103 protein-coding genes, 1 pseudogene and 1 riboswitch (2 of these 105 cut by a window edge) are annotated in these 115,343 nt (G+C 58.8%); of the genes and pseudogenes, 72 read left to right on the plus strand and 32 right to left on the minus strand.

Annotated elements, in window-relative coordinates:
* On the plus strand, nt 1-291 hold the 3' portion of the coding sequence (locus tag ACE10X_RS08945) for an MFS transporter (RefSeq protein WP_028343461.1). The gene continues 849 nt to the left of window position 1, outside the view; 291 of the gene's 1,140 nt are visible here — the last part of the coding sequence; the start codon falls outside the window, past its left edge; it ends in the stop codon at nt 289-291.
* 250 nt (nt 292-541) lie between these two features.
* Here ACE10X_RS08945 and ACE10X_RS08950 read toward each other — a convergent pair whose 3' ends face one another.
* Both ACE10X_RS08950 and gmd read right to left on the minus strand, forming a co-directional pair.
* Nucleotides 542-1,585, minus strand: a complete 1,044-nt coding sequence (locus ACE10X_RS08950) for a GDP-L-fucose synthase (protein WP_129964833.1) — start codon at nt 1,583-1,585, stop codon at nt 542-544.
* Nucleotides 1,566-2,651, minus strand: a complete 1,086-nt coding sequence (gene gmd / locus ACE10X_RS08955; RefSeq protein WP_038380137.1) for a GDP-mannose 4,6-dehydratase — start codon at nt 2,649-2,651, stop codon at nt 1,566-1,568. The genes ACE10X_RS08950 and gmd overlap by 20 nt, the downstream gene beginning before the upstream one ends.
* 1,424 nt (nt 2,652-4,075) lie before the next feature.
* Here gmd and glmS point away from each other — a divergent pair.
* The gene (glmS, locus tag ACE10X_RS08960; RefSeq protein ID WP_028344267.1) at nt 4,076-5,902 is read left to right on the plus strand and encodes a glutamine--fructose-6-phosphate transaminase (isomerizing); all 1,827 of its coding nucleotides are present in this window, start codon (nt 4,076-4,078) and stop codon (nt 5,900-5,902) included.
* A gap of 150 nt (nt 5,903-6,052) precedes the next feature.
* Here the strand turns inward: glmS and ACE10X_RS08965 are convergent, their stop codons facing one another.
* The 3 genes from ACE10X_RS08965 to ACE10X_RS08975 are packed head-to-tail and all read right to left on the minus strand — an operon-like array spanning nt 6,053 to nt 9,880.
* Nucleotides 6,053-6,487 carry a response regulator transcription factor gene (locus tag ACE10X_RS08965; RefSeq protein ID WP_050999497.1) on the minus strand — a complete coding sequence of 145 codons (435 nt, stop codon included), beginning with the start codon at nt 6,485-6,487 and terminating at the stop codon, nt 6,053-6,055.
* Nucleotides 6,488-6,533: 46 nt separating this feature from the next.
* On the minus strand, nt 6,534-7,211 hold the full coding sequence (locus ACE10X_RS08970) for a response regulator transcription factor (protein WP_018269894.1): 678 nt from the start codon (nt 7,209-7,211) through the stop codon (nt 6,534-6,536).
* On the minus strand, nt 7,208-9,880 hold the full coding sequence (locus ACE10X_RS08975; protein ID WP_016839799.1) for a PAS domain S-box protein: 2,673 nt from the start codon (nt 9,878-9,880) through the stop codon (nt 7,208-7,210). Before ACE10X_RS08975 ends, ACE10X_RS08970 begins: the two co-directional genes overlap by 4 nt.
* A 346-nt stretch (nt 9,881-10,226) precedes the next feature.
* Here ACE10X_RS08975 and ACE10X_RS08980 point away from each other — a divergent pair, with 346 nt between their 5' ends.
* Complete coding sequence (locus ACE10X_RS08980; protein ID WP_125459344.1) at nt 10,227-10,472, plus strand: hypothetical protein; 246 nt, start codon at nt 10,227-10,229, stop codon at nt 10,470-10,472.
* A 195-nt stretch (nt 10,473-10,667) separates the two neighbouring features.
* Here ACE10X_RS08980 and ACE10X_RS08985 read toward each other — a convergent pair whose 3' ends face one another.
* The gene (locus ACE10X_RS08985) at nt 10,668-11,984 is read right to left on the minus strand and encodes a dicarboxylate/amino acid:cation symporter (protein WP_016839801.1); all 1,317 of its coding nucleotides are present in this window, start codon (nt 11,982-11,984) and stop codon (nt 10,668-10,670) included.
* 955 nt (nt 11,985-12,939) lie between these two features.
* Between ACE10X_RS08985 and ACE10X_RS08990 the strand changes: the two are divergent.
* From ACE10X_RS08990 to ACE10X_RS09015, 6 genes and pseudogenes are all read left to right on the plus strand, one after another.
* A pseudogene (locus tag ACE10X_RS08990) lies at nt 12,940-13,211 on the plus strand (helix-turn-helix transcriptional regulator).
* A 238-nt stretch (nt 13,212-13,449) separates the two neighbouring features.
* The gene (locus tag ACE10X_RS08995) at nt 13,450-14,499 is read left to right on the plus strand and encodes an aromatic ring-hydroxylating dioxygenase subunit alpha (RefSeq protein WP_016839802.1); all 1,050 of its coding nucleotides are present in this window, start codon (nt 13,450-13,452) and stop codon (nt 14,497-14,499) included.
* A gap of 3 nt (nt 14,500-14,502) precedes the next feature.
* Complete coding sequence (locus ACE10X_RS09000) at nt 14,503-15,255, plus strand: GntR family transcriptional regulator (protein WP_253592557.1); 753 nt, start codon at nt 14,503-14,505, stop codon at nt 15,253-15,255.
* An 11-nt stretch (nt 15,256-15,266) separates the two neighbouring features.
* A complete protein-coding gene (locus tag ACE10X_RS09005) occupies nt 15,267-16,247 on the plus strand; it encodes a PDR/VanB family oxidoreductase (protein WP_028344265.1) in 981 nt (326 codons plus the stop codon).
* A gap of 646 nt (nt 16,248-16,893) precedes the next feature.
* A complete protein-coding gene (locus ACE10X_RS09010; RefSeq protein ID WP_016846835.1) occupies nt 16,894-17,580 on the plus strand; it encodes a molybdenum ABC transporter permease in 687 nt (228 codons plus the stop codon).
* A gap of 114 nt (nt 17,581-17,694) precedes the next feature.
* A complete protein-coding gene (locus ACE10X_RS09015) occupies nt 17,695-18,957 on the plus strand; it encodes a serine hydrolase (RefSeq protein WP_016846836.1) in 1,263 nt (420 codons plus the stop codon).
* 387 nt (nt 18,958-19,344) lie between these two features.
* Here the strand turns inward: ACE10X_RS09015 and istB are convergent, their stop codons facing one another.
* Together istB and istA are read right to left on the minus strand one after the other, a co-directional pair.
* Nucleotides 19,345-20,154 carry an IS21-like element ISBj11 family helper ATPase IstB gene (gene istB / locus ACE10X_RS09020; protein WP_016842034.1) on the minus strand — a complete coding sequence of 270 codons (810 nt, stop codon included), beginning with the start codon at nt 20,152-20,154 and terminating at the stop codon, nt 19,345-19,347.
* Nucleotides 20,151-21,701, minus strand: coding sequence for an IS21-like element ISBj11 family transposase (gene istA, locus ACE10X_RS09025; protein WP_080586188.1), 1,551 nt, complete (start codon nt 21,699-21,701; stop codon nt 20,151-20,153). The genes istB and istA overlap by 4 nt, the downstream gene beginning before the upstream one ends.
* A 757-nt stretch (nt 21,702-22,458) precedes the next feature.
* Here istA and ACE10X_RS09030 point away from each other — a divergent pair.
* The 31 genes from ACE10X_RS09030 (at nt 22,459) to ACE10X_RS09180 (ending at nt 54,096) form a co-directional block, all read left to right on the plus strand.
* Nucleotides 22,459-23,559, plus strand: a complete 1,101-nt coding sequence (locus ACE10X_RS09030; protein ID WP_028344289.1) for a hydrogenase small subunit — start codon at nt 22,459-22,461, stop codon at nt 23,557-23,559.
* An 11-nt stretch (nt 23,560-23,570) separates the two neighbouring features.
* Nucleotides 23,571-25,361 carry a nickel-dependent hydrogenase large subunit gene (locus tag ACE10X_RS09035; protein WP_028344288.1) on the plus strand — a complete coding sequence of 597 codons (1,791 nt, stop codon included), beginning with the start codon at nt 23,571-23,573 and terminating at the stop codon, nt 25,359-25,361.
* Nucleotides 25,362-25,365: 4 nt separating this feature from the next.
* Nucleotides 25,366-26,085 carry a Ni/Fe-hydrogenase, b-type cytochrome subunit gene (gene cybH / locus ACE10X_RS09040; protein WP_016846839.1) on the plus strand — a complete coding sequence of 240 codons (720 nt, stop codon included), beginning with the start codon at nt 25,366-25,368 and terminating at the stop codon, nt 26,083-26,085.
* Nucleotides 26,086-26,096: 11 nt separating this feature from the next.
* Nucleotides 26,097-26,678 carry a HyaD/HybD family hydrogenase maturation endopeptidase gene (locus ACE10X_RS09045; RefSeq protein WP_375764168.1) on the plus strand — a complete coding sequence of 194 codons (582 nt, stop codon included), beginning with the start codon at nt 26,097-26,099 and terminating at the stop codon, nt 26,676-26,678.
* Between the two features lie 16 nt (nt 26,679-26,694).
* Nucleotides 26,695-26,985: a HypC/HybG/HupF family hydrogenase formation chaperone gene (locus tag ACE10X_RS09050; protein ID WP_026192295.1), complete on the plus strand. Its 291-nt coding sequence runs from the start codon at nt 26,695-26,697 to the stop codon at nt 26,983-26,985.
* A 199-nt stretch (nt 26,986-27,184) separates the two neighbouring features.
* A complete protein-coding gene (locus ACE10X_RS09055; RefSeq protein WP_016846842.1) occupies nt 27,185-27,631 on the plus strand; it encodes a hypothetical protein in 447 nt (148 codons plus the stop codon).
* Complete coding sequence (locus ACE10X_RS09060) at nt 27,628-28,491, plus strand: hydrogenase expression/formation protein (RefSeq protein ID WP_016846843.1); 864 nt, start codon at nt 27,628-27,630, stop codon at nt 28,489-28,491. The genes ACE10X_RS09055 and ACE10X_RS09060 overlap by 4 nt, the downstream gene beginning before the upstream one ends.
* 385 nt (nt 28,492-28,876) lie before the next feature.
* Nucleotides 28,877-29,215 carry a [NiFe]-hydrogenase assembly chaperone HybE gene (hybE, locus tag ACE10X_RS09065; RefSeq protein ID WP_016846844.1) on the plus strand — a complete coding sequence of 113 codons (339 nt, stop codon included), beginning with the start codon at nt 28,877-28,879 and terminating at the stop codon, nt 29,213-29,215.
* Nucleotides 29,212-30,303, plus strand: coding sequence for a nickel-dependent hydrogenase large subunit (locus ACE10X_RS09070; RefSeq protein ID WP_016846845.1), 1,092 nt, complete (start codon nt 29,212-29,214; stop codon nt 30,301-30,303). The genes hybE and ACE10X_RS09070 overlap by 4 nt, the downstream gene beginning before the upstream one ends.
* Entirely contained in the window at nt 30,296-30,637 is a 342-nt protein-coding gene (gene hypA, locus ACE10X_RS09075; protein WP_016846846.1) for a hydrogenase maturation nickel metallochaperone HypA, read from the plus strand. Before ACE10X_RS09070 ends, hypA begins: the two co-directional genes overlap by 8 nt.
* Nucleotides 30,637-31,596 carry a hydrogenase nickel incorporation protein HypB gene (gene hypB / locus ACE10X_RS09080; protein ID WP_038376412.1) on the plus strand — a complete coding sequence of 320 codons (960 nt, stop codon included), beginning with the start codon at nt 30,637-30,639 and terminating at the stop codon, nt 31,594-31,596. The genes hypA and hypB overlap by 1 nt, the downstream gene beginning before the upstream one ends.
* On the plus strand, nt 31,593-33,851 hold the full coding sequence (gene hypF / locus ACE10X_RS09085; protein ID WP_253592556.1) for a carbamoyltransferase HypF: 2,259 nt from the start codon (nt 31,593-31,595) through the stop codon (nt 33,849-33,851). The genes hypB and hypF overlap by 4 nt, the downstream gene beginning before the upstream one ends.
* Nucleotide 33,852: 1 nt before the next feature.
* Nucleotides 33,853-34,089, plus strand: a complete 237-nt coding sequence (locus tag ACE10X_RS09090) for a HypC/HybG/HupF family hydrogenase formation chaperone (RefSeq protein WP_075968855.1) — start codon at nt 33,853-33,855, stop codon at nt 34,087-34,089.
* Nucleotides 34,086-35,228: a hydrogenase formation protein HypD gene (gene hypD, locus ACE10X_RS09095; protein ID WP_016846852.1), complete on the plus strand. Its 1,143-nt coding sequence runs from the start codon at nt 34,086-34,088 to the stop codon at nt 35,226-35,228. The genes ACE10X_RS09090 and hypD overlap by 4 nt, the downstream gene beginning before the upstream one ends.
* Nucleotides 35,225-36,271, plus strand: a complete 1,047-nt coding sequence (gene hypE, locus ACE10X_RS09100) for a hydrogenase expression/formation protein HypE (protein WP_016846853.1) — start codon at nt 35,225-35,227, stop codon at nt 36,269-36,271. The genes hypD and hypE overlap by 4 nt, the downstream gene beginning before the upstream one ends.
* 205 nt (nt 36,272-36,476) lie before the next feature.
* Nucleotides 36,477-37,589, plus strand: a complete 1,113-nt coding sequence (gene ald / locus ACE10X_RS09105; RefSeq protein ID WP_028344285.1) for an alanine dehydrogenase — start codon at nt 36,477-36,479, stop codon at nt 37,587-37,589.
* A 558-nt stretch (nt 37,590-38,147) separates the two neighbouring features.
* On the plus strand, nt 38,148-38,342 hold the full coding sequence (locus ACE10X_RS09110) for a 4Fe-4S binding protein (protein ID WP_075968854.1): 195 nt from the start codon (nt 38,148-38,150) through the stop codon (nt 38,340-38,342).
* Between the two features lie 187 nt (nt 38,343-38,529).
* On the plus strand, nt 38,530-40,026 hold the full coding sequence (gene sufB / locus ACE10X_RS09115; protein WP_194483392.1) for a Fe-S cluster assembly protein SufB: 1,497 nt from the start codon (nt 38,530-38,532) through the stop codon (nt 40,024-40,026).
* Between the two features lie 69 nt (nt 40,027-40,095).
* Nucleotides 40,096-40,848, plus strand: coding sequence for a Fe-S cluster assembly ATPase SufC (gene sufC, locus ACE10X_RS09120; protein ID WP_028343124.1), 753 nt, complete (start codon nt 40,096-40,098; stop codon nt 40,846-40,848).
* A gap of 19 nt (nt 40,849-40,867) precedes the next feature.
* A complete protein-coding gene (gene sufD, locus ACE10X_RS09125; protein ID WP_016848149.1) occupies nt 40,868-42,187 on the plus strand; it encodes a Fe-S cluster assembly protein SufD in 1,320 nt (439 codons plus the stop codon).
* A complete protein-coding gene (locus ACE10X_RS09130) occupies nt 42,184-43,431 on the plus strand; it encodes a cysteine desulfurase (protein ID WP_016848150.1) in 1,248 nt (415 codons plus the stop codon). Before sufD ends, ACE10X_RS09130 begins: the two co-directional genes overlap by 4 nt.
* Before the next feature lie 476 nt (nt 43,432-43,907).
* Complete coding sequence (nifD, locus tag ACE10X_RS09135; protein WP_026192298.1) at nt 43,908-45,410, plus strand: nitrogenase molybdenum-iron protein alpha chain; 1,503 nt, start codon at nt 43,908-43,910, stop codon at nt 45,408-45,410.
* A gap of 87 nt (nt 45,411-45,497) precedes the next feature.
* The gene (nifK, locus tag ACE10X_RS09140; protein ID WP_253592555.1) at nt 45,498-47,054 is read left to right on the plus strand and encodes a nitrogenase molybdenum-iron protein subunit beta; all 1,557 of its coding nucleotides are present in this window, start codon (nt 45,498-45,500) and stop codon (nt 47,052-47,054) included.
* A gap of 96 nt (nt 47,055-47,150) precedes the next feature.
* Nucleotides 47,151-48,797 carry a nitrogenase iron-molybdenum cofactor biosynthesis protein NifE gene (gene nifE, locus ACE10X_RS09145; RefSeq protein ID WP_028343125.1) on the plus strand — a complete coding sequence of 549 codons (1,647 nt, stop codon included), beginning with the start codon at nt 47,151-47,153 and terminating at the stop codon, nt 48,795-48,797.
* A gap of 9 nt (nt 48,798-48,806) precedes the next feature.
* Nucleotides 48,807-50,207, plus strand: a complete 1,401-nt coding sequence (nifN, locus tag ACE10X_RS09150; RefSeq protein ID WP_026192299.1) for a nitrogenase iron-molybdenum cofactor biosynthesis protein NifN — start codon at nt 48,807-48,809, stop codon at nt 50,205-50,207.
* Nucleotides 50,204-50,599, plus strand: a complete 396-nt coding sequence (gene nifX / locus ACE10X_RS09155) for a nitrogen fixation protein NifX (RefSeq protein WP_016848157.1) — start codon at nt 50,204-50,206, stop codon at nt 50,597-50,599. Before nifN ends, nifX begins: the two co-directional genes overlap by 4 nt.
* 6 nt (nt 50,600-50,605) lie before the next feature.
* Nucleotides 50,606-51,076, plus strand: coding sequence for a NifX-associated nitrogen fixation protein (locus ACE10X_RS09160; protein ID WP_016848158.1), 471 nt, complete (start codon nt 50,606-50,608; stop codon nt 51,074-51,076).
* A gap of 8 nt (nt 51,077-51,084) precedes the next feature.
* Nucleotides 51,085-51,285: a CCE_0567 family metalloprotein gene (locus ACE10X_RS09165; protein ID WP_016848159.1), complete on the plus strand. Its 201-nt coding sequence runs from the start codon at nt 51,085-51,087 to the stop codon at nt 51,283-51,285.
* A 13-nt stretch (nt 51,286-51,298) separates the two neighbouring features.
* Nucleotides 51,299-51,604, plus strand: coding sequence for a ferredoxin III, nif-specific (gene fdxB / locus ACE10X_RS09170; protein ID WP_016848160.1), 306 nt, complete (start codon nt 51,299-51,301; stop codon nt 51,602-51,604).
* Nucleotides 51,605-52,199: 595 nt separating this feature from the next.
* Nucleotides 52,200-53,051: a hypothetical protein gene (locus tag ACE10X_RS09175; protein ID WP_016848161.1), complete on the plus strand. Its 852-nt coding sequence runs from the start codon at nt 52,200-52,202 to the stop codon at nt 53,049-53,051.
* A 709-nt stretch (nt 53,052-53,760) separates the two neighbouring features.
* Nucleotides 53,761-54,096 carry a Rieske 2Fe-2S domain-containing protein gene (locus ACE10X_RS09180; protein ID WP_018269915.1) on the plus strand — a complete coding sequence of 112 codons (336 nt, stop codon included), beginning with the start codon at nt 53,761-53,763 and terminating at the stop codon, nt 54,094-54,096.
* Between the two features lie 9 nt (nt 54,097-54,105).
* Here the strand turns inward: ACE10X_RS09180 and ACE10X_RS09185 are convergent, their stop codons facing one another.
* Entirely contained in the window at nt 54,106-54,696 is a 591-nt protein-coding gene (locus tag ACE10X_RS09185; RefSeq protein WP_016848163.1) for a hypothetical protein, read from the minus strand.
* A 276-nt stretch (nt 54,697-54,972) separates the two neighbouring features.
* Here ACE10X_RS09185 and ACE10X_RS09190 point away from each other — a divergent pair, with 276 nt between their 5' ends.
* The 15 genes from ACE10X_RS09190 (at nt 54,973) to ACE10X_RS09260 (ending at nt 65,209) form a co-directional block, all read left to right on the plus strand.
* Complete coding sequence (locus ACE10X_RS09190) at nt 54,973-55,293, plus strand: iron-sulfur cluster assembly accessory protein (RefSeq protein WP_028343127.1); 321 nt, start codon at nt 54,973-54,975, stop codon at nt 55,291-55,293.
* Nucleotides 55,294-55,312: 19 nt separating this feature from the next.
* The gene (locus ACE10X_RS09195; protein ID WP_016848165.1) at nt 55,313-55,591 is read left to right on the plus strand and encodes a hypothetical protein; all 279 of its coding nucleotides are present in this window, start codon (nt 55,313-55,315) and stop codon (nt 55,589-55,591) included.
* A 78-nt stretch (nt 55,592-55,669) separates the two neighbouring features.
* Nucleotides 55,670-56,803 carry an aminotransferase class V-fold PLP-dependent enzyme gene (locus ACE10X_RS09200; protein WP_244435926.1) on the plus strand — a complete coding sequence of 378 codons (1,134 nt, stop codon included), beginning with the start codon at nt 55,670-55,672 and terminating at the stop codon, nt 56,801-56,803.
* A complete protein-coding gene (gene nifT / locus ACE10X_RS09205) occupies nt 56,800-57,024 on the plus strand; it encodes a putative nitrogen fixation protein NifT (protein WP_016848167.1) in 225 nt (74 codons plus the stop codon). Before ACE10X_RS09200 ends, nifT begins: the two co-directional genes overlap by 4 nt.
* The gene (locus ACE10X_RS09210) at nt 57,021-57,884 is read left to right on the plus strand and encodes an SIR2 family protein (RefSeq protein WP_038386972.1); all 864 of its coding nucleotides are present in this window, start codon (nt 57,021-57,023) and stop codon (nt 57,882-57,884) included. Before nifT ends, ACE10X_RS09210 begins: the two co-directional genes overlap by 4 nt.
* Nucleotides 57,885-58,224: 340 nt before the next feature.
* The gene (nifB, locus tag ACE10X_RS09215) at nt 58,225-59,781 is read left to right on the plus strand and encodes a nitrogenase cofactor biosynthesis protein NifB (RefSeq protein ID WP_016848169.1); all 1,557 of its coding nucleotides are present in this window, start codon (nt 58,225-58,227) and stop codon (nt 59,779-59,781) included.
* An 8-nt stretch (nt 59,782-59,789) separates the two neighbouring features.
* Complete coding sequence (locus tag ACE10X_RS09220) at nt 59,790-60,014, plus strand: 4Fe-4S binding protein (protein WP_075968411.1); 225 nt, start codon at nt 59,790-59,792, stop codon at nt 60,012-60,014.
* A 166-nt stretch (nt 60,015-60,180) separates the two neighbouring features.
* Nucleotides 60,181-60,534, plus strand: coding sequence for a hypothetical protein (locus tag ACE10X_RS09225; RefSeq protein ID WP_028343130.1), 354 nt, complete (start codon nt 60,181-60,183; stop codon nt 60,532-60,534).
* Nucleotides 60,531-60,851, plus strand: a complete 321-nt coding sequence (locus ACE10X_RS09230; RefSeq protein WP_016848171.1) for a nitrogen fixation protein NifZ — start codon at nt 60,531-60,533, stop codon at nt 60,849-60,851. Before ACE10X_RS09225 ends, ACE10X_RS09230 begins: the two co-directional genes overlap by 4 nt.
* On the plus strand, nt 60,848-61,087 hold the full coding sequence (locus tag ACE10X_RS09235; protein ID WP_016848172.1) for a nitrogen fixation protein NifZ: 240 nt from the start codon (nt 60,848-60,850) through the stop codon (nt 61,085-61,087). Before ACE10X_RS09230 ends, ACE10X_RS09235 begins: the two co-directional genes overlap by 4 nt.
* 15 nt (nt 61,088-61,102) lie before the next feature.
* Nucleotides 61,103-61,462 (plus strand): DUF3024 domain-containing protein, encoded by a 360-nt coding sequence (locus tag ACE10X_RS09240; protein ID WP_016848173.1) that lies wholly within the window; start codon nt 61,103-61,105, stop codon nt 61,460-61,462.
* Nucleotides 61,463-61,497: 35 nt separating this feature from the next.
* Nucleotides 61,498-61,767, plus strand: coding sequence for a hypothetical protein (locus tag ACE10X_RS09245; protein ID WP_016848174.1), 270 nt, complete (start codon nt 61,498-61,500; stop codon nt 61,765-61,767).
* A 44-nt stretch (nt 61,768-61,811) separates the two neighbouring features.
* On the plus strand, nt 61,812-62,966 hold the full coding sequence (locus tag ACE10X_RS09250; protein WP_016848175.1) for a DegT/DnrJ/EryC1/StrS aminotransferase family protein: 1,155 nt from the start codon (nt 61,812-61,814) through the stop codon (nt 62,964-62,966).
* 475 nt (nt 62,967-63,441) lie between these two features.
* Complete coding sequence (locus ACE10X_RS09255) at nt 63,442-63,900, plus strand: Rieske 2Fe-2S domain-containing protein (protein ID WP_016848177.1); 459 nt, start codon at nt 63,442-63,444, stop codon at nt 63,898-63,900.
* Nucleotides 63,901-64,861: 961 nt separating this feature from the next.
* Nucleotides 64,862-65,209, plus strand: a complete 348-nt coding sequence (locus ACE10X_RS09260) for a ferredoxin (protein WP_035632565.1) — start codon at nt 64,862-64,864, stop codon at nt 65,207-65,209.
* A 549-nt stretch (nt 65,210-65,758) separates the two neighbouring features.
* On the opposite strand, the gene ACE10X_RS09265 is transcribed toward ACE10X_RS09260, so the two are convergent.
* Nucleotides 65,759-66,502, minus strand: coding sequence for an OmpW family protein (locus ACE10X_RS09265; protein WP_016848180.1), 744 nt, complete (start codon nt 66,500-66,502; stop codon nt 65,759-65,761).
* Nucleotides 66,503-66,955: 453 nt separating this feature from the next.
* Complete coding sequence (locus ACE10X_RS09270) at nt 66,956-67,369, minus strand: ArsC/Spx/MgsR family protein (RefSeq protein ID WP_016848181.1); 414 nt, start codon at nt 67,367-67,369, stop codon at nt 66,956-66,958.
* A gap of 788 nt (nt 67,370-68,157) precedes the next feature.
* Between ACE10X_RS09270 and nifH the strand changes: the two genes are divergently transcribed.
* The 7 genes from nifH (at nt 68,158) to ACE10X_RS09305 (ending at nt 75,740) form a co-directional block, all read left to right on the plus strand.
* Nucleotides 68,158-69,042 (plus strand): nitrogenase iron protein, encoded by an 885-nt coding sequence (gene nifH / locus ACE10X_RS09275; RefSeq protein ID WP_026192307.1) that lies wholly within the window; start codon nt 68,158-68,160, stop codon nt 69,040-69,042.
* Between the two features lie 136 nt (nt 69,043-69,178).
* Nucleotides 69,179-69,892: a nitrogen fixation protein NifQ gene (locus tag ACE10X_RS09280; protein WP_244435925.1), complete on the plus strand. Its 714-nt coding sequence runs from the start codon at nt 69,179-69,181 to the stop codon at nt 69,890-69,892.
* Nucleotides 69,893-70,269: 377 nt separating this feature from the next.
* Nucleotides 70,270-71,457, plus strand: a complete 1,188-nt coding sequence (gene nifV / locus ACE10X_RS09285; RefSeq protein WP_016848184.1) for a homocitrate synthase — start codon at nt 70,270-70,272, stop codon at nt 71,455-71,457.
* A 191-nt stretch (nt 71,458-71,648) separates the two neighbouring features.
* Nucleotides 71,649-71,990: a nitrogenase stabilizing/protective protein NifW gene (nifW, locus tag ACE10X_RS09290; protein WP_016848185.1), complete on the plus strand. Its 342-nt coding sequence runs from the start codon at nt 71,649-71,651 to the stop codon at nt 71,988-71,990.
* A 986-nt stretch (nt 71,991-72,976) separates the two neighbouring features.
* Nucleotides 72,977-74,083, plus strand: a complete 1,107-nt coding sequence (locus tag ACE10X_RS09295) for an electron transfer flavoprotein subunit alpha/FixB family protein (RefSeq protein WP_016848186.1) — start codon at nt 72,977-72,979, stop codon at nt 74,081-74,083.
* Between the two features lie 13 nt (nt 74,084-74,096).
* Nucleotides 74,097-75,404: an FAD-dependent oxidoreductase gene (locus ACE10X_RS09300; protein WP_028343133.1), complete on the plus strand. Its 1,308-nt coding sequence runs from the start codon at nt 74,097-74,099 to the stop codon at nt 75,402-75,404.
* 39 nt (nt 75,405-75,443) lie between these two features.
* On the plus strand, nt 75,444-75,740 hold the full coding sequence (locus tag ACE10X_RS09305; RefSeq protein WP_016848188.1) for a ferredoxin family protein: 297 nt from the start codon (nt 75,444-75,446) through the stop codon (nt 75,738-75,740).
* A 233-nt stretch (nt 75,741-75,973) separates the two neighbouring features.
* Here the strand turns inward: ACE10X_RS09305 and ACE10X_RS09310 are convergent, their stop codons facing one another.
* From ACE10X_RS09310 to ACE10X_RS09330, 5 genes are all read right to left on the minus strand, one after another.
* Nucleotides 75,974-76,522: a carboxymuconolactone decarboxylase family protein gene (locus tag ACE10X_RS09310; RefSeq protein WP_016848189.1), complete on the minus strand. Its 549-nt coding sequence runs from the start codon at nt 76,520-76,522 to the stop codon at nt 75,974-75,976.
* 6 nt (nt 76,523-76,528) lie between these two features.
* Complete coding sequence (locus ACE10X_RS09315) at nt 76,529-77,083, minus strand: peroxiredoxin (RefSeq protein ID WP_026192308.1); 555 nt, start codon at nt 77,081-77,083, stop codon at nt 76,529-76,531.
* Between the two features lie 370 nt (nt 77,084-77,453).
* A complete protein-coding gene (locus ACE10X_RS09320) occupies nt 77,454-78,131 on the minus strand; it encodes a DUF2478 domain-containing protein (protein ID WP_063607112.1) in 678 nt (225 codons plus the stop codon).
* Nucleotides 78,115-79,311 (minus strand): molybdenum ABC transporter ATP-binding protein, encoded by a 1,197-nt coding sequence (gene modC, locus ACE10X_RS09325; protein WP_080583487.1) that lies wholly within the window; start codon nt 79,309-79,311, stop codon nt 78,115-78,117. Before modC ends, ACE10X_RS09320 begins: the two co-directional genes overlap by 17 nt.
* 28 nt (nt 79,312-79,339) lie before the next feature.
* Complete coding sequence (locus ACE10X_RS09330) at nt 79,340-79,822, minus strand: hypothetical protein (protein WP_244435924.1); 483 nt, start codon at nt 79,820-79,822, stop codon at nt 79,340-79,342.
* Nucleotides 79,823-81,643: 1,821 nt separating this feature from the next.
* Here ACE10X_RS09330 and ACE10X_RS09335 point away from each other — a divergent pair.
* Nucleotides 81,644-83,980 carry a S9 family peptidase gene (locus tag ACE10X_RS09335; RefSeq protein WP_038386971.1) on the plus strand — a complete coding sequence of 779 codons (2,337 nt, stop codon included), beginning with the start codon at nt 81,644-81,646 and terminating at the stop codon, nt 83,978-83,980.
* Nucleotides 83,981-84,412: 432 nt separating this feature from the next.
* Here the strand turns inward: ACE10X_RS09335 and ACE10X_RS09340 are convergent, their stop codons facing one another.
* The 3 genes from ACE10X_RS09340 to ACE10X_RS09350 all read right to left on the minus strand — a co-directional run bounded on the left by ACE10X_RS09340 (nt 84,413) and on the right by ACE10X_RS09350 (nt 87,302).
* On the minus strand, nt 84,413-85,555 hold the full coding sequence (locus tag ACE10X_RS09340) for a cytochrome-c peroxidase (RefSeq protein ID WP_016848196.1): 1,143 nt from the start codon (nt 85,553-85,555) through the stop codon (nt 84,413-84,415).
* A 314-nt stretch (nt 85,556-85,869) separates the two neighbouring features.
* Complete coding sequence (locus ACE10X_RS09345) at nt 85,870-86,214, minus strand: hypothetical protein (protein WP_016848197.1); 345 nt, start codon at nt 86,212-86,214, stop codon at nt 85,870-85,872.
* Nucleotides 86,214-87,302 (minus strand): IS5 family transposase, encoded by a 1,089-nt coding sequence (locus ACE10X_RS09350; RefSeq protein WP_026192311.1) that lies wholly within the window; start codon nt 87,300-87,302, stop codon nt 86,214-86,216. The genes ACE10X_RS09345 and ACE10X_RS09350 overlap by 1 nt, the downstream gene beginning before the upstream one ends.
* A gap of 1,101 nt (nt 87,303-88,403) precedes the next feature.
* Here ACE10X_RS09350 and ACE10X_RS09355 point away from each other — a divergent pair.
* The 4 genes from ACE10X_RS09355 (at nt 88,404) to ACE10X_RS09370 (ending at nt 94,388) form a co-directional block, all read left to right on the plus strand.
* Nucleotides 88,404-88,826 carry a hypothetical protein gene (locus ACE10X_RS09355; RefSeq protein WP_155258682.1) on the plus strand — a complete coding sequence of 141 codons (423 nt, stop codon included), beginning with the start codon at nt 88,404-88,406 and terminating at the stop codon, nt 88,824-88,826.
* A gap of 867 nt (nt 88,827-89,693) precedes the next feature.
* Nucleotides 89,694-91,355, plus strand: coding sequence for a hypothetical protein (locus ACE10X_RS09360; RefSeq protein ID WP_018269934.1), 1,662 nt, complete (start codon nt 89,694-89,696; stop codon nt 91,353-91,355).
* A gap of 124 nt (nt 91,356-91,479) precedes the next feature.
* Nucleotides 91,480-91,725 (plus strand): hypothetical protein, encoded by a 246-nt coding sequence (locus ACE10X_RS09365; protein WP_225161260.1) that lies wholly within the window; start codon nt 91,480-91,482, stop codon nt 91,723-91,725.
* A gap of 830 nt (nt 91,726-92,555) precedes the next feature.
* Complete coding sequence (locus ACE10X_RS09370; protein WP_016848203.1) at nt 92,556-94,388, plus strand: NEL-type E3 ubiquitin ligase domain-containing protein; 1,833 nt, start codon at nt 92,556-92,558, stop codon at nt 94,386-94,388.
* Between the two features lie 203 nt (nt 94,389-94,591).
* On the opposite strand, the gene ACE10X_RS09375 is transcribed toward ACE10X_RS09370, so the two are convergent.
* From ACE10X_RS09375 to ACE10X_RS09390, 4 genes are all read right to left on the minus strand, one after another.
* On the minus strand, nt 94,592-95,347 hold the full coding sequence (locus ACE10X_RS09375) for a hypothetical protein (RefSeq protein ID WP_018269935.1): 756 nt from the start codon (nt 95,345-95,347) through the stop codon (nt 94,592-94,594).
* Between the two features lie 60 nt (nt 95,348-95,407).
* On the minus strand, nt 95,408-96,157 hold the full coding sequence (locus ACE10X_RS09380; RefSeq protein WP_018269936.1) for a hypothetical protein: 750 nt from the start codon (nt 96,155-96,157) through the stop codon (nt 95,408-95,410).
* A gap of 1,358 nt (nt 96,158-97,515) precedes the next feature.
* Entirely contained in the window at nt 97,516-98,961 is a 1,446-nt protein-coding gene (locus ACE10X_RS09385) for a pitrilysin family protein (RefSeq protein WP_050994307.1), read from the minus strand.
* Nucleotides 98,958-100,226, minus strand: a complete 1,269-nt coding sequence (locus tag ACE10X_RS09390; protein ID WP_018269939.1) for a pitrilysin family protein — start codon at nt 100,224-100,226, stop codon at nt 98,958-98,960. Before ACE10X_RS09390 ends, ACE10X_RS09385 begins: the two co-directional genes overlap by 4 nt.
* Nucleotides 100,227-100,514: 288 nt before the next feature.
* Here ACE10X_RS09390 and ACE10X_RS09395 point away from each other — a divergent pair, with 288 nt between their 5' ends.
* On the plus strand, nt 100,515-100,679 hold the full coding sequence (locus tag ACE10X_RS09395) for a hypothetical protein (RefSeq protein ID WP_016847912.1): 165 nt from the start codon (nt 100,515-100,517) through the stop codon (nt 100,677-100,679).
* A 59-nt stretch (nt 100,680-100,738) separates the two neighbouring features.
* Here the strand turns inward: ACE10X_RS09395 and ACE10X_RS09400 are convergent, their stop codons facing one another.
* Nucleotides 100,739-101,449 (minus strand): hypothetical protein, encoded by a 711-nt coding sequence (locus tag ACE10X_RS09400; RefSeq protein ID WP_240537185.1) that lies wholly within the window; start codon nt 101,447-101,449, stop codon nt 100,739-100,741.
* 746 nt (nt 101,450-102,195) lie between these two features.
* Here ACE10X_RS09400 and ACE10X_RS09405 point away from each other — a divergent pair.
* The gene (locus ACE10X_RS09405) at nt 102,196-102,516 is read left to right on the plus strand and encodes a hypothetical protein (RefSeq protein ID WP_018269940.1); all 321 of its coding nucleotides are present in this window, start codon (nt 102,196-102,198) and stop codon (nt 102,514-102,516) included.
* A 200-nt stretch (nt 102,517-102,716) separates the two neighbouring features.
* On the opposite strand, the gene ACE10X_RS09410 is transcribed toward ACE10X_RS09405, so the two are convergent.
* The 6 genes from ACE10X_RS09410 to ACE10X_RS09435 all read right to left on the minus strand — a co-directional run bounded on the left by ACE10X_RS09410 (nt 102,717) and on the right by ACE10X_RS09435 (nt 107,697).
* On the minus strand, nt 102,717-103,118 hold the full coding sequence (locus ACE10X_RS09410; protein WP_225161263.1) for a tetratricopeptide repeat protein: 402 nt from the start codon (nt 103,116-103,118) through the stop codon (nt 102,717-102,719).
* A gap of 208 nt (nt 103,119-103,326) precedes the next feature.
* On the minus strand, nt 103,327-105,450 hold the full coding sequence (gene sctV / locus ACE10X_RS09415; protein WP_028343136.1) for a type III secretion system export apparatus subunit SctV: 2,124 nt from the start codon (nt 105,448-105,450) through the stop codon (nt 103,327-103,329).
* A gap of 8 nt (nt 105,451-105,458) precedes the next feature.
* Nucleotides 105,459-105,884 carry a hypothetical protein gene (locus tag ACE10X_RS09420; RefSeq protein ID WP_050994308.1) on the minus strand — a complete coding sequence of 142 codons (426 nt, stop codon included), beginning with the start codon at nt 105,882-105,884 and terminating at the stop codon, nt 105,459-105,461.
* Nucleotides 105,885-105,886: 2 nt separating this feature from the next.
* Nucleotides 105,887-106,423 (minus strand): hypothetical protein, encoded by a 537-nt coding sequence (locus tag ACE10X_RS09425; RefSeq protein WP_016847917.1) that lies wholly within the window; start codon nt 106,421-106,423, stop codon nt 105,887-105,889.
* Nucleotides 106,424-106,456: 33 nt separating this feature from the next.
* Complete coding sequence (locus ACE10X_RS09430) at nt 106,457-107,347, minus strand: hypothetical protein (protein WP_026192316.1); 891 nt, start codon at nt 107,345-107,347, stop codon at nt 106,457-106,459.
* A gap of 116 nt (nt 107,348-107,463) precedes the next feature.
* Complete coding sequence (locus ACE10X_RS09435) at nt 107,464-107,697, minus strand: hypothetical protein (RefSeq protein WP_075968406.1); 234 nt, start codon at nt 107,695-107,697, stop codon at nt 107,464-107,466.
* Between the two features lie 862 nt (nt 107,698-108,559).
* Here ACE10X_RS09435 and ACE10X_RS09440 point away from each other — a divergent pair.
* Complete coding sequence (locus tag ACE10X_RS09440) at nt 108,560-108,760, plus strand: hypothetical protein (protein WP_155258683.1); 201 nt, start codon at nt 108,560-108,562, stop codon at nt 108,758-108,760.
* A 164-nt stretch (nt 108,761-108,924) separates the two neighbouring features.
* On the opposite strand, the gene ACE10X_RS09445 is transcribed toward ACE10X_RS09440, so the two are convergent.
* Entirely contained in the window at nt 108,925-110,613 is a 1,689-nt protein-coding gene (locus ACE10X_RS09445; protein ID WP_304500227.1) for an HrpF/NolX family T3SS translocon protein, read from the minus strand.
* A gap of 1,268 nt (nt 110,614-111,881) precedes the next feature.
* On the minus strand, nt 111,882-112,130 hold the full coding sequence (locus ACE10X_RS09450; RefSeq protein ID WP_016847924.1) for a hypothetical protein: 249 nt from the start codon (nt 112,128-112,130) through the stop codon (nt 111,882-111,884).
* Nucleotides 112,131-112,831: 701 nt separating this feature from the next.
* On the opposite strand from ACE10X_RS09450, the gene ACE10X_RS09455 reads away from it, so the two are divergent.
* The gene (locus ACE10X_RS09455; protein ID WP_026192318.1) at nt 112,832-113,764 is read left to right on the plus strand and encodes a hypothetical protein; all 933 of its coding nucleotides are present in this window, start codon (nt 112,832-112,834) and stop codon (nt 113,762-113,764) included.
* Between the two features lie 401 nt (nt 113,765-114,165).
* A riboswitch (cobalamin riboswitch) is annotated at nt 114,166-114,382 on the plus strand.
* A 210-nt stretch (nt 114,383-114,592) separates the two neighbouring features.
* A protein-coding gene (locus ACE10X_RS09460; protein ID WP_225161267.1) for a ribonucleoside-diphosphate reductase subunit alpha crosses the window boundary here: on the plus strand, nt 114,593-115,343 show its 5' end (the start). 1,079 nt of this gene lie beyond the right edge of the window; 751 of the gene's 1,830 nt are visible here — the first part of the coding sequence; its start codon is at nt 114,593-114,595; its stop codon lies off the right edge, out of view.

Genomic DNA, 115,343 nt, shown 5'->3' on the forward strand with positions numbered 1-115,343 from the left:
GTCGCCGCGCCGGTTGCGGTGATTGCCATGGCGGGGTTCCTGCTTATTGGATTGGGTATTTCAAATGTTGTACCTGTGCTGTGTCGCCGCGCCGGCAAACAGAAGGTGATGCCGGTGGGCGTTGCAATCGCGGTCATCACGACAGCTGGCTACGCCGGTATACTGATGGGTCCCGCCAGCATCGGGCTCGTCGCACACATGACCGGCTTGCCTTTTGCGTTCGGCATGTTAGGCGCGCTCATGTGCATCGTCACGCTGTCGGCGCGGATGGTTATGGCCGAACCTCGCTAGGCCGCCGATCGAGAGGAAAAGGACACCGGCACGTTTCGAGCCAATGATCGGCTGCGGCGCCGGCGTTCAAGGCTGAGAGTCGATCAGATCTCAACCTGATAGCAGTAAAACGGCACTCTCGATCACAACCATTCCTCTGTTCCTGCGAGTTGGCTCGCTGAACCGTAGCTGGGATGTGCGTGTCACTTGGATGAATCGAACGTCCAACCGAGCGCTGCTGACGAAGAGCGTTGGGCAACGCGCGGCAAAGTTAATCGTTACGCGAGCGACGGGGCCAGCTAGGTGATACCCGTGTACGGATCCTCGGATGGGCCTGCTTACGCCACTTGTCGGGGACAAGCAGTGCCGTCCATTTGCTGTCGGCGAGATATGCCCGATACGCTAGCTGAATGCCATCTTCCAGCGCGGTCTGGGCATGCCAGCCGAGCCTGGCCAGACGACTGATGTCGAGCAGCTTGCGCGGCGTGCCGTCCGGGCGCGACGTGTCGAAGCTGATCTCACCGCGAAAACCGACGGCGGCCGCGACCATGAGTGCGAACTCGGCGATGGTGATGTCCTCGCCGGTGCCGATATTGACCAGTTCGGGCGATGAATAGGTCTTCATCAGATGGATGCAGGCGTCGGCGAGATCGTCGACATAGAGGAATTCGCGGCGCGGCGTGCCGGTGCCCCACACCGCGACGTTGCCGGCGCCCGAAACCTTGGCCTCGTGGAAGCGGCGGATCAGCGCGGCGACGACGTGGCTGTATTCGGGGTGATAATTGTCGCCGGGGCCGTAGAGATTGGTCGGCATCACGCTGATGAAATCGGCGCCGTACTGGCTGCGATAGGCCTCGGCCATCTTGATGCCGGCGATCTTGGCGATGGCATAGGGCTCGTTGGTCGGCTCCAGCGGGCCGGTCAGCATCGAATCCTCGCGCAGCGGCTGCGGCGCCAGGCGCGGATAGATGCAGGACGAGCCGAAGAACATCAGCTTCTCGCAGCCATTGGCGTGCGCCGCCTGGATCACGTTGCTCGAGATCGCCAGATTGTCGTAGAGAAATTCAGCCCGCAGCGTGTTGTTGGCGACGATGCCGCCGACCTTGGCGGCAGCGAGGAACACGGCCTGCGGCCGCTTGGCGGCAAACCAGGCGTTGACCGCGGCTTGGTCGCGCAAATCGACCTCGCTGCGCGACACCGTCAGGAGATCGGCCTCCTCGCGCGCCAGCCGGCGCATCAGCGCCGAGCCGACCATGCCGCGATGGCCGGCAACGAAGACCGTCTTGCCCTTCAGCTCAAACGCCGTGCTTGCCATTGGCCGCGTCCTGCCTGGCCTCGACGAGATCGCTGGCGACCATTTCCTTCACCAGCTGCGCGAACGGCGTCTTCGGCGTCCAGCCGAGCTTGGCGCGCGCCTTGCTGGCGTCGCCGATCAGAAGATCGACCTCGGTCGGGCGGAAATAGGTCGGATCGATCTGCACCAGGGTGTTGCCGGACGCCTTGTCGACACCGACCTCCTCGACGCCCTTGCCGCGCCATTCGATGCTGCGGCCGACCTCGGCAAACGCCAGCTCGACGAACTCGCGGACCGACCGCGTCTCGCCGGTCGCGAGCACGAAGTCGCCGGGCTCGTCGACTTGCAGGATCCTGTGCATGCCCTCGACATAGTCGCGGGCGTGGCCCCAGTCGCGCTTGGCGTCGAGATTGCCGAGATAGAGCTTGTTCTCGAGGCCGACCTCGATTCGGGCAACGGCGCGGGTGATCTTGCGCGTCACGAAGGTCTCGCCGCGGATCGGGCTCTCATGGTTGAACAGGATGCCGTTGCTGGCGAACATGCCATAGGCCTCACGGTAGTTCACCGTGATCCAGTAGCCGTAGAGCTTGGCGACGCCATAGGGCGAGCGCGGATAGAACGGCGTGGTCTCCTTTTGCGGCACCTCCTGCACGAGCCCGTAAAGCTCCGAGGTCGAAGCCTGGTAGAACCGCGTTTCCTTTTCCATGCCGAGGATGCGAATCGCCTCCAAGAGCCGCAGCACGCCGATCGCGTCGGCGTTGGCGGTGTATTCCGGGCTCTCGAAACTGACCTGGACGTGGCTCTGGGCGGCGAGGTTGTAGATCTCGGTCGGCCGGATCTGCTGCACCAGGCGGATCAGATTGGTCGAATCCGTCATGTCGCCATAGTGCATCAGGAACGGCACGTTGCCGGCATGCGGATCCTGGTAGAGATGGTCGACGCGCGCGGTGTTGAACGAGGACGACCGCCGCTTGATCCCGTGCACGGTGTAGCCGAGACCGAGCAGATATTCGGCGAGATACGCGCCGTCCTGCCCGGTCACGCCGGTGATCAGCGCAACGCGCCGCTTTGAGTCCTGAGCCGCCATTGTTTCTCTTAGTTCCGCCGGAACGAGGGCGCCCTTTCGAAACGCGATTTGCGGGGCCCTTTCACGATCTAGATGCGCAAGCGCGCACCACCCGCAATAAAAGGAAAGCGATCGTTACTCTAGTCATACACCTCACATAGAAATGCGCACTATATACATTGATTTATTCTCGACCGTACCATTCAGAGTCAAAAAGGAACGTCAGCTAACACGCGCGACCCACTTGACACCCGCGCAAACGAGCTGGACGAAACGCCGTACACGCAGACCCAGCTAGACGCGCTGATCCAGCGATGTTTCCTATGAGATGGATGCCGACGGTCTGTGTTCCTTATCCGTCTCCAGGTACATGCTGTATCCATTTGCGTGGGTCGGCCACGGCCGAATAGAGCGATGTGCTGAGGTGCGGTTGTCGACGCATTTATGGGGAATGACGGCGTGCAAGCCGGCACACAGTGAAGCTGCACACCAATATCGTATTCTACAAAGCGGCCCCACCTCCGAATAGAGCACGCGATCTGGGCGCTAGGGGCATCTACCTCTGCGCTTCTGCCAATAGTGCAGCTCGCGTAGGAAGTGGACGGTAGACGCAAGACAAAATGAGGAAGAGTAGCAAACGTCGGTATAGTTCTTCGAACGTTTCGATATCGAAAGCTTACGTCCGTACAATAGAGTGTTCGATGCCAATCGTATAGCTTACATCCGAGTATGATGAGCGTCTTAAGCCGTCCTAGAGCGGCTGCGTAAACACGCCGACACCCGGCCATGTGGAGAGTGCCGTGAGGCTGCATCCTTCTGTCCAATGGAGCGCGGCCGGTGCAAGCCTCTCGTGGATACCCTCGGTGAGGTGCGGGGACTCAGTGCCCCCACACCAGCTGCTAACCGGATCGGCCGCGTCGCCGCGCGTTCATCGGGAGTTTGAGCTGAAGAGCCGTGAATGGCTCATTAGCGACGATGAGCCAAATAAGACATGACGTTTTACTGTGAGACAACGGGTCTGTCGATCTGGTTCAAATGTCCTCAATCTATGAAGCCTGACGCCCTGCGCGATATATCCTCGCATTGGGGTTGTTGCGACGCCGGTTGTTATCGTCGCCATCGAGCAACGGATCTGTTTGTGCCGGGGTTAGATGCCGCACCAAGCCGCGCAAGCGCGCCTGCATATAGAGCCCACCTCGAAGCAGTCACGCCATTCGCGGCCGCATCGCAGTTTGTACTTGATAGCGGACAACCAGAGGCGGAGCGTGGCTGGGCGAGGCGATGATGGTTGAAAGACATAGAACTCACGCCTGTGAATGCGACGGTGACAGGCAACTGCATCAAATTCAGAACTTGATACCCATTCCCAACCGGGCGCGCGAAATTCGTGAAAATGCTCCTTTAGGGGACATTTGGCTTCTTGAACGTGGGCTGCATTGATCGATATGTGTGGAATAGTCGGCATCTTGGGACGTGGTCCGGTCGCTGGGCAATTGGTCGCTTCGCTCAGACGATTGGAATATCGTGGCTATGACTCCGCGGGCGTCGCGACGCTCGAAGGTCTCCGTATCGAGCGCCGGCGCGCTGAAGGTAAGCTGAGAAACCTTGAGGAGCGGCTGCGCGATTATCCGCCGTCGGGTCATAGCGGTATTGGTCACACTCGCTGGGCGACGCATGGAAAACCGACCGAGAGCAATGCTCACCCGCACGCAACGGAAAATGTCGCGGTCGTTCATAACGGGATCATTGAGAATTTCCGCGAACTGCGGGCCGAACTGGAGCGGAATGGAGCTCATTTCAGCTCAGAGACCGACACCGAGGTGGTGGCGCATCTCGTCGAATCGTATCTCAAGAATGGTTACTCGCCGCGGGATGCGGTACAAGCCTCGCTGCCACGACTGCGCGGAGCTTTCGCTCTGGCATTCCTGTTCAAAGGCCATGAGGATCTTTTGATCGGGGCGCGCAAGGGGTCGCCCCTTGCGATCGGACATGGTACCGGCGAAGTTTATCTGGGATCGGACGCGATCGCACTCGCGCCCTTGACTGATGCCATCACCTATCTTGAAGACGGCGACTGGGCCGTGCTTACCCGTACGATCTGCATGATCTATGGCGAAGACGGGGCTGTCGTGCATCGGGAAACATCAAAGTCTGGCGTGTCGTCACTCCTGGTGGACAAGGCGAACTATCGCCACTTCATGGCCAAGGAAATCCACGAGCAGCCGACAGCAGTCGGGCAGACATTGGCGCATTATCTCGATATGGCAGCCGAGCGCATAGCCCTGCCGCTCACACTACCGTTCGACTTTAATTTCATTCAGCGCATCTCAATTACGGCGTGCGGCACGGCAAGTTATGCCGGTTATATCGCCAAATACTGGTTCGAGCGGCTGGCGCGCCTGCCTGTCGAAATCGATGTTGCGTCCGAGTTCCGCTACAGGGAGGCGCCTCTGCGCCACGGTGATCTCGCGATCGTTATCTCGCAGTCGGGGGAAACCGCCGACACGCTGGCTGCGTTGCGCTATGCCAAGAGCCAGGGCCTGCACACGATATCCGTGGTCAACGTCCCGACGTCAACGATCGCACGCGAGAGCGAATCCGTGCTGCCGACACTGGCTGGTCCAGAAATCGGCGTCGCCTCCACCAAGGCATTCGTCTGCCAGCTGGCGGTGATGGCGGCGCTTGCCGTCGCAGCAGGCAAGGAGCGCGGCATGCTGTCCGAGATCGATGAATCGAAGCTCGTACGCGAGCTTATCGAAGTGCCGCGGCTGATTGCTGCGGCGCTGTTGGTCGAACCACAGATCGAGAAGCTCGCGCGTGATATCGCAAAGTCGAGCGACGTGCTCTATCTCGGCCGAGGCACATCGGCGCCCCTGGCGTTAGAAGGCGCGCTCAAGTTGAAGGAAATCTCCTATATCCACTCGGAAGGTTATGCCGCCGGCGAGCTCAAGCACGGACCAATCGCATTAATCGATGAGACTATGCCCGTGGTGGTGATCGCGCCTTACGACGACGTCTTCGAGAAAACGGTCTCGAACATGCAAGAAGTCGCCGCTCGAGGCGGCAACATTATTTTGATCACCGATGCGAAGGGCGCTTCGGACGCGACGGTGGATACGCTCATGACCATTGTGTTGCCAAACATGGCTGTAAGCTTTACGCCCATGGTTTATGCCATCGCGGTGCAACTGCTAGCCTATCATACGGCCGTGGTTATGGGGACGGACGTGGATCAGCCGCGTAATCTTGCAAAATCGGTCACTGTCGAATAGACGTCGCAGCAACGTCGACGTGCTCTCCCGCGGAAGTTCTGCGGATACAAGAACATGACAGATAATAGTCTGGCTCGCCGCCGCGTTCTGCCGGAGATTATGGAGACTGCGATCTGGGTATGGCTCCGGTCCGGCGCCAGGCTGATCGCGTCATGTGTCTCCGCCGCCGCCGTTCTCCTCCAGTGCGGCATCGAGATACTCGATCAGCGTATGTCCGGCGAAGGGCTTGGCCAAAAAGCCAGCCGCTCCTGCGCTCAGGGCTGAGGCGCGCACGCGGTCGTTGGGGAAGGCAGTAATGAAAATGAATGGCACACCGTAGCCACGGGTCCGCATTTCCGCGAGCAAGTCCAAGCCGCTCATAACCGGCATCTGCACATCCGTGATTACACAAGAGGTTTCGTTCAACCGCGGCGACCTCAAGAACTCCTCGGCGGACACAAACGTTTGAACGACGTAGCCACGCGATTTCAAAAGGTTCTCTGTCGCCGCACGGACCGATGCGTCGTCATCAACGACAGAAATCAAAGGCGTGGACAAGACAGGCCCTCCTGGCGCGGGACTAGCGACTGCCGAGGCATTAGCCATCCCTGGGCGAAAAGTGGGCTTGCGCGGTTAAATTGTAAAATCATACTTAGGTTTGTTCGGGACGGTTAGCACGGAGTCCCAGCGTCTCAGTCATCCTGATCAAATCCGCCAGCGACCGGGCCCGCATCTTTTTCATCACGTGTCCCCGATAGATCTTGACCGTAATCTCGGCGAGCCCCAGCTCGGCAGCTATCTGCTTGTTCATCAAGCCGGTAGCGACTAGTTTCATAACCGCCTGCTCGCGCGGGCTGAGGGTCTCAAATAGGGACTTGAGATTCACGACGGTCTGCTCGGCTGCCCGTCTTTTGCGATCGCGTTCGGTCGCCGCGATCACAGCGTCCAGTAGTTCCTGATCGCGAAACGGTTTTGTGAGAAAATCGACCGCTCCACCCTTCATGGCCCTGACGCTCATGGGAATGTCGCCATGGCCTGTAATGAAGATGATGGGAATATGAATGTTCGACTTGGCTAGCTCAGTCTGGAACTCAAGGCCGCTCAAGCCGGGCAGCCGGACATCAAGAACCAGGCAGCTAACGACGTCCGGAAGTTTGCTCTGCAGCATTTCTCGGGCCGATCCGAATGCAACGACGTCCAGGCCGACGGATTGAAAAAGGTTTGTAAGCGACCGACGCATCGAGACATCATCTTCGACAATGAAGACAATCGCATTTGCCGATGCCTCGGCTCTGCTGCCTTCGCGCTGGGAGTTTGAGCGTTCGTTCACGACACCACCTCCTTGTGCAACGGCAGGTCAAACCGAAAGCTCGCTCCGGGTCCCTGCCTGTGGACGATTGAAAGACGCCCTCCGTGAGCTTCCACAATCGAGCGGCAGATCGAAAGGCCCATGCCAAGGCCGCTCGATTTTGTCGTGAAGAAGGGGTCTAACACCCGATCGGCGTCATTCTCCGAGATGCCGACGCCATTATCAGTCACCGCAAGCCGCACGTGTTCCATATCGTCCCTAGATGACTGGATCACCAGTTCGCGCGTCCTGTCCGTAACTGCGTCCATAGCTTCGATCCCGTTCATCACCAGATTGATCATCACCTGCTGCAGCTGAATCCGGTCGCCCAGAACCGCCGGCAGCGCTGCCGTCAGCTCGGTTTTCAGTGTCACTTGGTGGCTAACCAGCTCACGATTCACCAGCGCAATGACATCCTTAACGACGTCATTGATGTCGAGCGGAAGCATTTCGATCTCGCCCTTCTTCGCAAGCGCGCGAACGCGACGGATCACCTCGCTTGCCCGGATTGCGTCTTCGATTATCCATTCAACGGATGAGCGCGCAGCGGAAAGATCAGGAGTTTTGCGGCCCATCCAACCTAGGCACGCGTCGGCGTTGCTGATAATCGCGGCGAGTGGCTGGTTGATTTCGTGGGCGATGGAGGTGGTCAGCTCTCCTAACGTCGTCACGCGCGTCACATGCGCGAGCTCCGCCTGTGCCTTCCGCAGCTCTTGTTCAGCCTGGTCTGCGCGGATAATAGCGGTGATGTCGGTGCTGACGCCACGGTAGCCAAGAAAATTGCCGCTTACGTCAAAAAATGGCTTACCGCTCGTCCGGACGTAGATCGGACATCCCATCCGGTTGACAGTGCGATAGACCAAATCACGAAATGGCAGATGTGCCTCTAGCCTTGCACGATGTTGCCGCCATTTCTCAGGTTCGTCTTCCAAGTCGCAAGCAATGTCCCAACGCGGCAGACCCAGGAGGCCTGTGGCAAGGATTCCCGCAGCGCTGGTATGTTCCGATAAGTGAGTGACTTTATGGTCTGGCCCGGTCTCCCAGAGCCAGTCGGAAGCTGTTTCAGCGTAGTCGCGAAAGCGCTGCTCGCTTTCGCGCAGCGCAGCAAGTGTGCTTTCCAGGCGTTCTCTGGCCGCGTATTGCTCAGTGACATCCATATGTGTCCCAATGAGCTCGCCGATATTGCCGTCGCTGCCAACCACGACATGGGCCACAGAATGTATGTGCCTCATCGAGCCATCCGGGAGCAAAATTCGAAAATCATATTCGAAGCGGTTTTGCTTGCCGTCTCTCGCAAGTCGCTGCACGTCCTGAAGCCGCGGCAGGTCGTCCGGATGTATCCGCGAACGAATAGTCTCTATGGACACGGTCTCTTGCGGGTCGAAGCCGAAGAGACGATTCACTTCGGCGGAGCGATACACAAAATCGACTCCGTGGACGTCCCATGACCAACTGCCAGTATGACTGAGATGCTGGGCTTCGGCCAGATAGGCCTCGCTGCGGCGTAGCTGCTGCTCTACTTGCTTTGTAACTGTGATATCCGTCGCTGCCCCGACAAACTCGATTTCGCCAGAGGCGGTTGTCGTCGCTCGCGCCCGCGCGCGGATGTGCTTCACCGAGCCGTCCGGTAGCAGCAATCGGTATTCATGCTCGAACTCCTGCGGGTCTTGCATCGCTCGATCGATCGTCTGTTGGACGGAAGCTCGATCTTCCGGGTGCGTGCGCTCGACGACGAGTTGCGGGCTCGGTATCGTCTTCGGATCCAACTGGAAAATTCGAAAAAGCTCTTTTGACCAAAAAACCTCGCCAGTGGCGAAGTTCCAGCCGAAGCTGCCTGTGTGGCTCAACTCCTGCGCTTGAGCCAAATGGGCTTCGCTGCGCTGTAGGGCAAGCTCCGTCTGCCGTTTTTCGGTGATATCTTCGCAGGATATCAGGACAACCGGCTTGTCATCGGCCCAAAGCATGGCTTTGGCATTTTCTCGCACCCACAGGACCACGCCGTCTTTTCTGACTTTTTGGGCGTCCCAGGTTTGCGATTGACCGATATCTTCAAGGCATCTGCGAATGCATGTGCGTGCGAACTCGCGATCCTCCTCCAGAAAGAGCCTCAGAACGGATTGACCGATGAGTTCGGAGCGCGCATAGCCGAGGTGTGTCGCGCCGAACGTATTGACGTTGAGGATGGTACCGGCTTCGTCGACCATGACGTACATGGCCGGATTGTGCTCAAAGATTGCGCGCCACCGCTTTTCACGGTCCTTCAAATCGGCCGTGCTGCGCCGGAGTTCGGCCGCAGTCTCATGCGCAGCCTCTCTTTCCTGGCGGATTTTTCCAATCAGGTGTGTTCCGACAATCGAGACGGTAAAGAATGCGACAACCACCAGAAGAACTTGAGGGTCATCGATCCGCAGACTAAACGCCGGCGGTGCAAAGTAATACGCCAAAGCAGCGATAGCTAAGACCGAAAGCGCGGATGAGGCGATAAAGCTGCCGATCAATGAAAACAGCAATATAACCAGCAAATAGCCGAACGCCGTCGCAGCGAAATGTGTTTGAAGGTACAAGGAAGCTAGCGTCACCACCGCCAGCGTTATGCTGCCGAAAGTAAACTGCGTGGCAGAACGTTTGAAGTTATTGATCTGGTTATACATTCTTGGACCGTCCGGCCTTTCTCCGGCGGGAGAGTTATAACATTTTAGGCAAAAATGGGGCAATTCTTTCCGCTCCACGCTCAAGAGCGGTTCCGGGTAAATTGCTTACAGCTGAACTCAGCACGTGCCGAAGAAACGCGCATTACAAACGTAGGTATAGTTGTTCTAAACCTTTCCAAATGGCGCGCCGACGTGCGTACAATCGAGGCTCAGATGTCTGTTTTCTTTCACTGCGATAGCCCTTTGGCAGGCGCGCGCGGCTGTGGAGGCCGCGGCCGAGCACAACTGTATGCGGCCAAGGCACGTCCAGCGGCGGGGTAGCTGCGAGCCGCGGGTCTGCCAGGACGTGACGCTGAACAATGAGACGCCCGTCGTTGAATATCTAAAGAGCGCCGACAAGCAGTGGAGCACCGTGAGTTTGCTCAATGCGATCCATCTCGACCTGGTGAAGGTGCCGATCTGGTTCACGAGTCATCACTGCCGCAGCATCGGTGGACGAGGCCAGTTCGCTGGCCACGCGCCAAGCCGTTTCATGGATAGATCCAGTAACTTTGCCCGTCAGGCCCGGCCAGGTTCGGTCGGAATCGTATAGTCTGTCCCGGCCGACCTTACGCCGTCATCTGGATCGCTTTGGGGCACGACACCGAGTCGTGGTACGACCCGCAGATTCCGCGAGAAGAACTCCGGCTCGCAGTTCATTCGGCTGTGCCGATTTGAACTGCGAAAAATTCGGAGTTGGCTACGCTCAGTTCGAGCGTGCCTTGAAATCACGGACAGGACCTGGAGCCTATATCCTTGAGCTTCGTGTATCGGCACCGGCGGTGGGCTGCTCGAGCCGGGCATGTAGGGTCGCGTCGTCGAGCTCGCCTTCCCACCAGGACACGAACACAGCGGCGATGCCATTGCCAGTGATGTTGGTAAGGGCTCGCACCTCGCTCATGAACTTGTCGATCGAAAATACGATCGCCATGCCCGGCACCAATGCCGGGTTGACCACCGACAATGTCGCGGCGAGTGTAATGAAGCCTGCGCCGGTGACGCCGCTTGCTCCCTTCGAGGTCAGCATTGCCACGAGCAAGATCGTGAGCTGCTGGCCAAAGGTCAGATCGACCCCGAGTGCCTGGGCAATGAACAATGTCGCAAGCGTCATATAAATGTTGGTGCCGTCGAGGTTGAAGGAGTAGCCGGTTGGCACCACGAGGCCGACCACGGGCTTTGAGCAGCCCAGCCGCTCGAGCTTCTCCATCAATTGCGGCAGCGCGCTTTCCGAGGACGAGGTGCCAAGCACGATCAGAAGCTCGTCCTTAATATAGATAATGAACTTGAAGATCGAAAAGCCGACGATCCGCGCGATCAGGCCGAGCACGACGACCACAAATATCGCGGCCGTCGCATAGAACAGTACGATCAGTCCGATCAGATTACCGAGCGCCGCCGGCCCGAACTTGCCGATTGTGAAGGCCATCGCGCCGAACGCGCCGATCGGGGCGGCTTTCATGATGATGGCAATCACGCCGAACACTGCGTGCGCGACGTCGTCAATCATGCCGCGCAGTCGTTCTCCACGCTCGCCCAGCGCCATCAGCGAAAAGCCAAACAGAATCGCGAACAGGAGCACTTGCAGAACATCGCCGCGGGCGAGGGCGCCGACCACCGTATCGGGAATGATATTGAGAAAAAAATCGACGGTCTTCGAGGCTTCCGCCTGCTTGACATAGTTGGCGACCGCCGCAGCGTCCGGTTTGACCGCAAGACCATGGCCGATTTGGACCAGATTGCCCATGACAAGGCCCAACACCAAGGCAAAGCTCGATACGATCTCGAAATAGACCAGCGCTTTAACGCCGACGCGCCCGACTTTCTTTGCATCCTGGATATGTGCGATCCCGGATGCGACGGTGCAGAAGATGATCGGTGCGATCACCATCTTGATCAGCTTGATGAAGCCATCACCAAGCGCCTTGACCCAGTCGTTGGTCGCGACCGACGGCCATAGCCAGCCGACGATGGCGCCAATCACGATCGCGATCAACACCTGAACGTAGAGAATTTTATACCAAGTCTGCGACGCGCGCGCGGGCGCCGCAGTTGCCATGGTGGTCATGACGCTTCCTTCCCGAATACACTCGAATGCGAGCCGCTGCGTCGTTCAGAGGCGACGGCATCATTCGAGGCTGTCATTTTAGCCGTGTCCGATTGAAGACGATTCCGGGAGCCGGCGCGTCATTCCAAAGGCAGGCGTTCAGTTACGTTATCGTTTTTCGTCAAGCAAGATCCGCACCAGAGCCAACCTGCAGTCGATCGAGTCGCCATCGGATAAGCACCTGTCTTCTGACGGGTCTTTGAATCTTCGAACGGCATTTGTGAGGTCGATCGAGAAGGCGTTGCTCAGCGTCATGCCGCCTTTTGCTGGCAAGTGTCCCGAGGCACCTCTTGGCATAGAAATCCTAGAGTGATCAGTACCCTTCAAGTGCGCGACTTGATGCAACAGTACGTTACATTGGTAAAATTGATTGTTTGGATCGTAGGCATCCAGGCGATGGAAGCGTGCGACATCTAGAGGGCCGGTCGATGTGAGGTCGTATCGGCATCGGCGCTCGCCGAGCCGATAGCGTTACGATGGGGTTCTCGACTCGATCATTCTGCTCTGAACTCTTTGCCAGGCAGCACGAGACCAACTTATTCTTGCTGCAGATATACGGGCGAGCTCGAATCGAGTTACGACAATCGGATGGCGGTGAATGTGCTCCAGTATGGTCCGGTAAGACCGATGGTTCGGCAGAATTTCTGCGCATCATCCGCATTGTGAAGGTCGCCCGATCAGCTTGCCATGTCCATGATTGTCCAAGGTCGTAGGCTGGACGGTCGCTAGATAATGGACGAGCGCTAGATAGGAGTGAGCTTTGCCACCACGAATAGCGCTTTCTACTTGGGGTGCCGAAAGTCGCTTCATCGATATTCGGTATCCCTCCAGGGAGCGCGCTTCTCCATGATGATGGCGCGATAGTGCCGCCGTTCGCGGCCGGCCTCTCACCTGGAGCTCTCAAATGCCCTATTTGATGTCAGATCCATCCACCCGGTTCCTGCGTACGCCGGAGGCTGCGCGTTATCTTAGCCTATCCGGCCGCACGCTCGAAAAGCACCGCACGTATGGCACGGGGCCAGCGTATCGAAAGATCGGCGGTCGCGTCATCTACGCACTGGATGATTTGAGAGCATGGGCCGATCTCGGCACCAAGACGTCGACGTCTGATCCCGGCAAGGGAACTGTGCTGCCGGCCAAGAAGCCCCAATCCGGCGTCCCTTCGCAGGCCAGGAATCTCGCCGATAGCCGAGGCTGCGACAGTGCAGGGACTAGATGCAGCGGGTGTGCACGATGGCGAGCTTGGATTCATCCGCTAGCAGTTTTGGTGCGTCGCAAAAAATCTTCACCGAAGCGGAGCCCGACCGAGCCGCTTGGGACCATTACTGTATACAGAAATTCCATTGTAAGCCCGCATATTCGTCACTTTTTTGGCCCCTTTCAAATTTATGTATACAGTCGGTGTCCCTAAGCGAGGAATCGGCACATGAGCCATTGCTTTCCGACGAATGTCTGGTACGCGGCCGCTTGGGATGCAGAGGTGAAGCAGGCGCTGTTGCCGCGCACGATCTGCGGCAAGCACGTTGTGATGTATCGGCGCGCCAACGGGGAGGTGGCGGCACTGGAGGACGCCTGTTGGCATCGATTGGTGCCGCTCTCAAAAGGGCGTCTTGAGGGCGACAGCGTTGTCTGCGGCTATCATGGGCTGAAATTCAACGCGCAGGGCCGCTGCACCTTCATGCCCTCGCAAGAGACGATCAACCCCTCCGCCTGTGTGCGTGCCTATCCTGTGGTCGAGCGCGATCGCTTCGTCTGGCTGTGGATGGGTGATCCGGCGCTGGCCAACCCGCGCTTGGTGCCGGATATGCACTGGAACGATGATTCCGCTTGGGCCGGTGACGGTGACACCATTCACCTGAAATGCGATTATCGTCTGGTTGTCGACAACCTCATGGACCTGACGCATGAAACGTTTGTGCACGGTGCCAGCATCGGCAATAACGCCATCGCGGAAGCGCCGTTTGACGTCACCCATGGTGAGAAGACCGCTACCGTAACGCGCTGGATGAAGGGGATTAGCGCCCCGCCGTTCTGGGCCAAGCAATTGCAAAAACCTGGTCCGGTGGACCGCTGGCAAATCATTCGTTTCGAGGCGCCGTGCACCATCAATATCGACGTCGGAGTGGCGCCCGCCGGAACAGGCGCGCCGGAAGGCAACCGATCGGCCGGCGTCAATGGTATTGTCCTCAACACCATTACGCCCGAAACGGAAACGAGCTGCCATTATTTCTGGGCCTTCGTGCGCAATTATCGCCTGAACGAGCAGCGCCTGACCACCGAACTCCGTCAAGGCGTTTCTGGCATCTTCCGCGAGGACGAGGTCATTCTCGAGGCGCAGCAGCGCGCAATCGACGAAAATCCAGACCGGGTCTTCTATAATCTCAACATCGATGCTGGCGCGATGTGGGCTCGCCGCTTGATAGATCGCATGATCGAGGCCGAGAATCCCTCGCAAGGTCAGCAGGCCGCGGAGTAGAGCATGGTCGAGCGCGACAGCGATCGTTCAGTCTCGCAAACAGTACGCGCCCAGCTCAGCTTGCGCGACCTGATCCTTTCGGGTGACTTGCGGCCAGGCGAGCGGATCTCCGAGTTGCAGGCTGTGGAGACGACCGGCGCATCGCGCACCCCGGTGCGAATGGCATTGGTTCGGCTGGAGGAGGAAGGACTTCTGGAAGCGATCCCTTCTGGCGGTTTCATGGTGAAGGCATTCTCCGAGCGAGATGTCCTGGATTCAATCGAACTGCGTGGTACGGTGGAGGGGCTGGCCGCGCGCTTTGCCGCCGAGCGCGGCGTTCCGTCGCGCGATCTTGAGCCTCTAAAAGGATGTCTTGACGAGATCGACGGCTTGGTGCGGCAGGATCCAATCTCCGTCGAGGCATTTTCCTCCTACGTCGCGCTCAATGCGCGTTTTCACGCGCTATTGACCGAATTGTCGCGCAGTCCTCCCTTGATCCGGCAGGTCGATCGCGCGTCGGCGCTCCCATTCGCCTCGCCCAGCGGCTTTGTGATGACTCAATCGACACTGCCGGATGCGCGCCACACACTCTTGATTGCACAAGATCAACATCGCGTCGTGATCGATGCAATCGAAAATCGCGAAGGCGCACGGGCCGAGGCAATCATGCGCGAGCACGCCCGAGTGGCGGCGCGCTATCTGCGCCTGGTGCTCAGGAACAAGACGCATTCTGACCTGCTGCCAGGACTGGCGCTCATCAGGATGGCAGGCGATTAAAGGAAATCTCCATGCGGTTCATTGAAAGCTGGACACCCGCAACGCTCGTCGCGACGCGCGATCTGACACCTTCGATCCGCGAGTTCCTGATCAAACCGGAAAACTTTGATGGCGCGGCTTATCCGGTCGGCAGCCATATCAATATCGCCGTCACTATCGATGGGCGCCCGGATACGCGATCCTATTCCTTGGTCGGCGAACCCGAGCGAACCGGCTATCGTATCGCCGTGCGGCGCGCGGAGGACTCCCGCGGCGGCTCGCAGTACATGTGGTCGCTCGCGCCGGGCGCCCGACTGACCATTACATTGCCGGCCTCTTTGCTGCCGATTGACTGGGCGCGCCGGCACTACTGCCTAATCGCGGGCGGCATCGGCATTACGCCACTGATCGGGGCAGCTTTGGCGTTGGCGCGCCGCGATGCCGACTTCACTCTGCATTATGCCGTTACTTCTCGTGAGCAAGCCATCTATTTGGATGTTCTCGCTCCCCTGCTGAACAAGCGGCTTATTGTCCATGCGGGCAACGAAGGGCGCAGGCTCAATTTGGATGACTTGTTCGCTTCGCTGCCGCGCGACGCCTTGACCCTCTTGTGCGGTCCGATCCGGATGCTCGATGCCGCGCGCCGGGCCTGGACTGGTGCAGGACGCGCACTATCCGACCTACGTTACGAGACCTTCGGTTCGAGCGGCTCACTGCCGACCGAGGGGTTTCGGGTGCGCCTTGCAGATCAGGCCATTGAGATCGAGATTCCGCGCGATCGCTCGTTGCTGGACGTGCTCAATGGGGCCGGTTACGAGGTGATTTCGGATTGCCGGCGCGGCGAGTGCGGCGTCTGCGCCATCGATCTCGTCAAAATCGACGGTGAGCTTGACCACCGCGACGTTTTCTTCAGCGAGCAGCAAAAGCACGCGAACGAAAAGATCTGTGCATGTGTTTCTCGCGCCCGCGGCATGATCACCGTCGATATACTGCACCGACCGGACGCGCTATAGGTTCACTGCGACTCCTTGTTTTAGGTAGCAGATCGTTGCCTCAGAACTCGGCAACTAACGTATGCTTATGGTTTGTTACGTTCACAGAACAGTGGCGCATGATTGCCGGATGGCGGTCCGCGGCCCGTCTTTCTCCTCGACAAGGCGAAAGTTGAGCACGGAATGAACTCCGAGAGCCGGTCTCGTCCATTCTCGCAATGGGGCTGTGACGGGAGTTCTGCGCTTATACACGCCGGCCCTTGAGCGACACCAACAAACAACCAACATGTCGAAGCAGCATCCACGTCAGGATTTGCATCGAGACATTGCGGATGCGCATCTCGGGCGGCCGCTCTGCCGTCTCATTCTGCCGTCGCTGTCTGCTTGAGAACAAAGATGCCGGAAACTTGACAGCGCGTTAGGTTCACCCCGCAGTATCTCTGGCAGTTATGCGCGTTTTTCTCACGCTGGACACAGAGCCCACCACATTTCGCAAGCGGCACGGGGATTGCTGGATGGCGAGCTGAGAAGCGGCCGCCGTCAGGCCGGTCGAAGCTGCCCTGTCACAGGAGTTTCCGATGAGCCTTGCGATTCTGCATTTGCTCGCAGAAACGACGCGATCGCTGCGCCGGTATGGCGACGTGCTCTCGCCGGTGGGCTGACGCACATGGATGCCCTTTCGCCAGAAATCTGGCAATCCGTTGCGCTCACGGTCGAGCTCGCCAGCGTGACGACAATGATCCTGCTGGTGATTGGCGCGCCGCTCGCGTGGTGGTTGGCACGGTCAAAAACGGTTTTGAGCGAGGCGGTGGCGACAATGGTCGCGCTGCCGCTTGTGCTGCCACCCACGGCGCTCGGTTTCTGCGTACTCGTCCTGCTCGGCCCGAACGGACCAGGTGGGCTTCTCGCCTCTTTCTGGGGCGAGCACACGCTCGCCTTTACCTTTGCGGGAATCGTGGTCGGATCGGTCCTCTCGGCGCTCCCTTTGGTGGTGCAGCCTATCCGTAGCGCCTTTGTTGCGATGGGTAACCACCCGCAGGAAGTTGTGGCGAGTCAGCGCGTTTCTGCGTTGTTCGCCTTCATTACCGTCGGCCTGCCGCTGGCACGGCTGGAGTTCCTCAAGGCTGGTTTGGTTGGCTTTGCTCATACGATCGGCACATTCGGTGTCGTGATGATGATCGGAGGCAACATTCCCGGGCGCACCAAAGTGTTGTCAGCTTATGTCATTGACTACGTCCAAGCATCGCGCTGGCGCGAGGCAGGTTGGGTTGCCGGCGGTATGGTAATGTTCGCCTTTGCGGTCATGTTCACTTTGACTCTCATCGACAAACGATGTGCCAGGAGAGGCACGTGAGGGGCAGGCGCACTAAGCCGGATCGAAGCATCTTCGGCGTACTGGCCAAGCTGGCCGGTCATAACCGAGCAGCAGTATTGCAAGTCAGATCCGTCCATTCTTAACGAGGACACAATGAATAAGCTCGTTGCAGCCGCGGCGGCCGCTGGTATCAGCTTCAATTCAGCACACTCCGCGCCTTTGCCCGAGGCGAGGGCCGATGACGTCGGAGTTTCCAAGCAGCGCCTTGCCAAACTGGACGAGTTCTTTGCTAGCGAGATCGCAGCCAAGCGCGTGCCGGGCGCAGTGGTTGCAATCGCCAGAGACGGCAAGCTCATTCACTACAAGGCGTACGGGCAACTCGATCCTGAAAAAGGAACCTCGATGAGGCTCGATGCGATGTTCGCGCTCGCGTCTATGACCAAACCGATGGTGGCGGTTGCTGGGCTTACCCTCATGGAACAAGGTCGCCTGCCTCTGAGGGCCAGACTTACGGATTACTATCCCGAATTTGCAAACATGAAAGTGGGAGTATCGCAGCCTGACGGTTCGTTAAAATTCGAAGCGCAGAGTTCCCCGATCTACGTCCACGACCTTTATCGCCACACATCAGGTCTCACCTATGGCGCGCCGCCGGACAGCTCAGACCAAGTGGCGCGTCTCTATCCGGATTTCGCAGCGCCACCGGTCAAGGGCGATAAGAAGGCTTTCATCGAAGGCATTACCAAGCTGCCGTTGGCGCACCAACCGGGAACGGAATTCGAATACGGCTTCTCGACCGACGTGCTTGGCGCTGTCGTGGAACAGGTTAGCGAGCAGCCACTAGGCGAGTATCTTTCCAGCAACCTGTGGAAGCCGATCGGAATGCTGGATGCCACTTTCCATTTGTCGGGATCGCAACGCGAGCGGCTCGCGCGTCCATTTAAAGACGACCCACTGACGGGAAAGCCACAGGGCATCGAGCTCCTCGAAAGTCCGACGAAGTTTGACTGCGGGGGAGCCTGTGCATTCGCGACAGTTGGTGATTATGTTCGCTTTGGGCAAATGCTGCTAAACGGCGGGGAACTCGATGGCCAGCGCATTCTCGGTCCCAGGACGGTGCATCACATGATCTCCAACCACCTTGGGCCAGAGATCAAAAACAAGGTCGCTAATGTGGAGCCGCACCGTGCCGGCTTTGGGTTCGGGCTCGGAGTGGCTGTACGCATAAGCGAGGGTCTCTCGGCCGTTCCAGGCAATCCAGGTGAGTTCACCTGGACCGGCGCTTACGGAACACAATTTTTCTGTGATCCAAAGGAGCGCCTGGTCGTGGTGGTTGGAACGGCTGCGCCCGGAGAGATCCGCAAGTACTACCGCGAGCAAGTCCAGAATATCGTCTATGCCGGCATAGTTCGCTAGCTCGCTTGCCGCCGGCAAAGCGCGATGAACAGATTGGATGATCAGCAAGTGATGTTTGCTGCTGCGGATCGACGTCAAACTAAAAATACCACACCGTCGTCTGCTATCCGCGTTGCGCGAATCGGACCCAGTACATGGAAACGGCGAGATCGCCTCTGCCATCGCTGCGAAGCTCACCGGAGAAAGGTGTGGTTTCGTGATGCGCCAAGCCATCGCCTCGCTAACGCTTGGCTCGCGCGATGAACGATGAACGTTTATAGCGCGACGATCTGGGTCGGAAGAGCGCGGCGATCAGGATGGCGAGTCAGTGTCGCGGCGCGATGATGATCGCCGCGATGATTGTCGCGCGCAAGAGTTTTGTTTGCTTTGATTGTCGCGGAGCGTCAATCAAGCGAGCGTTTTTTGTGTCGCGTGCTCCGGTGGCCGCCCTGGACCACGCTTTCGCTCGAGGGCAGTCCGCCTGCGATAGCTCTCGACGTTCATCTCGACGATGGTGGCGTGGTGAACAAGGCGATCGATCGCCGCGAGGGTCATAGCTGGGTCCGGAAAGACCTTGTTCCATTCTCCAAAGGGCTGATTGGCGGTGATCAGCAAAGAGCGTCGCTCGTAGCGTGCGCTGATGAGCTCGAACAGCACACTGGTCTCGGCCTGGTCCTTGGTGACATAGGCAAGATCGTCAAGGATAACGAGATCGAAGCGATCGAGGCGGTTGATGGCACCCTCGAGGTTGAGTTCGCGGCGCGCCACCTGGAGCTTCTGCACGAGATCGGTGGTGCGGGTGAAGAGGACGCGCCATCCGTTCTCGATGAGAGCCAAGCCGATTGCTGCTGCCAAGTGACTCTTGCCGCCACCGGGCGGACCAAACAGCAGCAGATTGGCGCCCTTGTTCAACCAGCCGTCGCCGGCGGCGAGCGCGGTCATTTGCGCCTTGGAGATCATCGGTACGGCTTCGAAGTCGAAGCTGTCAAAGGTCTTTCCGGTGGGCAGCCGCGCCTCGACGAGATGGCGCTCGATGCGGCGACGGCTGCGTTCAGCGATCTCGTGCTCTGCAATGGTGGCGAGGAAGCGCGCCGCCGGCCAGCCTTCCTTATCGGACTGCTCGGCAAATTGCGGCCACAGCACCTTGATGGCGGGCAGCCGCAGCTCGTTGAGCAACAGATTGAGGCGCGCGGTGTCGACTACGTTGGTTGTGCTCATGCGGCACCTCCGATCTCGGCAGTACCGATGAGGCATTCATAGGTGGCGAGCGGTGCGAGGCGCACCACGACGTTCGGCATCTGGGCGGGATCCGGGGCGAAGTGAGTACGTAGCCGGTTGAGGTCGGGCAGCCGGCCGTCGTTCAGGTCGGCCGTGAGCTGATCGGCGAGTTCGGCCTCGCAACCGCGCTCATGGGCGAGTGCGAGGAGATCGACCATGATCCGGCAGGCCTTCTTGTCCGGTAAGCGTTTGCGCAAGACGTCGAAGGCTCGGCGGTAAGCTTCCCGGGGGAACAGCTGGTCGCGGTAGACCAGGTTGAGGAGCGCCATCGGCTTGCGCCGCAAGGAATGGATCACGTGCCGATAATCGACGACCTGATCGTGCTTGCCATTGGGATGCGGCCGCCCGCGCGGCAAGGTGAGGAGATGCGTGCCGCCGACAAACACGTCGAGGTGATCGTCATACAGGCGCACCCGCAGCCGATGGCCGATCAAGCGCGACGGCACCGTGTAGAACACCTTGCGCAAGGTGAAGCCGCCGGACGATGTCACGTGGACGATCACCTCTTCATAGTCCGACGTGCGGCGGTCCGGCAGATCCTGAAGTGCGGTACGTTCGCTGTCGATCCGCTTGGCGTTGCGGGCATTGCGGCGGCTGACGATCTCATCGATGAAGCCACGATAGGCAGCGAGATCGTCGAAGTCGGCGGTGCCACGCAGCAACAGCGCGTCGCCGACCGCCCGCTTGAGATGGCCATGCGAACTCTCGATCGCCCCGTTCTCGTGGGCGATGCCACGATTGTTGCGGGAGGGGCGCATGCCGTAATGGGCACAGAGGTCTTCGTATCGCCGCGTCAGATCGTCTTTGGCGTCGCGGTCGAGATTGCAAAAGGCGGCCGACAGGCTGTCGGTGCGATGCTCCCGTGGCGCTCCACCGAGTGACCACAAGGCATTCTGCAGGCCTTCGGCCAGAGCGATGAAGCTCTCACCGCCGAGCACGACATGGGCGTGCTCAAACCCGGAATAGGCCAGCCGGAAGTGATAGAGACGATGGTCGAGCGGCACGCCCGCGATCGTGACACCCAATTCGCCCATGTCGGTGAAGTCGGACAGGCCGCGCTGACCGGGTTCGTGGGTCTGCCGGAAGATGACCTCCTGCTCCTCGCCGTGGATCGCCCGCCAGGCCCGGATCCGGCGCTCCAGCGTGCGACGGATGCCGGCGCCGAGCTCAGGATGGCGTCGGAGCAACTCCTCGAAGATCGTGACCGGCCGCACACCGGGGGCGGCCTTCAGCATCGGCACGATCTCTGTCTCAAATACGCGGGCCAAGGGATCTGGCCGGCGACGGCCGCGAGGAGCCTTCTTCTGCGACGGAAGGCGTCGATCCTGCTCGATCCGGTAAGCGGTCGAGGTGCTGAACGACGCCTTGGCGGCGGCCACGGGCGGGCTATCGGTCTGACGGTACTTCATGTAGAGCCTCATTTGGTGATCGGTAATGTGTCGGCCTGGCACGCGAGTGATTCCTCTTGGCGGAAGAACCACTTGCATAACCAGCCGGCCGCGATCACCAGTCGGCGCGGTCCGCTGTGGATCGCGCCGACGCCGGGCTCGTAACTCCGGTCGGGCTACGCCCTCCCTGCGTCACGAGCCCGGCGTAGCCCTCTCATCATGGTCGACGCTCCACTTCCATCCTGTTCGCCGCGCGGCAAACGTTTCTGGATGAAAGCTCTCAAACGCGCCCAGCCTTGCGCCCGCAATCCCGGCGGGCTTGGTACCGCGCGTCATTGACCCAAGGCAGATTGGATCGATCCGCCCTGAAAGGTGAAGGCGGTGTACTGCGGCGCGGAGGGCTCGCTATCGCGCCGTTCTTGGTCGCCGGTTCGGGTTGTTGGTGACTGCCACTTTGGTGTCGTTGCGCAGTTGCGACGATCGCGGCCTCCATTGCATCTGAGAATGGCGAACAAGTCCCATTGAAATCGGTGAGCAGTGCGGTGCCGCGTGAACTGCGGCAATTGCCGTGTCGGCCGGTGTCGGGACCGTGCTTAAAGAGCGAGTATAACGCATTGGCCGCGAGGGACGAGCCATTGTGCTGCATTGTTGGAGTTCTGACATCGACGGTCAAAACCGGACACCATTGGCACGGTGAGCGCGCTCAGTTGCGCAGCTTGCGCTTAGCTCGCCGATCCCACTGCAAATCACGGAGTGGCGGCTTGGTAACCGTCAGATGTTTGCCGGGCGGTGGCCCATTTTTTGCTGCTGAATGTGAGCAATTCGTCAGGGCCGACGAGAAACTTGGAAGGGGTTCATGAGTGGGGCAACGGAAACCTTCTACAGCGTGATCAGACGCCAAGGTATCACGCGTCGCAGTTTCCACAAGTTTTGCAGTTTGACGGCCTCGAGCTTCGGACTCGGCCCGCTCGCCGCAAGCAGGATTGCCAATGCCCTAGAGACCAAACCGCGTATGCCCGTCATCTGGCTGCACGGGCTCGAGTGTACCTGCTGCTCGGAAAGCTTTATCCGCTCGGCCCATCCGCTAATTAAAGACGTCCTGTTGTCGATGATTTCGCTCGACTACGACGATATGATCATGGCCGCGGCAGGTCACCAGGCTGAAGCCATCCTCGAGGAAGCCCGTCTCAGGTACAAAGGCAGATATGTGCTTGCCGTCGAAGGCAACCCGCCGCTGAATGAGGGGGGCATGTTCTGCATTGACGGCGGCAAGCCGTTCGTCGAGAGGCTCAGGTGGATGGCGGAATCATCCATGGCGGTCATTGCCTGGGGGACCTGCGCATCCTGGGGCTGCGTGCAAGCGGCCAAGCCCAATCCGACCGGCGCTGTACCGATCGATAAGGTGATCACCGACAAGCCGATCGTCAAGGTTCCCGGGTGTCCCCCCATCGCAGAGGTCATGACCGGCCTAGTGACCTTCATCACCACGTTCGGAAGGCTTCCTGAGCTCGATCGCCAAGGACGCCCAAAGATGTTTTATTCCGAGCGCATCCACGACAAGTGCTATCGACGTTCGCATTTCGACGCCGGCCAATTTGTCGAGGCGTGGGACGATGAGTGCGCCCGCAAGGGCTACTGCCTGTACAAGATGGGATGCAAAGGGCCGACCACCTACAATGCCTGTTCTGCCCTTCGCTGGAACGGCGGCGTTTCATTCCCCATTCAATCAGGCCACGGCTGCTTCGGCTGCTCCGAAGACGGCTTTTGGGACAAAGGTTCGTTTTACGATCGGCTCACGACCATCCAGCAGTTCGGCATCGAGAAGAACGCCGATCAGATCGGCATGGCCGCTGCCGGCGCGGTTGGGCTGACCGTCGCCGCACATGCGGCGATCACGGCCGTGAAGCGATTGACCCACAAGCCGGATCGCGCAGTTCGCAAAGATAAGCCGACTTAAAGGGGGCGACGGTGGTGGTCCAGACTCCGAATGGGTTCAACCTCGATCGTTCCGGCAAGCGAATTGTGATCGATCCGCTGACCAGGATCGAGGGCCACCTGCGCGTCGAAGCCAACCTCGATGCGGACAACGTGGTCCGCAATGCGGTCTCGAGCGGGACGATGTGGCGTGGAATCGAAGTCATTCTGCGCGGGCGGGATCCGCGCGACGCCTGGGCGTTCACCGAGCGGATTTGCGGTGTCTGCACCGGCACCCATGCGCTCACCTCGGTGCGTGCCGTTGAAAACGCGCTAGGGATCACCATTCCGGAAAATGCGAACTCGATCCGCAACATCATGCAGCTTTGCCTGCTTGTGCATGATCATCTCGTGCATTTTTATCATCTGCACGCGCTGGATTGGGTCGACGTCATCTCTGCGCTCAAGGCCGATCCCAAGTCCACTTCGGCGCTGGCGCAGTCTATCTCGCCCTGGCCGCTTTCGTCCCCTGGTTATTTCAAGGACCTGCAGATCAGGCTCACCAAATTCTTCGGATCAGGGCAGCCCGGTCCGTTCAAGAACGGCTATTGGGGTCATCCGGCATACAAGCTGCCACCTGAGGTGAACTTGATCACCGTGGCGCATTATTTGGAGGCGCTCGACTTCCAGAAGGAGATCGTCAAGATCCAAGCAGTCTATGGCGGCAAGAACCCGCATCCGAACTGGCTGGTCGGCGGCGTGGCCTGCGCGATCAATATCGATGGAACTGGTGCGGCCGGTGCGATCAATATGGAGCGGCTTAACCTGGTGTCCTCGGTCATCGACCGTTCAATCGAGTTTGTCGAGCAGGTCTACCTGCCCGACATTGCGGCGATCGGCTCGTTCTATAAAGACTGGCTGCATGGCGGCGGACTTTCCAGCAAAAGCGTGATGTCCTACGGCGACATCCCTGAAAACGCTAACGACTGTTCCGCGAAAAGTCTCAAGCTGCCGCGCGGTGTCATTCTTGGCGGCAATCTTGAGGAGATTTTGCCGATCGACCATGGCGATCCCGAGCAGATCCAGGAATTCGTCGCGCATTCATGGTATAAATACCCGAGCGAGTTCAGCGGACTGCATCCCTGGGAGGGCATCACCGAGCCGAACTTTGAGCTGGGGGCAAAGGTCAAAGGCAGCAGAACAGATATCAAGGAGCTCGACGAAGGCGGCAAGTATTCCTGGATCAAAGCGCCGCGCTGGCGCGGCCACGCCGTCGAGGTCGGACCATTGGCGCGATACATCATCGGTTATGCGCAAGGCAAAGCCGAATTCAAGGAGCCGACCAACAGACTGCTCAAGGGGCTCAATCTTCCCCTGAGCGCGCTGTTTTCGACATTTGGCCGTACTGCGACGCGGGCACTCGAATGCCAGTGGGCGGCACATCAGATGCGTTATTTTCAGGACAAGCTGGTCGTCCACATCAAGGCCGGCAATAGCGCGACCGCCAACGTCAGCAAGTGGAAGCCGGAAAGCTGGCCTAACGAGGCCAAGGGCTACGGTTTCACTGAGGCGCCGCGCGGCGCGCTCGGGCACTGGATCAAGATCAAGGACACCAAGATCGACAATTACCAATGTGTCGTGCCGACCACGTGGAACGGGTCTCCTCGCGATTCCAAGGGCAATATTGGCGCCTTTGAAGCTTCGCTGATCGGTACCCCGATCGCGGACCCGCAGCGGCCCCTGGAGATCTTGCGTACGATCCATTCCTTTGATCCGTGCTTGGCCTGCTCAACCCATGTGATCAGTCCTGACGGCCAAGAAATGGCTTCAGTCAATGTTCGGTAGGGACATGGCCGACAAGGCTCCGCAAAACCCTACCGCCGTCGATGCGCCGCCAACTGTTAGCGGCGGCGGCGGTGGCGCCGCTTACGTCTATGAAGCGCCGGTGCGACTGTGGCATTGGGTCAATGCGGCGGCCATTCTGGTGCTGGGCGTAACCGGCTATCTCATTGGAACCGGGACACCGGCGACGCCGGGAGAGGCTAGCGGCAATTTCTTGTTCGGCTATATCCGCTTTGCGCATTTCTCTGCGGGATATGTGCTTGGCGTCGGCTTCCTGCTGCGCATCTACTGGGCCCTGATGGGAAACCCGCATGCCATGCAAATATTTCGCGTGCCGCTCTGGCGCAGCTGCATTTGGCGCGAAGTGTACGATGAGATGCGCTGGTACGCGTTTCTCGCAGTTGAGCCCGACAGGCGCGTCGGGCACAATCGGCTGGCTCAACTTGCGATGTTCTTTATGTTCACGCAGACGATCACGTTCATGATCGTCACAGGCTTTGCACTTTATGGACAGGGTGCGGGCCGTGACAGCTGGCAGTACAAGCTGTTCGGCTGGGTATTTGCAATCTGGCCTAACAGTCAGGACGTCCATACGTGGCATCATCTCGGGCTGTGGATCGTCGTGACCTTTGCGCTGGTTCACATCTACGCGGTGATCCGGGAAGACATCATGTCGGGGCGGAGCATCTCCTCGATGATTTCGGGTCAGCGTCAGTTCCGCGATTGACTGGGAAGCGGATGCTGACTCCGGAGAGCAAGAAAAGGATCCTGGTGCTCGGCATCGGCAATATCCTATGGGCCGACGAGGGATTCGGCGTGCGAGTGGTAGAGGAGTTTCATCGTCGCTACACCATCGATGACAACGTCTCCATCCTCGATGGTGACACGCAGGGGCTCTACCTTGTCAGCTTCCTTGAGCAGGCCGATTGCCTGATCGTGTTCGATGCCATCGACTATGGACTTTCGCCCGGGAAGTTGATGCTTGTGCGGAATGACGAGGTGCCGAAATTTACCGCTGCCAAGAAGCTGAGTCTGCATCAGACCGGCTTTCAAGAGGTCTTGAGTGCAGCCGACCTGCTTGACCGCTGCCCGCGAGAGCTCGCTCTGATCGGCTGTCAGCCGCTGGACCTGGAGCGTTGGGGCGGTCCGCTGACTGCACCGGTGCGCTTTCAGATCGCGCCCGCGATTGAACTGGCTTGCAAACTGCTGGCCCAGTGGGGCTCGCCGGCGAAACTGCGGGCTTCGCCGCTGCCTGTATCAGAACGGCTGTTGGGGAACAATATCGACCATGTCAATTATGAAAGGGAGCGGCCGATCTAGCGGCCCGCCGCTATTCATGTGCCTTGGCTTACCAATGACGATTGTTGAGACCGACGGCATCACGGCGCTATGCGAGTATGGCGATGAACAGCGGCGTGTCTCAGTCATGCTGCTCTCCGGCGCGTCGGTCGGCGCCAAGGTCCTCGTCCATATCGACACAGCGGTGCGGCTCTTGGAGGAGGACGAAGCAAGGCGGATCTCGGAAGCACTCGACGGGCTCGAGGCCGGCCTCAGTGGCGAGGACTGCGATCGCTTCTTTGCGGATTTGATCGGTCGTGAGCCGCAATTGCCCGACCACCTGCGGTAGCGGCGCCGCGCACAGACATCGCGCTACCGCGCCTTGCTCGCAAATCGAATCTGCATCGTAGGCAACCTATGCACAGCAGATGTCAAGCGCTTACACCTGCTGATCCGGGCGCGCACGCGATTGCAGCGAGACGATGGATTGGCATGTGCCTTGCTAATAGCTCGCCGAGCAGAACCAAAGATTATCGGAAAGGCGTCTGATGAAATTCCAGCCGGCGCAGCATGATTTGGCGCGGCCCGCTCTGTCCGAGGTAGCGAGAGCGAACGCCGGTGCACATCTGACCGCGCAGGATCCCGGGAGTTGGGGCGTGGAGCTGCTGTCGGCAGCGGGTCCCGTAAATTCGCTGTGGGCCAACCACGTCGCAAACGCGCTTTCTGAACAGATCAAGGCGCACCGGCGGCCCATGCAAGGGGGCGCAACCGCGCGCGGCGCCGGTAGCGAGCTGGGTGGGCGGCTCGGCCTGCGTGGCCCGCCGACGCAGATCGAGTGCCATCAGCGCGGCACACTGCGCCGGGTCGGCAAGAGCCAGATCCGTTTGGTCAAGGTCGACCGCATCTCGGCACCGATCGTCGGACCACACGCCGGCGGCGACTGCACCGCCGATAGCATTGCCTCTCGGCGAGCCCCACGGAACTTCGCATCATGAAAACGGCGGCGCGTATTCGATACGAAGCCGCCGCTGCGGCGGTGGGCGGGTTTCCCGTGAATGCGGATAGTCGCGACATCGTCCATAGCGAGCCAACGGCTGTGGCGACGCTGGCCAGGCGCGCTTGGCGCGATGCCGACGAGCTTGCAAAAAACTGTCCGAATGCCATCACGCTGCTATCGAACACAGCTGCCGCCGCTCGTGGCCAGAAGAGTAGCGCACGCACGCAACTGTACAGGCTTTCGAATCTCAGTGATCTCGAGCGCAACCTGATTGCCGAAGTGCTTGGGGAAGGCGAGGTCGCCGGCGTCGTTGCGCTGCCAGATGGCTCTCAGGCGGGAATCCAGGAGTCCGTACTTGCGGGAATCTGGCGCGTGCGCATCGGGACGGATCCGGCACACGAATATGTTGAAGTCGGGGCGATCCCGCAGATCGTGCAGCGCGCCGCAACGGACCTGGCGTCGACCGATCTGGCGATCGGCACCGCGCCGGATGGGGCGATGAACGTGCTGCCGGTGCTCGCCGAAACACGCGAGCGGGCCCGCGCCTGGCGGCCTGGCATGCGCACGCATGTCATCAATCTCACGCTTTTGCCGATGAACGACATCGACCTGGCGTTTCTCCAGCAGAGCGTGGGCAATGGTCCGGTCCAGCTCATCTTTCGCGGCTACGGCGCATGCCGAGTGCAGGCGACTGCGATACGGAATGTGTGGTCGGTGCAGTTCTTCAATTCTATCGACAACATCATCCTGGATACGCTTGAGATCGGCGGCGTGCCGATTGTTGCGTTGGCTGCCGACGAGGATTTCGAGGATTCCGCCGAACGCCTGCAGGAAATCATGAAGGCTTACGTCACGTGAAGAACTTGGAGAATATCTGGCATTCGGCTGGCTCTCACGGATGGCGCCCGCGTCCAACGTGGCATTGGCTGGATCGTGTACAACTGACAAGAGAGCGATGGCGACACAGACTTCTGCGCGAGTGCGTTGCGTTCCAAAAACTGAAAGCGTCTTCGGCTTTCGCACGTCGATGTCCGGCTTCGGGTCGGTTGAAAATGATGCTTGAGCGCGAACAGGACCTTCGCAGGAGCAAGAACCCCGATGTGTCGGCACCTGAGGAGATGCTCGTAGCAGCCGACTGCGATATCGCCGGTCGAGCCGTGCGCACGCGACCGACCTTGAACGATCCGTGTTCAGGGTCCAAGCGATCGGGGTTTCGCACGTGCAGAGGGCAGGGCCCGTTAGCATGATGGGCGCGCCTTGGGCCATGAAGTTGGTCGCCTTCTTGCGCAAGAGCAACCGCCAACGGCATGCTGGACCGAAATCGAACCTGCGCTTGCGAGTTCGATTCCGCAACATTGAGCTTGGTGGCAGCGAAATCGCATCATTGGGCTCGATTGCCTGTTGCTCCCTGCTTTCGGCGATCTCACGCAACGACATGGGTGGCGCCCGCGCCGAAGCAGCGGTCCTTGCCACGATGTGGCCGCCCAACCGCCGAGCGCTAAATCATACCGAAGCGCCACGTCTCTGTCCGATCGACCGCCGGCATTTCTTGCGCGAGATGATGACGGAGCGGTGCGCATGAGCCTCGTCGCTCGCAACAAAATCGATGTCACCATATCGCTTGCTGCCGACGTCATCGCCGCGGTCGAGATCCTGCCGCGAGCCCGGCCGCCACTGGCACGGCTGTTCGCCGGCAAACCGGCCTCGGCGTTGCTCAAGGCGCTGCCGCATCTCTTCCCAGTATGTGCCGCTGCGCAACAAACCGCATTGCTGTCCGCGATCGAGGCGGCACGTGACGAAAAGATCATCCTCGCGACGACACAGCGTCGTATGCTCTTGGTCGTTGCCGAGCGCATCTCAGAATTGCTGCGGGGCCTCTTGGTCGGGTTTCCTACGCCGAATGTCAGTGCGGCGGCGATCCGGTCCCTCATACGAGGACTGTCAATGCTTGTGGGCGGCGCACGGCCAGCACGCGGCTCTATTCGGCGTGAGGCTATAGCGCAGATTGTGGCTTCGCTCGCGGCACTCGGCATGCCGGATGAAGATGGCGCGCCGAGGCCCGGTAGCCCGTTCGCGCTTTGCATTGCAGCGCTTGACGAAGTCGACCTGAGGTCCATCTCGATCGCGCACTCGTTCCTGTCCGTTGCCGACGACCGCAACATCACTGAACGGCTGCTCGGCGATGACCCGACATTTTGCCATTGTCCCGATCTTGGTGGGCATGCGCCCGAGACGGGTCCATGGGCGCGCCAAATGACGCGTGATCGGCTCTGGCTGGGTCGGTCGGGTGCGGTCGCGCGGCTGAAGGCCAGAATTGCAGAAATCCGGCAGCTATGCGATTGGCTCAAGTCCGGTGCTCATATCGAATCGGCCGAGCCTGGGATCATCGAAAGCTACAGGTTAGGTCCTGGACGAGGAGCGGCCGCGATCGAATGCGCCAGGGGCCGGCTCTATCACGCGGTCGAGCTTGATCCTCAGGGCCAGATATCCCGCTTCGAATGTCTTGCGCCGACGGAATGGAATTTCCATTGGCGCGGACCACTTGTCCGGAATCTGCAGGGCGCGGGGCTGACGACGAGACGACATCAGAAAGCGGTTCGTGCGGTGATTGAATCGCTTGATCCCTGCGTCGGATTCACACTCAAGTTTCGCAAAGTTGACGATGCATGAAATGGCGCTTTGTCAAAGCATCGTCGAAATCGTCGAGGAGGAGGCGCATCGCCGATCGTTTTCCCAGGTGCGGAGCGTCTGTCTGGAGATCGGGGCGTTGAGCCATGTTGCGCCTGAAGCGATCAGGTTCTGCTTTGCTGTCGTTGCAACGCGGACCATTGCCGAGGGCGCGGCTGTTAGAATCATCGAATGTCCCGGCGTGGCCTGGTGCATGACCTGTTCGAAGAGCATCGAGATTGCACGGCGCGATGAGTGCTGTCCATGCTGCGGCAGCTATCAGTTGCAGGTAACAGCAGGCGAGGAGATGCGAGTGAAAGAGCTGGAGATCGATTGATGTGTAGCGTATGCGGCTGCAGCGGACAGGCGTCTTCAACTGAACGCGCCGAAGTGCATGATGCGCAAGGTCGCGTTCGCGGCCGTCCCGATGTGCAGGACAATTGCGATCGCCATGAGGTGCATCTGCATGGCGACCAGGGCCTGCAGCATTCACACCATGCCGGCCATGGCCATGATCACCCTCATCATCTTGGCCATCATCAGGCGCATGATGGGCAGGCGTTTGTGAGCCGCGGCGCCGACCCGGCTGCATTGAAGGTCGCGGGTAAGAGCTGCGAGCATATCATTCAGGTCGGGCGCGACATCCTTGGCAAGAATAACAGGATCGCGGCGGAAAACCGCGCCCTCTTCATGGCCCACGAACTGCTCGTATTTAATCTTATGTCCAGTCCTGGTGCAGGCAAGACCTCGCTGTTGGTCCGCGCCGTGTCCGAGCTCAAGCGCAGCTGGACGATCGGGGTCATCGAGGGCGATCAGCAGACCTCGAACGATGCCGAACGCATTCGCTCGGCCGGCGTGCCAGCTATTCAAGTCAATACCGGCAAGTGTTGTCATCTCGATGCTGCCATGATTGGTGAGGCCTATCGCCGCTTGCCGCCGCTCACGCGCGGTATTCTCTTCATCGAGAACGTCGGCAATCTGGTCTGTCCCGCTGCCTTCGATCTAGGCGAGGCCTGCAAGATCGTGGTGTTGTCGACCACCGAAGGCGAAGACAAGCCGCTCAAATATCCGGATATGTTTGCCGCTTCTTCGCTCATGCTGATCAACAAGATTGATCTGGCATCGCTGCTTGAGTTCGATTTGGGCAGGACCGTCGAATACGCAAGACGCGTCAATCCCAAGATCGAAGTGCTCACGGTCTCGGCGCGGACCGGCGAGGGTTTTGGCTCACTCTACGGTTGGATCGATGAGCAGGTAGCGCATCAAAGGCGCGCCTTGGAGGACACCAGGCGATGAGCGCCGCCGCCATCTGCGACCGAACACGGCTGCGCGTGCGCGTGAGCGGGGCCGTGCAAGGAGTCGGCTTTCGCCCCTACGTCTATGGCCTTGCCAGGCGATACGGATTGGCGGGATTCGTCGTCAATGGCCCCGAGGGCGTCACAATCGAAGTCGAGGGTAACCGGGCGTCCGAGTTTGTCGCTGCTTTGCCGCTCGAGCCGCCTCCACTTGCACGTATCGACCACATCTGCGTTCAGCGGACCGGGGCGCTCGCGGCACAAGATTTTTCGATTCACACGAGCGAAGGCGGCAGGTTGTCAACTCGGATCGTTGCCGATGCCGCGACCTGCCGGCAATGCCTGGGCGAGCTATTCGATCCAGAAAATCGCCATTACCTTTATCCCTTCGTCAGCTGCTCCCATTGCGGCCCGCGCTACACGATCGCCGAACAGCTTCCGTATGATCGCCGCAACACGGTCATGAAGGCTTTCAGGCTGTGTGCCGCCTGCGCGGCCGAATATGCCGATCCAGCGAGCCGCAGGTTTCGCGCGGAGGCGATCGCGTGTCCGATATGCGGTCCTCGGCTTAGCCATGGGGTCAACGCCATTGCTGCGGCGATTGCCGGCGGCCAAATCGTGGCAATAAAGGGGCTCGGCGGGTATCAGCTGCTTTGCGATGCGCGCAACCAGGACGCCGTGCAGCGTTTGCGCAGCAGAAAGCAGCGCCCCCAGAAGCCGTTCGCGGTCATGGTCGGTTCCATAGAGCGTGTCAACGAAATCGCGGAAGCGAACGCGGCAGAGCTTGCGCTGCTCGAATCCGTAGCACGTCCCATCGTGCTTTTAACTTCGCGCAATGATTTGGCGCCCGCGACGGCTCCTGGCTTATCGCGCGTAGGTGTCATGTTGCCGGTAGCGCCACTGCATCACCTCATCTTTCATGCGCTTCACTCGACAGGAACATGGCTTGCGGGTTCAGCCCCGGTCATCGTCGCAACCAGCGCCAATTCTTGCGGCGAACCGCTCGTGATCGACAACGCGCAGGCGCTGCGGCGGCTCAAGGGGATTGCCGACCTTGTCGTGACCCATGATCGAGATATCCTGACGCGCGCCGATGACACCGTGCTGTCGGTGGTGGCCAGCCGGCCTCAGTTCGTTCGCCGGGCACGTGGCTATGTTCCCGAACCGATCCGGCTTGCGAGGTCTGTGCCGGTCGTGCTCGCCGTCGGCGGCGCCCTGAAGTCAACCGTCACCATCACGCGGGGCAACGAAGCCTTCGTCTCCCAGCATATTGGCGATCTTGATACGGCCGAAGGGATCTGTGTGTTCGAGCAGACGATCCACCACCTCACATCGACCCTTGATGTGGAGCCTGTCGTCATTGCCCATGATATGCATCCCGATATGGCGTCGACCCGGTTTGCGCAAGCAAGCGGCCGGGCGCTTGTCGCCGTCCAGCATCACCACGCCCACGCTGCCGCTGTCATCGCTGAGCACGGGCACGCCGGACCTGCGCTTGCCTTGGTGCTCGACGGCCATGGCTTCGGTTCCGACGGCGGTAACTGGGGTGGCGAGCTATTATTGTGCGAAGGAACGAGGTTTCGACGCATCGGGCATCTCGCGCCCCTGCAAATGCCTGGCGGCGATCGCGCAGCCCGCGAGCCGTGGCGTATGGCAAGCGCAGTATTGCAGGCGCTCGGCCGGGGTCATGAAATCGCGCCTCGCTTTGCTGCGCAGCGGCAGGCTGGGCGTGTGTCAGCATTGCTCGATCAAGCGGGCGGAGCCACGACGACCAGCGCGGGCCGGTTATTCGATGCCGCGGCGGCGCTGCTGGGGGTTGCAAGTTTGCAGAGTTATGAGGGCGAGGCCGCGATGAAGCTCGAGGCGTTGGTACGGCGGACTGCAATTCTCGAAGCGGGCTGGACCATCGACCGCGACGTGCTGTCGCTTCGCCCGCTGTTTTCGCGGTTGATTGCAGACAACATCGACACCGCGGACGGAGCCGGGCTGTTTCATGGCACCTTTGCCGTCGCCTGCATCGACTGGGTCAGGCGCGCTGCGCGGAGAACCGGCGTCAATACCATCGTTCTAAGCGGCGGCTGTTTTCTGAACGCGGTGCTGGCGGATGAAATTGAGCGCGGTTGCTGCAGCGCAGGCCTCAACCCGCTGGTGCCACGGAAACTGCCGCCCAACGATGGTGGTTTGAGCCTTGGTCAGGCCTGGGTTGCCGCTCTGCAGACTGCCGAACAGTCGTCAGCCCTGGAAGGAGCAACCTGATATGTGTCTTTCGGTCCCGGCAAAGATTTCGAAAATTCTTCCCGACGATATGGCGATCGTGTCCATCGATGGGGTTAGCTTGGAAATATCGATCGCTCTCGTCGAGGAGCTCGATGTCGGCGACAACGTTCTTGTCCATGTCGGCTACGCGCTATCCAAGATCGACCCGACAGAAGCCAAGCGCACGTTGGAGCTCCTGCAGGAACTAGGCAGTGCAGGGCGGGAACCCCGATCATGAAATATGCCGATGAATTTCGTGACAAGACCATCGCACAGGGGCTCGCGCGGGCGATTGGCGCCGAAGCCGGTCCGCGACGGGCTTACCGGTTCATGGAATTCTGCGGCGGGCACACTCATGCGATCTCCCGCTACGGCCTCGAGGATTTGTTGCCTGCGAATGTTCGCATGATCCACGGGCCCGGTTGTCCAGTCTGCGTTCTGCCCGCGAGCCGGATCGACATGGCGGTCCGGCTCGCCGAGCGTCCGGAGGTCACTCTGTGCGTGTATGGCGACCTGATGCGCGCGCCCGGGTCGCAGGGGCAGTCCCTGATGCGCGCCAAAGCGCTCGGCGCAGACATTCGGATGGTCTATTCGACGCTCGACGCTATCCGGCTCGCCGAACAGGTGCCAACCAGGGAGGTGGTCTTCTTTGCCATCGGATTTGAGACCACGACGCCCCCGACGGCGGTGATGGTCCGGATTGCCGAAAAGAAGCGGCTGAGGGGCCTCAGCGTGTTCTGCAACCACGTGCTTACGCCCTCTGCGATGCACAGCATTCTCGAGAACCCGAAGATGCGCAACATCGGTGGGGTCGCAATCGATGGCTTCGTCGGTCCTGCACATGTCAGTACGATCATCGGTACGCAGCCTTACGAGCCCCTAGTGGAACAATTCGGTAAGCCGATCGTCATCGCGGGATTTGAACCGCTCGACGTGATGCAGGCAATCCTGATGCTGGTGCGGCAGGTGAACGAAGGCCGCTACGAGGTGGAGAACCAATACAGCCGTGCGGTGACGCGCCAAGGCAATCGTCGCGCCAAGGACGAGGTCTCGCAGGTATTCGAACTGCGTGAACAGTTCGAGTGGCGAGGGCTTGGGCTCGTCCCCAACAGCGGACTGAAGCTGAAGCGGGCTTATGCCGGATTTGATGCCGAGGCGCGCTTTGCGATGCACGAACTGCGTGTCGCCGACAATCCGGCATGCGAGTGCTGCGCGATCCTGCGCGGCGCCAAGCGGCCGGTTGACTGCAAGCTGTTTGGAACCGTCTGCACGCCGGAAACACCCGTTGGGTCCTGCATGGTTTCCTCGGAAGGCGCCTGTGCTGCGTATTGGACCTACGGCCGAGTTCGCGATGATCAGGTGAGGCGGTTGTCATGAGCGTCAAGGATTATCATGGCAAGCTCGACGTCGAGAACGGACGTGTTGATCTTTCCCACGGATCTGGGGGGCGCGCCATGGCACAATTGATCTCCGGCCTTTTTCACCAAGCCTTCGGTAATGAATGGCTCGCCCGCTGCAATGATCAGTCGGCGTTTGAGGTTGCGGCAGGCAGGATGGTGATGACGACCGACGGCTATGTGGTCTCGCCACTGTTTTTTCCTGGCGGCAATATCGGGTCATTGGCTGTGCACGGCACGATCAATGATGTCGTGATGGCCGGCGCGCGTCCGCTCTATCTGTCAGCTAGCTTCATCATCGAGGAGGGTTTTCGGTTTTCGGATCTAAGGACGATTGCGCAGTCGATGGGCGCGGCGGCGCGCGGTGCCGGCGTTTACATCATCACTGGGGATACCAAGGTCGTCGAGCGCGGCAAGGCGGATGGGTTGTTCATCTCTACGACCGGGATCGGGGTTCTGGCCGATGGGCTCGATCTGTCCGCCGACAAAGCAAGGATCGGGGACCGTGTGCTGGTGTCGGGCAGCCTTGGCGATCATGGGGTGGCGATCATGTCAACGCGCCAGAACGCCGCTCTTCAAGTTGAGATCGTCTCGGATTCCGCATCGCTGCATGACTTGGTGGCCGTCATGGTGGCGGCTGGCGGGCGCGGCATCCACGTGATGCGTGACCCCACGCGCGGCGGTCTTGCCGCCACCCTCAACGAGATTGCGCATCAATCTGGCCTCGGGTTCCGTCTGCAGGAAGCGGCCATTCCGGTAAAGCCCGCTGTTGCGGCAACCTGCGAACTCCTTGGGCTTGATCCGATCCATGTCGCTAATGAGGGCAAGCTCGTTGCGATCGTCGCGCCTGGTGTAGCTGATGCCGTGCTTGCGGCCATGAAGGGGCATCCGCTCGGATGCGATGCAGCCGATATTGGCGAGGCCGTAGCTGACGATCACAAATTTGTGCAAGTGGCGACCAGTTTTGGCGGCGGAAGAATTGTCGATTGGTTGTCAGGCGAACAATTGCCTCGGATCTGTTGAACACGCCACGCGCATTTGCGGGGAGCATGAGGGAACGATGATTAGCTCAGCGAGCATGCTCGTCTCAATACGCTTCGCATCTGCTTGTTTGAAATCCTGCGTAGCTAGTCCAAGATCGCTGAATTCCTGCGCCATTTAGGCGCCAGCCTCGCAATATCGTTGCGCTCTTGCGATTAAAAAACCCCTCTAGGCAGGGAGTTTTCAAATGAAGGTCGGAGTCCCCAAGGAAATCAAGGCGCACGAATATCGCGTGGGCCTTACCCCTGGAGCCGTCCGCGAATATGTGGCAGCGGGCCACCGCGTGATGATCGAGGCCAATGCCGGCGCCGGCATTGGTGCAACCGATGACGATTATCGCGCCGCCGGCGCAACGATTCTCGATTCCGCAGGCGAGGTATTTGCATCGAGCGAGATGATCGTAAAGGTTAAGGAGCCTCAACCGTCCGAATGGAGCCAGCTGCGGGAGAGCCAGATCCTCTTCACTTACCTGCATCTGGCGCCGGACCCGGAGCAGGCCAAGGGGCTCCTGAAATCTGGGTGCACCGCGATCGCTTATGAGACCGTAACTGATGCCCATGGTGGTCTTCCACTGCTGGCGCCGATGAGCGAGGTCGCGGGTAGGCTTGCGATCGAAGCTGCGGGTAGTGCGCTGAAGCGCAGTGCAGGCGGACGAGGGCTGTTGATCGGTGGAGTGCCCGGTGTTCAGCCGGCTCGGATCGTGGTGATCGGAGGCGGCGTCGTCGGCACGCACGCCACACGCATGGCGGTCGGTTTGGGCGCGGAGGTCACCATCATCGACCGTTCGATACCCCGGCTCCGCGAGTTGGACGAGCTATTCGAAGGGCGCGTTCGTACCAGATTTTCCACCATCGAATCCTTGGAGGAGGAGGTATTTGCGGCCGATGTGGTCATTGGTGCGGTGCTCGTTCCAGGAGCGAGCGCGCCGAAGCTGGTCCGCCGGAGCATGCTGAGCTCAATGCGCAAAAGGGCGGTCATCGTCGATGTCGCTATCGATCAAGGCGGCTGCTTTGAGACATCGCACCCAACCACTCACGCTGATCCAACTTACGAAGTGGATGGCATCATTCACTACTGCGTCGCGAATATGCCCGGCGCTGTGCCGCTAACCTCGAGCCAGGCACTGAACAACGCCACGCTGCCGTTTGGTTTGGCTCTGGCCAACAAGGGCTTTTCCGCCGTGCTCGATAATCCGCACCTGCGCGCGGGCCTCAATGTCCATCGGGGCCGGCTGACTTACAAGGCGGTTGCCGAGAGTCTCGGGCTCCCCTTCTCTCCGATCGAACAGGCTGCGGCCTGATTCCCAGAGGCCCACACGGGCGTTTCCTCCCTGACTTGGGCCACCCTTCGGGGTGGCTTTTTTTCGGCAATTTCGATCTGCCGAGCCCCGCTGGCGTCTCTTCGGAGTACGGACCGAAGCCGAGGGGGCATCAGACGATCGCGCTTGGCTTTCGGTCGTCCCCGTGATGCCAGCCGAAGTAGTTCCGTCCTCTACAGGGAAAGCAGATTTTCCGGTAATCCGCGGGGATTAACATTGCCTGCCGCGGCTCGCCCAGAAGGACCGCGATCATCGAAGCGACCTTTATCTGCGCGATCGGGCACGACGTTTTTTGGCTGTGCTGTGGAGAGGCGAGCCGGGCTGACGAACGTGGCCTGATCGGCCGACCGCCGCCGGATCGACCCTGCGCTCCAACTATGCGTCGCGATCAAGCTGCCGTGAGGCCGATTGTAGCATTTGCGACAATCGTTGAGGCGGCGACATGCCTTGGAAAATAGCCGAGACAAATCAAGCCCAAGCTCTTTGGCATAAGACTTGAAAGCAAGAAGCGGTCCGCACTTTGCTTATGGAATCGCAGTAATGGCCTACAAGATAATCGCGTCCCAGTGCACCGTCTGTGGCGCGTGTGAGTTCGAATGTCCCAACGCGGCGATCAGCCTGAAGAACGATATATATGTGATCAATCCAGCCAAGTGCACTCAATGTGAGGGTCATTTTGACGCGCCGCAATGCGCTGTCGTTTGCCCAGTGCCCGACACCTGCGTGCCGGCATAAGAGGTCGCCGATGAGGGGAACTCCGGCGCAAAGCAGGATGAAGACTCTAGCGACGGCTCTCTGGGTTGGGGACCTGATTCTCTCACCCGCTGATCCCGCGTTGGCCATGACTTGCACGATCAGCTTGGAGGGTCGCGCTGGGCAATCGTCGTCGGCTAGAGTTTTCCGTGTGGGAGCGGAGTAGACAATGGTAGCTGTACAAGAGACGGTCGAGCGCGTCCGGCGCATCGACGTCGACCAGTATCGATATGGGTTTGAGACGCTGATCGAGTCCGACAAGGCCCCGAAGGGGCTGTCGGAAGACACCGTCCGCTTCATCTCCGCAAAGAAGAATGAACCGGCCTGGATGCTGGAATGGCGCCTGGAGGCGTATCGCCGCTGGCTGACCATGACCGAGCCGACCTGGGCGCGCGTCGACTATCCGAAGATCGACTACCAGGACATCTACTACTACGCGGCGCCGAAGCCGAAGAAGACGCTGTCCTCGATCGACGAGATCGATCCGGAAATCCTCAAGACCTACGAGAAGCTCGGCATCCCCCTGCGCGAGGTCGCGATCCTCGAGGGCGTCGAGCCGCCGCCTGGTGGTGAGCAGACGCCGAACCGCAAGATCGCGGTCGACGCCGTGTTCGATTCGGTCTCGGTTGCGACCACCTTCCAGAAGGAGCTGAAGGCGGCCGGCGTGATCTTCATGCCGATCTCGGAGGCGATCCGCGAGCATCCCGAGCTGGTGCAGAAATATCTCGGCACCGTGGTGCCGACCTCGGACAATTACTTCGCGACATTGAATTCGGCTGTGTTCTCCGACGGCTCGTTCGTCTACGTGCCGCCGGGCGTGCGCTGCCCGATGGAGTTGTCGACCTATTTCCGCATCAACGAGCGCAACACCGGCCAGTTCGAGCGCACGCTGATCATCGCCGACAAGGGCTCCTACGTCTCCTATCTCGAGGGCTGCACCGCGCCGCAGCGCGACGAGAACCAGCTGCACGCCGCCGTGGTCGAGCTCGTCACGCTCGACGATGCCGAGATCAAGTATTCGACGGTGCAGAACTGGTACCCGGGCAATTCGGAAGGCAAGGGCGGCATCTACAATTTCGTCACCAAGCGTGGCGACTGCCGTGGTCGCAATTCGAAGATCTCCTGGACCCAGGTCGAGACCGGTTCGGCGATCACCTGGAAATATCCGAGCTGCATCCTGCGCGGCGACAATTCGAGCGGCGAGTTCTACTCGATCGCGATCTCGAACGGTTTCCAGCAGGTCGACAGCGGCACCAAGATGATCCACCTCGGCAAGAACACGTCGAGCCGGATCATCTCCAAGGGCATCGCCGCCGGGAAGTCGCAGAACACTTATCGCGGCCTGGTCAGCGCCCATCGCAAGGCAACCGGCGCGCGCAACTACACCGCCTGCGACTCGCTTCTGATCGGCGACGAATGCGGCGCGCACACCGTGCCCTATGTCGAGGCCAAGAATTCCTCGGCGACGTTCGAGCATGAAGCGACGACGTCGAAGATTTCCGAGGACGTGCTGTTCTACTGCGTGCAGAGAGGCTTGAGCGAGCAACAGGCCACTGGCCTCGTCGTCAACGGTTTCGCGAAAGACGTGCTGCAAAAGTTGCCGATGGAATTTGCGGTGGAGGCGCAGAAGTTGATCTCTATCTCGCTCGAGGGATCCGTCGGGTAACTAAACGTTTCCGCGAGCCCTTGCGATTGCGGCTTGCGTTCTGGATGACGCATTTCAGGGGCAGGTTAAATGGCGCTACTCGAAGTCCGAGATTTGCATGTTGGTATCGAGGGCTGCGAAATTCTTCGCGGCCTCGATCTTGCGGTCAATGCGGGTGAGGTGCATGCAATCATGGGGCCGAACGGCTCCGGAAAGTCCACACTCAGTCACGTTATCTCCGGCAAGCCCGGCTATCAAGTTAGCGCTGGCCAAATCCTATTCAACGGTGAGGACCTGCTCGCGATGGAGGCAAGCGAGCGCGCGACTAGGGGCGTATTTCTTGCCTTCCAATATCCGGTGGAAATTCCCGGGGCGACCACCATGAACTTCCTGCGCGCGGCGCTGAACGCCCAGCGCAAGGCGCGAGCACAAACGGAATTCTCCACCCCCGATTTTATAAAACGCGTTCGCGAGGTTGCTAATTCGCTCAATATACCGCAAGGCATGCTCAAGCGCGGCCTCAATGTCGGATTTTCCGGCGGCGAGAAGAAACGCAACGAGATTCTGCAGATGGCGCTGCTCGAACCGAGCCTGTGCATCCTGGACGAGATAGATTCCGGTCTCGACATTGACGCGCTGCGGATTGTCGCGGGTGGCATCAACGCTCTGCGTTCGTCGGAGCGCGCGATGATTGTAATCAGCCACTATCGGCGGCTTCTCGACTACATCGTGCCGGACGTTATCCACGTGATGTCGAAAGGGCAGATAAGAAAGAGCGGCGGAAAAGAACTCGCGCTGGAGCTTGAGGCTTGTGGCTACGCACAATTCGAAGACGCGGCGTGACCGCGCACGAGATTTCCCGATGAAGCAGGTTGTGACCAAAACCGCCGCCGGGCGCGCAACGGACAATGTCTTTGCCGCGGCGCATGGACGGTTGCCTGGCTCCGGGCTCGTCGCTCATATCCGTGCGAGGGCGTTCGAAGCCTACGAGCGTGCCGGCCTCCCGCAACGCATCGAGGCCTGGAAATACACCGATCTGCGCGCGCTGATGGGCGCGGTCCTGCCGCTCGCTCCGCGACCCGATGCGGCTGCGCTGGTGCGCGCAGCGGCGTCGGTTAAGCAAACAGCAGTCGATCGGGCGGTCAAACTCGTCTTGGTGGATGGTGTATTCGTACCGGAGCTTTCTGATGTGGACAGTCTGGAAGACGGGGTCGCTGTGCGGTCGCTCCGAGAGGTCCTGGAAGATACGACCGACAGTGCGATGGCCGGCCTGGTGCTGTCGACGACGACTGATGCGGTGATCTCGCTCAATGCGGCAATGGCGACCGATGGCTTCGTGATTACGATCGCTGACGGCGAAGCGGTGAAGCGTCCGATTCAGATCGTTCACGTCACGACCGGATCGTTGGTGTCCAACTTCACGCGTTCCTATCTGCAACTTGGCCAAGGCGCGCATGCGGCCTTAGTGGAGAGTTTCGTCTCGGCTGAAGGCGCGAGCGGCTATCAGACCAACGATGCGACAATTGCCCTGGTTGGTGACGAGGCGAACCTGTCGCATATCCGACTGGCGGCCGACGCCGCTGACGCCGTGCATATCTCATCAAGCATCATCGCGGTCGGCGCAAAAGCGAAGCTCGATTTCTTCAGCATGACTTGTAGCGGCTCCGTCAGTCGCTACCAGGGATTCGTCACGCTGACTGGCGAGGGATCCAAGCTCTCGGCGAACGCCGTCAATCTCATCAGGCACAAGCAGCATGTCGACACGACAATGGTCGTCGATCACGCCGTGCCACATTGCACCAGTCGGGAGAAGTTCCGTGCGGTGATCGACGAATGCGGCCGTTCGGTGCTCCAAGGCCGGATTGTCGTTCGTCCTGGCGCGCAGAAGACGGACGCCACGCTGACGACGCGGGCGCTGCTTCTGTCCGACGAGGCCCGGGCCGACAACAAGCCCGAACTCGAAATCTTGGCCGACGACGTGACTTGCGGCCACGGATCGACGTCAGGTGCGCTGGACGGTGCACTCGTATTTTATCTGCGTGCTCGCGGTCTATCCGAAAAGGACGCGCAGGCGTTGCTGATTGGAGCATTCCTGGGCGAGGCGATTGAGGAAATCGTCCCCGAGAGCCTGCGCGATTTTGTGACCGCGCAAACTGAACACTGGATGCAGGCGCGGAGATGAGCGTGCATCCCGCGATGAGCAATGGCAGGTACGAGGTCAACCGTCTGCGTGCGGACTTTCCTGCGCTGAGCATGACGGTTTATGGCAGGCCGCTGGTCTATCTCGACAATGCCGCCTCGGCTCAGAAGCCGAAGGCGGTACTTGACCGCATGATGCAGGTCTACTCAAGCGAATATGCCAACGTTCATCGCGGTTTGCACTACCTCGCTAACGCTGCGACCGAGGCGTATGAAGGCGCGCGTGCCAAGCTGGCGCAATTTGTGAACGCCCGTCTAAACGAAGAGATCATCTTCACCCGCAGCGCCACCGAGGCAATCAATCTGGTCGCCCAGACCTTCGGCCGTGAACGCGTCACCCCGGGGGATGAGATCGTTCTCTCGATGATGGAACATCATTCCAACATCGTGCCGTGGCATTTTCTCAGAGAGCGCCACGGCGCGGTGATCAAATGGGCACCAGTGGATGATGACGGCAACTTCCTGCTGGATGCCTTTGAGCAGCTCCTGACCCGGCGCACCAAGATGGTTGCGATCACACAAATGTCGAATGCTCTGGGGACCGTCTTACCGGTAAAGGAGGTGGTGAGGATCGCTCATGCTCGCGGTATCCCGGTGCTGATCGATGGTTCGCAAGGATGCGTCCATCTGAACGCCGACGTCTGCGACATCGATTGCGATTTCTACGTGATGACGGGCCACAAACTCTATGGTCCGACCGGCATCGGCGTGCTCTACGGCAAATCTGAGCATCTGGCGTTGATGCCACCCTTCAATGGCGGGGGCGAAATGATCCGTGAGGTCTCACGTACCGGCGTCATCTATGGTGATCCGCCGCACCGCTTCGAGGCGGGTACGCCACCGATCGTCGAGGCGGTCGGTCTGGGGGCGGCTGTGGACTACATCAATTCAATAGGCAAGAAGCAGATCCGCGAGCACGAAAGCGCACTGCTTGCTTACGCTCAGCAGCAGCTGGCGGACATCAACTCCGTGCGCTTGATCGGCACACCAGCCGAGAAGGGGCCGATCATCTCCTTTGATATGAAGGGTGCGCATGCGCATGATATTGCCACCGTCATCGACCGCGCAGGTGTGGCGGTGCGGGCAGGGGCCCATTGCGCGATGCCGCTGCTCAAGCGCTTCGGTGTTCTGGCGACATGCCGTGCGTCCTTCGGCCTCTACAACACACGTGAAGAGATTGATACGCTCGTCGGTGCGCTCATCAAGGCGCGGCAGCTGTTCTCGTGAGACGGCGAGTGGGCCACGTCTAAGTGGCTAGGGAGCTTGCATCGAACTCGGCGGGCGATGACGTCATGCACAAGACCATCATCGTCTTCGCTGAAGGTAAGCATCCGTCGTGCCCGGCAGCATAGATGGTATTGGCAAGCCGGAGCCGCGAGCCACCCACTCGTCCATGTTAGCGGCCGTCCCGCCGCGCGCGATCGCAAAATCTTGCAATCGGCGGCAACTGCGCGTCTTCGAGAACTGCGCGGCGCAACTTGGCGCATAGCCGGCACTTGTTCCATTTCGAACAGGGTCAACGAAGAAGTCTCCGCGCAAAGCGCGATGTCGCGTTCGCAACAACAACCAGCCTCATCGGACGGGCCGCGCTAACTGTGTCTATTTGTTCTGGTTTTTGCGCTCCCGACGGACTGGCATGCTCGTTGCAAAAGTCTTGGTCAGCAAGAAGCACTTCCAACCGCTAACCCTTGAAGGACATCAGCATGAGTCTCGCCACGACCCAGAGCATTGCAGAAATCAGGGCTCGTAACAAACAGCTGATCGACGAGGTGCTGAAGGTCTATCCAGAGAAGACCGCGAAGCGGCGTGCCAAGCATCTCAACGTTCACCAGTCCGGGAAGTCCGATTGCGGAGTCAAGTCCAACATAAAATCCATACCTGGTGTGATGACAATCAGAGGCTGCGCCTATGCAGGATCCAAGGGGGTGGTCTGGGGGCCGATCAAGGACATGGTCCATATCAGCCACGGCCCGGTTGGCTGCGGCCAGTATTCGTGGGGCTCGCGTCGTAACTATTACGTTGGCACAACGGGCATCGATAGTTTTGTAACCCTGCAATTCACCTCCGATTTCCAGGAGAAGGACATCGTATTCGGTGGCGACAAGAAGCTGGTCAAAGTCCTTGACGAAATCCAGGAGCTTTTCCCGCTCAACCACGGCATCACCATCCAATCGGAATGCCCGATCGGATTGATCGGGGACGACATCGAGGCCGTGTCAAGGTCGAAATCCAAGGAATATGGTGGCAAGACCATCGTGCCTGTCCGCTGTGAGGGCTTTCGCGGCGTGTCGCAGTCGCTTGGCCACCACATCGCCAACGACGCGGTGCGCGATTGGATTTTCGACAAGCTCGACCCCGACGGCAAACCAAAGTTCGAGCCGACGCCCTACGATGTTGCGATCATTGGTGACTACAATATCGGCGGCGACGCCTGGTCATCGCGAATTCTGCTGGAGGAAATGGGCCTGCGGGTGATTGCACAGTGGTCCGGCGACGGTTCACTCGCCGAGCTCGAAGCAACGCCGAAGGCGAAGCTCAACATTCTGCATTGCTACCGTTCGATGAACTACATCTCGCGTCATATGGAGGAGAAGTTCGGTATCCCCTGGTGCGAGTACAACTTCTTCGGACCTTCAAAGATCGCAGAATCGCTGCGCAAGATTGCCGGCTATTTCGACGACAAGATCAAGGAGGGTGCCGAGCGGGTGATCGAAAAGTACCAGCCGCTGGTGAACGCCGTGATCGCAAAATATCGCCCGCGCCTGCAGGGCAAGACGGTGATGCTGTACGTCGGCGGGCTTCGTCCGCGTCATGTGATTGGCGCCTACGAGGACCTCGGCATGGAAGTCGTGGGAACCGGATACGAGTTCGGTCATAACGACGACTATCAGCGCACCGCACAGCATTATGTAAAGGACAGCACGCTCATCTACGACGATGTCAACGGCTATGAGTTCGAGCGCTTCGTGGAAAAGCTCCAGCCTGATCTGGTCGGCTCGGGCATCAAGGAAAAGTACGTTTTCCAAAAGATGGGTGTGCCGTTCCGGCAGATGCATTCCTGGGACTATTCGGGCCCATATCACGGCTATGACGGCTTTGCGATCTTTGCGCGCGACATGGACATGGCTGTCAACTCGCCGATCTGGAAGAAGATGAAGGCACCTTGGAAGGAAGCCTCGAAAGCCAAGCTCTTGGCTGCAGAGTAACAAGCACTTGGTTTCACAATAGAGCAACCGATCCCGCTCTCTGCGGAGAGTTGGGCGATATCAATTTCGATAGTGAAGGATCCTAACATGGCGCAGAGTGCAGAACATGTGCTCGATCATCTCGAACTGTTCCGCGGTCCAGAATACCAACAAATGCTGGCCGACAAGAAGTTGTTCGAAAATCCCCGCGATCCTGCCGAGGTCGAACGTATCAAGGAATGGACGAAAACCCCCGAATATCGCGAAAAGAATTTCGCGCGGGAGGCGCTTGCGGTAAATCCGGCCAAAGCCTGCCAGCCGCTTGGCGCCGTTTTCGTCTCAGTCGGTTTTGAGGGCTCGCTGCCCTTCGTCCATGGCTCGCAAGGCTGCGTGGCCTATTACCGCAGCCATCTGTCGCGGCACTTTAAGGAGCCGAGCTCCTGCGTGTCTTCGTCGATGACGGAAGACGCCGCTGTGTTCGGGGGGCTGAACAATATGATCGACGGCCTCGCCAACAGCTATAACATGTACAAACCCAAGATGATTGCGGTCTCGACGACCTGCATGGCTGAGGTAATCGGCGATGACCTCAACGCCTTCATCAAGACGTCGAAGGAAAAAGGCTCGGTTCCGGCAGAGTTCGACGTGCCGTTCGCACATACGCCGGCGTTCGTCGGCAGCCACGTCACGGGCTACGACAACGCACTCAAGGGCATTCTCGAGCATTTTTGGGACGGCAAGGCCGGAACGGCGCCGAAGCTGGAGCGCAAGCCAAATGAGGCAATCAACATCATCGGCGGCTTTGATGGCAATACCGTTGGAAATCTTCGCGAGATCAAGCGAATCTTGGCATTGATGGGCATCGAACATACGATTCTCGCCGATAACTCTGAAGTCTTCGATACCCCGACCGACGGCGAGTTCCGGATGTATGACGGCGGCACCACGCTGGAAGACGCGGCGAACGCGATTCACGCCAAGGCGACAATCTCCATGCAGCAATGGTGTACGGAAAAAACGCTGCCGTTCGTGTCCGAGCATGGCCAGGACGTCGTGTCTTTCAATTACCCGGTCGGTGTGTCCGCAACAGATGATTTTCTCGTGGCGTTATCACGCATCAGCGGCAAGGAGATTCCGGAGGAGCTCGCGCGAGAGCGTGGCCGCTTGGTTGATGCCATCGCGGACTCCAGCGCGCATATCCATGGCAAGAAGTTCGCGATCTATGGCGATCCTGATCTCTGCTATGGGTTGGCTGCCTTTCTGCTCGAACTCGGCGCCGAACCGACCCATGTGCTGTCCACCAATGGCAACAAGGCGTGGCAGGAAAAAATGCAGGCGCTGTTTGCAAGCTCGCCATTTGGTCAGGCCTGCCAAGCCTATCCGGGGCGGGACCTCTGGCACATGCGCTCGCTCTTGTTCACGGAGCCGGTTGACTTTCTGATTGGCAATACACACGGCAAGTACCTGGAACGGGACACGGGAACGCCACTAATCCGCATCGGGTTTCCAATTTTTGATCGGCATCACCATCACCGCTCCCCCGTGTGGGGCTATCAGGGCGGCCTGAATGTACTGGTGAAGATCCTCGACAAGATCTTCGACGAAATCGACAAGAAGACCAATGTTCTTGGCAAGACTGACTATAGCTTCGACATCATTCGTTGATGGCGGAGAGTGCGCGTGCCATCGCCGGAACACTCGCCGATGGCGCGCGTGCAAGATGGTCGGCAGAGAGTTGCTTTCGCAGAGAGGAAAAAGCTGATGAGTTCGCTAGCGGCCACGGTCCAGGATATCTTCAGCGAGCCGGGCTGCGCCAAGAATGGCAATAAGTCGGAGGCTGAGCGCAAGAAGGGTTGCACCAAGCAACTGCAGCCGGGCGGCGCTGCGGGCGGGTGTGCCTTCGACGGCGCCAAGATTGCGCTGCAGCCCTTTACCGACGTCGCTCACCTCGTGCATGGTCCGATCGCATGCGAAGGCAATTCTTGGGACAATCGCGGCGCGGCGTCCTCCGGCTCTAGTCTGTGGCGCACGGCATTCACAACCGATATGAGCGAAACCGATATCGTATTTGGGGGCGAGAAGCGGCTCTGCAAAGCGATCAAAGAGATCATCGACAAGCGCGACCCGCCCGCAATCTTCGTCTATCAGACCTGCATCCCGGCCATGATCGGCGACGATATCAACGCGGTCTGCAAGGCGGCGTCTCAAAGGTTCGGCAAGCCGGTGATTCCGATCAATTCCCCGGGGTTCGTTGGTTCCAAGAACCTCGGTAACAAGCTCGCCGGCGAGGCCTTGCTCGACTATGTAATCGGAACGCAGGAGCCGGACTACGCCACGCCGTACGATGTAAACCTGATCGGAGAATTTAATCTCTCGGGAGAGCTCTGGCAGGTAAAGCCGTTGTTCGAAGAGCTTGGCATCCGGATTCTGTCTTGCATCTCGGGCGATGGCAAATATCGCGAAGTCGCTTCATCCCATCGCGCACGGGCAGCGATGCTGGTGTGCTCGAAGGCCATGGTCAACGTCGCACGCAAGATGGAGGAACGCTACGGGATCCCGTTCTTCGAAGGGTCATTCTACGGTATTCAGGATTCGAGCTATTCGCTGCGCCAGATTGCCCGCTTATTGGTTGAACGTGGCGCGCCGCAAGAGCTGCTCGGGCGCACCGAAGCGGTGATCGCACGCGAGGAGGCGAGAGCGTGGGCTGCGATCGAGCCGTACAAGCCACGATTCAAAGGCAAGAAGGCTTTATTGATTACCGGCGGCGTCAAGTCATGGTCGGTCGTTGCGGCGCTACAGGAAGCCGGCCTTGAAATGGTCGGAACCAGTGTGAAGAAGTCGACGAGGGAGGACAAGGAACGCATCAAGCTGCTCATGGGGCAAGATGCCCACATGATCGAGGATATGACGCCGCGCGAAATGTACAGAATGCTGAAGGACGCCAAGGCGGACATCATGCTCTCGGGCGGCAAATCGCAGTTCGTTGCATTGAAGGCGGCGATGCCTTGGCTCGATGTCAACCAGGAGCGTTGCCACGCCTATATGGGTTATGTCGGAATGGTCAAGCTGGTGGAGGAGATCGCTAAGTCGCTCTCTAACCCGATGTGGGACCAGCTACGTCGACCGGCGCCATGGGAGGCTTTGGCCAACGCGATGTTGCAGATGCAATCGCCGGTGGCGGCGATCGCGCGCGATCCGGCGCTCGCCGAAGCGGCGCGGCGAGCGAGAAAGATCTGCTCCTGTAACACGGTCGATCTCGGCACGATCGAAGATGCGATCTACGCGCATGGCCTGAGGAGCGTCGAGGCAGTCAGAAATCACACCAATGCCGTCGGTGGCTGCTGCAAGCGACGCATCGAGGACGTCCTGGCGTCCGCGCCGCCCGCCGGGCTGCAGGCCGCCGAATAGGAAGGTGTCATGGCCATCGCGACGTTGCCGACAAAAGCATGCGCGGTTAACCCGTTGAAGATGAGCCAGCCGATCGGCGGCGCATTTGCGTTCATGGGGCTAAGCGGGGCGATGCCGCTTTTGCACGGCTCACAAGGTTGCACCTCCTTCGGGCTCACCCTCTTTGTGCGGCATTTCAAGGAGGCTGTACCGCTGCAGACCACTGCGATGAGCGAGGTCGCGACCGTGCTCGGCGGCTATGAGAATCTCGAGCAGGCGATACTCAATATCTACAATCGTACCAAGCCAAAGATCATCGGAATCTGCTCGACCGGTGTCACCGAGACCAATGGAGACGATGTCGATGCCTACCTCAAGCTGATCCGGGACAAGCATCCGCAGCTTGCGAAATTACCGCTGGTTTATGTCTCGACGCCTGATTTCAAGGGGGCGTTCCAGGACGGCTGGGAGAAGGCCGTGGCGAGCATTGTGGAGTTGCTGGTGGAAGGGCCAAACGTCAATGGCCTGCGCGATCCATCGAGGGTGAATGTTCTTCCAGGATGCCACCTCACGCCGGGTGATCTTGATGAACTTCGTGCCATCCTGGAGGATTTTGGGTTGCGGCCGTCCTTCCTGCCTGATCTGGCGGGGTCGCTCGACGGGCATATCCCTGATGACTTTACCCCAACGACCATCGGCGGCATCGGCGTGGACGAAATCGCGAGCATGGGCCGCGCAGGGTGGACTATCGCGATAGGCGGGCAGATGCGGCGAGCAGCAGAGGTCATGCAGGCCAGGACCGGCGTGCCATTTCGCCTGTTCGAACGGTTATGCGGTCTCGGTCCGAACGACGAATTCGTGACTTTTCTGAGCGAGATCAGCGGCCGCCCCGTGCCATCGAAATATCGGCGCCAGCGCGGCCAGCTCACTGACGCAATGCTGGACGCGCACTTCCATATTGGTGGTCGCAAACTTGCAATCGCGGCCGAGCCAGACCTGCTGTTCGACCTGTCCAGTATGCTGCACGAGATGGGCGCGCAGGTGAGCGCGGCGGTGACGACCACGCAGTCGGCGGTGATCGAGCGGATCAAGACCAAGGAGGTGCTGATCGGCGATCTTGAGGATCTGGAAGAGCTAGCCAGAACAAAGCATTGCGACCTGCTGATCACGCATTCGCATGGCAGGCAAGCGGCGGCTCGGCTGAAAATCCCGTTCTATCGAGCCGGTTTTCCGATGTTCGATCGGCTTGGTGCAGGGCACCAGCTATCCGTCGGTTATCGTGGTACGCGCGCTCTGATCTTTGATATCGCCAATCTTGTGATCGCGGACCGCGAGGAGAATCATCAGCCGACGCCCGATAGATGGAGGCCTTTGGCGGCACTGCCGCTAACGTCGGGCCACCGCAGCGCAGCTGAGAGGTCGACTGCATGAAGGTCGCATTCGCCACGCAAGACCTAAGACGCGTCGATGCCCATTTTGGGTGGGCAAAGAATATCGCTATCTACGATGTCGCGCCAAACGGGCACGTGTTTCTCAAAGCGGTTGAGTTCGAAGGAGATCTCAAGGAAGACGGCAACGACGACAAGCTGGCGCCGAAGATCGAGGCGATCAAAGATTGCGCGATCCTGTACGTTGCCGCCATCGGCGGTGCCGGTGCTGCGCGGGTCGTGGCCAACAACATCCATCCTATCAAGGTGAACAAGCCAGAAAACATCCTAGCGCTGCTCGAAAAGCTCGAGCGCGTATTGAACGGCACGCCGCCGCCGTGGCTACGCAAGGCCTTGGCGAAGGACCAACGGCGCACATTCGAGTTCGACGAATGAGGTGAGATGACCGAGGCCACAGAAATGGCGCAGCAGGGCGACGCCCTCGATTCCCCGTTCCTCAAGGAACTGGTCAAGATATGGCGCGCTCAGGATACCTACGAAGCCTGGGAGGCCAAGAGCGATTTCGAGCTGCTTGAACCCTATATCTTGGACAAGGAGAAGCGACGGGCACTGCCGATTGTCGGCGATCCTGATCCCGACACGCTGTGGCGGCTGGAGCTGTTCTTCAATGCAGTCGCACTCTCGATCGAGAGGGCTACCGGCGTGATGATCCAGCCGATGCTGAAGATGCATCATGAAGGTTTTGGCCGCATGGTGCTGATCGGGGGGCGGCTGATCGCCGTGAACAGGCAGCTGCGCGATATGCATCGCTTCGGCTTCGATAACCTCGCAAAGCTCGCGCAGGAGGGTGACAAATATGTCAGGGGCGGAATCGACTTGATTCGGAAATTTCCGGACGTGGCAAACTATTGAGGGCATTCATGAGCGATCGTGAACTACTGAAGGCGGAGCTAAAGAAACTTTCGGCCAAAGCGCTCCAGGCCAAAATGGATCTGCACGACCTCTCGGAAGAACTTCCCATCAACTGGACATCGATCATGGTGGTGGCGCAGAAGGCGCATGATGCCTATGCCGAACTCGAACGCAAGAGCCATGATTTGAAGGCGCTGGAAGTTAACTAGAGGAGGCCGATTCATGTCATTTGCAACGCGTGATGGCCGCGACTGGACGCCGGACTACTTGATCTCGATAGATGCCAACAAGTGCATCGGCTGTGGCCGGTGTTTCAAGGTGTGCGGTCGAGATGTCATGACGTTGAGGGGGATCAACGAAAGTGGCGAACTTGTCGACCTCGACAATGACGATGACGATGACGACGAAATTGAAAAGAAGATCATGGTTTTGAATGATCAGGGCGCCTGCATCGGCTGCGGAGCCTGCGCCAGAGTTTGCCCGGCCAGTTGTCAGACCCACGGATCAGCCGCAACCGAAGCTGCGTAAGCCGAAGGCCGGGTCTGTCCCTACGGCAGGCGTGCGGCATGTAGCGGGCGAGAGCCATTGCTGGTCGCGTGCAACACGGGCGTGAAGATCAGGCCGGCCTGCGCTGATAGTCTCGATGGTCTAGACGACCTGCCGCGGCCCGACGATGCCGCTGCACCGAACGGCGGGGACAGCGCAACAGCGCGTCACGAAATGGTCGATATCGGCAGCACACGACTAAAACGCACAGAACTGGAAAACGAGAGCGTAAGGGCGGGCCGGTCCTCGATAGACGTGTGCATTTGTTCAAGTATCTGATCAAACCCCCAGCCTGCAAGTGCTCTAATGAAAGGCGATCGCGCGTGTGGCGATGAGTGGCCAGTCCTTGAGGGATGGACCATCGTCATATGACGTAATGTGCACTCACCGAATGCAATTCGATGAGTTGCGCGTGCGGCGAATGCGCGCGGAGCGCCTGGTCGTAGCGTGCGAGGCGGACAGAGGCTTTGCGCTATCTGGGTCAGCTTGCGGTAAGCTAGGCTGTGTATTCTAGTCGGCAGAGCTTGCGCGGCACGAGCTCAACAGCGTGGAAATTTGCCGATAGGAGAGCGATCTGATGTATGGCAGAATCGTTGGCTCATCGAGCCCGTCCACAGGCGCCAGCCAAGCTGATGAAGCGGGAGAGGCGGGGGACAGCTCGCATTTTACGGAAATGGTTGCAGGCGTCGGTTCAAGTGGGGCGTCGCCGGCGCGATACTCTCTGGAATCCAATCCGCCCATTTCCGAGATCGATCGCTCTTCCTTCAATGACGGACTGTGGAGATTTCTGGGTTCTGATATCCAGAGCATCGCAAGTAGCCGGGAAGAGTACTCGGATTTCGTATCCAAGAAAGCTGAGCGCGCAGCAACGGTCGCTGGAAGCTATCTCCACACCTACGATGATCTGTCCAGGCCAGCGAAATTTTTCAGCTATAAATTGGGTGACGAAACGGTCGGCCTCTTAAGAGTGGGAGGTCCGGTTCGGATCAAAGGAGACGCCTTCCGGAACCAGTTTGGCCGCAACGATCTGACGTCTGTGGTAGACCTTCGGGTGACACATCCCCTGGTCGAGAATGCGGGCGATATTCTGCTGGAACATCAACTGAGAATTGATGCGCGCAACGGCGCTGAGCCGCTGATCTTGTCAAAACCAGCCTTAGGCGGGATGGAACCCCGCCTGGCGGAAATGGGTTTTGTTCACGTGGGGCGAAACCACTGGGTGCTTGATCCTCACCAGCATCCGGAAGTGTGGACCAAGAATGAGAACGATGAGTGGCAGCGAGTAGGCAAGCCTACAAAGTACCTCGCCAAGGCAGGGGATGGTGATAGCGCGACCCAAGCGCCTCGCCAGTTTGACTCTTCTGACGAAGATGATTCGACAGAATACTACTACTTGGAGCGCGCCCTTGCGGGGCTGCACACAGAGTAGAGCAGCTGTAAGTCGCGGGAGCCGGCAGGAAATGGCTGGCGTTTCGTGGATTGCGCGCGCCAGCGAAGGCTATGGCCTGATGAGGCGCACGCTCCCGGTGTGCGCCCAAGGATGATTTTGGCGGTGACCGCGGTTACCGCCAACAGCGGGCACGCCGACTTTAAGGCGTGCCTCGCTGCCAGCTATTAGATCGACTGCAGCAACGACGCGTGCGGCGTTGTTAGCTGGCGGTCAATGCGGCGTCTGCGGAGCATTCAGCAGTCCCTGCATTTTCGACGGTCTTGGTTGAAATGCATCATTCTCATCAGTCAAGCTGCGCGGGCCCGCAAACGCGAGCACATCTATGCACATGCGAAGATCGAGAATACAAAGAGACGGTGTGCTTCGTCACATGCCGTAGACAGCCGCACCATTCCGCAGTGCGATGCGACTCGCCTGACTGTGGACGAAAGCGGAACCTTCGAAAGGCTAGAAGATCAATGCTTGCGCGGGATTCGTCTCATCATGCACCAACGCGAGTGAGTTGTTGTACAGGCGAGCTTGTACGTCTCGAGTGCTACAATGCGGAGCCAATCTGGCGCGCTCCTACGGTTGTCGCATTGTTGATACAGGTGATATGAAGCGTGTCGTCGTAATCGACGAGCAATGAACGCAGTCAGACGCCATTTACGCGATTTGCGGTCTTAGCGACATTCCAAGCCGCCGGGCCATGGGATTCCGTCTTATGATCGTCGATCACGACGGCAATCAGCGGCCGTGGTCTATCGTTGTGGTGCGCTGGGGCAAGACGGTGCTCGGTTATCTCAATAGATGCCCGCACAACGGCGTTAATTTGGACTGGGAGCGGAACGAGTTCCTCGATCCATACGGCGTCCGGCTGATGTGCGGTAAACACGGATCGACCTTCGAACTTGGCACTGGCCGGTGCGTCGAAGGTCCGTGCAAGGGCAGAGCGCTCACGCCGATCGCCTTGACAGTTCTGGATGGTGATATCTGTGTCGTCGGCGTGCGTCTTGTCGAAGACGATACGCCTTTTGATGAATGAAGCCAGCGCTCAGACCGGCCGATTTTCGTTTCGATTCTTCACGGGTTCCATCCTCTTCAGCCCATCTTCGTACGAGATCTCATCACAGGACAGATCCAGATTCTTTGCCGCATCGAGCAGGTAATCCAGCTTGCCACCTGAATCGAGCTTCTTGATGTCGTCCTTGTTGATTCCGACCAGGTCCATCATCTCCTTCCAAACTGTGGACTCGTCGCACGGAAGGACGTGGAAAGTGGCATCGCCAAGCCTGACTCGGTATTTCGCCAGCAGATCTATGTTGTTGCAGAACATGAAGTAGCTGCCGTCGGGGCTTAACGCGCCGTCCAGCACGCCTGCAACGTCGGCAAGATAGGCGAAGGAATGCAGATAGCCGGCTAGCACCGGAATGGTTCGCTCTCCATCATGGGCGATGGTCAAAACTTGTTCGATCGAATAGTCCGGCGGCCGCTTCTCGTCCGCGACCTGGGTTTGGAATTTCAGTGCGACGTCACCGCGAAAGCCGAACCGCCCAGGCTTAATGGTCCCGCCTTTGAATACGGCATTGAGCAGGCGACCCTCCTTCTCAAGTCTGCCGAGTGCGGTGTTCTCGATTGCAGTCATTAGAACGTTCCTCGATCTAAGCGTTTCACCAACGCTTCGGCGTCGGTGCGAGATGCAATGCAAATTGCTTGCCGCCCATGTGCAGCGGTCTGCGGCATAGCCGGGAAGGAAAAGGCGTGAAATGGGCACCGACAGCCTGAAGCAGCCTTGTCCGAAATTCGACACGAGTACCAAAGTCAACAGGCGTGGGCCGAAAAGGCAAGCATCATCAAATGTCTGCACGCTGGCACATGACTTGCCAAGAGCACGCAGTCCTAAGCAGATGAAGGATAAGCCATGATCAACCTGACGGATAGCGCGGTGAATGCGGTCAAGAGTGCGATTTCATCATCGACACAGCCAGCTGGCGGCCTGCGCATTATGGTCGAGGCAGGCGGCTGCAACGGGTTCAAATACACGATGGGTCTGGTTGAGGAACCGAAGCCCGACGACAAAGTGATTGAGTGCGGTGACCTGAAGGTGTTTGTCGACGACAAGAGCCATCAACATCTGGTCGGAACAACCATCGACTTCGTGATGGCGCTGGAGAGCTCAGGCTTCACCTTTCACAACCCGAACGCCACCTCGAGCTGCTCCTGCGGAAAATCGTTCAGCTGATATGAAAGAGACATCAAGCATGCTGGCCGAATCAGAGCAACTCAGGCAATTGCAGGCCGCCGTGAACGGCCGAAAACCGCGCATTCGCGCCGTACTCGAGGAGATCCGACCCATTCTGCAACGGGGTGACGGCAGTCGAGTGATCCGGATCGGTGGCAGCAGGAACGTGGTCAGCGTTGGTGGCAGCGCGTTTTGCGAGCTTTTGAGCGGATCGTTGGAAGGCATGCAGGCGCGGCTTGTCGAGAGACTCGGCGAATTCGTCCGTTTCATCCCGGTTGCTGCAGCAGCCAAGGCGTGAGATTGAGTGGGGGATCAGGTGCCGATTTATCTCGATAACAACGCGACGACGCGGACTGATCCGTCCGTCGTGCAAGCCATGTTGCCTTACTTCACCGAGCGATTCGGCAATGCCTCATCCAGCCACGCCTTTGGCGGCGAGGCCGCAACCGCGCTGAAGCAGGCGCGCCGTAGCTTGCAGGATCTGTTGGGGAATGCCGACGATCATGAGATCATTTTTACCTCAGGTGGGACCGAGGCAAATAATGCTGCCATCCTCTCGGCGCTTGCGAGCCAGGAAGGCCGTGACGAGATCGTTACCACCTCGGTTGAGCACTCCGCCATCCTTTCGCTGGTCGAGCAATTGGCGCCGAAAGGCGTCAAGACACATATCATACCGGTAGATTCCCGCGGCCGGCTCGACATCGAGGCGTTTCGCTGCGCGCTCGGGCCCCGCACGGCGATCGTCTCGACCATGTGGGCCAATAACGAGACCGGTACGATTTTTCCCGTGGAGTTTCTGGCCGGGTTGACCCGTGAGGCAGGCGCGCTGTTTCACACCGATGCGGTCCAGGCCGTCGGTAAGGAACGCGTCGACCTGAAGGACAGTGCGATCGACATGCTGTCGCTTTCGGCGCACAAGCTGCATGGCCCAAAAGGGATTGGCGCGCTCTATCTGCGCAAAGGGACAAAATTCCGGCCGCTGATCTGGGGTGGATCGCAGGAACGTCGGCGCCGCGGCGGTACTGAGAATATCCCCGGCATCGTTGGTCTTGGAAAAGCTGCGGAGCTGGCGGTGGAGCGGCTCGAGCCGGAGCGTGTTCGCATTGGTGCGTTGCGCGACCGCCTGGAGCAGGGGATTTTGCACAGCGGCGAGTGCGCGGTGCTCGGCGATGCTAGCAATCGGCTAACCAACACGGCCAATATCGCGTTCGATGATCTTGAAAGCGAAGCAATCGTCCATCATCTCAATCGTGCGGGCATTGCAGTGTCGCTGGGAGCAGCCTGCAAGTCCGGCTCAATGGAGCCATCGCATGTTCTGCGCGCCATGCGGGTGCCGGAGCGGAGTATGCGCGGCGCGGTGCGCTTTTCTCTGTCGCGTGAAACCTCTGTTGCGGAGGTCGATGAGGTCGTGTGCGTACTATCCGACATCGTGGCTCGCCTGCGCGCCAATTTGCGGGGATCGGCCAGTCTGCCCAGCTATGCGCGGCAGTCGAGGGAGTTGAGCTCGTGAAGATCATGATTCGCCGCGCTCCGGACTCGGGCCTGTCGATCTACGTGCCGAAAAAGGATCTCGAAGAGTCGATCGTGGAATCCGAGCACGAGACGCTATGGGGCGGCTGGATCAAAATAGCCAATGGCTGGGTGCTCGATTTACCGCAGATGGCTAGCGATACGCGCTTGCCGGTGACGATCAACGCCAAGAAACGAGGTGAAAACGGTGACGATCCGTGAATGCGCCCGTGCAAATCGATTTTGTCAACGCAACCGATGCTAAGGCCATTCTCGCGGACGTTGCTGCCGGGCTGAGGGCCGCGAGCATTGTTCCCTATATCGGTCCTGGCCTTGCCGAACTGTCCAGACCCGATGTGCCGACGACGCCTGAGGCGTTATCTGCTTTCTTCGCCAGCAAGGTCGCGTTGCCGCGACGGGCCAAGAGCAATGCATGGGCCGCGGCGCAGCACATCGAAATCAACAAACATCGCTCCACCGTGACGGCATTGATGGCGCAGGCCTTTGCTCGGCCGGTCGAGCCGACCGCCTTGCACGATCATCTTGCGTCTCTGTCGCTGCCCATCATAGTCGACGTATGGTATGATGGCGCGATGCGCGGGGCGTTGGATAAGCGCGATGGATGGGGCGAAGTGCAGGGTATCACCCGCGCCAGCATTGGCGAGAATCGTTGGTATCGCTTTTATGACCAGGTTGGCCAAGAGGTCGACGGTGTCGTGGCGGATGGCTGGGCGACGGTGCTGTACAAGCCGCATGGCGGTGTGCAGCCGGCAAAGAACTTCCTGATCTCCGACGCTGACTATGTCGAGGCGCTGACCGAAATCGACATCCAGACACCGATTCCGGACATCATCAAGGAAAGGCGGATCGGACAGAGCTTTCTCTTCATCGGCTGTCGGTTCAACGACCAGCTGTTGCGTAGCTATGCCCGGCAAATCATCAAGCGTTCGGCCAAAACCCACTATGCGATCGTTGATCTGGATGCGCTCTCACGCAATGAGCTCCGCTTTCTGCGCGAGCAGGGCCTGACGCCGCTTGCGATTGGATTGCCTCGCGCAGTCGAGATACTGCTCACCCATTAGTGCGTTGCGAAGTCGGATCGCCAGCTCTCATCGGACTATTGTGAGATGCCGCATCGCATCAGGGCCAACGGGGAAGGAGCCGGGATCGCGCATGCTTGGCGTTTGAATGAATGCACCCGCCGTGGAGCTCGGCGGCAGGAATACGACGTGCTTGTTGGCTTTCAAACACGCGCATGGTTGCTGTTCTTGCATTCGGTTGCGTTGCTGTTCCAGCTAACTGTTTGGCGTATGGCTACAATCGCATCGACTCTACCATGGCATATGAGTTGCTACTGCTCTTGCTGAGGCTCTCGGGGCTGGTCCTGAGAAGCCGAAGATTGCCTGCAGGGAGACATGGAAAATGAACGCGGTCGTCGGGCGCGGAAAATGTGCCAAAGCTGCGGTAGGTGCCAGCAAGATGGTGCAGGCCGCCGAGCATAAGGGCTGCCGCACCTCGTCCAACTCCGGGCAGGCGAGTTGCGGCTCGCGGGCAGGGCAAGGCGATCTGCCGACCGAGATCTGGGAAAAAGTGAAGAGCCATCCCTGCTACAGCGAAGAGGCGCATCATCATTACGCGCGCATGCACGTCGCAGTAGCGCCAGCCTGCAACATCCAGTGCAACTACTGCAACCGCAAATACGACTGCGCCAACGAATCACGTCCGGGCGTGGTGAGCGAGAAGCTCACGCCGGAGCAGGCGGTAAAGAAAGCGCTTGCGGTCGCGGCCACTATTCCCCAGATGACCGTGCTTGGCATCGCCGGTCCCGGCGATCCGCTGGCCAATCCAGAAAAGACGTTCAAGACGTTCGAACTCGTCGCCAAAGCGGCTCCGGACATCAAGCTGTGTCTATCAACCAATGGGCTGAGCCTGCCAGATTATGTTGACGTCATCGCCAAGTCCAAGGTTGACCATGTCACGATCACCATCAACATGATCGACCCCGAAATCGGCGCCAAGATCTATCCTTGGATCTTCTTCAACCACAGGCGCTACACCGGCCTCGACGCGGCAAGGGTACTTGCCGATCGCCAGCTGCTAGGCTTGGAGATGCTTAGCGAACGGGGGATCCTGTGTAAGGTCAACTCTGTGATGATCCCGCATATCAACGACGGTCACTTGGTCGAAGTGAACAAGGCGGTGAAGTCGCGCGGCGCCTTCCTCCACAATATCATGCCGCTGATCTCCGCACCCGAGTACGGCACGGTGTTTGGCCTCAACGGTCAACGCGGGCCGACAGCGCAGGAATTGAAGGCGCTGCAAAATGCTTGCGAAGGGGAGATGAACATGATGCGTCACTGCCGTCAGTGCCGTGCCGATGCTGTGGGTCTACTCGGAGAAGATCGCAGCGCAGAGTTTACGACCGACCGAGTCATGAAGATGGACGTCAAATACGATCTCGAGATGCGCAAGGCTTACCAAGACCGGGTAGAGGATGAGCGTGCTGCCAAGGCCGCGGCCAGCAAAGAAGAGCTCGGGGAATTGGCCGGAGCGGCGAGCGAGATCTCGCTTCTGGTGGCAGTCGCAACCAAAGGCTCCGGCCTGATCAACGAGCACTTTGGACATGCGAGGGAATTCCAAGTCTACGAACTTTCCACATCCGGCACTAAATTCGTCGGCCACCGCCGCGTAGACGTCTACTGCCAAGGCGGTGATGGGGAGAAGGATAGGCTTTCGACTATCATTCGCGGCATCAATGACTGCCACGCGGTGTTCGTGGCCAAAATCGGCGGCAGCCCGAAAAGCAACCTGATCAAGGCCGGAATCGAGCCGGTTGATCAATACGCGCATGAGTTGTTTGAGAAGTCGGCGATCTCCTGGTTCCGATCTTATCTCGACCGGGTGAAAAGCGGTGAGATCCAGCACGTGAAGCGCGGCGACGCGTCGATTCGGCAGAAAGCCGTGATCTCTGCGGCGTAGGGGGGGATGTGCCATTCAAGATCATTGCTTCGCAGTGTACGAGCTGCTCAGCCTGCGAACCCTTGTGCCCGAACGTTGCAATCTCTGAGAAGGCGGGGAGCTTCGTCATTGAACCGGCAAAATGTACCGAATGCATTGGCTATTTCGACGAGCCGCAATGCGTCGCCGCCTGTCCAGTCGACAATACCTGCGTTGTTGACACATCCTTGGCGCGATACCAGGCGCCAGCCTAAAGGTGAGCCCAGTGAACGGATTGCCGCCGCTTGATGATGCGAACCGTGCCCAGGAATGAGCCCATGCGCCTGCTCCTGCGAAGCGAGCCCCATCGCAGCCTCGCCGTCTGGCCCGGATCTTCGCTTGATGTGCGAGGAATGGCGCCGATGCTGGCCGGCCAGCACAATGAAGTTGATCGCGCCGTTGCGCGCCGCATCGCTGCAGCTGTTCTACCGATTGATGAGTCATGCGGAGGTCGAGTGCCGCCACTCTCTGGCATGGGTTGTCCGCGATGAGTGGCCGTTAGCCATGGCGAACGACCCGAACGCCTCCGTGCGATTCGAGAATATGCAGGGACTGTTGCCGAGGGTGCGAACTGCACCGCAGCACGGTCCTGACCGGTATCTCCGCCTTGAAATGGCGTGCGGCATTGCCGCTGGTGAATCGCGGGATGTCTTCGAGAATGAGGACAAATCGATGCAGGCCTCGCTTGCGCTGGTATGGCGGCGGCCCTGCGTGTCCATGAGGAGCGCTGCATGAATAAAATCGTTCGCGATAGCGACGTCGTCGAGCTCAGCGGGCCGCCTGTCTTCAGCTTTAGCGAAAAGGTACGGGCCAATCGCACCATCCGTAATGATGGCACCTTTCGCGGCAAAGAGATTGGCGAGGTGTTGGTCAAGAAGGGAGAGGTGGGTTACGTCGTTTCGATCGGAACGTTCCTGCAGCAATTCTACATCTACGGCGTCGAGTTTCTCGAACGTGGCTACCGCGTTGGCATGAAGCGCAAGGAGCTTGAGTCGGTGGACGCGTGCGAGGAGATCGATGATTTGCCATTGCCGGAAGAGGCTGTGTCATGACTGAGGACCGCTTTCCGAAATATCGGCGGGGCCAACGCGTTAAAGCGGCGGTCGACCTCATCAACGATGGCTCTTTTCCCAATACGGAACCCGACGGGATCGTGCTCGGCGCCGGAGCAACCGGCGAGATCGTCAGAGTCGCTATCCATACCGAAGCCGACGTGCCGATCTATACTGTCGATTTTGGTGTGCAACGGCTCATTGGCTGTTTTGAAGAAGAAATCACGGTGCTCTGAAGGGGGGCTTTCGCGATGACTGCCGCGCTGATGAGGAAGGTAAAAACCGGGTTGGTTCCTCACCCAAACGAGCTCGATCGCATGCGGATCGAGCGCGGCTTGAGCTCGCGCAAGCGCTATCTGTATGTCTCGCCGAACGTGACGCCAGTGAGGGGTGGTTATCTGATCGAGAGTCCCTGTTGCTCGCGCAATATCGACCAGGATGGTGGTCTCATTGATGTCGCGCTGATTCTTTACGACACCGTCAGTGGGATCTGGAAGCTGTTTTGCAAGAACCACGCGCAAGGGATCTGGGAATTTTACAGCCTTTACCACCACTTGACTTCAGCAATCGATGAGTTGAACGCGGATCCGGAGCGCCTGTTCTGGCAATGACGACGACCACCTTAGGGAGTCCTAGAGGAGCCACGATGGCGCTTACTGCGGAGGAATTGATTGAAATCGAAGGGCTGCTTGCTGTCGACGGCGCGGACATGGGCCCCCTTGTCGAGCTGCGGCGCCGCTTTCCGCAGCTTGCATGCGTTCGCTGCGATGCGTCGGATGTGACGGATCAGCCGTTCCGGCGGTTCCCTCGTTTCGATCTGCATTTGCTCGACGGGTCGGATCACTGCGTGCAGATTACGGCCGATCCGAAGCGGGCGACCGGCATCGTGTTGGCAAGAAGGAATGTTGCGCGGTGAGCGGGATTGAACTGGCAGCGCATCGGCTTGATGGTGCGGACAGGATGGAGGCAAATACGTCCTTCATTCCATTGTCCGATCCCGATATCACCTTCGCCGAGCTCTCCGCCGTGGAAACGATTCTGTGCTCGCCGCAGATCTCCAATGGGTCGGTCACTGAGGCGTTCGAGCACGCTTTTGCAGCCTATCTTGGCCGCAAATATGCCGTTGCGGTCTCGAGCGGCACCATTGGGCTCGTGCTTGCGCTCAAGGCGGTCGGCATCGGGCCAGGGCAGGAAGTCATCGCTTCGCCCTATTCACTCCGCGAGACCGTCCATGCGATCGGTCTTGCAGGCGCGCGGGCGGTATTTGCCGACATCGACTATTGGTCGGGAACATTGGTCCCAGATAAAGCCGAAGAGCGCATCACGGCCCACACGCGGGCGATTGTCGCCGGCAATCCCAACGGCCATCCCGCGCCGTGGTCGGAATTGCGGGCGATCGCGCAGCGCCACCATCTGGCGCTTCTAGAGGATTCCACCGAAGCAATCGGATCGCGCTACAAGGGCGAACTCGTCGGCCGGTTTGGCGACCTGGCGGTCTTCGACTTTGCCCAGCCCTTGGCCCTAAGTTGTGGCGAAGGCGCAATGGTGGTAACGGACGATATCGACATCGCGGTTGGCTTGCGTCGCTATCGCGCCCACCGCCTGGACGAACGCTCCTCCGTGATCGTCGGTGCCGCAGCACCATACCAAGCCGGCATGAGCGATCTCACGGCAGCCTTGGGTCTGGCGCAGCTCAAGCGTCTCGATGAAATCCTGGAGCGTCGTCGGCTGGTGGAGCAGCTCTACAACGCGCATATGCAATCATTTGAGGGCATCAAGCCGCCTTACGTTGGTCCCCATGTGACCGAGGTGAATTGGTTGCTCTATCTCGTCCATCTTGGAACACGCTTCACGCGATCCGGTCGCGATGCCATCGTCGATGATCTGCGAGTCGCCCAAATTGAAGCCGTCGCTTATAGCCATCCGCTGCACTTGCAACGCCACTACTTCGAACTCGGCTATCGACGTGGCGATTTCCTTGTTGCCGAAAAGATCGCCGATCGCGCCCTGGCGCTGCCGTTTCACACCCATCTCACGAACGACAGGATCGAGTTCATTGTCGAAGCCGTAAAGGATGCCTCGATCAACGTGGGCGCAGGGGCAGCGATCTACTGAGATGCGCGTCATCCACCACATCGAAGGACCACGATTGAATGCGATGATCCCACTTGCAACGTCGCGCGAGATGAGCGGGGCGACCGAGGGGGGCCGTGGGCACGAAGAAGACCTGCTCGAAAGTAGCGAGGCGCGGTCTCCAAGCCGCGGCTGGAGGCCACGCAAGCTGCCGGAAACGGAGCACGTCGCAACAGAGATCGTCAGTTTCGGCTCGGGTCTTTAAAGTCGGCCAAATAGGGGTTGCCATGACTTCTCAACAGGTCATCATTCACGTCCGCTTCGCTCCAAACGGGAGAGTGATCCAAATCAGCGAGCGCCCGGCGAAGCTCACGCCGAACCAATGGTTTGATGTCCTCAATACCCGTGCCGGCTCGACCTATCGGCCGCTCGCTCGTGGCCGCGGCGTTTTTCGGCTGGCCCGGGCTGCAGTCGAAGCTTTCAAGCAGGAAACTGCGAGGCCTGGATAAGCAAAGGGATGATCGGCCCGATGTGTGATCAGATCGAGGTGTTCGCCGTCTGTCCGGTCGATGCCATCGAGCGGTGTGGCGCCAAGGCCTTTAGCTTGTCGCAGGTAGACGACAGCGGCGAGAGCCGGCCGTTTCCAATTGTTGTGGTTCGCACTTTTGACGATGACTATCTAGGCTACGTCAATCGTTGTCCGCATGACAGCTTATGGCTCAACATCGGCTCCGGCGAGTTCTTCTCCTCCGATCGCTCCTTTCTCAGATGCGCACGGCACGGTGCGAAATTTGAGATCGACACCGGGCTGTGCATCGATGGTCCCTGCACTGGACAAACACTTGAGCCGATCGCACTCGCCGTCATCGAAGGTGACGTCTGCCTGTGTGGCATCAAGCTACTTGAGGATGATCGGTTTTCCGAGCCGTTCGAGGACAGCGACGAAACCATGGATATAACGATCCATCCCGATTAGCAGGCGTCACTTGGCTGTTGCTCAACACGTCTCCGGGGCGTTGTCGCCGAATAATGCCATCGTACCAGCGAGTGCTGGGCGCGGACGCGCGTCAATGCTTTGGCGTTGAGAGGCGAACAGCCGAACCTCGTGCGACCGCGACCTTCGCGGCACCTAGGAGGTGCTTTGGCGCTAGCGCACCAAATCGAGCCAGCAGGCCATTGCCGCCGCTGGATACGATGTCTTTGAGAAGGAAATGCCCTCGGCGGTTACGCCGAGGGCACCGTCTGGGCTGGTTGAAATGGGGGGACCCAGACTGACAGGACCGTTTGGTCTGGAGGAATGACGATCCTGTGTCACAATTCTTGGACGACCGCCGAAGCGGGCGTAGCAATTGCAATGCCAAGCTTTCGCTCATGCGATGCCCTTAGCGAGTGCCGCACCATAGTCAGCCGGTGGCGGCCGCCAAGGTCGAATGCACGAACGGGCGCGTTGGCGTGGTCCGGCTATTGTGCGTGCGAACGGTGCGCAACGCGAAATGCTGAAGCGGGAGCGTATCAAACGCGATGTGCCATATGTCACGCATGGAACAAGGGAGGGCGACAATGTTGCAACCTCGGCATAATTGTCAGTCGCGCCGGATAATCGTCAATCGCGCCGGAGCATCGAATGAGATCGCTGAAGAAATGATCGCTACGCATCTGGTGCGGAACTTGCTTGGAAAAGTTGGATGGTTGCGTAAGTAATGCGGAGGGAGACACCGCGAGGTTGAAGCTGATCAAGGAGGATATTCTAGATGTCGAGTATCGCTGATCGTCAGCGATCATCATCGGCATGTCGCCCGCTTTCGCAAGCTGGAGTGGGAATTAGTAGGATCAATTGGTCGATGCGGCGTTCGACTGAGGAGCAGGTTGTTCGGGCGGATGCGCTCGGATCTTGTCTCTTTTCAGATGATGGAGGCCGTTGATTTCAGGATAGGCGCATGAACGCAGAAACCGAATTCGAGCTTCCTCAACTTTATAGGCATCACGTCTTTGCCTGCAACACGCAGCGTCCGCCGAATCATCCGCACGGCAGTTGCGGCGCTTCTGGGGCGCAGGCCCTCTGGGATCGGATGGGCAAGGCGATCGAAGCGCAAGACCTCACTGATGTCGGTTTCACGGTGACGGGCTGCCTTGGCTTTTGTAACTCCGGTCCTTTGATGGTCGTCTATCCAGACGGAATCTGGTATCGCGCCACCACGCCTGAGGACGTTGATGAAATCGTAGACTCTCATCTCAAGCAGGGCAAACGTGTCGATCGCCTCGTGATGGTGCTGAGGCGAAGCTAAAGGCGTCGCTTGAGCGCCGCTCGCCCTTTGTATCGAACATCGCAGGCCTATCCGCCCAGTAGCTAGCATCTTGGAACGTTCGACAATGATCGGGTGCCCTAACGCTTCCAGTACGTGCCCAACACGGGACTGCTTACTTGTCGCTATGGCTTTGGTTTCAAGAACATGCGCTACAAGCTAAGCCTTGATCGGATTCTACTCATGATCGGGGCCGAAGAGCCCTGAGCTCATGTCCTTGCAAGTGCGGTCGTTCTCTCGCAGGGGGCGACCGCCTTGAATTCTCGGCGCCGATAGGCAGGCGGCCGCTTCTGCTAATGCCGGGAAGCACGAGCAGGAGCCTATCACTAGTGGCTCGATTTGATTGTTTTCCACCACTTACCGACACATCCGTGACGCACAGCGCGAGCAATGCTGGGAGTGGCTCCTGGTCACCGGCGAGACGACGCGTCTTTACGCATCATCTCGCTGGCGTTTGTACTGTATTATAACGGAGAGACGCGTCCGGCGACCCGGCGCGTCCGGGAAGTTCACTGAAGCGTGTTTCCAGCCTCAGAACTTGTAGGTGATGCCACCGCTGACGAGCCATGGGTCGATATTGGCGCGACCAGTGACGGCAATCGCATTGTTCACGGTCGCCGAATAATCCGGCCGCAACCACAACTTCTTCACGTCGAAGTTGAGGCCCCAATGGCGGTCAAGCATATAATCGAAGCCGAATTGGACCGCGGCGCCGAACTGGTTGGCGATGTGCAAATCCGTCACGGCAAGGCCGGCGAGCGACGTATTGGCAGCCGATTGGTTGAAGAATACGGTGTAGTTGATGCCCGCGCCGATGTAAGGCTTGAGCGGGCCGAAATCGGTGAAGTGATATTGCAGAGTCAGCGTTGGCGGCAACAGCCAAGCCTTGCCGATATCTAGTCCATTTAGCTTACCTGTGCCGCTGATGTGATGGCGGCTCACACCGAGAATGAGTTCGGCGGCAACGTTTCTTGTGAAGAAATAGGTGATATCGAGCTCCGGTACCGCTTGGTCGCTGATCGATAGCCCGGAGGCTGGCGAGGATAGCGGCGACGCCCCGGCGACATTGACGGAGCTGCCTGCGGTATCCGGTAAAACGCCGAGAACGCGCAGGCGGATCATCCACGGATTGAAGGGTTCGATTGGGGGGGCTTTGTAGTAGATAGGGGCCTGCGCCAGATCGGCGGCCTGAACCGACATGCTGGCCAACGAGCTCGCGAGCGCGAGCAGCGATGTCGTCGTCAGAATTGCTTTGATCCTCATCGAATTCTCCATTCCAAAGTTCGCGCGAAGAGTCGCGCGAGACCTCTGTCACACATGGGAGACGGCGATTGATTTGATGCTGATCAAAATGGCGGCGCACGTAGCGCAATTATGCAGCCACGTTGCATAAGGATCACGACCACGAAGCTCCGTGGTTCTGTCCGTATCGTTTATTCAGTTTAACATTCCGTCTGAGCCGAATCTATTCAATAACCGTGTCTCGGCTCAAAGCTCTGATCAAATCCGGGCTGCAGGAATCTTGTGCGCGATAGAACTGCGGTGGTTTCCCACACCGCAGGCGACGACATGTCTTATTCAAACCGAGCAATCTGAGCGCCGCTGGTTACGAAGAGCCACGCACGTCGGCCGTCTCGCCGAACATGCCGTCGGCCATCCTGACCAAGCGATAAGGCAGGATCGTTGTTCGCATTGGTTGGCGGCGCAGTCGTATGATCGATCGTATCCTCACATCTGCGGGCAGTGCGTGCCCTGTTGTTCGTGGGAGCATCCCTCAAGGTCACCTTGCGCGTCCCGGCCAAGCAACGACAGCACGGCTTCATGATCGAATCCGGCGCATCTTGTACCATCGACGTCGATCAGCGGACGTCTGATCAGGAGCGGATCTGCCAGCATTAACGTCAGTGCGCTCGCTGCGTCGATTGCGTCAGGATTAACTTCGCCTGACCTGATACGAGGCGCGGCTCGGTTGAACCAGGATGCAATCGGCGTCCTGCCGAAGAAGTGTCGCAATTCCTCCGCAGCCCACGGCTCCTTCAATATATCCTTGGCTATCACGTCATGGCCAGCGGCCTTCAGCGCCAGCATCTGACGTGCATTGGTGACGCAGCCGGGTTTTTGATAAAAGACGATTGTCGCCATGGTCTGCCTATGTGGGTTCGCTGAGCTGAACGATCGGCGACGGGTTCCGCTATGTCGGAGAGCGCATTTGACGCTCGTGCGAATGATCACACATAAGCGGCTTGAGCACCGTACCGTGCTTGCGCCCCTTCTTAATGTCTTCGTTGGACGATTAACTCATCAACGAGAATTGGCCTTTCATGTCTCGCAAACGAAGCGCGGAGCAGAACCGCAGCTAGTTTCGATCCGAGGCACCCTTGTAAGTGCCTTCAGGCTCAGGCGCGTCGTTCTGATCAGTTGGATCAATTGGTCGGTGAGCCGCACAATTTACCTCGCATCATCGACCACGAACCCCATCGCCGGTCACATGCCTTAGAGATGCCAACCTCGACTGCATCTCGCTCTGCCCAAATTGCCGACCACTGGCTTGCAAGAAGAGGAGCAAGTCCCGTTCCATTTGAGAGCATTGGATCTGGTCATGCCAAGCTGCCGTTTTCCAGCCTGATTGGTTGGCCGGTGTTCGTTTTCTGACAGCCGAGCGGATCCTGTCCGGTGCAAAACACTCCGGGGTTGTTCAACGGCTCGTTGGCTTTTTAGAATGCAATCAGAAGCTTAATGAGCGCGGACAGTGTTGGCACGACGGTTGCTATTAAGCGGCAGCAACACTGAGTGAGGGCTGAGTGCACGCCGACGCGTAAGGCAAGCGATGCGCTCCTTCCCTTGAACCCGTGTGCCCCGTTTCTGAGAGAGAAACAAGCTCGCGTGTAGGAAGCGCGCAACTTTTGGCAAATCGGTTGATGGAGAACAACATGTCTTCACTGAGACAAATCGCGTTCTACGGAAAAGGCGGCATCGGCAAGTCGACCACTTCCCAGAATACGTTGGCGGCACTGGCCGAGATGGGTCAGAAAATCCTGATCGTGGGATGCGATCCTAAGGCGGACTCGACCCGCCTGATCCTGCATGCCAAGGCGCAGGACACGATTTTGAGCCTTGCAGCGAGCGCCGGCAGCGTGGAGGACCTCGAACTCGAGGACGTGATGAAGGTCGGCTACAAGGACATCCGCTGCGTGGAGTCCGGCGGTCCTGAGCCGGGTGTCGGCTGCGCCGGCCGCGGCGTCATCACCTCGATCAATTTCCTGGAGGAAAACGGCGCTTATGAGGACATTGACTATGTGTCCTACGACGTGCTCGGTGACGTGGTTTGTGGTGGCTTTGCGATGCCGATCCGGGAAAACAAGGCGCAGGAGATCTATATCGTCATGTCCGGAGAAATGATGGCAATGTATGCCGCAAACAATATCTCCAAAGGCATCCTGAAATACGCCAACTCTGGCGGCGTGCGGCTGGGCGGCCTGATCTGCAACGAGCGGCAGACCGACAAAGAGCTGGAACTGGCGGAGGCGCTGGCCAAGAAGTTGGGCACCCAGCTGATCTACTTTGTGCCGCGCGACAATGTGGTGCAACATGCCGAGTTGCGCCGCATGACGGTGCTGGAGTATGCGCCCGAGTCGAAGCAGGCCGATCACTATCGCAATCTTGCGACCAAGGTTCACAACAATGGCGGCAAGGGCATCATTCCGACCCCGATCTCCATGGACGAGCTCGAGGACATGCTGATGGAGCATGGCATAATGAAGCCCGTCGACGAATCCATCGTCGGCAAGACCGCCGCCGAGCTCGCGGCCTCGTAAGGTCGCGGGTCGCGGCCTTGTGAAGGCGCGCGACGGATGCCGGTCTCCCTCACCCCCCATCCGGGGAGACCGGCATTCTGACGATCACCCGGCCAGCTAGAATGGGACGGGGCAAACGTGACGCTGTAAAAGATTCATGCCCAAAGCGAACTTCCATCCGTTTGCAGCTGTTTGCGCCGACGCGGGCAGCGAGGTGCAAAGAGGAATTGCGACCTATCGAGCGCTCACTGGTGTGCCTCCCGAAGAGGCCGACATTGCGACCGACAGCAATTTCGATTGCCATGTCCTGGCGTCAATTCTGGCGGCCGCCTCGATGGATGGTGGCCCGCTTCCCGAGAAGGCCGGCCTGTCCGGCCACGAGCTGGCGGCCCTGCTGGACCACCATTTTCCATCGGTCGGGGTCAAGGTTTCGGAGCAGCTCCTGGCTTTCAACTGCGATGAGAACGACGAAATCGCAATGGTGCGCGATCTCTTGCTCAAGCAACGCTCAACGGAAGGACGTATCGGGGGGTGGCTAGCCGCGATGATTGCACGCCGCGCCATAGAGCCAAACCACTTGTGGGAAGATCTCGGATTACGCAGTCGTGGCGAACTCTCTCGGCTGCTAAGCCGCCACTTCGCGCCGCTCGCCGCGCGCAATAACAACAATATGCGCTGGAAGCGCTTCTTCTACCGCTCGCTGTGCGAGGATGAAGGCCTCGTCATGTGTACAACGCCCGTTTGCACGCAATGTAGCGATTTCAATCTCTGCTTCGGCGAAGAAAGCGGCGAGAGCCGGATGGCAGAACGTCGGCGCGACGTTCTGTTGCAGGCGGCTCGCCCGGTCATCGGCGTCGACTGGCCCATTTAAGCTGTTGCAAGGCTCGATCGCCCAAGTCAGCTAGAACCCGCGCGCGCTTTGGCCAGTTCAGCAGGAGCTGGAGGGCGCGGCTAACGCCGTTTCGATGCGCGCGCGACCATGGGTCTAAGGCGGGCGGGCCACAAATACTCCGCGACATTCGTGCCTACCGGCGTGTCGCAATCGCGTTAACATTCGAGCTCGGTGTTGCGAGAGGCAGGATGAGCCGTCCGCTTCATAAGCCTGTCGCGTTTGCGACAATCAATTAGCGAAGGCAAGCTAGCCGCTGAAGTAAGCATATTGTTTTCAACGGGTTAAAAAGCGTGGCGGGCTGGCATGGGGGTTGCTGAAGCGCCTGTGGGTCAAAAGCAATGAGGAGCCCTTTCGTGATGGCCGCTACCAAGACCGCCAAGCCGGCTTGGCCCGAGCAGGCGAGCGCCAAGCCGACCGTGCTCAACGACACGACATTACGCGACGGCGAGCAGGCGCCTGGCGTTGCGTTCACCACAGAGGAAAAGCTGGCGATCGCGCAGGCGCTGGCGCGGGCCGGCGTGACGGAGATCGAGGCGGGAACGCCCGCGATGGGCAACGAGGAGATCACCGCCATCCACGCAATCGTCGAAGCAGAGCTTCCGCTGACCACCATAGGCTGGTGCCGGATGCGCGAAGCCGACATCGACGCGGCGATCGAAGCGAAGGTGTCCATGGTCAATGTGTCGATCCCGAGTTCCGATATCCAGATCGCGGCCAAGCTTGGCGGTCGTCGCGACCTGGCGCTGGAACAAGTGAAGCGAGTCGTAGGTTATGCACGTGAGCGGGGACTTGAGGTTGCCGTCGGCGGCGAGGACTCCTCCCGCGCCGACATCGACTTTCTCATCAGACTGATAGCCGCGGCAAAATCGGCGGGAGCGCGTCGCTTTCGTATTGCCGATACGCTCAGTGTGCTCGACCCGGACACAACCTCCGCTCTGGTCGGAAATTTGCGGGCGACCACCGATCTCGAACTTGAGTTTCATGGTCACGACGATCTCGGCCTCGCAACCGCCAACACGCTCTCCGCCATCAAGGCCGGCGCGAGCCACGCCTCGGTAACCGTTATCGGCCTCGGCGAACGGGCTGGAAATGCACCGCTCGAGGAAGTCGCGGTCGCGCTCAAGCAGCTCTACAGGCGCGAGACCGGCATCATACTTCCGGAACTCGAGAAGGTCGCCGCAGTGGTTGCAGCGGCAGCCGCACGTGCGATTCCTCTGAACAAAGCCATCGTCGGAGAGCATATTTTTACGCATGAATCGGGCATTCACGTGGATGGCCTTTTAAAAGATCAACGTACCTACCAGTCGCTTGATCCGGTTCTGCTTGGGCGCCGCAACAGTTTTGTGATCGGTAAGCATTCCGGGCTGTCGGCGATCACCGCGTTGCTCAATGAATTACAGCTCGTCGCCAGCGCCGACCAAGCCAGACAGATCCTGACGCAAGTCCGCAAGCATGCCATAAAGCACAAGGTGCCGGTCGAGCGCGAAACAGTAGCAGCGATCTGGCGCGATGTGTGCGGATACTTGTCGCCCCACCCGGCCTGAAGAGGCGTACCCAGCAAGATCTGGACAGGCTATTCGAAAACCAAGCGCCGCGAGGACGGTATCGGGCATCGTTAATCGACGGCCACGACGGCCTGCCTCAGCATGGTCGCGCGAGGTTGGCTGCAGCAGGATCACCAGGCGGTGCCGCGCTGTCGCCGATCGTCCACGTGCCAATTCAAAGGGAGTTTTCGATGAGTAACTCGCACCCATCAGCCGGTATCCTGGATCGGCTCAACAAAGCCTCGTCCGCGGAAGAGTTTTTTTCACTGCTAGGCGTCGAATACGACCCCGGAATCGTCAATGTCGCGCGCCTTCACATCCTAAAGCGCATGGGACAATATCTTGCCAAGGAGCAATTCGCTGGTGCCGCAGAACCGGACATCAGAGCTCGTTGCAAAGCGATGCTGGAACAGGCCTATGCCGACTTCGTGGCATCGTCGCCAATCGACCAGCGGGTGTTCAAGGTTTTGAAGGATGCTGTTGCAGACCATGACAAGCCGATGGCCTTTGTCCCATTGAGCGAGCTGAAGTGATCTCGCGCTTTCAAGGTTTGTCACCAAGTGTGGCGTGGTGATGATCCCTCGTGCAACCTTCGTCTTCTTCCGGATCGACTCTCCGCAGCCATGGCTCGCGCGGCGCTGTCGTATTCCCGACCCATGTTCGGAGTGGTCGTGTCCTGGGGATTAGCAGCCCTTCCAAGTGTCCCCTAAGTCATTGCGTTCGCCTAATCTTCCCCGAGTTTTGCAACTGGTACGACACTTGCTGTTGTCGGGTCGATCCGGTCATCGATGCAGACAAATGGTAGCCGTTCGAGATGAGATTTGAAGGAAGACCTTTCACGCTACGTCTACTGCCGGCCGAGTTGTGCGGCATCATCTCGTGGTTCACGCTCGCGCAGTGGCACCCCAAATGGCTTTTGACGCAATTGAAACTGCCATCGAGCCCGCGATGGGAGGCAATGGGTAACTCGCCCGTCAGCGCCACACCTCGGAAACGTATGCATATCATCGTCCAAATCAGGCGGGTGCCCACTTGCGCGCAGATCCACAGCTACCTCAGAGCCGATAGCAACATGCGCCAGGAAAAGAGCCAAACCTCCCCTGCGAGTCGGCGGCGCTGGCGGCCGAGCACTCATCGCATGAAAGTGCGGTGGCATCGACCGAGTCGTCACGGCCGATGCGGAGCGCTAGGCCGAAAGCAAGGTGCAGCTATTGCGCAGCAAGCGGACCGGCGTAATCAGCCATGGAGAGAGTCAATTAGAGTGACCGCAGTGGCCAGGCCGCCTTGCTGGCGCTTGTCGAATAGAGCGCGCAATGAACCTGTCTTGGGGCCATCTCGGAACTTGGCCAGCCAGGTACGTTCACCCCGTGCGACGCCTCTCGTTGCGCGGTCGGGCCGCGCCGAGCAAGCGGAAACAACGAGCAGCAAGCCATCTGCTGATCAAAAGTGATCTCCAGCCAGCCGAAGTAGAAACCAATCCTGTGGCGCGGGCGCGCGCATTTTGAGGGGAATTTAAAGCATGAGCAATGTCACCAAAACGGCCGCGCCGGCGGCCGGCCGCGCGGCGGCCAAAAAGGAACTTCCGGAGCACTTCAAGGCCTACAAGCATGTCTGGGTTTTTGTCGAGCAGGAGCGTGGCCAGGTGCATCCGGTTTCCTGGGAGCTCATGGGAGCGGGGCGCAGGCTTGCCGACAGGCTGAAGGTGAATCTCGCCGCGGTCGTTATCGGTCCGGAGGGGCAGCCGACGCGCAACGCCGCGCTGGAGTCATTTTGCTATGGCGCCGATCTGGCCTATCTCGTGAGCGACAATGTATTGTCGGATTACCGCAACGAATCATACACTAAAGCGCTAACCGAACTCGTCAACACCTACAAGCCTGAGATCCTGTTGTTAGGCGCGACGACACTCGGTCGCGATCTTGCAGGTTCGGTGGCGACCACCTTGTCGACGGGACTCACAGCCGACTGTACTGCGCTCGACGTCGACGCCGACGGTTCGCTTGCGGCGACGCGTCCGACCTTTGGCGGCTCGCTGCTGTGCACGATTTATACCTTGAACTATCGTCCACAGATGGCAACCGTCCGCCCGCGCGTCATGCCGATGCCGGAGCGCGTCGTACGCGATGCCGCTCGTATCATCATCCATCCGCTTGGCCTTGTTGAAGACGATATCGTCACGAAGGTGCTGACGTTCATTCCCGACCGGGATTCCGAAACGTCAAATCTAGCCTATGCCGATGTTGTCGTCGCCGGCGGCCTAGGACTGGGATCGCTCGAGAATTTTCGGCTGGTGCGCGAGCTAGCAACTCTGCTTGGCGCCGAGTATGGCTGCTCGCGTCCTCTGGTGCAGAAGGGATGGGTGACGTCTGACCGGCAGATCGGCCAGACCGGCAAGACCATTCGGCCAAAGCTCTATATTGCGGCCGGCATTTCCGGCGCGATCCAGCACAGGGTCGGCGTGGAGGGGGCGGACCTGATCGTCGCCATCAATACCGACAAAAACGCGCCGATCTTCGACTTCGCCCATGTCGCGATCATCAGCGACGCCATGCAGTTGCTCCCGTCGCTGACGGCCGCATTTCGCGCCAGGCTTTTGCCGGATTCGCGCGCCCGGCTCGCGGTCTAGAGGAGATGCCGTGATGATCGAAGAGAGGTTTGATGCGATCGTGGTCGGAGCCGGTATGGCTGGAAACGCAGCGGCGTTGACCATGGCCAAGCGCGGCATGAAGGTGCTGCAGCTCGAGCGAGGCGAATATCCGGGATCGAAGAATGTGCAGGGCGCAATTCTCTATGCCGACATGATGGAAAAGCTGATTCCCGAGTTTCGCCAGGAGGCGCCGCTCGAGCGCCATCTGGTCGAACAGCGGTTCTGGATGATGGACGATCGCTCGCATGTTGGCATGCACTACCGCTCGGATGACTTCAACGAGGAGCGGCCGAACAGATACACGATCATACGCGCGCAGTTTGACAAATGGTTCTCCTCGAAGGTGCGGGAGGCCGGCGCGACCGTGCTGTGCGAGACGACAGTCACCGAGCTCGTACGGGACGACCGCGAGAGGATCGTCGGGGTTCGTACTGATCGCCGCGACGGCGAAATACACGCCGACGTCGTCGTGCTGGCCGAGGGTGTCAATGGCCTGCTCGGGACGCGCGCGGGCCTGCGGTCGCGGCCGAAACCCGATAATGTGGCACTCGCGGTGAAGGAAATGCACTTTTTGCCTCGCGAGACTATCGAGGCCCGTTTCAATCTCAAGGGCGACGAAGGCGTTGTGATCGAGGCGGCCGGTACCATTTCTCGCGGCATGACCGGAATGGGTTTCATCTATGCCAACAAGGAGTGCATTTCGCTCGGCATCGGCTGTCTCGTCGCTGATTTCCAGCGCACCGCCCAGACGCCCTACGGCATGCTCGATCATTTCAAGCAGCATCCGTCCGTGGCGCCGCTCATCGCAGGTTCCGAAGTCAAGGAATACGCGGCGCATCTCATTCCTGAAGGCGGCTACAAGGCAATCCCGCAGCTCTACGGCGAGGGCTGGGTGGTGGTCGGGGACGCGGCGCAGCTCAACAATGCCATTCATCGCGAAGGTTCCAATCTTGCGATGACTTCAGGCCGCATCGCGGCCGAAGCGATCGCCCAGGTAAAATCGCGCCGCGAGCCGATGACCGCGACAAATCTGTCGCTCTACAAGAAGATGCTCGACGAGTCCTTTGTCATCAAAGATCTAAAGAAGTACAAGGATATGCCGATGCTGATGCACACCCATTCGCAAAACTTCTTCCTTACCTATCCGCAGCTTATTTCCAAGGCGCTGCAGAACTTTGTACGTGTCGATGGCACGCCGAAGGTTGAGAAGGAGAAGGCGACCTTGAAATCCTTCGTCAAGGCGCGGTCATGGACAGGTCTGTTCGGCGATGCGTGTCGTTTTACCCGGGCCTGGCGCTGACCGGCAACAGTGTGAAGTCCAGCAATGGAAGATCAAAGCATGAATGTCGAGCCTACAGTACGCGTCGAAGACAAGCTGTACTACAACCGCTATCTTGTCGACGTCGGTCGCCCTCACGTCACGGTGCGCGCGCACACGACGCCGTCGCCACAGCTACTTGCGCTTTTGAGCGCCTGTCCCGCGCGATGCTACGAACTCAACGACAACGGCCAAGTTGAGATAACCGTCGACGGCTGCATTGAGTGCGGCACCTGCCGTGTGATCGCCGAACCCACCGGTGACATCAAGTGGAGTTATCCGCGCGGCGGTTACGGCGTGCTGTTCAAGTTTGGGTGAAGTGCAACAAAGGGCCGCGATGTGATCGCCATGAGACGGGGGATTTCACCGCCTTTGCGGGCATTCTGGCTCATCTGCACTGCAGGTGGATTCGAACGAGGCGCGCAGCCGTGGGGGACGCCCGGCGAGGCACAGCTTGAGGATATTACACCCGCTCTGGACCGGCGAAGGACTGGTTGTGGCACCATTGAGTGGTGCCACAAACGGAGTCGATTCGACGGCGCAAAGGATATTCAGCCCATCGCCGTGGAAGGAGCCGGGCCGGCGGCCTCGATCGCAACCGCCACTGATTGCACAATCGCAGCAAAGCGCACGGCAGTCTGGATCACTCCGGAACTGACGCCCTCAGCCCGCAGCGTCTTCTCGTGAGCGTCGACACAGGCACCGCAGCCGTTTATGGCCGAGACTGCTAGCGACCACAGCTCGAAATCGGACTTATCCACGCCGGGATTGCCGATCACGTTCATGCGCAGCCGTGGCGGCATGGTCTTGTATTCCGGATTGGATACGAGATGAACGAATCGGTAGTAGACGTTGTTCATCGCCATCACAGAGGCTGCAGATTTCGCTGCGGCGATCGCCGCAGGCGTCATCACGGCGGTGGCTGCCGCTTCAATCGCGGTAATCAGGGCTGCATTGCGAGTGGCAATGGCGCTCGCCAGCAGCAGGCCGTATTGTCGCTGCGGCGACAGCGTATCATCGGCCAGCAATGACGCAAGGTTAAGCCTGACGTCCTTGGCGAAATTGGGAATCGTCTCATTCAACTGCTCAATCGACGACATGCCGCCTCACGCAACCTTCAGTGTTTCGCCGCCGACTTCGCGGTTACAGGGACAAAGTTCGTCGGTTTGTAGCGCGTCCAGAACGCGGAGCGTGTCCTTGGGGCTACGCCCGACATTGAGATTGGTCGCATAGATGTGTTGGATTGTGTTCTCGGGATCGACGATAAAGGTGTAGCGATAGGCGACGCCCTCGGGCGAACGCACGCCAAGGCCATCGACTAAGGTCCCTTTTGTGTCGGCAAACTGCCAAATCGGTAAATTGTGCAGGTCTGCATGCGAGCGCCGCCAGGCAAGCTTGCAGAACTCATTGTCAGTCGAACCACCCATTACGACAGCATCGCGATCGGCGAATTCCTTGGATAGCCGGCCGAACTCGGCGATCTCGGTCGGACAGACGAACGTGAAATCTTTGGGATAGAAAAAGATGATCTTCCATTTTTCGGGGAAGCTCGTTTCGGTCAGCGTCTCGAACGCGCTGTGTCCTTCTTCTTCATGCGCCTGAAAGCCGGGCTTCACGCCAGTGATTTCGAACGGCGGCAACTGACTTCCAATTCCGAGCATGCTGACCTCACAAGTTTGCTTTGCGTTTGTGCCATCACTGGTGAAGCAAGCTATATGCCATCCGTTCTCAAGATCGGATTGTCGCAACGAAGCTAACCAGCGGCCCGGGCGCAGGCATCTGATCGTGAGGTCCGATGGCTCTCACATCCGCCTCCATTGCGCCGCGTGGAAACGCGATGCTCGATCGCTTGGAACCGTCGGTGAGCGCGTGCGTATATCACGAGTGGGGTACCGCAGTTAAAAAGTCGCAGCCAGATTCCTCGACCAGCGATTGAACCGCTGGTCGAAACGCTACTTGCCGACCGGGAATGGATCCTCGGCGCTGGCGGCACAGCATCCGGATATCTCACGGTGTGAAACGGCTGCGAAGCTAGGGTTGTTTTTGTAAGCCGTGAAGGAGCGCAACCGGCGATTCCGGAGCCGATCTTGGCATTATTCTCGCAACCGTCATCAAGCTGTCCGGTATCATAGTCCCCAAATAGCTCCAGCTGGGATTGAAAGCGCGGCGTCGCGCCGGGCGCGTGGCGACGTCGCGCCACCATTCCTCTACGGCTTGACGATCGCAAGGGAGCAGCATGCCAACATCACCCGTAAAAGCGCTCCAATCGACAAGGGAATTTCTTGGAACAGCTGTCAGGAGCGGCACACCCCGAGTGATCGCGTCAACAAATTCAGCTCGCAGGCCGCGGCCAACCGCTTCTTGTTTGGCGAATTTGCTGATCACGAGGAGATCGACTTTGTCGCGAAGCGCTTGGGAAACGACAACTGCGGCCTCAGCTAGTCCGTTTGTATCGAGCGTACAGGACGCTGCCCCGCTGCCGAGTAGCTGGGAAATCGAGATCTCTCGCCCTGTCGCAACGTCGACGGCGAACATAACGTGCGTACCGTTTGCATTTCTAAAGTGTCGCTGGACGATGCCGCCGACGCGTACGTTATGCTGCGCGAGATCCTGGACGAAATTGGCAAGCAGCCTATCGGCGTCGTCCTCTGGCTGGTAGACAATCGCCGCCAAAGCTGTCGGATCGATGTTGTCAAAGTTGTCGATCATGGCCGTGATCCGATTTCTGTTCATTTCGGGTGTCGGCGCTCTGCTGTAGAGCATCTCCAAGTGGTGTCGCAGGCGTTATGAGCAACCGCTCGGGAGTTGAGACCGGCAGGGCTCGCGCGACCTCGGCGAATACGTCCATTCCGTTGCTGAGCCCTAGCGCATCAAAGGAGCGGCGTGTGATGCGGGCCAAAAGCGGCACGCCCGAACGGCCAGTTTCGAGCGCTAGAACCAACGTGATCTCCGATTCGTCGAACGGAAGGGAGGCTTTGATGCGTGCCGGAAAGACATTCAGGAACGAGCTCGCGCGTGGAACCTCGCGCACGATGCTGACATCGGCAGCTGCGATGCGCAGCCGTAGCTGCGCACCAGGTCTGAGCGGCGGCCCAGGTATTAGCAGACGCGCGCCTCTGAGGCGGACGATGATGAGTCCATAGCGCCCGTCGTAGCCGCCGACCACAGTATCAACGCAAACCGCCGCTTCGCCACGCGCGGCAAGCACTGGGCCACTCTGAACGACTTGAAGCGGTCCGGCCGCAGTCACCATGCCATCTTTCATCATGACGAGATGATCGGCGAAGCGCTCGATGTCAGCCATGTCATGGCAGATATAGATCATCGGCAACCTGAGCTCTTCACGCATGCGCTCGATAAATGGCAGAATCTCCCGCTTGGCGGCACGGTCGAGCACAATGAGCGGGTCGTCCAGCAAAAGTAGCCGCGGTTGGGCTAGTAGCGCGCTGCCTAGGGCAAGTCGCTGTCGCTCGGCGCCAGAAAGATGTGACGGAGAACAGTCAAGCAGTGACGCCAAGTCGAGCAACTTAACCACACCATCAAAGTCGATCAGTGTCGCCCTCGATTTCGATGCATTGTACAGAAGGGTGCGCTTGACAGACAAATGAGAAAAAAGAATGGGTCGCTGAAATACATATGCGACAGGGCGCAGATGAGGCGGTCGAAACGTCGTCTCGTTCTGCCAAATTTCACCATCAACGCCGCAGAATCCACTCGGTAGAGGCTGGATGCCGGCGATGCAACGCGCGAGTGTGGTCTTGCCGCACCCCGGAGGACCGAAAATCGCCGTGACACCTTTGGCCGGTACGATGAATTGCGCATCCAGCGGGATGCTTGCGGGAGCACCGTTGAAGGCGACTTCGATATAACCCGGCCTTGCTTCTCTCACCTGCCCGCGCCTATGCTGTATCTTTCCATCAAATCATGAGGAGAATGGCCGCAAAGGCGATGATCACCATGCCGCCGACAATCCATTCTGCTTGGCTCCAGCGCGGCGTCTCCACCCCGAGGAAGCCAAAAGGCGCGGGGGCAGCATTGCAGATCGACGGTGTTACGACAGCCGGCATCTTGTGCGTCTCCGTGCCATTGAGGATCGTGGCAATCGAACGCTGCCGGGCGCGCATACCAATCACACACGCAAGGCGGGAATCCAATACCGCGGAATCCTCAGGCGGCTTGGCTGGACGCCGATTGTCCGCTGGCTGAACTGGCAAGGCTTGCGTCGTTTGGCTGTAGAGGTGTCGGCTACCGCCAGAGCTTGATGCCGCCTCGGGGCCAGCAATCGGCTTGAAAGTCGCCAGAGCTTTGGTGACCAATATGAAGTGTGCGCCGGTGCCCTCATTCATGGCTTCCGCAACGTCAGGCGCAAGCAGCATCAAAGCCAGATCGAATAGGATCAACCGGATAAACCTTATTGGGGCCCTGAAGATGGATCGCCACGACTGCTTTCGTCGCGGTAGCTCCTTGCTGCTCACCCAGCAATCTGCGTGCCGGTTCGAAAAAATGGCGCACGGCCCGCTTGGCTCATGTGAAACTCTTATATGTCCCACCCAGCGTGTGGAATGGCCTCATCGTCTCGTCCGGTTTCGGACGTTTGCGTCGCCAATCGGCCACGCAGGACGCATGAGATAGATACCTGAAGATGATGCCGTCGGCTCTGGCGTCGAGAACGATGTTGCAGGCGTCGCTACAATTTGTCGTCCGTCTGATCTGCGCCGACAAAGGGGTGCTCATCGGCTGCATTTGAACCATTTAGCAGGAAGTTTAGTGATATCTTGGAGACATTTCGAAAATCCGCCTTACCCTGAGCTCACCAGCATCACGATCCAGCCCTCGTCCACCCCTAGCGCGATCGCCCTTGCAACCCTCAGACGACGCTCACCCGCGAACTCACGAATGATCTCCTGATCTCATCACCAGCACGCAGGTGGTTTCGTCTGCGAACAATCGCTTGCGCTCGCTGCCTGGACCGCTCTCGCGTCCTAGCGGGCGCATAGGAGAACGCAAGAAGCCATGACTATCGCCCGACTTCGCATTAGCGCTCCGCTGTCACCGTATCGAGTTTGCGAATCGTAGTCCTGGAGACGGACCCGACGACGCCCATTACGGTCGTCTGTACTGATGCCGACTCTGGGTTGATCGTTGGAAGCCCACCAATTGCGGCGGGCTGCCGCGATGGTCAACGAAGTGCCAACGGAGGTGAAGTGATCCGTCTGATCGGCGACACACCAACCGCCTAGCCTCGATAGCCGTTGAGATCGGAGCACGCGATCTGGCGAGGCAGAGCTGCTCGGGTATCTAATGAATTGCGGCTACACCGGCGCTTGTGGCGAAGGAAGCGGCGAGCGTCGCGTTGTTAGGTCGTACGGCACATTCATTTTGAACTCGCTGTACTCGCTGGCGGACTGGCTCGCGAGCAGCGACGCGGGCTTAGAGGCGTTCAGAAAAATCCTCGCGCCTGACGCCGACAAGCGCCAGATTTGCTTCGGGCCGTTCCAAGTGCGCGCGTTAGTTCGTCAGAAACAGCATCGAAAGCCTGCGATATATCCTACGATATCGCCACATGCCATAAGCTCCCAGCGCGTTCATTTCGCCGGCGGTCGGCGGCCAAGGTGTCGAGGATGATCTGCGATGGATTGCCGCGAATGTCTCCACGGCTTATCGCGTGAGTTGTCGTCAGATTGACCCAGCGTCGATCTATAACTCGGCACGGCCCGCATTGTCCGAAGTTCCAGAGGCTACTTATTCGAGCGGTTTGCCAATAGGCGGGACAAATAGCTCCGAACGCAATGGCATTCCTCGACGTCATTCGCCAGAGGTGACCATGCGCAGATGCGTGTTGTACTCGGCCTCAAACGCCCACCTCGTTTCGGAACAATCAGCGAGTCTGCGCGGAGGAAGCCGCAGCGATATACATCAGTTGGCATAGATTCTGCTCAGCATAAGCAGCACTGAAGTAATGCGAGAATGTCGGCGCCGCAGCGTTCGTTGTAAATGGCGCGCGGCGTTTTCTCATGTTGCTGTGTGAGGATTGTTGGAGGCACTTGCGGCTGCTGGCGAGCCGCCAAACCGAATGTTCGTCAGGTACGAGTCCGCCAAGGCTGAGCCGAAGGGGCATGTCGCTTAAAGTGCAGGAAGGCCAGCCGCACCGAAAAGCCGCGCATCAATCGCGAAGTGACCTCGCATCGGGGTCCACGCACTAGGAGGAGAGGTGAATCATAATGTACAGATTGGTTGCCTTGATGCTAGCGCTGTTGGCTCAGCAGGAGTGCAAAGCCGCGCAGGCGAACGCGGCGGAGGATGTCGGGAATGCGCCCCTCGCGCGGTCGGATTACGAGCGTGCACTGACGACCGCAGACCGATATGGCCGGCTTATTGTGAATGTCCCAGACGTGCCGTTTTGGCTGGGCGAGCGCGAGGCGTTCGTCTATCGGCGGACGACCCATGGCAGACACCAGTTTATCCTGGTTGATGCCGAGAAAGGCGTAAAGGAGCCCGCTTTTGATCAAGCTAGACTCGCGGCCGCGCTGAACAGAGCGAGCCACCAGAACTATCAGCCCGAGGATCTTCCCTTCGACCATTTCGAGCTGACCGACAAGGGTGGCAGGATGAGCTTCGACCTCGAGAATACGCGTTGGAGCTGCGAGCTTGCAAGCTATACCTGCACCGCCAATGCAACGCACTCGGGCGCCAATCAGCAGAGCCCCTATGACGACACGCCGCCGGCAGACAACGATCCAAACAAGACAAGCGCATCACCTGATGGCACATGGCTGGCCTACATTCGAAACTACAATCTCTTCCTGCGTAGCCAAGACGGTTTGCAGGACATCCAGTTGACCTGGGACGGAGCTGAGAGTGACTATTATGCTCTCTCGACACTAAGATGGTCTCCAGCCTCAACGCACCTCGCCGTCTACCGGATCCGTCCAGCCCACCAACGGGAAGTCCATTACCTCGAATCGTCGCCGGCGCACGAGCGTCAACCCAGACATTTCACCTTGGTGTATCCAAAACCGGGTGATGCCTTGGCATTGCTCCAGCCCGTGCTGTTTGAAGTCAGCAGCCGACGCGCGGTAACAATCGATAATGCCGCGTTCCAGAATCCTTACGGCCTTTCGGCGATCCAGTGGTGGAAGGACGGGCGGGGCTTCACCTTCGAATACAATCAGCGTGGCCACCAGCTCTATCGCCTGGTGGCGGTCGATGCCGCCACGGGCCAAGCGCGCGCGTTGATTGATGAGGCAAGCAAGACCTTTGTCGATTACCAGCCATTGGTGATGAAGCAGCTGAATAGTGGAAAAACGTTTCGCTATGACGTCGATGATGGAAAGGAGATCATCTGGGCCTCGGAGCGCGATGGTTACGAGCACCTCTATTTGTTCGACGGCCGAACAGGCGAGCTCAAGAACCAGATCACCAAAGGAGATTGGGTGGTCCGTGCGGTGTATTGTGTCGATCCAGTGAAGCGTGAGATTTGGTTTGGCGCCAGCGGAATGAACCCTGATGAGGATCCCTATTTCGTCCATGCCTATCGCATTGGCTTTGATGGAAAAGGACTCACGCCGCTGACGCCCGAGCCAGCCAATCATCACATCGAGTTCTCGCCTAGCGGTCGCTACTATGTCGACCTGTGGTCACGCATCGGCGTTCCGCCTCGCATGGTGCTGTATCGCGCCAGTGATAATGCCGAACTGATGCAGGTTGAGAGCGCGGAGATCTCCGAGCTCATAGCCGCTGGCTGGCAGCCGCCGCTCAGCTTCAACGCCAAGGGACGCGACGGCAAGACGGACATATGGGGCGTTATTCACTTGCCGACCAATTTCGATCAGCGCAAGAGATATCCGGTGGTGGAGCACATCTATGCAGGCCCCACCGGTTCCTTCGTTCCCAAGTCCTTCTCAGCTTCAATCGAGCCGCTCACACAACTCGGCTTTATCGTTGTTCAGATTGATGGAATGGGTACCAACCATCGCTCGCGCGCGTTCCACGACGTTGCCTGGAAAAATCTGAAGGACGCTGGCTTTGCGGACCGGATCCTATGGCACAAGGCGGCGAGTGCGAAGTATTCCTGGTATGATATATCCAACGTCGGCATTTTTGGCGCTTCCGCCGGTGGGCAAAACGCGGTGAGCGCGTTACTTTTCCATCCCGATTTCTATAAGGTCGCGGTCGCGAACAGTGGCTGCTACGACAACCGGCTGGACAAGATCTGGTGGAACGAACAGTGGATGGGGTGGCCCGTCGGCATCGAATATTCGCAATCCTCCGCCATCGACAATGCCGCCAAACTGCAAGGTAGATTGCTTCTCATAGTCGGCGAAATGGACCGCAACGTCGATCCTTCCGCCACGTTCCAGCTTGCCGATCGGCTTATCAAGGCGGGAAAATACTTCGACATGCTGTATGTGCCAGGCGCAGACCACGGAACGCCGGGCAGTTATGCCCAGCTCAAACTCCTGGAGTTCTTGGTCCGTAACATTCTCGAGCAAACAGCGCCAAACTGGAACACGGGCTCGATTGAACTGCCGAAGAGCAAATCAGGCCATGATGGCTGACCATCCATCGAGGATCCAGGCCTCGATGCGTGGGGCGCCACGATCGCGTTCTCGAAATTGAGAAACGCTCGTTGCGATCTACTACGAGGTCTCTCGCACATGCTGTCATGCGTACCTCCATCCTGATCGGCGCACGCAGCTGCTGATGCCTACAACGGCCTCATCAATTCGCCGCAAATCAGGGCGCGAACGCTGCGCGCGGCGGTCGGCTGCGAACCCCGCGACGTCGCGCCCGGTCCTCGCTCCAAATGAGAGTCGAGAAGCCGGGGGCGCTCAGGCAAGCCGGAAGAACTCAGCGCCGAATTCGTTTGATTGTGAGCTCCGGCTCGACACGGTGCTCTTTGACGTCGCTGCGGGAAGCTTGGGTGCCCGCACCTTCCTCCCTTGGCAAGTTTGACGAGCCTGGCTCTGTAAGCCGACAGCCTATTTGCCCTATTGTTCCATAGAGGGCTTTGGCGTTGTGTCGGTGCGCGCGGGTAATATCGGATAATCGATCTTAGGCAACTGCCCGGTAAGTGAATTTAGAAACGCGACGATGTCGTCTGTTTCTCTATCGTTGAGCTTCGCGCCGAGTTGTATTTCACTCATCACGCCAACAGCTTGCTTGAGGCTCCAAACTTGGCCCGAATGGAAGTAGGGAGGACGCAATGCGACATTGCGCAACGGCGCGGAGCGAAAAACATACTCGTCGCTGGGGACCTTGGTGACGGCGAAACGGCCCTTGTCGTCCCTCGGCAGCAGGCTTGCGGTTGGCCGTTCCGTCACGCCGAACGGGAAGTAGTCCTGGCCGCCGACGTTGATACCATTGTGGCATGACGAGCATCCCTTTTCTATGAACAGCTTTAATCCTGCTTTCTGCTGAGTACTGAGAGCATACGCATCGCCCTCGAGGTATTGATCGAAGGGAGCGGCGGGCGTGATCAAGGTCGCCTCGAATGCCTCGATGGCCTTGGCGAAATTGTCAAAGGTAATGGGCGTCGCGTCGTTCGGGAACGCCTTGCTGAACATGACAATATAATCAGTCATTGAATTCAACGTATTAAGAAGGCGAGCAGGCGTTGCATTCATTTCCGCACTGGCCTGGACAGGGCCTACGGCTTGTGCCTTGAGGTCAGCCGCGCGTCCGTCCCAGAACTGTGCCACATTGAAGACCGCGTTATAGACCGTTGGCGCTCGACGTGAACCTAGCTGCCAGCGATGACCAAGCGACCTCGGGCCGGCATCTGCTCCGCCGGTCCCAAGATTGTGACATGTATTGCAGCTGATGACCCCGCTCGCCGATAGCCTCGGATCGAAGAACAGGATCTTGCCGAGTGCAACCTTTTCGTGGGTAATAGGGTTGTTCTTGACCGCAGGAACAATAGAGGGGATCGGCTTGAAAATCTGCCTCGCCGCACTCATCAAATCATCATCGGCGCCTGCCGTTGACGATGCCAGAATCCCAGCGGCCAGAACGCACAGCTTGGCTGCGATGTAAAGCGTTCGTGCCGCTGATTTCCTCATCCCAAGCCTGCCTTTGTCGTAATTCGTGGAAGTCGCGAGCAGGGTGCGGGTCGCAGCTAGCCTGCCTATCATCGAAATGACTCCCAGCGATCAAAGACGAGCGACATCCATTGGGGTACTCATCCAAGTCTGATCCGCTGTTGCTGCGTAGTAGCAACCGCCGTGCCAATGGAGGTCAAGGGGGGCCGTTGATTTGGTCTTGAACAATTGCAGGAATGCCAGCAGTCGGCTCGAACCTTTGGGATCAACCGGCGTTCCACACGCGACGATGGCCATGCTGACGAAGTATATTTCGGCCTACTATCTCAACCGATAGGCAAGCCATAAAGCTGTCGGTTGCGCGATTTTAGACGCGTAGGCTTACAACTAGCAGGCTGTTGAAGAACTCAGCCGCGTTCGCAAACGAAGGCTGAATCGTCGCCGTTGTGGATGTAGAAGTGGCCGACGAGCCTGTCTGCAGTGCCGACCATAGCCCATCCGCGACCGCAGGACGGATCGTTCTCATCGTGCCCTTCCCATGAGAACTCCGCGCACGCCGATCCGTCGCGGGTGCCGTAGCGCACGTCCAGGAACCCCTTGAGAGCCCCAAAGGCGATTTCGCCATCGGACTTGCCCTGGAAGGTGAGATGCGCCTCCTCGACAAGATCGAGGAAGTCGCTATCCCAGACGTCCATCTCGACGATGCGCCAGCGGCCTGCAAAGGCCTTGGCGAGACCGGGCACCTTGGCCATCAGCCGGTCTCCGCGATCAGCTTGGGCAGCCGCACCAGATTGTAGGCGGTGGCAGCGAAGGTAAAGGCCCATGCGACCCGATCACGGCCACGGAAGCGGGTCTTCTCTTGCCCCGCGATCGTCTTGATCCAGCCGAATGCCTCCTCGATCCGCTTGCGGATGCGCTGGCTGACCGCATAGCCGCCGTGCCGGGTTGTTCGCCCGTCAATCGTAGAGCGGCGGCCGCTGGTGTTCTGTGTCACATGCGGCGTCACGTTCATCGAGCGCAGTTCGTTGACGAAGTCTTCCACGTCGTAGGCTTTGTCGGCGCCAAGCGTGATCGCTGTCGGCCGGTCAGCACGAGGCTCGATCATGTGCAGCGCGGCCACCCGCTCGGCATGCCCATCGGCCTGCGTCAGGCAGGCATCGACCAGCAGACCGTGGCGGTTCTCCATCAGCCCGTGCCCGATGAAGCACAGCTTCGTCTCCTTGCCTTTGCCCTTGCGATACAGCCTGGCGTCTGGATCGGTGGTCGAAGCATGGGTGTCATTCGAGCGTTTCTGGCCGTGGAAGTCCGCATCAGCATTGCGGCCGCCTTGCGCCGGCGGCTCGCCGGAGCCGTCCTTCGGCTTGACACTCTTCATCGAGGCCCAGGCCTCGATCAGCGTGCCATCGACCGAGAAGTGATCACTCGACAGCAGCTTCTTCACCCTGGGCTGCGCCAGCACCGCCGCCAGGAACTTCGCCGCGATGTCGCCTTCCAGCAGCCGGTCGCGGTTCTTCGAGAACACCGAATGGTCCCAGGCTGCGTCATCGACGCCGATGCCGACGAACCAGCGGAACAGCAGGTCGTATTCCAGCCGCTCCATCAGAAGCCGCTCCGAGCGGATCGAATAAAACGCCTGCAACAGCATCGCCCGCAGCAGCTTCTCCGGCGGGATCGACGGCCTCCCAATCGGCGAATAGAGCGCGGCAAACTCGCGCTCCAGCTCTGACAGCGCCTCGTTCACAATCCTCCGGATCGCTCGCAGCGGATGATCACGCCGTACCCGTGCCTCCAGGTCGACGTAGCTGAACAACTCGCCCGTTCGATTATCGCCACCGCGCACGCCCCGTCTCCGAATCTCGTCGGAGCCAATGAATCACGCTCGCCGGTTGGCGGCGAGTACCTTTTTCAACAGCCTGCTAGATCGGACGCTGAGCAAAAACGCGGAGCATCGACGCAATTCGTCGCGTCATTTGACGCGACGAAATCGTGTGACCTTGCGAATCCATCAACTATGCGTTGCGTTCCAGCGTGGCCGAGCAGTTATCGGCCGTCGTTGGATAAGGCTTCGTATACGCTGCGTCCAGTGAAGCGTGCAATTGCCGAGGAACTCTCCTTGCGAGCTCCCGCCAAGATATGGATGTGCTGTTTTGCTGCGTATTGACACTTGTTCGACGATCAAAGTGCTTGAATCGACCGTAGCGTCAGGTTGTAGGCAGTGCCAAGCAGGATCTGCCGCCTTTGCAGAAATGTCATGTTGGGGACTACGTCGCGAATGTCACAAGCTTAAACACAATACCTAAATTGGGCTCCGTCCGCTGCAAATGCAGCCAGCCTGCGTTGCGTTTTGATCGTGGCAGCAAGGCCTGACACCCGATGCAACGATGAGTCGGAAGTCCCGCAAATGACGCCGGCCGCTCGTGTCGATGCGGGCGACCTACTTTCCTAAACAGACAATACTTGCGAGGCAAAGAACAATACTGAAGGTTATGCAGCTTAAGAGAGTTCTGTTGAGCCAAAAGCGACGAACGGGTTGGGCTTACCGCGCGCCTCGCCATGCCACCGCCCTTGTTGCGATCGCAGCCACGTGGGTCACGGGATACGCTAGCGCGCGAGAACGAAGATTGGAAGAGATCTTGACGTCTTGCAGACCAGACGTGATGCGATTCTGTGACCGTTTTACGGGGCGTAGCGATATGGACGCGGCCATGTTTTGTCTTAGGGACAATTTCAAAGGCTTGCGTGTCGAATGTCGCCGCGTGATGCCAACCGCGGCGGAGAGAAACGTTGGGCCGAAAAAACGAGGCGTCAACAACGTTCCGATCCTGCATCGAGAGTGAGGCATCGGAGCGGGGGTGTTTCTCCAAAATGCTCGCATTAACTGCCGATCGAGATCCGGAAGGAATCGGTTGATGCCGTTGCGGCGTTCTCAACGAGCGTTTCAGTGGATTCACTTGAACTGATGGGACTGCTTTTGGTTGAGTTCACTGAAGGGCTCAAGACCAGAGGAAATGCGGTCGTCAAGAGCCGTTCAAAGGCGGAAAGCTGCTCAAGCAGACGCTTCTCAACGGCAGCACTCTCCTCGCGAGGCAGTTCCGTCTTAAGCAATCTACGACAGCGCCAGATCTCGTTTCGTACCCATCTGATTTCACTTAATCTATCATCAATCGAAGTCATCACAGATGCAGTTCACTTGGGCATTGAAGGTACAACGCGTACGCGTCAGCACTGCGTAGTCGCTCCGTCGGCATTCATGCCGACGGAGTTGTACCTGTGCGATTCGTCGCCATTGCTTGGCGGATGTGGCGAGCGGTTCGATGTATTCAAGACTGTTATCAACCGATATCACCTTACGCTGGGGGCGTGACCGGAATTTGCTGCGGATTGCTGCGGGTTTTCGGCGCTACGATCGTCCGGGTTGAGGAATTCCTGCGTTCCAGGGGCGATCGATGTTGCCCCCCAGCGGCGTGTGCAGCGTCATTGCACTCTCGCGGTTTCCTTGACTGGTCAGTGTCGTTGGCCGTCGCACCATTACAAGCGTTTCCCAACGAGCATGTCTATGGGTAAGGTGCGCGCGCTCACCAACATCCCGGAAAGGGCATGGCGGCAATGTTTTCTTCCATAGATAAAACGAGCGTTACCGCGATATCCGGGGCGCGCCCCGATAGAACGAAGCGCGGGAGCGAGCGCAGGACCTCACTGGGTGAATGTCACTCGAAATCGTGTCGAACTGAATGGACGCCCCATTGCTAGCCGCTGCGATAGTCGGCTGGGCAACGCCACGCTTCGATACCAATTTAGTAGCTTGAACCCCACGCTGCGTCAGGTTGTAGTCTCGCAAAGACAAACGCAGGCAGGACGGGCGTCGAATGGTTCAGCATGATCGGACAGGGATGGCTTCCTAATTGCCGACATTGTCGCTTGCGGGCCATGGGCAGGACCTTGGGTCCATCGGCGGGGAGGGGGCTGCTGTGCTGGCCGTTGTCAATCGCGCTGCAACAACCGGAGCCGTGATATGTCATGAGGTGATGGAGTGATGCGCGCAGCAGGATGTCTCTGACAACTGCTTTAATCACGTTTCCTCGCTGTGCAGTGAGGGCCCGCCGAGTGAACAGCCGGCCCTCGCAAGAGATGCTTCAACTGCGTAGGCGGTAAACATTCAGCCATAAGCGGTGACTAGTCGCATTGAGCTTGTGGCTGGACAAGGCGCCGCGGTGAAAGCTCGGAAGATCCCATGTCTACTCAAGCCAATCTGACGACGGCGCTAAGCGAGATCGATTGTGCTCGCGACATCGTTGAATTCTCAACTGTGGTGGTTGCGCGCGACAAGCAGCTGCGCAAGGCGGACCATCCGGTCTTTCTGCAAAAGGCTGCGCTTGAGTTTCAGTCTAGATTCCTGCCGAATTTCGAGGAAAGCATCCGTGCCGGGAGATCGTGGGGATATGCCACGACATGCAATGCGGTGAGCCGGAAGGCCGGAGGTCAGGTCGGCCGGGACGTTTGCGAAAGAATAGCTTCTCGCGTGTCGCTGCTTGACCATGCGCTGATTGGAAAAATCGGGATAAGAGCCCTTTCCATATTCGCCGCATCATTCGGTCGGCATTCCAACAGAGCAGAATGTCGCAAAGGGGCGATCAGAATAGCGAAGTTTTGTCGCGAGGAAAGCAGGCCGCTTCAAGAGTTGAACAATCTGAGCCTGGCGGCGCTGATAAACGGCTTCAGCAAATGGCCGGAAGAAGCAGACTTTCGCCAGGCGGCGGTTGCAATTGCGGGCGATGTCATTCGGCGCGCAGGCCGCCATCACCAACTCTCCGACTTTACACAGCAAGGATTGGTGAGCCTGGTCAACGGATTCAGCAAGTGGCCGGATGAGGCGGCTTCGCGCCAAGCAGCAGCCACGCTTGCACTCGAAATTCTGCATCGTTCCGGCAGGCTCTGCGAGTTTCCTCAGCAGGGATTGGCCATCCTGGTGAACGGTTTCAGCAAGTGGCCGGAAGAGCTGGCGTGTGGTCAAGTCACGATTGCGATCGCAGGCGAAGTTCTTCGTCGGGTCGCCCGGTTTCATGAGTTTGGCGAGCAGGATCTGGCAAATTTGGTGAATGGCTTTAGTAAATGGCCGGATGAGGCAGTCTCTCGTCAAGCCACAATCGCGATCGCAAGTGAGCTCCTGCACCGTGCTGACCAACTTCCTCACTATAGCCAACAAGGACTGGCAAACTTGGTGAACGGGTTTTGCAAATGGCCTGAAGATGCGACCTGTCGTAAAGCTGCAATTGCGATCGCTGGTGAGGTACTTTGGCGTGCTGTCCAGCTCCCCGATCTTACCCAACAGGGCCTGGCGAACCTGGTGAACGGCTTCAGCAAGTGGCCGGAAGAGCCGGCGTTTCGCCGAGCAGCCGTCGCACTCGCTCGTGAGGTTCTGCGCCGCGCCACTCAGCTCTACGATTTTTCACAGCAGGGGCTCGCGAACCTAGTGAACGGCTTCAGCAATTGGCCGGAGGAGCTGCCGTGTGGTCAAGTGACCGTTGTGCTCGCGGACGAGGTCCTTCGCCGTGCCGGCCGCAGGACGGGACTCTCAGACTTCACTGCCCAGGATCTCAGGGGCCTGGTGATCGGTTTCAATAGATGGCCGCTGCAGAGCGCCGCTCGCCAAGCCACGATCGCGATCGTCAATGAGGTCCTAGGCCGCGGTATCCGGTTCTTTGACTTTACCAAACCGGAATCGGAGAGTCTGATGGATGGCTTCAATAGGTGGCCGCAAGGCGAAGCAGGGCATGAGGCGATAGCGAAGATCATCGAGGAGCTGCAACTGATACAAAGTGAAGCCACTCAGCTCCGGTCAGGGGAGAAGTGGTCCCACCAAACAAGGCAATCGGCCAAAGAAGCCTCTTCCTAGCGGTGTTCATGCGTAGTATGCGGCGAGGTCACAACACGACAATCCCACGCAGCGACCCTCTTGGGATGCAGTCGGAGGCGTGCACAGCCACAGAATTGAGTAAACAATCGGAAGGACGTAGTTGTTGATCCAGGCTGAGAAGGATGTCGTCGAGCAGATGCTCTCATCATTGGCGATCAGCTTGTTGCAGAATCGTGTTGCGCCCTCCTACGAACAGGTGATGCATCATTTCGGATTAGCCTGCGAAAGAGCGGGGCTGATCGCGACGGAAGAGGTGGCAGTTCGGATATTGAAGCGCGTTTCAAGCGAAATCAACGAGGCGCAGTCGGTGCTCGAGTTTATCGGACGCGGGGCGGATCTAATGCATTGATCTCGAAGTTAAGAAACTTCCATCGAATCAGTGTCAGATGCAGCCGGGCGCGCGTTGTTCGACTGAGAAAGCGCCCCGGCAAGGGCCGAGTCGTCCGCTTTTGCTGGCCGAAACCTGCGGCAGTCTGAACCGATCTGGCAAGATCGATCCTTGCCGCCGATGTCAGAATAGGTGGGGACTCGCCATCTAGGAGGTTATCAGCCAGCCTTTGCCGATTGCGCCGGGGCGTACCGCCTCGCAGTGAAGCGTGAGCGGTGCTACATGGGATCGCGGGCTTTCAAGCTAGCGTCCCAACGTGGCCATCTGAATGAGCAGGGGGCGGTTTGTTGCCTCGGGAGTAGGAGCCGCAACTCGCCGGCTATCAGCGCCGCGCCGCCGAGGCGCCGTAAACAGCGAGCATTTTGCCAAGCTTAAAACTCGGTTGATCCTCGTCTGCTTTTCGTCGGTCCGCTATCTACGCCTAAGCTTCGGGAGAGGCTGATGGCCAGCCGTCCGCCCATTGTTCGTCGCTCTGAAGCCCGTCAGCTTATCGACAGCTACGTCTCGTAGCAGGAACATCTTTACTGGCTGGTCCGGCTTGACGTTCTCAGATCTGGCAAGAGAATTGGATGGTATCCATCAAGGGATTTACCGCCGAGGCTTTGGCTGTGCTGCGGTGAGCTGCAGTTGCTCGCCTGCAGGCCGGCAGGTGTGCGCGCCAGCCGTGGGCGGTGATTGCGCCGTATGACCGCCAGCTTTGTCATCAGCCGATCAGCGCGCCAACCCTGGTGAGGCTGACGGCTTAAAGGTGCGGCTGCGGACGCGCTTGGTTTGGATACGGAGAGACGGCGATGAATACAGAGCAGCTTGGCTCAGGCACTCCTTCGGGAACTTCCGATTCGGAAACCTCCGAGCCGGCATCTCCGGCTGCCACGCAGTGGGGCGAAGCCCTGACGGATGCGCTGGCGTCCGCTGGCGAGGCGTCCAGCTCGCAGCTCGAGGTCTTGTCGACCTGGGCCGCCGAAGGCGGGCAGGGGCAACACGAGGACCGTCGAGAAGCGGTAAGTCGTACGAGGGCTTGGCAGGACAGAGGCGATGTTAATGAGGCCCTAGATTTGTCGTCCCTGTCCCTGACCGGCTTGCCTGCGTCGACCCTGGCCGGGCTGCGTCGCCTGAATGTCGACGACAATCAGCTGAACAGCCTTCCTGGGAACCTTCCGGTCAGTCTCCAGTGGCTCTCTGCCAGCAATAATCGGCTGACCGGCCTGCCCGAGCTTCCAAATGGCCTGCTGCAGCTCGATGTCATCAGCAACGGGCTCACCAACCTGCCCGCACAGCTACCGCCCGGGTTGCTGCGGCTGAGGGTCGATAACAATCAGCTAACCAGTCTGCCTGATCGCCTTCCGGCGACGCTTGAGGAACTGGACGCCAGCGGCAACCGCTTGACCAATCTGCCCGACCTTCCATCCCGGCTCCAGCGCCTCAACGTCGACCACAATCAGCTGACGGACTTGCCCGAGCCTCTTCCGGGCGGGCTCCAATGGCTCAGCGCTAGCCACAACGAACTGACCAGTCTGCCCGAAACGGCGCTTCCCGACCTAATTTGGCTCGGCGCCAGCAACAACCAGCTGACCAGCGTACCCGAGACCCTGCTGACACAGCTAAGCGGTTATTCTAGCGTTAATCTGGAGAATAATCCGCTCCCCGATTTGGTGCAGGCTGGCCTGACGGCAACGATACATGCAGCGGGCTATGCAGGCCCGCAGGTCTTTTTATCGACGGCCGAAGGCGCGCTGGAAGTCCAGCCGCGCTCGCTGCAAGAGGTTGTGGCGCACTGGCTCGAGGCCGAGCCGTCGGTAATGGCCACTTGGCAGCGCTTCGCCCAAGAACCGGGTGCGCAAGACTATGCACGCTTCCTCGACCGGCTCGGGGGTACCGTGAACTATGGCAACGAAGCGTTCCGGCAGGCGGTCGTCGAGGATCTGCGGCAAGCAGCCGTCAGGCCGCGTTTGCGTGAACAGTTTTTCCAACTGGCCTCGGGAGCGAGCGAGCGCTGCGAAGATCGGGTTACCTTGACCTGGAACGGCATGCAGAGCGCACGGCTGAACGCTGACGTTGAAGACGGCGTCTATGACGGCCGGTTAACCGAGCTGCTCCAGCAGGGCCGGGTCCTGTTTCGTCTGGAGGCGCTGGACAGGATCGCACGCGAGACGGTCAATTCCCTTCGTCGTGCCGATCCTGACGCCGACGTCGACGAGATCGAGGTCTACCTTGCCTACCAGACCCAGCTGCGCAACCCGCTGCAGCTGCTGCACATCGCTCCGGATATGCGCTTCTTGAATGTCTCTAACGTGACCGAGGACGATATTGTCAGAGCCGAGGCGTCGGTGCGCAATCAGGAGGCAGCGGAATTTCCGGACTACCTGGCAACGCGCTGGCACCCATGGGAAAGCGTGTTGAGGCGCATCGCACCCGAAGACCATGTTGCAATGGAGAGGCGGCTCGTCGACGCGATGGGCGATGAATTCCAAGCCCGCTTGGATCGGCGACTGGCCGAGAATGGTCTGACGGGCGATGCCGATGCAGAGCGAGTGCTTGGCGCCCAGATTCGCAAAGAGATCGCCCTCGAGATCAAAGGCCCGGTCATGCATCAGGTCCTCGAGAGATTCGGACTTGAGCTTTGAAGCGCCCTCGAGCGGGAGCCGTCGATCCGGCCAGCTGCGCGCAATCTCAGGCGGCTATCGATCCTTATCGAGGAACGAATGGAGAAGTTTCGTCGAGCGAATGAGTTGCCGGCAGGTCTCGGTCGCTAGGTTGTGCGGACGATCAAGAGAAATCGTTCTATCGACTACTCGACCAGGCGAGCACTCTGTCGAATATCACTCGTTCATCTCTGATAGCGAAATGGATAGTGAACCGGTCCCACAGTCGCCCTTGTGCCTCGTAGGCTCTCGATATTCGTTGCGCGAGATCGATAGGACCCTCGCTGCATCACGCTCGACTCCAAATCACGAAGCATGGTGTAGTTTCGCCGGATCCACTGATGCAGTTCGGTGGTCCAGTCCTTTTCGTCGCGCAGATACCCGGTGAAGGAAAAACTCAGCCGATCGATATATCTCTTTAGAAACAACGGGAGCGCGGAAATCCGGAGCACTCGCTCACAATCCATCGCGTCAGGTAGTCCTTCGCGCAGCACGAATTCATTGTGGACGGTGACCAGCGCCGCCGGTGGAATCTGCCGCCGCAGCATTTGATAACCACGGAAGGAATGGCGGTCAGCGCCCGCGACGAAGAGGATGACAGGCGCGACACAGCAGCGTGCTGTTTCCTTGATGAAGCCGATCTCCTCGCACATCTTGAAGAACTCGTCGAAGGCGTGGAAGCCGAGGTCGATCACCTTGGCTACCCGATCGTGTATGATCAGTGGGTCCATCAGTTGCATCTTACCGTAAGTGTCAATTACATCTGCGGTCTCCGTGATGTTGGGGAGATAATCGAGCAATGACGGTTCCTTGAGATTTACATCGAAGGAGAGCGCCGTACCATTTTTCAGCAGCAAGTACTCGCTCACGAGGCGAGCGACGAGAGTTTTGCCGACCTGCGGGCTAGGAGAGCAGATGATGTAGATAGGAGTCGCTAACATAGCCAGCAGATCAATCTCACTTCGTCCCTGGGCTCAACCCGTCGCTCGCCGATAATGCGACTACTTATCGTCGCTCCGAGTCGCTGACTTGGCGCCGGCCAATTCCGTCAAGTTGATGCGATCAAACTCGCTCCAGACATTTGCCAGCCAGTGCCGTACATAGCCGCGCAGAACGAAGGAATTGTTCGCCGGCTCATCGTTCCGGCCCTTGTTTGCGACAAAATCGACGAATGGGACAGAAGCGACTTCGACCTGCTCGTAGGCCATCTCGTTGAGCTTCGGGATGGTCAACTCGGTCGCATGCTTGATGCGGTGAAAATAAGAATTATAGGTCGACTGGTCCCACTGGAAGAATTGAGTATCGTTGATGAAGTTCTTCACCAGATAGTACTTTGCGCCGGCCATGTAGGTCGCGGTCTCGGCGATCTCGTCCAGCGAAGCGATGGATGATCCCAGAATATGGAATACGGCAAAAGTGATCTGGCCGGATCGCGCCGAATCCAAAAAGCCGATGTCGCGCAAGGAGGCCAGTGCTGTGGATAGTAAGCCGGCGCGAGCATCGATAACGGTGACGGATAGCCCTGAGTTCAGGGTATCGAAGATCTTCATCTGGTCCGCCGTCGTCGCCATATCGACGATCTCGGTGATTGCGGGATAGAATCGCTTCAACGTTCCCCGCGGCGACTCCGTGTCGAATGCGCGTGTTTGCACGTTATTGACGTTGAAGTAGTCCAGAAGCGTTCGTGATACGGTCGTCTTGCCGACGCCTCCTTTGTCCGCGCCCACCACAATCACAACCGGCTTCACCATGGAATTCTCCTGAGACACTCGCTATTGCCGCGCGCGACGTGCGCAATCGGCGTGTCTTTGCTTTGGATGCGAACATGGCAGAAAGAAGGGGCTATTGAATCTTCGACGCGGGTGCGGCCCGATTGATGAGGTTTTCCAGTGCCGAGCCATCGGAGCTCTTTGATTGCGACGACGATGCAATTCGATGACAATAACTAATCTCTCGTGATCGCGTTTCACGTGAGGTTTGTGGTGAGCTGAAAGGACAAATTATTCGAGCAGTCGACCATGCGCGCTGATGATCGCGATCACCATCATGCTAATTCAATTTGATCGTTGATCAGCGCAAACAATTCGAGAGTCTCACGTACGTCAGGAAAGTTGGGCTTTGGCGTGGGCATGACCGGGGTGTTCCGCCCCGGTGCTTAAGACGCTTTCGGCGCGTTGGGTCGCACGGCCGTGCTGATCCGGTTGATCGTCAGACATCTAACTCGACAATCATGGCGGCCGTCTCATCCGGCAGGCAACGTGACGAGCGAACACAACAAGAAAACTATCGAGCAGCGGCCTGTTTAAAGCCTCGTTGCACATTCGAATGTCAGAGCGCCGAGCTGAGAGCTCGGCCCGGGACCTCGGCTCTGTGGACCTGTTCGACGGCGGGAAGCGGTATCCGACGGGCCCTTCTGCAGTTGCTTGATCGGCGAGCCTGATGACCATCTCAATTAGGGATCTTCACTTTGGGCATGAGCGTCACCGACCATCCCCCATACTTGCATCTAGCGACACGGAGGTTGGTCGCTCGGAGAGTCGCCCGTTCCGCGACATGTCGAAAGCGATAATTTTCTCGTGCATATAATCAGGTCCGCCACAATGCGGCCGATCAGGTGGCATCCCAGGCGGCGCCGTCGAGGGAACCCGCCGTTATTGTGGGGCTGCCGCTGCCACGATGGGCCGCTGCTGATCATCGTCACAGGTATTCAGGATCGGGCCGCGTGACACCACAGAACATAACGCCAGTTCGCCAGGGTCGCAGTAACTGAGCACACCTGTAAAGCGCAAGGCAGCTAAAAGCACATATTTGCTAGCAAATCGGGTAAGGAGCGGAAACAAGAAGCGTCGACTTCATAGCTCCTGCTTCTCTGCCCCGGAGTCCGCCGACAGGAGCAAACTCTAGCTCTGCGAAGGCCCCAGGGCCAAGAATTCCGCTTGGGCCAGCAGTGAGAGATTAGCAACGATCGGCAAGCGGTTAATGTGTGATTACGCCGCTAGTGCGAGAATTTGAGCGCAATTTTTTTGCTCCGCCGCAGCAAACTGCCGGTTCTTTACCGGAGGACGTGGAGAGCGAGTCTCGTGCCTGCGGCGCTGAGGTTGCCTGAGAGTTAATTGGGTTTCCTCGGTAAAGCGGGTGATGGTGTGGCGCCTAGCTGCTCGGCGTGTGACGGGGTCGTCGTGGCGGAGGGAACAGGTGCCGACTCGGCCGCGACCGGTGGGGAGCGGCCGACGATAACGGTGAGCAGACCCTGGCCCCACAGCCGCTGCGCGACCTTCCTGGCGTCTTCCAACGTCACCGCATCGACGATGGTATTGTAGTTTTCGATATAGTCGATAGGTAGCTTGTCAAGCTGATGCTGCAGCAGCGTTCGCGCTAGCTTTGATGAAGAATTGAGAGCCAGCATCTTCGAGCCCTTCAGGTAAGATTTTGCATCGTCGAGTTCTTGTCGGGTCGGGCCCTCGTCGGCGATACGGCGGACCTGCTTCTCAATCTCTTCAAGCGTCTCGCCGGCACGATTGGCGCGGGTGCCGCTGTTGCCTACGAACACGGCGGAATGATTCATCCAGACCAGCTGCTGACGGACGGAATAGGCCAGCCCGCGCTTTTCGCGAACTTCGCGAAACAGCCGTGACGACAGACCGTCGCCGCCGAGAACGTGGTTGACGATATTGGCGGCCATGAAATCGGGCTTACTGCGGCGGACGCCGGGACCACCGAAAGTCACAGCCGTCTGGGCCACATCGAGCGGAATGAAGACGCGCTGCGGCGGCTTTGCTGCGACGACGTCGCGAATCGGCACCGAGTCCGCCTTGGCCGGCAGGCCGCCAAACGCCTTGTCGAGCAGTCCGCAGAGGACGTCTGGCTGAATGTCACCGACCACAGCGATCTTGAGGGTGTCTTTTGCGATCACGCGCCGGACATAGCCCTTGAGATCGGTGACGCCAATCTTCGGGACGCTCTCGAGCGTGCCTCCGGCTGGCCGAGCATAGGGATGATCGTTAAAGGCGACTTCGAGGAACTTGCGATTGGCGAGCGATGAAGGATTGTTTGAATCATTCCTAAGATTCGCGAGCAGGCTGGCACGGATCCGTTCGACATCGGCCGCGTCGAAACGGGGTAAGGTTAGTGCCATCCGTAAAAGGTCGAAGGCCTCATCCGCGTTTTCCTCGAGCGTGCGTAAGGCACCGCGGAACTGATCGCGCGTCGATCCAAAACTCAGCTCAATGGCGCGACGGTCGAGCCGCTCGTGAAAGCTCTTGGAGTCGAGATCGCCGGAGCCTTCATCGAGCAAGTCAGCGACCATGTGGCCGACGCCGGCTTTGTCGGCGGGGTCCTGTGTCGCGCCGCCGTTGAAAGCGAATTCCATCGCAATAAACGGGACAGTTGCGTCTTTGACGAACCAGGCTTCTACCCCACAGGGCGAGACCAGGCGCTGGATCTTGGCCGCGGCAACGCTCTTGGCGGCGCCGAGCGAATCTGGCGAAACAAGCATTCCAATTGACAATGAAGCTCCGCCGATGAGGACGGAACGCCGTGTAAAGGAACAGGTCATGATCGTTTCTCCGTGTGCTTTGACGTCGCTTTGGTGAGATAGCCGGTCACCGAGCGCTTCTTGTCGAGCCATTTGCGCGAGGCCTCGAGTACCTGCTCCGCCCGTACGGCGCGGATGCTGTCCGACCAGCCTCGGACGTCGTCGATGCTCAATCCGGTCGTCAGTCCGCCGCCATACCAGGTCGCGAGCTCTTCCAAGTTGTCGTGGGCATAGATTGCTTGCGCGATCAGCTGTGTCTTGACCCGCTCGAAATCCTCTGCCTGCGGGGAATTGTGCGCAATATCGGCGACCGTCTCGTCAATGGCGCAGTCGAGCTGCCCGAGCTCGACGCCCGGTTTCGGCGTGGCAGAAATCTCGAATTGCGAGAGATCGATCGCAGTAGCGCTGTAGCGCGTCCAGGCGCTGATCGCGAGCCGCCTGTCGATTACCAGCGCGCGATAGAGATATGAGTTGATGCCACCACCCATCAATTTGCAGAGCACCTCAAGCGCTGGACTCTCCCCGGCGGTCGCGGTGCGAGCCGAGGGTACGAGATAGAGACGGCGCAAGGCTGGCTGCTCGACGCGGGGATCTGCCAACGTCACGGTGCGCGGCGCGGCCGGCGTTGGCTCCTGCGGTCGCAGGCGTTCCGCAGGAATCGATGGCTGCGGGGGAATGCCGCCAAAATTCCTTTCCACCATCGGGCGGACCTCGCTGACCTTGACGTCACCCGCGATGATCAGGATGGCGTTGTTCGGCGCGTAGAAACGCTTGTAGAAAGCGAGCGCGTCTTCGCGGTCGAGATTTTCGATCTCCTGCCGCCAGCCGATCACAGGGTGACCGTAGGGATGGTTGAGGTAGAGCGCCGCCATCATCTGCTCGACAAGCCGCGCATCCGGCCTGTTGGCGACGCGCATATTATATTCCTCCAGCACGACGTCGCGCTCTGACAATACGTCCCGGTCCTTGAGAATAAGACCGGTCATGCGGTCGGCTTCAAATTCCATCATCTTGCCGAGCTGTTCGCGCGGCACGTGCTGGAAATAACTGGTATAGTCCCTTCCCGTGAAGGCGTTCTGATTGCCGCCGACGCGCAGCACGGTCTGGGAGAATTCGTCCGCCTGATGTTTGGTTGTGCCCTTGAACATCAGGTGTTCAAGGAAATGCGCTAGCCCCGATTTGCCCGCCGGCTCATCGGCGGAGCCAACCTTATACCAGATCATCTGAGTCACAACGGGTGCGCGATGATCCGGAATCATCACCACTTGCAGGCCGTTTGGAAGCATGAGGGTAGCCGGTCGATCCGATCTGGCCTTGTCCTCAGCAAAGATGCTCTCCTCCGCAGAAGAGTATAGGTTACGATTGGTGCTATCAGCCGTCCTGTGCTCGACCGCCGGGGAGGTGGGTGTCACTGAATCGATAGCGCCAGTAGCGATGCTCGACGCCATGGCGTTGACGGTACTCCGGTTCTTCATGGCCTTGCCTTCGCTCCATAGAGATCCATGTTTTGTGGCAGATAGACCGACAAAACAGGAGGCTGTACACGGTTTGGCAAGGAGCAAAGGTCGGGCCAAATGCCCGATGTGCGGCACGGGCCGCACGGCGCGCCAACCGGACGCAAGACCGATCCGGCGCGCGTGTTCTGGTCAAAGGTCAACGGCCGGCAGGTCGTGAACACGACATTGCGCAAGAAAGCACACGACAATCTGGCGCAAACCGTAGAATGGCAGCGGGGATAGACAAATTGAACCGCGATATGACTCCGGATCAAATCCCTGTCGCCTGTTGCTGTCTCGTTCTACGCCGGGAGTGGCTTGACGATGTTTCTCATGGTGGCGAGGCGAGAGTTGGCGAGAAGCTCCTTGGAGTACGCTGTGCCGAAGTAGTCGAGGACGAAGGTGCCAGAATAGCGTAGATTATCGCACGCGCGGATGAGGCTATCGAGTATTGCGCCGACTTGCCCAATGCGGTCGCGATAGCGCGCGCGAATGACATTAACAGCGTTCATCGAATGAACCGCCTCGTCGGCAATTATCTCTCGCAGCCAATGATGAAACGTGTTGTTCCCAAGAGCGTCGTAAAACGGCTTTTCTGCCGCGTAGGCGCGGCAAGTGCACATTTCGTCAAACGCAATCATAACTAACAAGGAGAATTCGTCCTTCAGGTAATCGGTAATCGGACCAAAATCATGCGATCGAGCGCCCAACCTCTCGCGAAGATGCTTTTCGGATCCGTTCGCGACAAGTTCAATGATCCGGATGAAGCCATTGGTGTGGCGCTCTTCATCAATCACCCAGGCGCTGAGAAATGCTGCAGCTTCATCGGTCGCGATGAGATTTCTGGCGGCAAGTTCTTGTTTCAAATGCCGGGCGTCATATTCCGTGTATAAATCAGGCCACAATTTATCCCAACGTGCGCGTATGGCTGATGGTTCGGCGCTGAACATCGCAGGTGTAAGAGCGCTGAACAATTCGCTTGGATTCCAGTCCCGTCGAACCGGCGTGATCATCCCTGTCCCCTAGCCGCGAGCGCTTAAGCGAACGTTTTTGTCTTTCCGAACCCTGGCAAATATTAGCTGCATACGAAACGGCCGTCGCCTCTCAGTTTTGGTGGGGCAAGTCCGGGTCGTACTGTTCTCGGCCCATCCAAGGTTGCGGTCAATGGCCAGCGAAAGTTCATCGCGGTGAGAAGCAAGCCAAGAAGAAGTGGAATACGCGCGTTTACCAGCCGACTGGTTTCGTCGTACTGATCGACACGCATAGCATCGTCAGTCTACCATCGGCCGGTTGCTCGGACTGCACGACGCCTTTGCCGTCACTATATTCTGGCGCGGAGTTCGAGCGATGGGACATGCACCAAGCAACGGTCTGTGCGAGAATGCGCGCTGAGCAGGCTCGGAGCATTGAAGCGTTGGCAATGCTCCCCGATCCACCTTCGTCGCTGTTTAGTACGAACTGCCATTGCCCTTATTCCTGTCGCACTCTGCCCTGTCCGGTGTGATACTTATTATGTCCAGAGTCCGACGCTGCGGATCAGGGCTGCGGGAGCGCTGTATCAAGTACATGTTTTTCCTGTTCGTGGACGGCAAGCCCTCACGATCGTTTGTGGCACGTCGCTTGCTCGGTCGAGAAGTGACAATAGTGGCCTCACAATCATGAGATGGTGTGTGGGCGCGTCAATTAGTGATCATGGGAGACATGCGGGAGCGCTGCTCAGGCGTCGTCTCGTCCATATACAACCATACAGGAGATGGCGATGACGAAAGAAACCGGGATCAACGATGACATCGGCATTGCAGCCGGCGCATTTCAGGACTTCACGAAGCGAGCCATCGGAGCGCAAAGCGAGTTTGTGAAAAAGTACTCAGAGGCCTATTGGCACTGGCAGGAGCGCATTCAAATCGAAGCGACGCAGTTGACAGAGTTCTTCAAGCATGTCTCCTCGACGTCTTCAGCGCCCGACCAGATCGGCATTCTTCAGGGGTGGATGAAAGGCGCCAAGCAGCGGTTCACGGAGGATGTTGTCTATTCTATCGAAGCCGCGAAAGCTCTCACGAATGTCGGACTGCAGGCTTAATTTGGTCTCTGCCGGCGCAAGGTGGCGGTGTCATATGCAAGGTAAGTAACGGATGAATTGCAATGTTACTACACGTGGCGATACAATTATCGATCGCATCTCTAATTACTTTTGAGGTTTTGCGGCGGCGTATAGTGCGGCCGATTAAGGGGAGCCTAGTTATCGGCAAGCCGGCCACTCAAGCGTCAAGCTTTTGCACGCTATTGTTCGCTGCGCGCCAAGGCGTCATCCATCCGCGGTTGTGACCCGGCATCCTCGGTCTCCGTCTTACTTTCTAGCGCAAGCGACAGTTTGAGATTGTTGTGCAACATCGCATTTGAGGGTTCTCTTTCGAGAGCTTTGCGGTATAGCCCTTGCGCCTCTTGATGGCGGCCCTTCTGATCGAGGACAACGCCCTTGGCGTTCAGTGTGCGCAGATCGCCGGGAGCCGCCAAGAGGACATTATCGAGAACCTCAAGGGCTTGATCGGGCGATTTGCGGGCCAGCAGGACCCGCGCAAGAGAGATCGCCGCATCGACATTGTTTGGTTGTTGCTTCAACGTATCGCGCAGAGTTTGCTCATCAGCATCCCGACCGAGGCTGTATGGAATTCGTTCGCGCACGCCAGGATCGATCGCCTTGGCGTCAGCTAGGTCTGACGAGGGCGTCTGCCGCGATGAAAGGGCCGACCTATCCGGGTTAGCGCAGCCTGCGAGCAGAACAAGAGCGAGCGAGCTTGAGCACAAGGCTGAGCGAAGGAAGCATGCGCGTCGCCAGAGGCTTATCTCATAGGAATTCATAGGCTATCTCACGACGAGCTGCTGTGCTCTGTTAACTTGCGGCTGGAAGCAGCCCGCCACGCTCCGAGGAAGGAACCCTTTCCTTGGTAGCCGGAAGTTTCACGGACCCAATCGGCTGGACTGTGAACTCCGAGGCGAGATCCTGATAAGACAGAACGGGCAGATCGAGCCCGTTGCGGGTGAGAAAGCCGCGTACGAAGCGCCGGATATCCATCGAGCCGAGAATGACGGGCTGGCTTTGGCTTTGTGCGATGGTCGAATGGATCTGACGGAATTGTGAAAGCAGCTTCTCGCTCTGCCAATCGTCCAGAACGAGATATGGTCCGACAGCGGTTTCGCGCACCGAAACGCGCACTATCTCTTCAGTCTCACGCTCGATGATAAAGGCGGCCACAACGCGGTGGGCATTGGCATAGCGAAAGCAGATCTGCCGCTTCAGGGCGGCACGAACATATTCAGTGAGCAGGACGGCGTTCTGCTCGCGTTCACTCCATTCTGCAAGGGCCTCCAGGAGGAGGCGAGTGTTGCGAATGGGTATCCCCTCGTCGAGCAGACGGCGCAGGACCTCTGCGATCCGAGGAATGGTCGCCGTACGAAGCACTTCCTTCACCAGATCGGCGTACTCCTGCTCCATTCGGGCAAGCAGTTGACGTGTCTCTTGAATGCCTACCAGGCGCTGTGCGTAGCGTGTCAATGTGGAATGGAGACGTAAAGCAAGAATTTCGACCGGACGGTGGTGTCCGATCCCGGCGGCTTTGAGCGCAGCTGCATGGCGTTCTTCGATCCATACGCGAGCCGTCTCCGGATCTTGCCGAAATGGGATGCCGCTTAGTTCAATGTTCGCAATATCATCGTTGAGAACGAGTTGCGTCGGATCGATCACATCCCGTTCAACCGGCACGCTATCGACATCTATCCTGAACTGCGACTTGGACAGGTTCTGGTCAATCCGGGCCGGGATACGCGGAACCGTGATTCCAAGGTCTGCCGATACCGACGTGGAAACGCGCGCGATGCTTTGTTCCAACTCGTCTTTGTCGATTGAATGTGTCAGGTTCGGCGCAAGGAATAACGCAATCGGAAGTGCTTCCGCATGAGCGGCTTGCTTCTGTGCCTGTGCCTGTGCTGGAGCCGGTGCCGAAGCAGTGACGTTTGCGCCTGTCTTCGCGGCAGGCTCGTCGCCTTTCGCGCCGACCTTGACATAGCTTGCGGCAGCGAAGAGGACGGCCAAGATGACGAACGGGGGCAAGGGGAAGCCAGGAACGAATCCCATTAACAATAAGACGCAGGCCGCCAGCCGAAGCGCTTGTGTGCTCGCCGTAAGTTGGCTGACAATATCGGCCCCAAGCTTGAGCTTGGAAGGCCCGTTGACCCGTGTGACGATGGTCGCGGCCGTAATCGACAGCAACAGTGCGGGAATCTGTGAAATGAGCGCATCACCTATCGTCAGCAGCGTATAGTGATGCATCGCGGCATCGAGCGACATATCCTTGGAGAGCAGGCCGATGCTGATTCCGCCCAGCATATTGATGCAGATGACGATCAACCCGGCGATCGCGTCGCCTTTCACGAATTTCATGGCGCCATCCATTGCACCATGAAGTTGGCTTTCTTGCTCAAGTGCCGCGCGCCGGCGACGTGCTTCGTGTTGATCGATATGGTTGTTGCGCAGCTCCGCATCGATCGCCATCTGCTTGCCCGGAAGTGCATCGAGCGTGAATCGCGCTGACACCTCTGCGACGCGCTCGGCGCCTTTGGCAAGGACCATGAACTGCACCATGGTCACGATCAGGAATATGACGATTCCGACAGCGATATTCCCCGAAATGACGAAGTCGCCAAAGGTGCGGATGATGCTGCCGGCGTCGCCCTCCGCAAGAATCAGGCGTGTTGTTGCGATGGTCAGCGCCAGACGAAAAACCGTCGAAATCAGAATGACGCCCGGCAGCGACGAAAAATCAAGCGGCGTGCTGAGATAGAGGGCAACCATCAGCAGCAATATGGCAAAGCCGAGGTTGAAGCCGATAAGCATGTCAATCACGATGATCGGGATCGGCATGATCATCATGCCGATCGCCAGAAGCAGCATCAGTGCGACCATGATATCCGGATGGGCCGGTGCGCGGGCGACGAGATTTCGTAGGTGACTGGCCATGCAAAGCCTTATTGTTTGACCGGAGCCGGGTTGCCCCGCAAGGAAACATAGCGCTTGAAGGTGGCCTGCGCCTCGGCCATGCGGCCAGCCTGACGCAGAGCATGGCTGCGCAGCAGCAGCAATGGCAGACGCGACGATGGCTGATCATCAAGCATGTCCAGCCTGTCCAATACCGATAGCGCTTCCTCGCCGAGGCGCTCCGAGATGAGGGCATAGGCGAGGATGCGAAGCAGCTCGACGTCTTGAGAATGTTCGTGAACGACGAGCCGCAAGAGCGCCAGACTGTGTGCGCTCTGCCCGCACGCAAGGTGGACATAGGAAAGCGTGCAGAGCAAATCGCGCTCGGGCCCAGAGATCGGAACTGCCCGATCGGCTTTGGAAACATTCGACGACCGGGTAGGTGTGAAGTGCTGCACTTCGTGCGGATCTGGCATTGCTAGCCTTGGATCAAGCTGTTGTGATTCTGCCGGAGCAGGATTAAACGCCGCAGCTCCAGCCGCAGAAGCGCAGCCCCTTCGCCTGCCACCGAGCCCTCTGGCGCGGCTGACAGCGCATCGGCCAGACGCTCGAGGAGAAGGCCGTGTTGCTCCGGACGTACTACATGCGAATGACGCAGGCGGGGCGTGACGAAGGAGAGCAGGCTATGCGCGAGATTGGGGCCCTTCAGGCAGGCAAGTTCCGAACTCGTTTCGATCTTACCTGCGTGCTCGGTGGCATCGGTGGGATTGATCCGCGAGATTGGATCGATTGACTTGAGTTCGAGCGCGTTATCGATCGTGCTGGCAGCCAACCGCTCCTGCGCTTCGCGCTGTTGGACAACTGACGTGTGACCCTTGCCGTTTCCATGGACCTTGTCGATGCCGACGCTGCTGGCCTGAGGTGTGGCCGGGGCGATAACAGGTGCATGATGCTCGTTGTTAATTCCCTGAAAGGCGATGCCAGGCTCTACGGACCGCTGCGGCAGCCTAGTCATGAAACGTTCCTTCGTTGGCCGCGGGCTAAAACTCTAATAAGACAAAGCAGCAAGCTGGCCATTGCGTGTCAGCAGCACACGTCCGTCCTCGATCTCCTTTACGGTCCATCCATTGCTCAGGAGTGCACCCGCGAAGTACTTTTGACCAGCAATGACCAGATAAGGGGCGCTTCCGCGCCAAACTGCCTGGACGGCAATTGCGGGGGGCGCCTTCTCCTCCTTGATGGCGACCGCACTGACGAGCGTATAAGCACCATTGCTTTGGACATCGAACCGCTGCTGGACTTCCCGCCATTTAGCGAGCGAGGCAGGCGTAATAGTGCCATCGGCGGTCACAACGCCCGGCCCGGAACTGACTTTGATGCCGAGCAGGCCCGCCGCGTCAACTTCCCCTTGCAGCCGTTGAGCCGCTGCGTCGGTGGCCGGAACATCAGGGGTCGCGAGCGCGATTTTGGGGGCAATGTCCGTGGCGGAGGACGAGGTGCTCAGCGCTGCGGCGCTGTCGAACTGGACAAATCTCGTTGAAAGGGTGCCAACTGCGGCAGAGCTGATGAGGACCAAGGCAAGCGGGATAATCGGTACATGCCAGCGCCCGGTAGAGCCGGCTTGCTGAGTGCCTTCGGTCGAGCAGCGAATGGACATCGCGCCCATATGGATGACGGCAGGAAGAGGGACAACAACGGTCTCATTTGGCGAAATAGGGCCGCGACCCTCGATCGCGACGTCCGCGGCAAGGGCCTCGATCTCGATCGAGCTGATATGCCAGCTGACGCGAAGATGGTGCGGTTCGAGGCCTTGCTCGATGAAGACCAAATCAGCATCGAGGCTGCTGCCAATCAAGCAGGAGCCGCTCCCCGCTTTGCCGGTCAACCCGGAATAACACCCCGACAACACTTCGAATAGCGGGGAAGCTGGTTCATTCACGATCGTCTCCTGAATGAAGAACGAGACCGTACGGCAAAGCCGTACGGTCTGTTGCGACTTCACAGATCATGCGGCCGGCAAAAGCGGGAGGATATAATTTCGTCCCGCTTCATCCGTTACTGCACCCGCTCGTCGGCCACTTTCTTGACGGTCGAGAGTTCTGTCGAGACGACGCGAAGTTCTACATCCCTTTCAGCAGCCTTCGTGCTGCTGGCAGTCAGGGCGGCGAGCTGCCTGTTGAATGCCGCTTCTCCCGCAGCTTCAGCTGCGGCGGAACCCGCGGCTGCAGTAGCAGTACCAGCTGCGCCACCCGCCGTCGAGGAATGAGAAGCACCAACCTTATCAGCCATATTGTCTCTCCTGTTTATTTGAAGATTGCCGCGCCTTGCGGCTCCGATTTTCCTGACGCCGCAACATGCGAGGTCAGGAATCCTCCTCTGTCTCGGCCATGGCGTCGTCGAAACGACCCATTGCACTACTTACAAACTGCATAGCGACGGCGCCGAGAGCGACGTTGAACGCTTGCTGCATAGCAGCGGCTTGCGAGTCAGCGTCTGGACCAGACGCGCCGCCATTTAAGGGAGCGCCTGCACCATGCGATTGGCCATGATCATCGTGCTCGCCAGGCGCCCGAGATCCTTTTTTGCCGCCGCCAGTCGCGTGGAGGTCGGAATCAAGGTGCCCAGCGGCGCTAGAGCTGGAAATGCGCATCGGGTTCTCCTACTTCAAAACTTCGTTCGTGCGGAGGGAGCGGTCGCCGTCACGGCTACTATGGAAGCATTAGCTTTCGACAAGCTGACGAGCCTCAGAAATTCTGTGAGCCGATCTCTTTGATGTTGCCTCTGGACAGGCCGCCTCATATTTCGGCAGTGTGTCGGCGTAAGCTGCAGATCACAGGGTTGGTACAAGACCTCGCCTATGTGGCACTTGATCAGGCAAGCCGTTGTTCATCAAAGCGCAGCGTTGACAAGCGGAATGTAAGCGCCGGACGGATAAAACGGGCTTAAGCTTTGACGTGGCCCATCTCGGGACTCGCCCGGCTTTGGACCCCTCGCAGCTCGTTCGGCAGTTTAGGTACCTCGAACCACGCAGCGATTTGTCTAGATCCTGTCCCGGGCTGCTGCGCCAGGATAAAGTTGCTCATGCGAGTCAGCGATGAAGAGCGATCTTCCATTCCCGCTCGGAGCAGGCCCATAAAAATGGATCACTTTCGTGGACAGCGATCAGGAGGCGCTGGAGACAAGGACCTTGAGCGTCACCTCCATTAATGTGCTCTCGATCCGACGACGTAAACCGGTCAGGCACGCCACTCCACCGGTTCCGTCGCGGCGTGAAGGCATCAACAAGTTTACCGTCCGCGATGGGTGGCGCAATCGGCCCGGCGAAATCTTCGCGGTGGCGCACGCGATGTGAGAACGCCCGTCGGGTGCTCGAGTGCAGCCGACAAATGCGCCGGTTTAGCTAGCGACAAGCACGCTCGTCGGTGTAAGCATCGAATATGCTTGCGCGACCTGCGCGGCGGGGACGACCCTACCGCGCAGGCCGCGCAAGCTGGCCTTTCGTTAGCGCCGCTACGACTAGGCGTAGGCACCTGCAGCTTGCGTGCGCTCGGATTCAATCCGTGCCTTGAGGTTATTCAGATAGTCCTCCGCGTAGGACTGGGCCATCGACACCGGCAGATTGATGCCGGCCGTCGCCGCTTCTTGAATTGCCTGCTTCACCAAGCCTTCTCGAATCGCTATCTTGACCTCGGGGCCGGCGATGCAGCCCACGGCCTGCGCCGCAAGACTCAGCCCGGCTTCCTCCAGCGCCTTCTTCATGTTGCCGCCGCTGATCGCGGTGTGCAGAAGATTTGCAGCTTGCGCTTCGGCCTCGATCACCATTGAAGCAAGATCGGCCAGTTCGCCCAGCCCTGGAATGAAGCCGAGTACACCAACGGCCGTCGCTGTCCAGTCGAGTACCTTCGAGCCTACCTTGAGCACGTCATTAATTGCGTGCATGAGGGCGCCACCGTTCTTCTTGGGAGACTTGATGTCGGGCTGATCTGCCGCGCCAATCATCATGTCTGCGGTAGCCTCCTGTTCGGCCGGCGTTTGAGCGGCATGCGTTTTCAATTGCGGAGCGGCGCGGTTCGCACCAGACATGTTGTTGAAGAACTGGTTGAAATCGTTTCTGCTGATGTTTCCGGAATCGACCGTATGGCCGCCGCCGAAGTCGAAAAACTTGTGGTGGGTTTTGTAACCAGTAATCGCGTTGTTCATCAATCCGAACAGCACAGGATCCGAGAGCAGCTGGGAAGCCGCGCTTCGCACCTCAGGGGAAAGTCTCTTGTCGTCCACCATACTCACGAGCTTTTCCCGGGTCAGATCGCCATTTCCAAAGAAAGCGTCCTGGTTCTTGTTGATCGTGTTTAGTGTGCTCAGCTCGGGTCGAGTGAGACTCATCGATGACGAAGCGACCTGCAGGAAGTCCTCCTTGTGGACCTTATCTATCGAGCCGCCGTACAACTGCTTCCATTGATCCGGGTGGTCGAGAAAATATTGAGCCGCGGCGAGGACCTGTGGGGGGCATTTGCCAATGTCGGCGTTGCCGTCCACGATGCGCCTGAAATCCGCAAGGCTCAAGTTCTTGGGCAGGTTATCGGAATAGCGGTAGAGTTCGCGCAAGGCATCGGTCAGTGTCATGACCGATGGCTCACCGTTCCCGGTACCGTCGGATGGCATGTAGTTCTGCTCGTAGATCCGCGCCCGCTGCTCCTGGAACGCGGCAACTTGAGGGTGATGGTCGGAAAAGCCGCTGAGATCGCCCGCTTTGATCTTGCCGCCACAGCGGCCGTCGCCTTGCGAACCGATCGCATAGAAGAGCTCCGGGTCCTGTTGCAGTGCCTCGATCGCCGCCTTTAGATCCGGCGGTGTCGAGGGATCGTTGGCCAAATCTCCCAGAGACTTCCAATCAAGCGGGCATTTGTCCTTGTGGCGGTTCAGCACAGAGACAATCTGCAGTTCCGCATTAGTCAGCGTGCCACCGTTCCAGGTGATCCTTGAGCTTTGTACGGGCGCTTCCGCAATGATTGGGCTGCCGGCAGCACAGGACGGCTGTGGGTCATCCTGATATGCATCCAATGCTGCCCTTATCTCTGGTGGCAGGATACTCCGCGCCTCCTGCGTGAGTTCCTCAGTCAGTTGCTTGGTTGATTCTGTGGAGGCCGTCACTTGCGATGCTGAATGATCGTTGGTCGTGTCTTTCGAGGAGAGGCTGGCCAGCATCGCCTGAAAGCTGGAAAAGTCCTGCGCCGACGAGGGAGGGGCGGGCATTCCGGAGAAAGCCACAGTTGAGTTGGCGGTTGGCGATAGGTCGACTGACATTACACGTCCTCCGATGTAAGTGTGCACCACAAGACGGTCACCGGCGCGGCCCGAGATCGCGACGAACAGGGAGTGTTGATCGGCAGAGTTCAACAGGTCCTACCACTTGCATCCTGTTGCTCAGTGCGCCTTCAGCGCTCAGTTTCGCGACTATCCATGGGAACGCCGCCGTCTAAATATTCGCCCGTATGGTAAAACGGACAACCTTTCGAGAAGCTGACGGCGCTCAGACGATTTCAGGGTGATTGATGAAGTAGTCTTGCCCGCAAGGGACCTGGACGTATTTCAATGCCGGTGCCAGCTTCGCTTAGTTGCGTTCGCCTGGCCTGGTGCCATGTCAGCGAGTTAAAGCTTTACGTCTGCCTATCGGGAGCATTCGTTGATTTGGTCCAACAATCTCGCAAGAGCTCCGGAACACCTTAAGGTGGGCGCTGATTTCGCAGTAGCCACCCCCGCGCCTGCGCCAGAAAAAGTGCTCGCTCTTCTGAGCTGCTGGCTCTTCTGAGCTGCGCATCCAGCATGGTCGGCTCAGATACCGGTCGTCGACCAAGTCCTCGAAAAACTCCATCGTCAGACGCGTTGAGCGGACCCAACTTGCACTGACAAACATCAAAGCTCGGACGCCCGGCCTAAGTCCTTTTGTTCGTCCTTGGCCGCTGCGCTCTTCGACCCTGCATCGAATCCACGTCGCGGGCTCAATACGAGATAACAGTTGGGTCACGCGGTTACGAAGGGCGGACGCAAACTAGCCGCAAGAGCAGGTTTAACGACTTGGGAGACGAATAAGTTTTCTCCTCGCGGTTCGGCCATGTGCGGCACACCCGCGATGGCGAAAGTTGTTGTCCGCGGGTGCCTGCCTGACATCACATTGCAGTTTCTCAGCATGTCGATCTAAGGAATGTGGCGGCTTGGCGAGTGAGGACCAGTGGTGGCGGCACGTCCGCCGTCGAATGATGGCTCGGCGCGTGACGGCGCGGCTCCAAGCTTCGGCCAAATCCGATGCTAGTTAGTTAGATTCGTCCGCTTCATGCGGTCCCGTCAGTTTCTGCTCAAAGCTCCTTGGATTGACCGCGCATGTCTGCTTATTGCCGGTTGAGGCCCGTGTTACTCCTCACAGCGGGAACGTCTCTCATCCTTAAACGTCGAATTTCATCCGTATGACGAGTCTTTTAGAGCAGTTCAAAGGTTCGCATCAAAAAAAATCGCAAGCTGCGATGTAGGATGCCGCTACCTCCTAGCTCGGACAGCTGTTGCTCGAAGCCTGTGGCGTCGTTGCGATACGCGACGGCTTTGCCGTCTCTGAATGCATCAAAGCTGATCGGATTCAAGATCAGTAGTCGGCTTTGCGCCTTGTGCGCGTCGGATACGTAAAGCACCCGCCCATCGTAGTACCATTGAAAATTATAGAGCTTGATCAAGCGGTCGAGAAATTCTCGCGGTGGGAGTTCCGGTAGCCGCCCGCGAATCCGCCCCTTCACCCCAGTACTTACATTGACCCGGATATTCCGATTGTGACCGAATTCCTGTAGTGCGGTCGCGAGGTCCTGATCCAGAACATGTAACTGTAAGGCGTCGATGGCAGCGTCAGCGGCGCGCCGAGCGTCCTGGCGACGTCAGGCAGGTGAAAACAGGAACACATAGCACTTTCTTCAAGATGCAGCCTCCGAGATCGGATGAGTATACCTGCTATTTTCACGACAGGATCGACACCAAAATTCGTCCCAAGTTGGAGGCCGATGCTTCTTCCTAAATGGAAACCTGCCGCGGTCATCGGGTAACGAACGCTCGTCAGCTTTCGGTCAGCTCGCTTCTCTAAGGTGCTGGCCGATTCGCGCTCACGAATGCTGCCAATCTTATCACGCGACAGAAACGGTTCTTCTCATGTTGCCTGCCGTTGCCTCGACCCGCTCTCAACTCGGCCGAATGTATCTCCAGCGGCTGTTCATCGGTGCGGGACCAGTTTCATGAAAATCTTACGCAGGCGGATGCTCTTGTCCGCTTGCCGCTTCTGCTGTCGCATCGGCGGGTGTAAGACCGACCTGTATACCAAAGTGCGGGCGAGTACGAAGGCACTGTCGTCGACTCGCTTGCAAATGAGATGGGAGGAACTGTGTTGCGGATGGATTTTTCGCGTATTAATCGGTCTAAAGCTATATTCCATAATATTTATGCTTCTGATGATCCGAGGGCATATTTCTCGATCCTCGGAGACCTAGATTATATGATTCCGGACGTGGCTGAGCCGGTTGTGCGCCAAATCCTGGCAGCGAAAGCTTCGGCAACCGGCCTTAAGCCCGTCGTGCTCGACGTTGGATGTTCATACGGCATCAACGCAGCAGTGCATCGCTTTCCGCTGACCTTCGGGGGCTTGCGTCACCGCTACGCCCGGCGTGAGATGAGGGCGATCAGTTCTGAAACACTGGTGAGTCTCGATCGCAATTTTTATGCAGCCTGGCCTGATGTCGGGTTGGCGCGCTTTATCGGCCTCGACGTGTCGGTACAGGCGATCAGCTATGCAAAGAGTGTTGGCCTCTTGGAGCAGGGCATCGTCGCTGACCTTGAAAAGGAGGCGCTATCGACGGATAGCGCGCGCATTCTCCGCTCCGTGGATGTTATCATGTCAACCGGATGCATCGGCTACGTTACCGAGAAGACGTTCAGCGAGATTCTCGATGCGACAGAGAAGCAACCATGGATCATCTCCTTTGTGCTACGAATGTTCCCATTTGAATCGTTGGCCGAAGCGTTTGCAAAGCGTGGTCTTGTGACAGAACGTCTTACCGGCGCGACGTTTATCCAGCGTCGCTTTCGCGATGCTGAAGAGTTTGAAAGTTGTTTGGCCAGCTTGGCGGCCCTTGGCGTGGATGCGACCGGCCTCGAATCAGAAGGGCTGTTGCATGCGGATCTGATCTTGTCTCGCCCAGAGGCGGATGCGCGGGCCACGCCTCTGGAAGACGTTGTCACCGTCGCCAGCGGCAGGGGACGGCCGATTGGACCCCGTTACGTTCATGTTGAAAGCAACGAGGGCTTGCACGTTGCGCTGGAGCCCTGACAGTTAAGGACCACTGTGCAGCGCGCGAGTCTCTTCGGCGCTGGATCAAGACGTCGAAAAACAAGGCCATTCTGGTCGAAGGCGCGCCAGGGCCAATGTTGTTCGCCGACGATGGATAACGATTCGTCCAGATGCCATTTGTCGCGGCGAGCGCTGCGATTCAGATCGGAGAGCGCCTTGCCGAATTCCCTCTCTGCTGACGCGCGGTTTCATAGATCGCATCAATGCGACACGTGGGTCAGAATTTCCTCGACTATGCGCAAGCTTAACGGAAACTGAAAGGCAGCCCAAGGCATCTCTGCAGCAAGAAGTGACAGCGGCGATAGAGTGGTCCGGGCGGTCGGTATGTTTTTGCCTTCTAAATCTTGATCTCTCCAATTGACGAATCCCGGCGCGTAGACCTATCTATAGTCAGTCACGGTCTTCCGTTCCCCACATCTTGTAGGGTGGAAGCTAAGAGGGAACCCGGTGCGCCAAAACGGCAACTCCGGGGCTGCCCCCGCAACTGTAAGCGGCGAGCGGTTGTCATCATGGTCACTGGCGCGACACAGCGCCGGGAAGGCCGATGGCCGCAGTGACCCGCGAGCCAGGAGACCTGCCGCGACCGAATGAAAGTCCTCGGGCGGGGTGTCCCGGTGGGTCGCTTGCAGCCGGGGACATTTGCCCGGATTCCTCGCAAGTCGTCCGCGCCGGCCCGCGCCCAACATCGCGGGGTTGCCGATGTCGCCGTCTTACAATTTCGATCAGCAGGGTCATCTCATTGAGCCGCCGCATGTGCAGCCGCGCCCAGCGCAGGCAAGGCCTACCCCGCCTGAGTCGGGTCTTGTCTTGCCATCGCCGGCTCCGCTGCCGCGCCCCCTTGCTCCATCGCCAAGGCGGGCCGATCTCAAGCTCGATCGGACGCGCGACGACCTGTTGACGCCGTTCGGCAAGCTGACGGTGACCGACCGTTACCTGCTCGCCGGCGAATTGCTCCAGGACATGTTCGCGCGGGTGTCTTGCGCCTTCGCGGATGATGTTGCGCATGCCCAACGTCTCTATGATGCGATGTCTCGGCTGTGGTTCATGCCGGCCACACCGGTGCTGTCCAACGGCGGCACCACGCGCGGTCTGCCGATCTCATGCTTCCTTAACTCGGTGTCGGACTCGCTCGAAGGCATCGTCGGCACCTGGAACGAGAATGTCTGGCTTGCCTCTAACGGCGGCGGCATCGGCACCTACTGGGGCAACGTTCGCTCGATCGGCGAGAAGGTGAAGGGCGGCGTTACCTCGGGTATCATCCCGTTCATCCACGTCATGGACGGCCTGACATTGGCGATCAGCCAGGGCTCGTTGCGGCGCGGCTCTGCGGCGGTCTATCTCGATATCCACCATCCCGAGATCGAGGAGTTCCTCGAGATTCGCAAGGCGTCCGGCGACTTCAACCGCAAGAGTCTCAACCTGCACCACGGGATCAACGTTACCGACGCGTTCATGCGTGCCGTGGGCGCCGGCACCGCGTTCGCTCTGCGCAGCCCGAGGACCAACGATGTCATCCGCGAGATCGACGCCCGCCAACTGTGGCAACGCATCCTGGAGA

It is taken from the genome of Bradyrhizobium sp. Pha-3, assembly GCF_042258325.1.
In the GTDB taxonomy this organism is placed as follows: Bacteria; Pseudomonadota; Alphaproteobacteria; order Rhizobiales; family Xanthobacteraceae; genus Bradyrhizobium; species Bradyrhizobium elkanii.

Excerpts from the sequence above, each read along its gene's own strand:
- ACE10X_RS08950 (WP_129964833.1), bottom strand. The coding sequence starts at position 1,585 with ATGGCAAGCACGGCGTTTGAGCTGAAGGGCAAGACGGTCTTCGTTGCC.
- gmd (WP_038380137.1), bottom strand. The coding sequence starts at position 2,651 with ATGGCGGCTCAGGACTCAAAGCGGCGCGTTGCGCTGATCACCGGCGTG.
- glmS (WP_028344267.1), top strand. The coding sequence starts at position 4,076 with ATGTGTGGAATAGTCGGCATCTTGGGACGTGGTCCGGTCGCTGGGCAA.
- ACE10X_RS08965 (WP_050999497.1), bottom strand. The coding sequence starts at position 6,487 with ATGGCTAATGCCTCGGCAGTCGCTAGTCCCGCGCCAGGAGGGCCTGTC.
- ACE10X_RS08975 (WP_016839799.1), bottom strand. The coding sequence starts at position 9,880 with ATGTATAACCAGATCAATAACTTCAAACGTTCTGCCACGCAGTTTACT.
- ACE10X_RS08985 (WP_016839801.1), bottom strand. The coding sequence starts at position 11,984 with ATGACCACCATGGCAACTGCGGCGCCCGCGCGCGCGTCGCAGACTTGG.
- ACE10X_RS08995 (WP_016839802.1), top strand. The coding sequence starts at position 13,450 with ATGAGCCATTGCTTTCCGACGAATGTCTGGTACGCGGCCGCTTGGGAT.
- ACE10X_RS09000 (WP_253592557.1), top strand. The coding sequence starts at position 14,503 with ATGGTCGAGCGCGACAGCGATCGTTCAGTCTCGCAAACAGTACGCGCC.
- ACE10X_RS09005 (WP_028344265.1), top strand. The coding sequence starts at position 15,267 with ATGCGGTTCATTGAAAGCTGGACACCCGCAACGCTCGTCGCGACGCGC.
- ACE10X_RS09010 (WP_016846835.1), top strand. The coding sequence starts at position 16,894 with ATGGATGCCCTTTCGCCAGAAATCTGGCAATCCGTTGCGCTCACGGTC.
- ACE10X_RS09015 (WP_016846836.1), top strand. The coding sequence starts at position 17,695 with ATGAATAAGCTCGTTGCAGCCGCGGCGGCCGCTGGTATCAGCTTCAAT.
- istB (WP_016842034.1), bottom strand. The coding sequence starts at position 20,154 with ATGAGCACAACCAACGTAGTCGACACCGCGCGCCTCAATCTGTTGCTC.
- istA (WP_080586188.1), bottom strand. The coding sequence starts at position 21,701 with ATGCAAGTGGTTCTTCCGCCAAGAGGAATCACTCGCGTGCCAGGCCGA.
- ACE10X_RS09030 (WP_028344289.1), top strand. The coding sequence starts at position 22,459 with ATGAGTGGGGCAACGGAAACCTTCTACAGCGTGATCAGACGCCAAGGT.
- cybH (WP_016846839.1), top strand. The coding sequence starts at position 25,366 with ATGGCCGACAAGGCTCCGCAAAACCCTACCGCCGTCGATGCGCCGCCA.
- ACE10X_RS09045 (WP_375764168.1), top strand. The coding sequence starts at position 26,097 with ATGCTGACTCCGGAGAGCAAGAAAAGGATCCTGGTGCTCGGCATCGGC.
- ACE10X_RS09050 (WP_026192295.1), top strand. The coding sequence starts at position 26,695 with ATGTGCCTTGGCTTACCAATGACGATTGTTGAGACCGACGGCATCACG.
- ACE10X_RS09055 (WP_016846842.1), top strand. The coding sequence starts at position 27,185 with ATGAAATTCCAGCCGGCGCAGCATGATTTGGCGCGGCCCGCTCTGTCC.
- ACE10X_RS09060 (WP_016846843.1), top strand. The coding sequence starts at position 27,628 with ATGAAAACGGCGGCGCGTATTCGATACGAAGCCGCCGCTGCGGCGGTG.
- hybE (WP_016846844.1), top strand. The coding sequence starts at position 28,877 with ATGATGGGCGCGCCTTGGGCCATGAAGTTGGTCGCCTTCTTGCGCAAG.
- ACE10X_RS09070 (WP_016846845.1), top strand. The coding sequence starts at position 29,212 with ATGAGCCTCGTCGCTCGCAACAAAATCGATGTCACCATATCGCTTGCT.
- hypA (WP_016846846.1), top strand. The coding sequence starts at position 30,296 with ATGCATGAAATGGCGCTTTGTCAAAGCATCGTCGAAATCGTCGAGGAG.
- hypB (WP_038376412.1), top strand. The coding sequence starts at position 30,637 with ATGTGTAGCGTATGCGGCTGCAGCGGACAGGCGTCTTCAACTGAACGC.
- hypF (WP_253592556.1), top strand. The coding sequence starts at position 31,593 with ATGAGCGCCGCCGCCATCTGCGACCGAACACGGCTGCGCGTGCGCGTG.
- ACE10X_RS09090 (WP_075968855.1), top strand. The coding sequence starts at position 33,853 with ATGTGTCTTTCGGTCCCGGCAAAGATTTCGAAAATTCTTCCCGACGAT.
- hypD (WP_016846852.1), top strand. The coding sequence starts at position 34,086 with ATGAAATATGCCGATGAATTTCGTGACAAGACCATCGCACAGGGGCTC.
- hypE (WP_016846853.1), top strand. The coding sequence starts at position 35,225 with ATGAGCGTCAAGGATTATCATGGCAAGCTCGACGTCGAGAACGGACGT.
- ald (WP_028344285.1), top strand. The coding sequence starts at position 36,477 with ATGAAGGTCGGAGTCCCCAAGGAAATCAAGGCGCACGAATATCGCGTG.
- ACE10X_RS09110 (WP_075968854.1), top strand. The coding sequence starts at position 38,148 with ATGGCCTACAAGATAATCGCGTCCCAGTGCACCGTCTGTGGCGCGTGT.
- sufB (WP_194483392.1), top strand. The coding sequence starts at position 38,530 with ATGGTAGCTGTACAAGAGACGGTCGAGCGCGTCCGGCGCATCGACGTC.
- sufC (WP_028343124.1), top strand. The coding sequence starts at position 40,096 with ATGGCGCTACTCGAAGTCCGAGATTTGCATGTTGGTATCGAGGGCTGC.
- sufD (WP_016848149.1), top strand. The coding sequence starts at position 40,868 with ATGAAGCAGGTTGTGACCAAAACCGCCGCCGGGCGCGCAACGGACAAT.
- ACE10X_RS09130 (WP_016848150.1), top strand. The coding sequence starts at position 42,184 with ATGAGCGTGCATCCCGCGATGAGCAATGGCAGGTACGAGGTCAACCGT.
- nifD (WP_026192298.1), top strand. The coding sequence starts at position 43,908 with ATGAGTCTCGCCACGACCCAGAGCATTGCAGAAATCAGGGCTCGTAAC.
- nifK (WP_253592555.1), top strand. The coding sequence starts at position 45,498 with ATGGCGCAGAGTGCAGAACATGTGCTCGATCATCTCGAACTGTTCCGC.
- nifE (WP_028343125.1), top strand. The coding sequence starts at position 47,151 with ATGAGTTCGCTAGCGGCCACGGTCCAGGATATCTTCAGCGAGCCGGGC.
- nifN (WP_026192299.1), top strand. The coding sequence starts at position 48,807 with ATGGCCATCGCGACGTTGCCGACAAAAGCATGCGCGGTTAACCCGTTG.
- nifX (WP_016848157.1), top strand. The coding sequence starts at position 50,204 with ATGAAGGTCGCATTCGCCACGCAAGACCTAAGACGCGTCGATGCCCAT.
- ACE10X_RS09160 (WP_016848158.1), top strand. The coding sequence starts at position 50,606 with ATGACCGAGGCCACAGAAATGGCGCAGCAGGGCGACGCCCTCGATTCC.
- ACE10X_RS09165 (WP_016848159.1), top strand. The coding sequence starts at position 51,085 with ATGAGCGATCGTGAACTACTGAAGGCGGAGCTAAAGAAACTTTCGGCC.
- fdxB (WP_016848160.1), top strand. The coding sequence starts at position 51,299 with ATGTCATTTGCAACGCGTGATGGCCGCGACTGGACGCCGGACTACTTG.
- ACE10X_RS09175 (WP_016848161.1), top strand. The coding sequence starts at position 52,200 with ATGTATGGCAGAATCGTTGGCTCATCGAGCCCGTCCACAGGCGCCAGC.
- ACE10X_RS09180 (WP_018269915.1), top strand. The coding sequence starts at position 53,761 with ATGGGATTCCGTCTTATGATCGTCGATCACGACGGCAATCAGCGGCCG.
- ACE10X_RS09185 (WP_016848163.1), bottom strand. The coding sequence starts at position 54,696 with ATGACTGCAATCGAGAACACCGCACTCGGCAGACTTGAGAAGGAGGGT.
- ACE10X_RS09190 (WP_028343127.1), top strand. The coding sequence starts at position 54,973 with ATGATCAACCTGACGGATAGCGCGGTGAATGCGGTCAAGAGTGCGATT.
- ACE10X_RS09195 (WP_016848165.1), top strand. The coding sequence starts at position 55,313 with ATGCTGGCCGAATCAGAGCAACTCAGGCAATTGCAGGCCGCCGTGAAC.
- ACE10X_RS09200 (WP_244435926.1), top strand. The coding sequence starts at position 55,670 with ATGTTGCCTTACTTCACCGAGCGATTCGGCAATGCCTCATCCAGCCAC.
- nifB (WP_016848169.1), top strand. The coding sequence starts at position 58,225 with ATGAACGCGGTCGTCGGGCGCGGAAAATGTGCCAAAGCTGCGGTAGGT.
- ACE10X_RS09225 (WP_028343130.1), top strand. The coding sequence starts at position 60,181 with ATGAAGTTGATCGCGCCGTTGCGCGCCGCATCGCTGCAGCTGTTCTAC.
- ACE10X_RS09230 (WP_016848171.1), top strand. The coding sequence starts at position 60,531 with ATGAATAAAATCGTTCGCGATAGCGACGTCGTCGAGCTCAGCGGGCCG.
- ACE10X_RS09235 (WP_016848172.1), top strand. The coding sequence starts at position 60,848 with ATGACTGAGGACCGCTTTCCGAAATATCGGCGGGGCCAACGCGTTAAA.
- ACE10X_RS09240 (WP_016848173.1), top strand. The coding sequence starts at position 61,103 with ATGACTGCCGCGCTGATGAGGAAGGTAAAAACCGGGTTGGTTCCTCAC.
- ACE10X_RS09245 (WP_016848174.1), top strand. The coding sequence starts at position 61,498 with ATGGCGCTTACTGCGGAGGAATTGATTGAAATCGAAGGGCTGCTTGCT.
- ACE10X_RS09250 (WP_016848175.1), top strand. The coding sequence starts at position 61,812 with ATGGAGGCAAATACGTCCTTCATTCCATTGTCCGATCCCGATATCACC.
- ACE10X_RS09255 (WP_016848177.1), top strand. The coding sequence starts at position 63,442 with ATGATCGGCCCGATGTGTGATCAGATCGAGGTGTTCGCCGTCTGTCCG.
- ACE10X_RS09260 (WP_035632565.1), top strand. The coding sequence starts at position 64,862 with ATGAACGCAGAAACCGAATTCGAGCTTCCTCAACTTTATAGGCATCAC.
- ACE10X_RS09265 (WP_016848180.1), bottom strand. The coding sequence starts at position 66,502 with ATGGAGAATTCGATGAGGATCAAAGCAATTCTGACGACGACATCGCTG.
- ACE10X_RS09270 (WP_016848181.1), bottom strand. The coding sequence starts at position 67,369 with ATGGCGACAATCGTCTTTTATCAAAAACCCGGCTGCGTCACCAATGCA.
- nifH (WP_026192307.1), top strand. The coding sequence starts at position 68,158 with ATGTCTTCACTGAGACAAATCGCGTTCTACGGAAAAGGCGGCATCGGC.
- ACE10X_RS09280 (WP_244435925.1), top strand. The coding sequence starts at position 69,179 with ATGCCCAAAGCGAACTTCCATCCGTTTGCAGCTGTTTGCGCCGACGCG.
- nifV (WP_016848184.1), top strand. The coding sequence starts at position 70,270 with ATGGCCGCTACCAAGACCGCCAAGCCGGCTTGGCCCGAGCAGGCGAGC.
- nifW (WP_016848185.1), top strand. The coding sequence starts at position 71,649 with ATGAGTAACTCGCACCCATCAGCCGGTATCCTGGATCGGCTCAACAAA.
- ACE10X_RS09295 (WP_016848186.1), top strand. The coding sequence starts at position 72,977 with ATGAGCAATGTCACCAAAACGGCCGCGCCGGCGGCCGGCCGCGCGGCG.
- ACE10X_RS09300 (WP_028343133.1), top strand. The coding sequence starts at position 74,097 with ATGATCGAAGAGAGGTTTGATGCGATCGTGGTCGGAGCCGGTATGGCT.
- ACE10X_RS09305 (WP_016848188.1), top strand. The coding sequence starts at position 75,444 with ATGAATGTCGAGCCTACAGTACGCGTCGAAGACAAGCTGTACTACAAC.
- ACE10X_RS09310 (WP_016848189.1), bottom strand. The coding sequence starts at position 76,522 with ATGTCGTCGATTGAGCAGTTGAATGAGACGATTCCCAATTTCGCCAAG.
- ACE10X_RS09315 (WP_026192308.1), bottom strand. The coding sequence starts at position 77,083 with ATGCTCGGAATTGGAAGTCAGTTGCCGCCGTTCGAAATCACTGGCGTG.
- ACE10X_RS09320 (WP_063607112.1), bottom strand. The coding sequence starts at position 78,131 with ATGATCGACAACTTTGACAACATCGATCCGACAGCTTTGGCGGCGATT.
- ACE10X_RS09335 (WP_038386971.1), top strand. The coding sequence starts at position 81,644 with ATGTACAGATTGGTTGCCTTGATGCTAGCGCTGTTGGCTCAGCAGGAG.
- ACE10X_RS09340 (WP_016848196.1), bottom strand. The coding sequence starts at position 85,555 with ATGATAGGCAGGCTAGCTGCGACCCGCACCCTGCTCGCGACTTCCACG.
- ACE10X_RS09345 (WP_016848197.1), bottom strand. The coding sequence starts at position 86,214 with ATGGCCAAGGTGCCCGGTCTCGCCAAGGCCTTTGCAGGCCGCTGGCGC.
- ACE10X_RS09360 (WP_018269934.1), top strand. The coding sequence starts at position 89,694 with ATGTCTACTCAAGCCAATCTGACGACGGCGCTAAGCGAGATCGATTGT.
- ACE10X_RS09370 (WP_016848203.1), top strand. The coding sequence starts at position 92,556 with ATGAATACAGAGCAGCTTGGCTCAGGCACTCCTTCGGGAACTTCCGAT.
- ACE10X_RS09375 (WP_018269935.1), bottom strand. The coding sequence starts at position 95,347 with ATGTTAGCGACTCCTATCTACATCATCTGCTCTCCTAGCCCGCAGGTC.
- ACE10X_RS09380 (WP_018269936.1), bottom strand. The coding sequence starts at position 96,157 with ATGGTGAAGCCGGTTGTGATTGTGGTGGGCGCGGACAAAGGAGGCGTC.
- ACE10X_RS09385 (WP_050994307.1), bottom strand. The coding sequence starts at position 98,961 with ATGACCTGTTCCTTTACACGGCGTTCCGTCCTCATCGGCGGAGCTTCA.
- ACE10X_RS09390 (WP_018269939.1), bottom strand. The coding sequence starts at position 100,226 with ATGCTTCCAAACGGCCTGCAAGTGGTGATGATTCCGGATCATCGCGCA.
- ACE10X_RS09395 (WP_016847912.1), top strand. The coding sequence starts at position 100,515 with ATGCCCGATGTGCGGCACGGGCCGCACGGCGCGCCAACCGGACGCAAG.
- ACE10X_RS09400 (WP_240537185.1), bottom strand. The coding sequence starts at position 101,449 with ATGATCACGCCGGTTCGACGGGACTGGAATCCAAGCGAATTGTTCAGC.
- ACE10X_RS09405 (WP_018269940.1), top strand. The coding sequence starts at position 102,196 with ATGACGAAAGAAACCGGGATCAACGATGACATCGGCATTGCAGCCGGC.
- sctV (WP_028343136.1), bottom strand. The coding sequence starts at position 105,450 with ATGGCCAGTCACCTACGAAATCTCGTCGCCCGCGCACCGGCCCATCCG.
- ACE10X_RS09420 (WP_050994308.1), bottom strand. The coding sequence starts at position 105,884 with ATGCCAGATCCGCACGAAGTGCAGCACTTCACACCTACCCGGTCGTCG.
- ACE10X_RS09425 (WP_016847917.1), bottom strand. The coding sequence starts at position 106,423 with ATGACTAGGCTGCCGCAGCGGTCCGTAGAGCCTGGCATCGCCTTTCAG.
- ACE10X_RS09435 (WP_075968406.1), bottom strand. The coding sequence starts at position 107,697 with ATGGCTGATAAGGTTGGTGCTTCTCATTCCTCGACGGCGGGTGGCGCA.
- ACE10X_RS09445 (WP_304500227.1), bottom strand. The coding sequence starts at position 110,613 with ATGCTGGCCAGCCTCTCCTCGAAAGACACGACCAACGATCATTCAGCA.
- ACE10X_RS09455 (WP_026192318.1), top strand. The coding sequence starts at position 112,832 with ATGGATTTTTCGCGTATTAATCGGTCTAAAGCTATATTCCATAATATT.